Source organism: Actinoplanes sichuanensis (assembly GCF_033097365.1).
Taxonomy (GTDB): domain Bacteria; phylum Actinomycetota; class Actinomycetes; order Mycobacteriales; family Micromonosporaceae; genus Actinoplanes; species Actinoplanes sichuanensis.
In genome coordinates this window covers 5,981,295-6,092,305 of record NZ_AP028461.1, presented here as the reverse complement: position 1 = coordinate 6,092,305, position 111,011 = coordinate 5,981,295, and the positions used below count along the sequence as shown (strand labels likewise).

Sequence of the window (111,011 nt, the reverse complement as noted above, 5' to 3'; positions counted from 1 at the left end):
TGTGGTGGCGGCAGCACTCCGCCGCAGCTGCCGCCGGGCGCCGAGGTGGTCTCGTCGAACGCCGCCGACGAGGGGGAGAAGGGCGCGCAGACGCTCCAGCAGTCCGCCCTGGTCTACGGCGACGAGGACAGTGCCACGGCCGGTCTGGGGCTGCTGCGGGCGGTGGCCGACCAGTGCGAGAAGACGTCCGAGGTGCCGGCGGCGGTGACGGCCGACCGCAACGAGCCGGCATACACCGAGACCGTCGAGATCCGCGAGATGAACGAGGGCGCCTGGAGCGGGTTCGTGATCGTGCGCCACAAGCTGTACGAGGCGACCCATCCCGGCACCGCCGACGTCGCGGTGGCCGTGCTGCGCACCCGCAACGTGGTGCTCGTCGACAGCTACGCCATCTACCAGTTGAACAACTCGAGCCCGGCGCCCAACTTCGAGGCGGACTGGAAGAAGCTCGTCGGCTCGGTCGTTCAGCGCGTGGGATAGACACGGCGACGATCGTCGTCTAATGTTCGCGGTGCGCCGTTGCGAGTTCTTCCCCCGTGGAATTCGCAGCGGCGCCCTTATTTTCTGCCGTGAACCGTACCGGCGTCCCCTTCTCCACCACGCGATCAGCAGCCGCGCACTTGTCACTGAGCAATCTCGCTGCTCGTTACTGCGCGGAGAGAGCGTGTACCGCTCAGTGATGGCCGTACCCGTGTGGAAAAAGCCACGGTACTGTTAACTATTCACCCCGGTCGTGCTTAGCCTTACGAATCCCAGGGCAGGAGTTGTTATCCGCCGCGGATTCTTAACCGGGAGGTAGAGGCATGAAGTTCGTATACGACTTCGCCGAGGGCAACAAGGACCTCAAGGATCTGCTGGGTGGCAAGGGCGCCAATCTCGCGGAGATGACCAACCTGGGTCTGCCCGTGCCTCCCGGCTTCACCATCACCACCGAGGCGTGCCAGCAATACCTGCGCAACGGCACGCACGTCGACGGCCTGGCCGCCGAGATCGACGCGCACCTCGCCGCGCTCGAGGAGAAGATGGGCCGGCGCCTCGGCGACCCGGCCGATCCGCTGCTCGTGTCGGTGCGTTCCGGCGCCAAGTTCTCCATGCCCGGGATGATGGAGACCGTTCTCAACGTGGGGCTCAACGACGAGTCCGTGGACGGGCTGTCCCGGCAGGCCGGCGGCAACGACAGGTTCGCGTGGGACTCGTACCGGCGTCTGATCCAGATGTTCGGCAAGACGGTGTGCGAGGTGCCCGGCCACGAGTTCGAGAAGGCGCTCGACGACGCGAAGGCCGCCAAGGGAGTCCGCGACGACGTGCAACTGGACGCCGACGACCTGCGGGCGCTGGTCACCGCGTACAAGAAGGTGTTCGCCAAACACACCGGTCACGACTTCCCGCAGGATCCGCGTGAGCAGCTCGATCTCGCCACCGAGGCGGTGTTCCGGTCGTGGAACGCCGACCGGGCCGTCCTCTACCGCCGTCAGGAGCGCATCCCGACCGACCTGGGCACCGCCGTCAACGTGGTCGCGATGGTCTTCGGCAACCTGGGTGCCGACTCCGGCACCGGCGTCGCTTTCACCCGCGACCCGGCGACCGGTGAGCAGGGCGTCTACGGCGACTACCTGTCCAACGCGCAGGGCGAGGACGTGGTCGCGGGCATCCGCAACACCCTGCCGCTGGCCGACCTGGAACGGCTCGACAAGCGTTCCTACGACGAGCTGATGCAGATCATGGCCACGTTGGAGGGCCACTACCGGGATCTGTGCGACATCGAGTTCACCATCGAGCGCGGCAAACTGTGGATGCTGCAGACCCGGGTCGGCAAGCGCACCGCGGCCGCCGCGTTCACCATCGCCGCCCAGCTCGTCGACGAGGGAGTCATCGACCTGGACGAGGCGTTGCACCGGGTCAGCGGGGCCCAGCTCGCGCAGCTGATGTTCCCCCGCTTCGATCTGTCCTCCGCACCTGAGGCGATGACGCGGGGCATCGGGGCGTCGCCGGGCGCCGCCTACGGCCAGGTCGTCTTCACCTCGGCGCGGGCGGTCGAGGTGGCCGCCACCGGAGCGCCGGTCATCCTGGTCCGGCGCGAGACCAACCCCGACGACCTGCCCGGCATGATCGCCGCCAACGGCATCCTCACCAGCCGCGGCGGCAAGACCTCACACGCCGCCGTCGTCGCGCGCGGCATGGGCAAGACCTGTGTCTGCGGCGCCGACGAGATGGAGGTCTCCACGTCGTCGTTCACGATCGGCTCGGTGACGGTCCGGGAGGGCGAAACGATCTCCATCGACGGCACCACCGGGCGCGTCTACGCCGGTGAGGTGCCGGTCCGGCCCAGCGAGGTCGTGCAGTACTTCGAGGGCGACCTGGACCCCGCGAACGCCAACGACCCCCTGGTCGCGGCGGTGCACCGGATCCTCACGCACGCCGACGAGAAGCGCAGCCTCAAGGTGCGCACCAACGCCGACACCGGGCCCGACGCCGCCCGGGCCCGTCGTTTCGGCGCCCAGGGCATCGGCCTCTGCCGGACCGAGCACATGTTCCTCGGTGATCGCCGTGAGTTGGTCGAACGTCTGATCCTGGCGCGCACCGAGGCGGAACGCAACGAGGCCCTGGCCGGCCTCCAGCCGCTGCAGCGGGCCGACTTCCTGGAGATCTTCCGGGAGATGAACGGCCTGCCCGTCACCATCCGACTGATCGACCCGCCGTTGCACGAGTTCCTGCCGTCACTGGAGGAACTCGCGGTCAAGGTGGCCGTCGCGCACGAGCACGGGCGGCGTGTCGAGCACGACGAGCAGATGCTCGCCGCCGTCCGGCGCATGCACGAGCAGAACCCGATGCTGGGCCTGCGCGGCGTACGCCTGGGCCTGGTCATTCCCGGTCTGTTCGCGATGCAGGTCCGGGCCATCGCCGAGGCGGCCGTCGCGCTCGCCGCCGAGGGCGGCAGGCCGCGCCCGGAGATCATGGTCCCGCTGGTCGGAGCCGTCCAGGAACTCGAAACCGTCCGCACCGAAGCCGAGAAGATCATCGCCACGATCGTCGGCGACACGAACGTCGACATCCTGATCGGCACCATGATCGAGGTCCCGCGGGCGGCGCTGACGGCCGGGCAGATCGCCGAGGCGGCCGAGTTCTTCTCCTTCGGCACCAACGACCTGACCCAGATGGCTTGGGGTTTCTCCCGCGACGACGTCGAGGGCGCGTTCTTCTGGCGTTACCTCGAACTGGGCATTTTCGGCATCTCCCCGTTCGAGTCGATCGACGCCGACGGCGTGGGCCGCCTGGTCCGCATCGCCGCCGAGGAGGGCCGAGCCGCCCGCCCGGGCCTCAAACTGGGCGTCTGCGGCGAACACGGCGGCGACCCCGATTCGGTCCATTTCTTCCACGAGGTAGGCCTCGATTACGTCTCCTGCTCCCCGTTCCGGGTCCCGATCGCCCGTCTCGAAGCCGGCCGGGCCGCGGTGACAGCCGAAGGCTCCGACCACCGCTGAACCGGCCCGCAGTCGCGTCCCGCGGCCGGTTTCCTTCGCTCAGCCGAATGGTGGGTGTGCGGCGATTCGCCGCACACCCACCATTCCTTGACCGCCCGACAATCCCTCCCGCCGTGCCTCCCGCCGCCCGTCTCGCCGTCCGTCTCGCCGTCCGTCCTGCCGGCCTCAACGCTGTTTCCCGGCAGACGCGGACCTTCCCCGTCTCGGTAGCGGTCCCGACTTTCTTCACACCGGCCAACCACAAGATCAACACCCTGAGTCGGTACGGCCAGGCGCTCCCGCCGAACCACCCCTCCCGGACTACACCGCGACGCCTTCCCGGCGCCGGACCGCAACGCGTCTAACGGGCGTATCCGATGGCGGCCCCTTCGGCGCCGGACCGCAACGTGTCTAACGGGCGTGTCCGATGGCGGCCCCGACAGTTCGGGGCCGAGTCCCACCCGCCGATGAGCGCGGCGCCCCCGACGACGCGGCCCATGACCAGCCCGAAAGATCAACATCAGCACAGCCACGGCCGAGCGGCGCGGGAGAAACCCAAAACGCCGCCGGGTCCGCCCCAGCGGTGCCGGACGAACCCTAAAACGCCCCGGAAGCAGCCTTGCCGTGGTGCTCGCCGATCGTCCGGTCCTGGAAGCAGCCTTGCCGTGGTGCTCGCCGATCGTCCGGTCCTGGAAGCAGCCTTGCCGTGGTGCTCGCCGATCGTCCGGTCCTGGAAGCAGCCTTGCCGTGGTGCTCGCCGATCGTCCGGTCCTGGAAGCAGCCTTGCCGTGGTGCTCGCCGATCGTCCGGCTCTGGAAGCAGCCTTGCCGTGGTGCTCGCCGATCGTCCGGCTCTGGAAGCAGCCTTGCCGTGGTGCTCGCCGATCACCCGACCCGGAAGCAGCCCTGACCTCGCCGATCTCGCCCCCGGATGCAGCCCTGACGTGGCCGCTTGCTCCTATGGCCGGGCTTGACTTGGGGACGGCGGTGGCATGTCGTTTGCTGCTAAGACCGGGCTTGCGGGCGGTGGTGGTGTGTCGCTTGCCTCTCCGGCCGGGCCTGGAGGCGGTCGTGGTGTGCGGCTCGCCGTTATAACCCGGGCTGGAGGCGGCCATGCGGTGTCGCTGGCCGCTCGCGCCACGACTTATCGGACCGGTTTGGACGGACCTATCGCGGCCCGCACCGGCGAACCGGTCAAATTTCGACCCCGGAAGCTCTCTGGACCCGTCGCGGGAGTGGATGGTCCGCGATCGGTAGGTCAGGTGGTTGGCTCGGGCGACGCCAAGCCGGCAGCCGGGATGGGCCAGGGGCGGTCGATGCTCGGGTATACGCCGTCGATCACTGCTGGTGGGGCCTCGCCTAGTGGGGCGGCGCAGATCGCGGCTCTGACCACCGCTTCGTGCAGGGCCTGGGCTATTCGGGGGCCGGCGGTGGCCAACAACTCGGGGATGGCGTGTTCGAGCATGGCAGCCGCTACCGACCAGTCGGTGTGTGCGGCGGCGGCCACTCTACGGACGGCCTCGGCCGGTCGGTGCCGGAAGAGCAGGATCGACGTCTCCGGGTAGAGCGGCGCCTCTTCGTACCGCCGCTGCTGTTTTCGCGGTTTGGGACGGCCGTTGCCGTCCTTGCGATGGGCCGGATCGCTCCGGCCGGACCATTTCCGGCGGCCGGGCTTCCCGGAATCGTCGGGCAATAGGACCGGCCCGTCGATCAATGGGAAGGGGTCGCCTGACGGTGGGGCCGGGTCGGCTGACGGTGGAGCCGGGTCGTCGGACCGTGGGACCGCGTCGTCGGACCGTGGGACCGCGTCGTCGGACTGTGGAGCCGGGTCGTCGGACCGTGGGGCCGGGTCGCCGGACTGTGGGGCCGGCCAGTCGAGCAGCGGGTCCGGGCCCTTGAGCAGCCGGCTTGGTGCGTTGATCAGTGTGTCCGGGCTGTCGAGCAGCCGGCTCGGTGGGTTGATCGGCTGGTCCAGGCCGGCGGTCGGCTGGCTCGGTGCACTGAGCAGCGGGCTCGGCGTGCTGATCAACGGGCTCAGGGCGTTGAGTAGGGGGTCCGGGTCGGTGTATCCGGCGTCGGCGAGGATCAGCAGTGCCTCCCGGTCGTCGCGGGCGGCGGCCTCGGCGCGGATCCGGGCGGCCAAGGCGGCGACGATCGGGGTGTCCGCGTTCTGCCTGACGATCTCCGCGTATGCCGGCAGACGCCGCGGATCGAAACCGTCCGGCACCGGCTCCGGGGTCAGATCGTCGGCGCCGAGTCGATGCGCCCGCGTGGTGCGTGCGGTGATCCGGGCGGACAACCGGTACACCGGATCGCTCAACGGCAATTCGGCGGCGCCGAGAACCTGCTCATTCGCGGACACCACGGCGGCGACTATCGGACCGGCCGCCGCCGGGTCGCGCCGGACCTCGTCGTGCACGGCGGCCGCCTCCGGATCCGGCCGACGGCCGCGGAGACGCTGCTCGGTGTAAACCGCAGAACCATGACACGCATATGTCCCCTGATAGGCGGCGGCCAACTCCGGAAGGTCGGTGAGCAGCGAGAAACCGAGCGCCGCAGAGTACGGCAACATGCCGATCGCGGTGTCGAAGCGGGCCCGGTGATCGGGCCGCAGATAGGCCACGACATCCCGATCGTGACCGGTCCGCCCACCCGGCCAGGTCCACGACGGCATCCGGGTCAGCAGGTGCCTCTGTCGCGCCCAGGCCTGTGCCTCCCGGTCCAGATCGTGAGCCGCGAGACCGGCCCCGACCAGGGCGCACTGGGCGACGGCGGCCTCTCCCGGATCCTCGATCAGGGCGGCCAGCGAGGCGGCGGCACCGCAGTCGGTGGACGCGAGGTGTCCGGTGAACGCGCGCAGCAACCGGGCCAGCGAATACGGATTGCCGGCCAGCGGCGCGGGCGGAGGCAGCGCCCGCAGCCACGCGGCCGGAGTCGGATAGAGATGCCGGTGGGTGTGCGTGCTCCACCGGGCCCGGATCTCCCGCAGACAGGTCTCTTGCTCGTCCACCGGCGCTGGGGTGCCCTCCGGCGCGAACGGCTGCGGGCGGGACCGGGGAGCGGCGGCCAGACCGGCCCGTAACAGCGTCAGATACAGCACCTGGGGCAGGTTTCCGGCGCTGGTCAGGGCCTCGGCCAGCGCCTGGTCGACGAGCTCGGCGAACCGGTCATCGGACCCGGTCCGGTCTAGTAGGGAGAGCCGGAGCCGCCGGTCGAGCACGGTGACGTCGGGATCACTGGTCGTCGCCATCGTGCCTCCCCATCGATTCATTTCATTGGGGCGGATGCTACCGGCGAGGTGCGACAAAAAGCGCCGCGTCGTTTCCCGGCCGGGTGGACGTGGCCTGATCCGGCGGAAAATGTCGGTGGGCGGGTCTAGCGTCCGTGGGGACGGTGTCAACGACGACTACGGAGCGACCCCATGACGACGTCCACGCTCAACCCGTATCTGACGTTCGACGGCAAGGCTCGTGAGGCCGTCGAGTTCTATCACTCGATCTTCGGCGGCGAGCTCAAGGTCAATACGTTCGGGGAGTTCGGCGCGCCCGACCCGGCCTCGGCCGACCTGGTCATGCACGCCCAGTTGGAGACGCCGCAGGGCTACACGCTGATGGCGTCCGACTGCCCGCCCGGTGTGGAGTACAAGCCGGGCGAAAGCATCACGGTCAGCCTGAGCGGGCCCGATGGTGACACGCTGCGCAACGCCTGGGAGAAGCTCTCGGCCGGCGGCCAGGTCCGCGTGCCCCTGGAGAAGCAGATGTGGGGTGACGAGTTCGGCCAGCTCGTCGACCGGTTCGGCATCCCATGGATGGTCAACATCACCCAGTGACGTCCGGGCCGGGGTGCGGGCGGTGGCCGCTCGCACCCCGGCTTCGGTCAGGCGGCGGCTGACTCCAGTGCCTCACGGATCGGGCGCAGCGCGGCGAGGGCCTTCGGCAGGCCGTCCTCCCACAGTTCGCTCCACTCCGAGTCGTCACCGGCGATCCGGTCCAGAGCGCGCAGCGCCAGCGCCGGCAGGTCGTCCGGCAGGTCCAGGGTCTCGCCGTCGGTCAGGAAGTCGGGGGCGTAGGCGGTGGTCAGCGGCGTGCCCGAGGGCAGCTGCGAGGCGACCACGGCGGCCGCCGCGATGGCCTGGTTCGCGACATCCGATTCGACGTACTCGCCGTTGTGCAGCACCTCGTCCAGGGTCTCCCGGATCAGGGCGGCGCGGCGGGTTGGCTCGGCGTCCTGCAGGTCACCGCTCCAGTCGGCGGCGTCGTCGTTATCGAAAGGCCCGAAGTCCCAGGTGCCCATGACAATTCCTCCGGTGGTCCTCGGTCGATTTCCGATTTGTCGGCGGTTGGTAAGTCGTGCCGCTCACCAAGTGCGTCGACGCGGTCGATTCCTGATCGGGTGACACTCGATCGGTCAGTGGTCCGTTCCGGTCAGGTGCACCGGGGAATGATCACACACCGTCCGGCCCGTTCCGGCGGCGGCGCGCGGGCTCACGCTGTGTGTCCGCGCTGGCATCGTGAACGGTGCGTGTCGCTCTTCCGACACGCTCCGGCGCCCGCGCTGGAACGCCCCGAATTGTTTCAGTGGTCGCGATTTGGCACCTCAAAATGTGCACCCTTGGTAAGGGAAGGTCCGTTCTGGGGCGACTCGATCCACTGTGGCGATGACCACGTAACGCAATCGGGGGGTTAACTGTCTGAATATTGTGGTGCTTAGAATCCTCGCGAATTCAGCATCGGGCGGGCCGGGGGGCTCGTGCGCCGCCGTGCGGCAGCGATGCTGCCGAGGGGGAGAGCTACGTGACGGTCGAACGACCGGTCCGCGACTGGAACGGCCTGGTCATACCGGATCCAGGGGTCTACACACTGGACGAGGCGCACAAACGGATCGGCTTCGTGGCGCAGCACATGATGGTCAGTCCGATTCGGGGGGAGTTCGCGCAGGGGGCGGCGACGATCGTGGTGGCCACCGATCCACTGCGGTCATCGGTGAGCGCCTCCATCCGTACCGACAGCATCAACACGCACAACCCGGAGCGGGACGCGCACCTGTCCAGCCCGGACTTCCTCGACGTCGCGCGTTATCCGACGATCGAGTACCGCAGCACCGGCATCGCCTGGGAGTCCGACAGCGACCCGATCTTCAACTGGGCGCGGCTGCGCAACAATCCGCTCGGCCGCCGGGGTACCGTCGCCGACCTGCCGCCCGCGGCCACCCGTGCCTCCGGCCGGTTCGTCATTCAGGGCTACCTGACGGTCAAGTCGGTGACCCGGCCGATCGACATGCACATGGAGTTCGGCGGGGCCCGCCGCGATCCCTACGGTCGGGAGATCTTCGGGTTCAGCGCCACCGCCGAACTCGACCGTGAGGACTTCGGCCTGCTGTGGAACGTGGCCCTGGAGTCAGGCGGCGTCCTGGTCGGCAAGAAGATCCGGATCGAACTGGCCGGCGAAGCCATCCGAAACGCCTGAAATCTACGTAGCCACGAGCGAGTCACCGCAACATTGGCGCCCGCCGCGGGGCGCGGCAAGGCGCGGCTGGGCGCGGGGGGGATGGGGCGTGACCAGGTATGGCGCGGCGGGGCGAGGCGCGGCGCGGCGGGGCGGGGCCAGGTGCGGTGGGGCGGGGCGGGGCCAGGCGCGGTGGGGCGAGGCGTGGCAGGGCCAGGTGCGCGGGGCGCGGTGGGGCGGGGCGAGGCGCGGTGGGGCCAGGTGCGCGGGGCACGGCGGGGCGTGGCGAGGCGCGGTGGGGCGGGGCGAGGCGTGGCAGGGCCAGGTGCGCGGGGCGTGGCGAGGCGTGGCAGGGCGGGGCGAAGCGAGCCGCACGGGCACCACGCATCAGCGCCGACCGACAGCGTGGTGACCAGTGACCCGTCTCAGGCCACAGGTCACCACACGACCGTGGCGGCTCAGCCCTCGTAGTACGGGTCGTAGTCCTCGTCGGGCTCCGGCGGGAGGGGCGGAAGTTCCCAGTCGTCGGGCGTCGCGGTCCGCGAATACCCGCCCCGGGACGGCCCGGACGCAGCCGGTCGGGACGCAGGCCGGGATGCGGCCGGCCCGGACGTGGACGACCGGGATGAAGGGGGAACGGCCGCCGAGGCCGGGGGAACGGCCGCCGAGGCCGGGGGACCGGCCGCCTCGGGCGGTGTCATCGGGAACAGGGAGTCCGGGGCATCGGCGGAGAACCCGGCCGCGACGGCCGGCACCCCGGGCGGCGCCGCCGACGGTGCCGGAGCGACCGGGACCGACCCCGGTGAATCCTCCCCACGGACCGTGGCCAGCACGGCGTCACCGAACTTGGTCAGCTTGCTCTGGCCGACCCCACTGACCGTGCCCAATTGCGCGAGAGTAGCCGGGGCAAGCGCCGCGATGGCCCGCAACGTGGCGTCGTGGAAGATGACGTACGCGGGAACACCCTGCTCCTTGGCGGTGGCGCCACGCCAGTTCCGCAGACGCTCGAAGAGGGCCGCCGACTCACCGGCCAGCTCGACCGGGGCCGGTTTGCCGGCGGTGGAGGACCCGGCGGACCCCGAGCTCCGCGACGAACCACGGGAGCTACGCGGAGCCTCCCGGCGCATCAGCAGTTTCCGCTCGCCGCGCAGCACCTCCCCACTCCGGGCGGTCAGCGTCAGCGTCTGATGGTTGGGCTCGACCGCGAGGAAGTCACCGGCGAGCAGCTGCCGGACCACGTTGCGCCACTCCACTTCGCTGAGGTCGCTGCCGATCCCGAAGACGGACAGTTCGTCGTGGCGGAACCGGCTCACCTTGTCGGTGCGTTTGCCGAGCAGGATGTCGATCGAGTGCTGCGACCCGAACCGCTGGTTGCGCTCCTTGTGCAGCCGGAACACGGTGGACAGCAGTTTCTGCGCGGGCACCGTCGCGTCCCACGACTCCGGCGGGGCGAGGCACGAGTCGCAGTTGCCGCAGGCGGCCGGCGCCTCCTGCCCGAAATACTGCAGGATCTGGGCCCGCCGACAGGTGACGCTCTCGCACAGGGCCAGCATGGCGTCGAGGTGGCGGGCGGCGTTACGCCGGTACGCCGCGTCGCCCTCGGAGCTGTCGATCATGCGTCGTTGCTGCATGACGTCCTGCAATCCGTACGCCAGCCAGGCCGTCGACGGCAGCCCGTCCCGCCCGGCGCGCCCGGTCTCCTGGTAATACCCCTCGAGGGATTTCGGTAGGTCGAGATGGGCCACGAACCGTACGTCAGGCTTGTCGATGCCCATGCCGAAGGCGATGGTCGCGACCATGACCAGCCCGTCCTCTCGCAGGAAGCGGGACTGGTTCAGCGAGCGGGTCCGGGCGTCGAGCCCCGCGTGGTATGGCAGAGCCGGAACCCCGTTCGACGAGAGGAACTCCGCGTGCTTCTCCACCGAGGCCCGGGACAGGCAGTAGACGATGCCGGAGTCACCGGCGTGCTCGCTGCGCAGCAGGTCGAGCAGCTGGCGGGCCGGATTGTTCTTGGCCACGATCCGATACTGGATGTTGGGCCGGTCGAAGCTGGCGGTGAAGTGCCGCGCCTCGGTCAGCTGGAGCCGGCCGGCGATCTCGTCGCGGGTGGCCGGGGTGGCGGTGGCGGTCAACGCGATCCGTGGCACGTCCGGCCAGCGCTCGTGCAGCATCGACAGGGCGAGATAGTCGGGTCGGAAGTCGTGCCCCCACTGCGAGACACAGTGCGCCTCGTCGATGGCGAACAGCGAGATCTTCCCCCGGTCGAGCAGCCGCTGGACGGCGGCCGTGCCGAGGCCTTCCGGAGCGACGTAGAGCAGGTCCAGCTCACCGGCCACGAACTCGGCCTCGACCAGGCGCCGCTCGTCGAGATCCTGCGAGGAGTTGAGGAAATTCGCCCGCACACCGAGGGTGCGCAGCGCGTCGACCTGATCCTGCATGAGCGCGATCAGCGGCGAGATCACCACCCCGGTGCCGGGGCGGACCAGCGCCGGGATCTGGTAGCACAGCGACTTGCCGCCACCGGTCGGCATCAGCACCAGCGCGTCGCCACCGGCGATCACGTGCTCGACGATGTCGCCCTGCTCCCCACGAAACGATGGGTAGCCGAACACACGGTTGAGAGCGTCGGTGGCACTGGACACGGAGAGCAGAGGGGCCTCAGTCACCCCGCGAAGTCTAGAGAGCCGAACGGACGACCGCCGTACGCCCTGTGGATGAACTAAAAGCCTGTGGACGGCGCGAGTCCGACCAGCTCAAGGATGCGCCGAGCGGGGCAGCCGGGCGTGGCGACGAGGGTCAGCGGCGCCTTCTCGGCCAGGTGCTGGGCGGCCACCTCGTGCAGCATCGACACCCCGGCACTGGCCAGTAGGCTGACCCCGGACAGGTCGACGGTCATCGGCACGGTCCCGCCCCGGCTGCGGCGGAACAGCTCCGCCCGTACCTCGAAGGTGGTTGAAGCGTCGATCGGACCGTCGATCCGGACCCGCGCCTCGTCGCCGCCGGGAAGTTCGGTGATCGCGAGGGAGGTCGCGGCGACAGCCCGGTCGAACGACGGGTCGAAACCGGTCATCAGCCGGGCCGGGCGCAGCAGCGGATGCCGCACGGTGGCGACCGTCCCGTCCACGCCCGGGTCCACTCGCAGGCTCTGCACCAGCTGCGCGGTCAGCGCCAGGCCACGTCCGCGGGTCGGCTGCCGCTCCGGCGCCCGCCACCCACCGTGATCAGTGACGGTCGCCTCGACCAGCCCTGAGGTCAGCAGCCGGGCGTTGATCTCGACGACGTCCCCGCCGACCGCGTGTTCGATCGCGTTGGTGGCCAGCTCACCGAGCGCGTGTTGGAGCACGAAGACGTCCTCGTCGGCGGCACCCACGGCGGCCAGCCAGGCGGCGATGTTCCGGCGTGAGCCTCCGAGGGACTCCGGCTGCGCCGGCAGATCAAGGGCCAGCGGCGGTACGGGGGGAACGCGCTGAGCCGCCAGCAGGGTGATGTCGTCGGTGTGCCCACCGGACCGGACGAGCAGTTCGAGCGTCTGGGTGCAGACCCGTTCCGCCGCGGTGGCCGACGGATCGTGCAGGGCCCGCCCGGCCGCGGCGTCGGTCGCCACGTGGGCGAGCTCACCGTCGGGGTCGGCGGCGGCGCCCGGTCGTTCGAGGACCCCGTCGGTGTAGAGCAGCAGGATCTCCCCGGGGCCGAGCCGGTCGCCGCGGATCGGGAAGGATCCGCCGGTGCCGAGCGGGGTGCCCCGGGTGCCGGTCAGGTAGCGGGCCGGTCCACCGGCCGGGATGACGAGCGGCGCCGGATGCCCGGCCGTGCAGTACGACAGCTCCCCGCTGCCCGGGTCGAGGACGACCAGGCTGACCGTGGCCGCGTACGCCGCACGCACCCGCCCGGCCAGCCGGTCGGCCGCCGAGAGCGCCTCGGTGATGCTCGCCCCGGCGTCGAGCCGTTCCTGCAGGACCGCCCGCAGCTGACCCATCACCCCGGACGCGGTCACCCCGTGCCCGACGACGTCCCCGGCCACCAGCGCGATCCGGCCGTCCGGTGTGGTGACCGCGTCGAACCAGTCGCCACCGGCCCGCGTGTCGGCGTCGGCGAGCAGATAGGCGGCCGCCACCTGAAGTCCGGGCAGCACCGGGAGGCCGGCCGGCAGCAACTCCCGCTGGAGCGCGTCGATCACGTCCCGGGTCTGCTCGTACCGGCGGCGTTGCCGGTCCGCCTCGGCCTCGGCGGCCTGCCGTTCCCGGGCGAGTTCGGTCACGTCGAACGCGGCCCCGATCACTCCGCGCATGGCGCCGTCCGCGTACCGCCACGGGACCAGCGCGAACGTCGCGAACATCTCACCGACCGAGCCGTCCGGCTGGTCCAGGTGGACCCGCCACTGCCTGCCGCTGATCGCCTGCCCGGTCCGGTAGACCTGGTAGAACGCGTCGAGGAACTGCTGCCCGGACAGGTCGCTGAGCACCTCGCGGATGGTCCGGCCGACCACTCTCCGTCCGGGCAGGACGGCCCGGGTCGCCGCGTTGCTGCCGACCACCAGCAGGTCCGGCCCTTCGGACACGATGACGATGAACGGCAGCTGATCGACGGCGGCGATCATCGCACCGAGATCGCCCGCCTCCGGAATGTCCAAGCCCGTCACCCTGCCATCGTGCCGGACCTACGGACCGATGGCGCCGAACGTCACTCGGCCAGGGGCAGATCGATGGTGTGAGCGGTGTGCGACGCCTTCACCGACAGGTAGCGGACGTTCGCCGCCGACAGGTGCACCCCGGTCGGGATCCGCTGGGTCACGTCGATGCCCAGGTCGGCGAGCTGACCGGCCTTGTCCGGGTTGTTGGAGAGCAGCCGGATCCGGGTCGCACCCAGTCCGAGCAGCATCTGCGCGGCCGCCGTGTAGTCCCGTTCGTCCTCGCCCCGGCCCAGCGCCACGTTCGCCTGATAGGTGTCGAGGCCGTCGTCCTGCAGCGCGTAGGCGTCGAGTTTCGCGTACAGGCCGATGCCCCGCCCCTCCTGCCGCAGGTAGAGCAGGAACCCGCCCTGCTCGGCGATCCGTTCCACCGCCTCGCGCAACTGCGGCCCGCAGTCGCAGCGCTGGCTGCCGAACACGTCGCCGGTCAGGCACTCGCTGTGCGGCCGGACCAGTGGGGCCCGCCCGCCGGCCGCGGACTTGGTCAGGGCCCGTTGCCAGTCACCGAGGCCGAGCGCGAGATGCTCCTTGCCGTCGGCCAGGCCGTCGAAGGTCATCACCCGCGCCGTGGTGGCGTATCCGTCGGGGAACCGCAACGGCACGGTCACCTGCCGCCGGACGCTGGCCTTGGTAACGGTCGTGGCTTCGAACATCGGTCCTCCTCGTGTGGTTCCCGCCGAACTCGGCACACCGTTGATCCTCTGCCCAGAGTCCGGCCTCCGCACACGGGGATTATGGTGAGGGCCGATACCTGGAGGCGTCATCGGTGGCTGAGCGTCCTTACACCTTGCTGAGTTGTGGCATGTCCATCGACGGCTATCTCGACGACGCGACGGACGAGCGGCTGCTGCTGTCCAACGACGCCGACTTCGACCGGGTCGACGCGGAGCGCGCCGGGTGTGACGCGATCCTGGTCGGCGCCGGGACGATCCGCCAGGACAATCCGCGTCTGCTGGTCCGGTCCGCGGCCCGCCGTGCCGACCGGGTGGCCCGCGGCGAGGCTCCCGATCCGGTGAAGGTCACCGTCACCGGCAGCTGCGATCTCGATCCGGAGGCGTCGTTCTTCACCACCGGCGCCGCCGACAAACTGGTCTACTGTGCGTCGTCGTCCGTGGACGAGGCGCGCAAACTGCTCGGCGACCGCGCCACGGTGATCGCCGGTGGCGACCCGGTGGACGTCCGGGTGGTCGCCGCCGACCTCGGTGCCCGCGGGATCCGCCGGCTGATGGTCGAGGGCGGCGGCCACATGCACACCCAGTTCCTCACCGCCGGGCTCGCCGACGAGTTGCAGCTGGTGGTGGCCCCGTTCTTCGTCGGTGACTCGCGGGCCCCACGGTTCGTCCACGACGGTGCGTTCCCCTGGGGTCCGGACAACCGGGCGACGCTCGCCGAGGTCCGCCGGATCGGCGACGTCGTGCTGCTGCGGTACGCGCTTTCCGAGCGGTTCGGGCACGGCTGAGCCGACGGCCCACCCCGAGACTCCTGGCGCGTCGGTCAAGCCGCGACACCACCGGAGTAGGCGGGCTGCCGTGTGCCCACACGTACCATCGCGGGGATCTTGCGGGTGACCGGAAGTGGCACGACCACCGGGGCCGCCGCCATCGCCGGCGCCGGCCGTTGCGAAGGCTGCGGAGCGGCCTGCTCCGAGCGGCGCGCCAGCAGCCGCACCACCAGCACCGCCGCACCGGGCGCAGCCGCCACGAAGGCCAGGATGCCGTAGGCCACCGCGATCGTCAGACCCTGCGCCGCGCTCAGGCCGGCCGCGCCGAACGCCCAGGCCATCACCCCTTCACGGGGGCCCCAGCCGCCGATGTTGATCGGCAGGCCCATCGCGATCAGCGCGAGCAGCAGCAGCGGCGCCAGCTCCAGCAGCGACGCGGCACTGCCCGCGGCCCGCGCCGCGACCATGAACGTCGCCAGATGCCCGGCCAGCACCGCCGCCGACGCGACCAGCACGCCGGGACCGTTACGCCGCGACAGCAGACCCGCGCGGATCTCACTCATCCCGGTCCGGGCCACCCCGGCGGCCTTCGAGCGCCCGGCCCGCAGCCGGCGAAGACCGAGAACGATCAGAGCGGCGGCCAGCGCGGCGGCACCGGCGGCAGCGGCCACCAGCGGTCCGTGCGCGGCCAGCAGATCAAAGACCGGCGACGGTACGGAGACCAGCACCGCCACACCCACCAGAAGGAGCACGATCTGTCCCGCGGTCCGCTCCAGGACCACCGCGCGGACGCCGCGGCCCAGGTCGCCCTCGTCCTTACCGTGCCGCACCGCCCGGCCGACGTCGCCGAGGATCCCGCCCGGCAGCGCGGCGTTCAGGAACAGCGCCTGGTAGTAGTCGGCGGTCGCGTCCTTCAGCGTCAGCCGCATCCCGAGGCCGCGGGCCACCAGGCACCACCGCCACGCGCTGAGCAGCGTGGTGGCGGCGCCGATCCCCAGCGCCGCCAGCAGCGTGCCCGCGTCGAGAACCCGCAGCCCGTCCAGGAACGCGCCGGTCCCGAGCCGCCACATCACCAGAGCCAGAATGCCGGCGCCACCCATCAGGCGCAGCCAGGCCCAGATCGATCGGTTCACGTCCATCGTCCCCTCGTAGCTTCCGAGGACTAGTACGCCCGGTCGGCGGCCCAGGGTTCACTCGAAGATCGCTAAAACATCCTTGTGACCCACGGAAGCATGCGGAAGTGCCGCCAGACGGCGTTCCAGATAGTCCCCGACGGGCAGGTCAGGGCGTTCCTCGGCGGCCGCGCCGACCCAGCCGCGCAGCCATTCGGCGGTCAGTGCGGGCATCGCCGGGCCCAGCCGCCACGGGCTCGGCCGGACCGTGACCGATGCTCCCACCTTGGCGAACGCCTCCGCAGACACCTCCGGGGCGTCGGGTCCGAGCAGCCGTCGGCCGTCGACCATCCGCCGCTGGTGCGCGTTGAACGCCGCCTCGATCTCGGCGTCCAGCGGATCGTGCGGGGCCAGTTGCACCTCGCCGGTCACCGAAAGGGTGAACAGCACCGACACCCGCGCCTCGGCGCACACCCCGGCCAGTCGTTCCACCTCCGCCACGGTGAGCAGGTCGAGCAGCGCCGAACAGGTCACCAGATCGGTGCCGGCCAGGTCCGCCGCCGTGAGATCGGCGACGTCCAGGCGCTGTGTGCTGACCGTCACCCCGTCCGGCATGCCCGCGGCGGCCCGCACCAGCAGCGCCGGATCCCGGTCCGTCATGATCCAGTGCTGTCCGTCGCCCAGCCGCGGTGACAGCCAGCGGCCCAGCGAACCGGTGCCGCAGCCCAGGTCACGTACCGTCCGGACCTCGCCCGGAAGCAGGTCCAGCAGGTCGAGCGCGCGTGCGGCGGCGTCGGCCGGTTCCCGCAGCGACAGCCAGGCCGCGCTGAACTCGCCGCTGTCGTCGCTGATGGTCGCCCCTTCGGCGCCGCTCGCCTCGGTGTGGCCGTCCGGCACGGTCTCGCTGAACGTCCCGACCCGCGGACCGGCGCCGGGCAGCGGCCCACCCAGCCGTCCCGTGCCGGTCACCAGCGGTGTCCCGGATTCGATCTTGCCGTGCACCTCGGTCATGTGTGCCTCCTCGGCATCGTCGTTCGCACCGGCGTCGTCCTTCTCGTCAGCCGCGTGATCCGCCGCCATCGGGCCTTCGCGCCGACGTCTCCCGGCGGCGTCCTTCTTCTCGTCAGGTTCGTCTTTCTGGCGCGTCGTCTTCTGGCGCATCGCCTTCTCGCGCATCGTCTTCTTACCGGGTCAGATGTCGGTCAGCACCCGGGCCAGGTGGCGGGCGGTCTCGTCCCAGCCGGTAAGCGTGTCGCGCCGGGCCCGGGCGTGTGTGCGCCACTGTTCCCGCAGCTCGGCGTCGGTGAGCCAGTCGCGCAAGGCGGCGGCCAGGGCGTTTCGGTCGTTCGGCGGGATCAGCCGGCCCGGGATCCCTCCGCCGGGCGCGGTGCCGAGCGCCTCCGGCACCCCACCCACCTCCGCGGCCACCACCGGCAGGCCGCGGGCCAGGGCCTCCGTCACCACCATGCCGTACGTCTCGGCCCGCGACGGCAACACGAACAGATCAGCATTCGCGTACGCCTCGTCAAGCGCCCGCCTGGTCAGTGCACCGACGAAGCGGACGGCGTGTTCGTCCGATCCCGCAGCCGGGCGGGTCGCCCAGGCCGAAGCGAGTGGATCCGGGCCGGTCGGGGCGAGTGGAACCGGGCGGGTCGTCCGGGGCGGGGCGGGCCGGGTCGTTCGGCTGGGGGCGACTGGATCCGGGCTGGTCGCCCAGGCCGGGGCCAGTGGCCCGCCGGTGTCGAGCGTCAGGGTCGCCGGGGGTGGAACGTCGAGGGCGGGTACCCGGCCGGCGCCCGCGACGGTGCAGGTCCAGGGCTGGTCCGTCAGTTCCTGCAGGGCGGCCAGCAGCAGGTCCTGGCCCTTGCGTGGGGTCAGCGAGGCGACGTTGAGTAGACGGTGGCCGGTCGGGGACGGCTCGGCGAGCGGGGCCCGGTCCACACCGGGGGCGATCGCGTGAACGCCGGTGAGCCCGTGCAACTCCTCGACTCGGCGGGCGGCCGGGACGCTGGTGGCGATGACCGCGGCGGCCAGGCGCAGGGTCCGGGACTCCAGCGCGCGTAGTTCGGCGGCGTCCTGGTCGGTGAGGCCGGTCTCGTCGCCGAGCGGCAGGTGTACGAGGACGGCCAGGCGCAAGCGGGTGGCGTGCGGTTGCAGCAGGTCGGGCACACCGCAGGCGATCAACCCGTCGAGCAGCACCAGCGTCTCGTCGGGGAGGTCGTCGAGCAGCGCGGCCAGGGCTTGCCGGTCCGGTTCGGCGGGGCGCGGCCAGCTACCGCCGAACAGATGTTCATGCACCTCGAACGCCGGCCGAGGCACAGGGCCGGCAGCCTCGGGACCATCCCCATCTTCCGGTGCACCCTCCCGCCTCTTGCGTGCGACGGGGAGGAGTGGCCGTATCCCCGCGGGGTTTTCCGGAGAAGGACCACCGGAGACCTCTAGCGGAGGGAGGTCTTGAGAAGGACCACCGGAAACCTCTAGCGGAGGGAGGTCTTGAGCGGGACCACCGGAGACCTCTAGCGCGGGGAGGCCATGAGAGGAACCACCGGAGACCTCTAGGGGGGAAAGGCCTTGAGAGCGACCGCCCGGTACCTCTAGCGGGAGAGAGGTACCCGGTAGGCGCCGAAGGACCTCTCGGTCGTAGCGATTGCCGCCGCTCGGTGCTGCCGGATCGTCGATCGACGCCGGCAGCACCGCGTGAAGCGGGAGGGTCACAGGTCTCGCTCGTAGGTAGCCCAGGCGATGTGCGACTCGTGCAGGGTCACCGAGATGCCGGTCAGGCCGGCGGCACCGGGGCCGAGTTCGCCCGCCTGCGCCCGGACGGCGAGACGGTCGGCGATGACCTTGGCCAGGAACTCGGTGGACGTGTTGACGCCGGTGAACTCCGGGTCGTCGTCGAGGTTGCGGTAGGAGAGCCCGGAGCAGATGTTGTGCAGCTGCTCGCTCGCCCGGCCGATGTCGACCACGATGTTGTCGTCGTCCAGCTCGGGGCGGCGGAACGTCGCATCCACCACGAAGGTGGCGCCGTGCAGGCGCTGCGCCGGTCCGAAGACCTCGCCGCTGAAGCTGTGCGCGATCATGATGTGGTCGCGGACGGTGACGCTGAACAAGGGCTACTCCTCAGGTGTGGTTCGGTGCGGTATTACGGGTACCCGATCCGGAAAGATCAAATCGGGTGGTCGATGACGTGGCAGAGCGCCTTGAGTGTGCCGTCGGCCAGTTCCGGGAGCACCCGGGGGAGATCGTCGAAGTCGCTGTGCCCGGTGATCAACGCGTCGAACCGCGGATCCTTGAGTAGTTCCAGCGCTACCTGGAACCGCTCCGCGTAACCCCTATTCCGGCCAGGGGTGATACCGCCGACCTGGCTGCTGCGGATGGTCAGGCGGCGGCTATGGAAGTTCTCCCCAAGGGGTACGGAGATTCGGCGGTCCCCGAACCAGCTCAGTTCCACGAGGGTGCCCTCGGCGCGGAGCAGTTCCAGGCCCTTTTCGAGGCCCGCTTCGGTGGCGCTGGCGTGGATGACCAGGTCGCGGCCGTCACGAGCGGCATCCGGTGCGGCGAATCGGATGTTCAGCGATTCAGCCAGACTCTCCCGGCCGGGGTCGATGTCGATCAGCTCGACATCCGTCGCGGGGAGGCCGGACAGGACCGCCGCCACCGACGCGCCGACCATACCGCCGCCGATCACCGTGATCCGGTCGCCGATCTGCGGTGCCGCGTCCCACACCGCGTTCACCGCGGTCTCCACCGTCCCGGCCAGCACGGCCCGGGCGGCCGGCACGTCGTCCGGGATCACCGTGACCGCGTCGGCGGGCACCTTGTACCGGGTCTGGTGCGGGTACAGGCAGAAGACCGTCTTCCCGACCAGCTCCGGGACACCCGCCTCGACCACGCCCACATTGAGGTAGCCGTACTTCACCGGGGCCGGGAAGTCGCCGTCCTGGAACGGTGCGCGCATGGCCGCCCACTGGCTCTCCGGCACCCGCCCCTGGAACACCAGCGTCTCGGTGCCGCGGCTCACTCCGGAGTGCAGTGTGCGCACCACCACGTCACCCGGTCCGGGATCCGGCACCCGCTCGGGGCGTATCTCCCCGGTTCCGGGGCAAGTCATCCAGAAAGCACGCGCCTGCAAAGCGGTTCCTTTCGACACTGAACCAAAACTCCCCGTAGAGCGTGTTGATCGGGGACAGCGGCTAAACCCTACGTCCAGGAGGAACGGTGACCATCAGTACCGCCACGACCACGACGAGTCCGTTCCGGGCTCCGCTGGCCGGGTTCGCCGCCCAGCTCCTCCTGCTCGCCGTGCTTCTCGCGACCGTGGGGATCGGCACGTGGGGTCTGGTCGCCGGGGTCGTCTACGGAGTCGTCCTGTGCGGTCTGCTCGGCTACGCGTTACAGCGTGCCGGGATGACCCGGCTCGGATGGGCGAATTCGGTCACGTTCGCCCGGGCGATCCTCACCGGCGGGGTCACCGCCATGGTCTTCACGCCGGGTGCCCCGGCCGCTCTGCTGGTCACCGTCGCCGCGGTCGCCCTGGCCATGGACGGGGTCGACGGCCAGGTGGCCCGCCGCACCGGCACCACCACCACGCTGGGCGCGCGTTTCGACATGGAGGTCGACGCGTTCCTGATCCTGGTGCTGAGCGTCTTCACCGCCGCCGAGTACGGCTGGTGGGCCCTCGCGATCGGCGCTTTCCGCTACGTGTTCGTCGCGGCGTCGTGGGCGATGCCCTGGTTGAACGCCCCGCTGCCGCCGCGGTTCGGCCGCAAGGTGGTCGCCGCCCAGCAGGGTGTGATGCTCGCCGTCGTCGCCAGCGGCCTGCTCCCGACGTGGCTGGCGGTGTTCGCCCTGGCCGTCGCGCTGGGCTCGCTGACCTGGTCGTTCGGCCGTGACATCGCCTGGCTCTACCAGGCGTCCCGGATCCGCGAGGCGGCCCGCAGCCGCTGGTCCACCCCGCACCGGGAGCATGCTCTGGTCGGCTAGATTCGCCGAGGTGGATCGACGTGAGTTCGGTGAGCGCCTCGCCGAGGTGATCGAGGAGGCCCGGCGGCGCACCGCTCCGCAGATCATCGAGGACCTGCCCGAGCCGGTCACCCTGCGGGTCTGGCTGAATCATTCGTATGGCGCGCCCGAGCCGGCCCGCCACGAGATCAACCGCACCCCGGCCGAGGCGGCTGACCTGCTCTGGCGGGACGGACTCGTCCCGCGATGGGTGAATGTCGGCGTCGCCGGTGAGACCGGCACCGTCACGTTCATCGACCTGGTCTGTTCCGGTGATCTCCGTCCGGCCGATCGCGACCCGTTTCACGTGGTCGGCCCGCCTCTGCCGCCGTCGGGGGAGCGGCCCTTCAGCATCCATCACACCTTCGAGGTGCACGACGCCACCGATGCGCGGCGGCTGACCGAGGTCGCCGACCGGGTGCGGTTCCTGGACATCTTCACCGATCTGCCGGTCGAGATCCCCGCCGGCGTGACGGTCCTGAACGGGTGGCGGGGCTCGCTGGGCGCCTGCACCGGGCCGCATCACCTGGAGCTCGTGGCCGGATCCGGTTTCGCCGTCGCGGCGGACGAACTGCTGCCGGTGGCCGACTCGCTCCACCTCGTGAACCTGCCGGACCGGCCGTGGGGGATGGCCACGCTGCGCACGGCTACGCCGAACCTGACATCGCTCACCCTCACCGCGCCGGGCGGCCTCTGGGTGGAGGGACCGCTGCCCGCCGGGATCCGCAGGCTGACCCTTGCCGGTGATCATCTGGTCGGCACGATCTCGCTGCCGGCCGGGCTGGAATTCCTACGGCTGGAGTTCAACGAGATCGATCTCGCGCAGATCCAGGGCGATCAGCCGATCAGGTCGGTCACCCTGCGGCGAAGCCCGATCACCGAGGAGCAGGCCGTCACCGTGGTGACCCGGTGGCAGCCGGACGGGTTGGACCTGGTCGACTGCGGGCTCGACGAGGCGCTGATCCGGATCGCGATGCTTCGACCCGGCATGGGCCTGATGCCGGGCCGCCTCTACGGGCCGCAGCCCTGGTCCGAGTACGACGAATACGTCATCCGGCTGCCGGAAAGCGACGAGCCAGAACCGTGAGGGCCAGCCGGCCCCAGGTCAGGTTCTCGCGCTCGAAGATGATGCCCCGCTGCAACGTCAGGTAGGGGCCGATCCGGTTGCCGGTGGCCAGGAACTCGTCCTCGCTCCGGCCGCCGAGGATCTCGGCCAGGCGCTGCTCGTAGGAGTCGAGACGGCGGGCGCTCGACTCCAGACGCGACTCGATCGACGACCGGACGCTCGCCACGTCGGCGTGTGCAAGCGCCTCGATCTGCACGAGCAGTTCGTCCCGTACCGTCGTCGGCTTTGGATCCTGCCTGGTGAAGGCCGTCAAGGCCGCCCGTCCCGCCTCGGTGACCGAGAAGAGCCGTTTGTCCGGCCGTTTCTCCTGGGCCACCACCCGGGCGACGAGCAGCCCGTCCGTCTCCATCTTGTCCAGCTCGCGGTAGAGCTGCTGCGATGTGGCGGTCCAGAAGTTCGCGACGGACACGTGGAACTGCTTGGCGAGCTCGTAACCGGACGCCTCCCGGTTGATCAGGGCGGCCAGAACGGCGTTGCGTAACGACACGGGACCCAGGTTACGAGCCGCGCGGACGGAACTCGGGAGCCGTCTTCGTCATCGCGGCCTTCTGCAGGATCTTGGTGTTCCGGCGCAGGAGCAGCAGACGTAGCTGTTCCCGGCGTTCGCGGGCGAACGTGCGTCGGGCGCTGGACGTGACCGCGCCGTCGAACAGCCTCTTCGCGGCGGCCACCGCGTCCGGGGAGCGGGTCGCGAGCCGCTGGGCGAAACCGGTCGCCGCCTCGATCGGGTCGTCGTGCACCTCGGAGACCAGGCCGAGCCGGGCGGCCTCGGTGCCGTCGATCTGCTCGGCGGTCATGGTGAGCCGCTTCGCCACATCGAGACCGACCACCTCGGTGAGGCTGCGCACCCCGGTCATGTCCGGGATGATGCCCCACTTGCCCTCCAGCACCGACCACTTGGAGTCGGCGGTGGCGAACCGGAAGTCGGCCGACAGTGCGATCTGCAGGCCACCGCCGTAGCAGTGCCCGTGCACGGCGGCGATCACCGGCACCGGCACCCGCCGCCACGCCCAGCACGCCTCCTGGAACAGGTTGGTGCCCCGCCACGGCGCCGGGATGAACGCGCCGACGATCTTTCGCGGGTTCTTCATCGTGCCCGGGATGTCCAGGCCGGAGCAGAACGACGGCCCGTCCCCGGCGATCACCACGGCCCGGATGGACCGGTCGCGGCGCAGTGTGCGGGCCGTGGCGACCAGTTCGGTGAGGGTGTCGAGGGTGAGCGCGTTCAGCTTCTCCGGGCGGGCCAGGCGCACCTGCGCGATCCCGTTCTCGATCCGCGTGGTCACAAGAGGCATGGGAGGCTTCCTTACAGCTTGGCGGCGAGTTCGGTCGCCTGTTTGATGGCTCGTTTCGCGTCGAGTTCGGCGGCCACGTCCGCACCGCCGATCACGTGCACATCCACACCCTGCGCGGTCAGGGGCACCACCAGGTCGTTCACCGACTCCTGGCCGGCGCAGACGACGACCGTGCCGACGGCCAGGACGCGCGCCTCGCGGGGTGACTTCGGGTCCTTCGGGTTCACCGGCACGGTGATGTGCAGGCCCTCGTCGTCGACCCGGACATACTCCACCCCGCCCAGCATGGTCACGCCGGAATCCTGGAGTGTCGCCCGGTGCACCCAGCCGGTCGTCTTGCCGAGCCCCTTGCCGAGGGTGCTCGCCTTGCGTTGCAGCAGGTGCACCTCGCGGCGCGGCGGTGCCTTCACCTTCGTCGACAGGCCGCCGCGCTGCTGATCGGGGTCGGTCACACCCCAGCGTCGCATCCAGTGTTCGGCGGACTCGCCCGGCTCGTGCAGCAGGAACTCGGCCACGTCGAAGCCGATGCCGCCCGCACCGATCACCGCCACGGTGCCCTTCACCTCGACGCCGTCGCCCACCACCTGCTGGTAGGTGACCACGCTCGGATGATCGATGCCCGGAATCGGCGGAACTCGGGGGACCACCCCGGTCGCCACGATCACGTGGTCGAAATCGGCCAGATCGTCGGCTGTCGCGCGCTTGCCGAGGTGCAGCGTGACACCCCGCGTCTCGATCATGTGCTGGTAGTAGGCCAGCGTGTGCGCGAAATCCTCCTTGCCGGGGATCCGCGCCGCCAGTTTGAACTGCCCGCCGATCCGGTCGGCGGCCTCGAACAACTCCACCCGATGACCGCGGCCGGCCAGCTCCACGGCCGCCGCGAGGCCGGCCGGGCCCGCCCCGACGACGGCGATGCTCTTCCTGGTACGGGTGGGCAGAAGAACAAGTTCGGTCTCGTACGCCGCCCGCGGGTTCAGCATGCAGGTGGCGCGCTTGTTGCTGAACGTATGGTCCAGGCAGGCCTGATTGCACGCGATACACGTGATGATCTCGGCGTCCCGGCCGCTCGCCGCCTTGTTCACGAACTCGGCGTCGGCCAGCAGCGGGCGGGCCATCGAGACCAGGTCGGCGTCGCCCGCGGCCAGGATCTCCTCGGCGATCTCCGGCCGGTTGATCCGGTTCGACGCGATCACCGGCACGTCCACCTCGCGGCGCAGCTTGCCGGTCACCCACGCGAACGCGGCCGGCGGCACCGACGTCACGATCGTCGGCACCCGCGCCTCGTGCCAGCCGATGCCGGTGTTCAGGATCGACACGCCGCGGTCCTGCAGGCCGCGCGCCAGCTCGACGGTCTCCTCCCAGGACTGGGCGTCGTCGACGAGATCCAGCAGGCTGATCCGGTACTGCACGATGAAGTCGTCGCCGGCCAGGTCCCGGGTCCGCTTCATGATCTCCAGCGGGAAACGCATCCGCTTCGCGGCGGATCCACCCCAGGCATCGGTACGGGTGTTCGTGCGCGCCGCCAGGAACTGGTTGATCAGGTAGCCCTCGGAGCCCATGATCTCCACGCCGTCGTAGCCGGCCCGTTTGGCCAGCGCCGCCGCCCGCGCGAACGACGTCGCCGTCCGGTCCACCTCACGGGTGCTCATCGCCCGCGGCTTGAACGGGGTGATCGGCGACTTGCGCCCGGACGCCCCCTTGCTGAACGGGTGGTAGGCGTACCGCCCCGCGTGCAAAACCTGCAACAGGATCTTGCCGTCGTGCTCGTGCACCGCGTCGGTGACCACCCGGTGCGCCCTGGCCTGTCCGGTGGTGGTCATCTGACTGCCGAACGGAAGCAGCCACCCCCGCCACGTCGGCGCATAACCACCGGTGACGATCAGTGCGGTGCCACCCTTGGCCCGCTCGGCGAAGAAGGCCGCGAGCTTCGGCAGGTCCCGCTTCCGGTCCTCGAGCTTGGTGTGCATCGACCCCATGACGACGCGGTTGCGCAGCGTCGTGTGCCCGAGATCAAGCGGACTGAGCAATGTCGGGAACGCACCGGCCATGTCGTCTGCCTCCTCGCAGCCACCATTCCGCCGCAGCATAGACAACAAATCACCTATTCAACAAGTTGCCTATCGGAGGCGCGGCGGGTTGACGCGAGGTTTACGGCCGGGGTCCTGGTGTTGCATCGCGGTGAACTTCTTCTATGCCTTCGCGCAGCCCGGGCCGGCGGCCACGCCGTCGACGATGCGGTACTTCGAGATGTCGCCGCGCACGTAGTCCTTGAGCTGCCGGATCGATGTCGGGGCGGTCCCGTTGTTCATCAGGTAGCCGACGATCGCGGTGTCCACGGTCCGGCAGGTGGCCTGGTCGGCGACGACCTGCGCACGGGACTGGAGCTTAGCCGGGTTCAACGCAACGTAAGAAACGCCACCAATACTCATCGTAATCGCACTGGCCATTGCTATCTCGATCAAACGCACGGAGGCAGGTTAGTCATGATCACTCAGGGTGGTCAGCTGGCCGAACGGTCGAGATCATCGACCCCAAGGGCAACGCTGCGTAACAAGCCCCCAGGGGCGAATGAATCGACGTGACTCACGACGGCGGTGCTACCTTGATTACTCGGAGCAACGGTCTGATAACGCTGGAGGATCCCCATGCGTCGTGCCGCTGTCGTTCTCACCCTCGTCCTCGCCGGGCTCTGGATCGCCTCGCCCGCGAGCGCTTTCGCCCACAACGCGGTCCACAACCCGGCCATGCACATGCTGCTGGACGGGCTCACCCTGCTGGTCGTCTCCGCTCCGGTGTGGACGGCCCTGCTGTGGAGCGGCGGCAGTCGCTGGCAGCTCGCCGCACTGATCGGGGTCGTCCAGGTCCCGGTCGCGATCATCGGGTTCGTGCCGATCGCCAACCCCTACCTGCACCTCACCCTGTTCGCCATCGCGCTCGGCCTGACCGCGGTATCGCTGCGGGTGGTGCGCGGCCAGGCACGGGCCGCCGTATCACAACCCCGGTAAGGGTCGAACGGATGACCGGGTCCTCTCAGTGACCCGGTCATCCGATGTGATGTCGGCGTAACCTCGCTGTCAGTGAGCCTGGCCACAATGAACATGTGGTGACCGAGACGATGTTGCCGGTCAACGGCATCCAGATGTGCGTGGAGACGTTCGGCGAGCCCGGCGAGCCCCCGCTGCTGCTCCTGGCCGCGGACGCCAGTTCGATGGACTGGTGGGACGACGAGTTCTGCCGGCGTCTGGCGGCCGGCCGACGGTTCGTCATCCGCTACGACCACCGGGACACCGGCCGGTCGACCTCCTACCCGGCGGGCCGACCCGCGTACTCCGGCGCCGATCTGATGTATGACGCGATAGGCGTGCTCGACGCGCTGCGTGTCCCGGCGGCGCACCTGGTCGGTTTCTCGCTCGGCGGTGCCCTCGCCCAGCGGATCGCCGTCCACCACCCGTCCCGGGTGCTCAGCCTCACCCTCATGTCGACCAGCGTCGACGGCGAGGCCCCCGACAGTGCGCCGGTCACCCTGGGCGGTCCGGTCACGGTTTCCGCGGGCACGGTCACCGCCGTCGTGCGTACGGTCGAAGCGCCGCCGACGACTGACGAGACCGACTGGTCGAACCGGAAGGCCGCGGTGTCCCGCATGATCGACGAGGTACGCGCCCGGGGCGGCCCGTTCACCCCGGAGGAACCGCACCTGCGTCGCTTCGCCGAACGCGTCTTCGACAGGTCCGCCGACCTGGCCGCCACCCGCGTCAACCATCGCCTCGCCGGTTACGGGCCACCGGTCCGTGACCTGCTCTGCGGCATCGAGGCACCGACCCTCGTCCTGCACGGCACCCTGGACCGGCACATCACCGCCGGCCATCCGGAGGAGCTGGCCCGCTGCATCCCGGGCGCCCGTCTCGTCTGGCTCGACGGGGTCGGGCACGAGACACCGCCCCGAGCCGTCTGGAACCAGGTCCTCACCGAGATCCTCGACCTGGCCGCCTGACGTTCCGGCCCCGCCCCGGACCCGTCTCGCCCCGGGCCCGTCTCGCGCTCGCCTGCCTCGCGCCGGCCGGTTTCGCGCCGCGTCCGTCTCGCGCGGGCCGGTTTCGCACTGGCCGGCCTCGCGTCGCCTGGGCGGGTGGATCGGCTGTGCGAGCATCGCCGCGTGCGGATTCCTAAGCCGGTGCGAACGTTCGGAGCCTCTCGGCGGGACCGGATCGCGTGGTTCGTGGCGCTGCCGGTCGGGGTGCTCGCGTCGGCTCTCCTGATCGTGCCCGGTGGCAGCCTGCTTCCCACCGTGCGGCCGTGGCTCGGTCTGGCCGTACCGCCGCTGGTGTTGATCCTACTCTGGCGCCGCTCCCGGATCGCACTGCTCGCCGCGCTCCTGCCGCTCGCCGCCTGGCTGGCCGTCTTCGGCGGCCACCTGCTGCCGGACGGTGACGCTCCGCACGATCTGATCGTGGTGCAGCACAACGCCGGCGACGAGAACCCGGACCCGGCCGGCACCGTCCGCACCCTGGTCGCCGACGCGCCCGACCTGGTCGCGCTCGAGGAGATCACCCCGGAGGCGGTGCCCGCCTACACGGCCGCGTTCCCCGCCGAGTACGCCCATCACACGATCCACGGGACCGTCGCGCTCTGGTCCCGGCATCCGCTCGCCGAGGCCGCGCCCCTGGACATCCGTCCGGCCGGTCTCGGCGACGACTGGAACCGCGGCCTCCGCGCGGTCGCCCGGACCCCACACGGTGACATCGCCGTCTACGTCGCCCACCTGTCGTCGGTGCGCCCGGGGCCGGCCGGTCTCGACACGGCTCGCCGCGACGACAGCGCCCGGAAACTGGGGGCGGCGCTCGCGGCCGACCCGAACAAGCGGGTGATCCTGCTCGGTGACCTGAACGCCACCGTCACCGACCCCGGCCTCGGACCCGTCACCGCCCACCTGGCCACCGACGGGTCCGATTTCGCGTTCACGTTTCCGGCGGTCCTGCCGATCGCCCGGATCGATCACGTCTTCGCGCGCTCGCTGACCGTCACCGCGGTCCGGACCCTGCCCCGGACCGGCAGCGACCACATCCCGATCGTCGCCCGCCTGCGCCTCTGAAACCCCACCGCTCTGCCGCCTCCGACCCGCTCTGCCGCCTTTCAGTCGGGTCATCTGGCTGGTCGGCTGCGTTCCCGCCAGTCCGCGACGTCCTCGCCGAGGAACTCGTCGCCGAGTTCGGTGCTCAGTGTGTCCAGCAGTTCCGACCAGAACGCCGGGACCCTGCCACCCCGCTCGGAGAGCGCCGCCAGCATCAGGTGTGCCTCGAAACAGATCCGGAATCCCTCACCCGGGGCCACCGCCAACGTCGCCAGACCGACCCGGCCGAGTGCCTCGGCCCGCTCGGCCGCCGACTCCGGAGCACATCGTGTCGACGGGGTCACCGCCTCCGCGTCCGGCCGGTCAGCGGTCAGGTCCAGCACCCCGTCCACACCCTCGACGCCCAGCTCAGCGGCCTGCCGCAGCGCATACGACAGGGTCAGCCCGAACCTGTCGGCCGCACCCCGCGCGTCATGGATCTCGGCGAGCTCGGCGTCGGCCGAGGCGGCGTCGATCGCCCGCGACTCGCGCAGCCGGGCCGCGCCGGCCGCCGCCTGATCAGCCGTGAGCAGGTGGGATCCCAGCCGGGCGGTGGCCGCCGCGTACAGGTCACGGTGCCCGGCTCCGCCGTACTCCACCAGCAGTCTCGTCAGCCGGACGGCGATCTCGTCGACCGCGAGGGCCTGCGCCATCCGCCCGTTCACGGCGTGGATGCGGCTGGCCAGAGCGCACGACGACGAGAGCATCGACAGGTGGGCGGCGGCTTGCGACATCCGGTCGAAGGCCGCCTGGTTGCGGGTGAACATCCCGATCGCCACGTCCGCTGAGGCGCACGCCAGGTCCGGGTCACCGGCGACCGCCAGCACCTGCGCGTTCACCCCGAGCACCCGGACCAGGTCGGCCAGATGCCCGGCCCCGCCCGGTTCCTCGGCCGGCTCACGGTAGGCGGCCACGGCGAGGTCGGCGTGCACCACGGCGCCGGTGAACCGGCCGAGCTGTGCCAGTGAAGTGGCCTGCCGGGCCCGGACGTCGGCGATCAGCGGTGCGATGCCCTCGACCCCGGCGTCGGCCACATCCCGATACGCCGCGAGACTCTCCGCGAGCACGTCGGCGGCCTCCTCGGCGTGCCCGATCCGGTTCAGGATGCCGGCCAGCCCGTACAGCATGCCGGCCAACTCCTGCAGGTGAACCGGCTCCGGATAGGCCCGGACGAGCTCCCGACCCAGCGACACACCCTCCCGGGCGCCGGTCAGAGCCTGCTCGAGGTGGCCGAGTCTCTGCAGCTCAAGGGCATGATCGGTCAGCTCGGCGACCCGGGCCACGCGAGGATCGTCGCGCCAATCCCCGACCGGGGCCGCCTCGTCGGGCCGCTCGTCCCGGTCGCTGTTGCTCCACCACGCCATGTCGCTCCCTCGATGAGTGCTCCACTGTGTACCAGAGGCTCACCATGATCCAGAGCGGGTGCGGTTTCCGAGTCGCGCGGATCCGGAGCTGGAGCGCACGCACCGGCCGGCCCCCGATCGCAAGATCATTTCCGGCCGGTGGACGCGCTCGTCATGGCCGGGCGGCGCCGTACAACGCGAGCCCCGCGGTGATCGAACCGGCGCACGCCGCCGTGTACATCATCAGGAAACCCAAGCCGGTGAACAGCTCGACGCCGGCCAGCATCGCGAGCAGCAGCAGCGTGCCGGCGACCGGACCGATGGCCAGCAGCCAGGCCACGGCCTTCTGCACCGGCGTCCACCGCGGCGACACCGTCGCCATCATCAACCCGGCCGCCTGGCCGACGCCCGGCAGCACCACCGAACCGCCGGTGAGCAGCGCGACCGCCACCCGCTCGGACCCGTCGGGCGGCGGACCGGGCATGGCGACCGGCGCGGCGGGCAGTCGCAGATGGGTGGGCGTGCCGCTGCGCCGGACCGCCGCCACCAGTTGGTCCGGCGGCCCTAACCTGCTGAGCATCCGGGCCGGATCGTCGGCCAGGTCACGGCGCATCGCGATGTAACCGGCGACCGTGTTCATCAGCTCGTCGCGGGTCTCCGGCGGCAGATCGCCGGCGGCCGCCCAGAGCGAGGCCAGATAGTCGAGAACGAGAACGTCGTCGTGGGCCGGCGGTGCCGTCGTCATTTTCAGTCCCTCCGTGGCCGTCCGGTGCCGACCAGCATTCCGGTCCGGACGTCGCCGGCGCATCGGTCCAAGGTGGTAACTGCGCGGCCTGGCATCATCCTCCGGTCGTAGTCCGGGAGTATGGGGGTATGCGCCTGGTGTCCCTGCTTCCGTCCGCCACCGAGATCGTGTACGCCCTCGGGCTCGGCGACGACCTGGTCGGAGTCACGTTCGAGTGCGACGAGCCGGCGGCGGCCCGCTCGGAGAAGACGGTCGTGGTCGGCGGCCGCGACACCAGCCGGATGACCCCTGGGGAGATCGACGACTACGTGCGTACCCAGATGTCGGCCGGCGGCGACCTGTACACGCTGCACGCCGGGGCACTCGCCGGACTCGATCCGGATCTCATCCTCACCCAGGATCTGTGCCGGGTCTGCGCGCTGCCGTCGGGGCACGTCGACCAGGCGCTCGGGCACCTGGGTTGCCGTAGTGAGGTGCTGTCCCTCGACCCGCACACCCTCGATGACGTCCTGGACACCTTCCGCGTGGTGGCGAACGCGGTGGGCGTACCGGAAAGGGGTGTTGATCTTGTGGCCGGTCTGCGGGAGCGGCTGGATGCGGTGACCGCCGCGGTGGCCGGGCGGCCTCGCCCCCGGGTGGCCGTGGTGGAATGGGTGGATCCGCCGTTCACCGCCGGGCACTGGGTGCCGGATCTGATCACGGCGGCGGGCGGCGAACCCGTCGCGGCCCGACCGGGCCGCCGGTCGGTGCAGGTCTCGTGGGCCGAACTGGCCGCTCCGCGGCCGGAGATCGTGCTGGTCACCCCATGCGGTTACCACCTGGAAGGCGCGATCCGGCAGGCCGATGCGGTGGTCCCGCATTTCCCCGCCGCTTCGGTGTGGGCGATCGACGGCGACGGCCTGGTGGTACGCCCGGGGCCGCGGCTCGTGGCCGGAGTGGAGGCGATCGCCGCGATCCTGCATCCGGAAGCGGTCCCGTCGCCCCCGCCCGGATCCATCCAGCGCGTGTCCTGACCAGGAGGTTCGCAGAATTGTCGGACCGGGCTGGTATTACTTCCGGCCATGAGCATCGAGCATGTCGATCCCGATGTCCTGGCCGCGCTGCGCGACGCCGTCGGCGCTGACGACGGCGGTGAGTCGGCCCTAGGCTGGCCCGGTGTGCACGCTTTCGAGCAGCGGCACGGTGTCGTGCTGCCCGAGCCCTATCGTTCGTTCGTGGCCGAGGTGTCCGACGGGTCGCATGCCGGCCCACCGGAGTATGGTCTGGTCGCTCTCGGCGACCTGCCCTCCGACTACGGCAGTGACGGCTCCGAGCGTGACCTGACCAGGCCTTTCCCGCTGACCGGGCCATGGTTGTGGGAGGGCGACGACGACGAGCCCGACAAGGATCGGCTGCGCAGCGTGTTCGACGACGGGTCGATCGTGCTCGGCACCGACGGCTGCGGGATGAATTGGCATCTGGTCGTCACCGGCCCGCACCGGGGGCGGGTCTGGATGATCTCGGGTGAGGGCGCGATGCCGTTCGAGTCCGGATTCGCGGCATGGGTGGCCCGCTGGGCTGCTGGGGAGCCCTGGTTCGACGCCGGATGACCGGTGGGGTCGGGCGGCGCTCTACGATCGGGTCGTACCACCGGACATGACGGAAACGGGTGACGATGGAGACGTTGGAGTTCCAGGCCGAGGCGCGCCAGCTGTTGCAGCTGATGGTCCACTCGATCTATTCGAACAAGGACATCTTCCTGCGCGAGCTGATCTCGAACGCGTCGGACGCGCTGGACAAGCTGCGCCTGGCGAAGCTGCAGGACGGGCTCGAGGCGGACACCTCCGACCTGCACATCGAGATCGCGGTCGACGCCGAGGCGCGCACGCTGGCCGTTCGTGACAACGGCATCGGCATGACCCGCGAGGAGGTCGTGGCGCTGATCGGCACGATCGCCAAATCCGGCACCGCCGAGCTGCTGGGCAAGCTCAAGGAGGCCAAGGAGAGCCCCGAGCTGATCGGCCAGTTCGGTGTCGGGTTCTACTCGACGTTCATGGTCGCCGACAAGGTCGAGCTGGTGACCCGCAAAGCCGGCACCGAGGGCCACGGCACCCGCTGGGAGTCGGCCGGCGAGGGCACCTTCACCATCGACGACGCGCCCGACGCGCCGGTCGGCACCACGGTGACGCTGCACCTGCGCCCCAAGGACGAGGACGACGCGCTCTACGACTACACCGACGCGTGGAAGCTCAAGGAGATCGTCAAGCGGTACTCGGACTTCATCTCGTTCCCGATCCGCAAGGTCGACGGTGACGAGGTCGAGACGCTCAACTCGATGAAGGCGCTGTGGGCCCGGCCACGCAGCGAGGTCACCGACGAGGAGTACCACGAGTTCTACAAGCACATCAGCCACGACTGGACCGACCCGCTCGAGATCATCAACATGAAGGCGGAGGGCACCTTCGAGTACGAGGCGCTCCTCTTCATCCCGTCTCGGGCCCCGCACGACCTGTTCCAGCGGGACGCTCGCCGCGGTCTGCAGCTCTACGTCAAGCGCGTCTTCATCATGGACGACAGCAAGGAGCTGATCCCCGACTACCTGCGCTTCGTCAAGGGCGTGGTGGACGCGGCCGACCTCTCGCTGAACATCTCCCGCGAGATCCTGCAGCAGGACCGGCACATCCAGATGATCCGGCGCCGCCTGGTCAAGAAGGTGCTGTCCACGATCAAGGACCTGCAGACCGCCAACCCGGAGAAGTACGCGACGTTCTGGCGCGAGTTCGGCCGGGCGGTCAAGGAGGGCCTGCTCGCCGAGCCCGACAACCACAAGCCGATCCTGGAGATCGCGTCGTTCGCCAGCACCGAGGGCACCGAGCCGACCACCCTCGCCGCCTACGTGGAGCGGATGAAGGAAGGGCAGGAGGAGATCTACTTCCTGACCGGCGAGAGCCGCTCCCAGGTGGAGAACTCGCCGCACATGGAGGCCTTCCAGGCGCAGGGCTACGAGGTGCTGATCCTCACCGATCCGGTCGACGAGATCTGGGTCGACGTGGTCCCCGAGTTCGACGGAAAGAAGCTGCGCTCGATCGCCCGCGGCTCGGTCGACCTGCCGAAGGATGAGGAGAAGCCGGAGCCCGAGGGCGACTTCGGCCCGCTCCTGGGCTTCCTCACCGAGAAACTGACCGAGCAGGTCAAGGAGGTGCGACTGTCGCACCGGCTGACCACCTCGGCGGCCTGCCTGGTCAGTGACGCCGACGACATCACCCCGGCACTGGAGAAGATGTACCGGGCGATGGGGCAGGAGGGGCCGCGGGTCAAGCGCATCCTCGAGCTCAACCCCAACCACCCGCTGGTCTCCGGCCTGCGGGCGGCGCACGAGCGTAGCGCCGGTGACGCGGCCCTGCCGGACACGGCCGAGCTGCTGTACGGGACGGCGCTGCTCGCCGAGGGTGGTGACCTGGAGGATCCGGCCCGGTTCGCCAAGCTCCTCGCGGATCGTCTCGCGCAGACGGTCTGACCTGCTTTTTGCGACCGCCGGGGCCCGGTTCTCCGTGGTTCAGCCGGGCCCGGCGGCCTTTCCGCGCCGGGTTGGCGGTGTTTTCGCGCCAGCCCGGCGGGGTTTTCGCGCCGGCCCGGCGGCCATTTCGTGCTTGCCCGGGGCTGTTTTCGCGCCGGGTCGGGCCCTTTGCGCCGGCCCGGGGCCCTTTTCGTGCCGGGTCGGTGGCCCTTTTTGCGCCGGTTTGGCGGCTTTTCCGCGCCAGGCGTCGCTGGGTCAGGGCAGGTGTGAGAGCCAGGCCCGAGGGCCGGCGTGGGTGACTCGGATCGCGGCGATCCGGGAGGCGTAGGCGATCGTGGCCTTCAGGTCCAGATCGCCGCGGGCCAGGGCGACCGCGAGGGCGCCGTGGAAGGCGTCGCCGGCGCCCGCGGTGTCGACCGCGGAGACCACCGGTACCGGCACGCTGCCGCGGGTGCCCGCCGGGCCGTACCAGTGGACCGGCTCCGGGCCGTGGGTGATCACCACGTTCGTCACGCCGACGGCTCGAACAGCCGCGGCGGTCGCCTCGTCGGTGCCGGCGGTGGCGTCCGGGTGGCGGAAGTCGCCTGAGCAGGCCACCACCTCGGCGTGCGGGAAGACGTCGGCGAAGACCGGCCGCCAGCTTCCGGCGTCGACGAGCAGGCGGCGGGCGCTGCGGGCCGCGGCCACCGCGAGCCCCGGGTGATGCCCGTCGACCAGGGTCAGGTCGGCGTCGGGGAGACCGTCCGCGGGTGCCGCGACCGTACGGTTGCCGGCGTTGCGGCTGACGATGGTGCGTTCACCGGTCGACGCGAGGACCGTCACCGCCGAGACCGGTGGAGGCTCCGGCGAGTCCGCCGCGATGTCGATCAGGGTGACCCCGTGCGTCGCCAGATCGGCCCGGACCAGATCGCCGAGCGGATGCGCACCCACCGCGCTGACCAGGGTGACCGTGGCCCCGAGCGCGGCCGCGGTGACCGCCGCGTTGGCGGCCGGGCCACCGGCGGCGACATCCACCGACGCGGACTGCACCTTCTCGTCGGGGCCGGGGAACCGCTCGACCCGCTGTACCAGGTCGACGGTCGCCAGCCCGGCGAAGAGCAGCCGCATGCCGGGGTCAATCGCCGTTCGCGAGCTCGACGAAGAACGTGCCGATGTTGCTGAAGATGTCCCCGATACCGTCACCGATGCTGCGGGCCACCTCGGCGGCCGGGCCCGGGTTGGTGCCGATCCAGAAGACGAGCAGGAACACCAGGAGCCAGCCCAGCACCTTCTTCATCGGAAATCGATCCTCCGCACATCACTGGCCTGGGGAAATCGGCTGACCCCGGAAACGCCATCCAAGATCGTGACACAACCTCGCAAGGCTCGCAGGAGGCACGCCGACCCTGAGAAGGCACACAGCAAATCTGGCAGTGACTCTTTTTTGAGAGCTACCTTCATTTCATGGTCGCTTTCAGAACAGCTCACCGATGGTCGGCCCTGGCCGCCCTCGCCCTCTGCACCGTCGTCATCGGGCTGGACAGCACCGTGCTCAGCGTCGCGCTGCCCACGCTGGCCCGTGATCTCGGCGCCACCACCGCCGACCTCCAGTGGTTCACCACTTCGTATCTGCTGGTCCTGGCCGCGGCGCTGCTGCCGGCCGGCATGCTCGGCGACCGGTTCGGCCGCAAGCGCCTGCTCCTGATCGCGCTGGCGATCTTCGGGGTCGCGTCCGCCGCCTGCGCCCTTGCCGACACCACCGGGCAGCTCATCGCCGCCCGCGCGGTCCTGGGCCTCGGCTCGGCCGTGATCATGTCGCTGATCGGTGCGGTGCTGACCGTCCTCTTCGACGAGCGGGAGCGCCCGCGCGCCCTCACCATCTGGATCACCGCTAACGCCCTCGGCATTCCGCTCGGCCCGCTGCTCGGCGGCTGGCTGCTCGACAACTTCCACTGGGGCTCGGTCTTCCTGATCAACCTGCCGATCGTCGTGCTCGGGCTGATCGCGGTCGCGGTCCTCGTGCCCGAGTCGTATGGTGACCGGGCCCGCCGGTTCGATCTGCCCGGCATCCTGCTGTCGACGACAGGGCTGGTCGCCGTGACGTACGGCATCATCGAAGCCGGCGAGCGCGGCTGGGGTGACCTGCGTGCCTCGGTGATCATCGCGGTCGGGTTGTTCGCGCTCGCCGCGCTGGTGTGGTGGCAGCGACGGGCCGCCGCGCCGCTGATCGATCTCGCTCTCTTCCGCAACCGGTCGTTCGCCGGGGGTACGCTGCTCGCCACCATCGCCGGGTTCGCCTTCTTCGGTCTGCTGTTCGCGCTGCCGCAGCTGTTCCAGGCAGTCGGTGGAGCCGACGCGTTCGGCACCGGCGTCCGGCTGCTGCCGGTGATCGGCGGCCTCATGGTCGGAGCCCGAGTCGGTGAGAAACTGGCCGCCCGGTTCGGCCCGCGAGTGGTGATCGCCGCCGGTCTCGCGCTGATGGCCGCCGCCCTGTTCACCGGCGCGGCCACCGACGCCGCGGCGGGTTATGCGGTGGTCGGCGCCTGGATCGGCGTTGCCGGTGTCGGCCTCGGCCTCACCATGCCCACCTCGATGAATGTCACGATCAGCACCCTCGACGCCGAGCGCAGCGGGGTCGGCAATGCCCTGATTCAGGCGATCCGCCAGGTGGGCAGCGCCATCGGGGTCGCCGTCCTGGGCATGGTGCTGAATGCGGGGTATCGCTCGGCACTGCCCGACGCGGCGGGGGAGCAGGTGCGCGACAGCGCCGCCGCCGGAGCCGCCGTGGCCCAGCGCCTCGGCGACGACGACCTGCTGGCCGCAGTACGGGCTGCGTTCGTGCACGGCATGGATCTGTCACTGGTCGTCTCCGGCGGCGTCGCAGCGGCCGGCGTGGTCCTGGCCCTGATGATCCTGCCGCGCGGTGCGCGCACCGGGCGACCAGCGGCGGTGCTGGCAGAATCGGGAGTATGAGCGCCCCCTCGGACAGCCTGCGCGCCCGTAAGAAGGCGAAGACCCGCGCCACCATTCGCGAGCAGGCGATGCGGCTGATCGAGGAGCAGGGCTACGCCGCGACGACGGTGGAGCAGATCGCGGAGGCGTCGGAGATCTCGCCGAGCACGTTCTTCCGCTACTTCCCGACGAAGGAGGCCGCGATCCTGGTCGACGACGTCGACGCGGTGCTGGTCCACGCGATCCGCGCCCAGCCGGCCGAGTTCCAGGCGGTCGAGGCCATCCTGCGGGCGGTGCACGAGGTCTTTTCGAACATGAGCCCGGAGACGTGGGAGTTCGAGCGCCGGCGCCAGGCTCTAGCGCTCGGAGTCCCTGAGTTGAGAGCGCGCATCATGCACCAGATGACCGACGCGATCGACCTGGTCGCCGAGGCGATCGCCGAGCGGGCGGGCCTACCCGCCGACGACTTCTCGGCCCGGGTCACGGCGGGCGCCGCGGTCGGCGCCATGCTGGCGGTCCTCCCATCGAACCGCGTCTTGACCGACGGCATGACCCTTCACGACTACCACCGCTTGGAGAAGGCGCTGACCCTGCTCCAGGACGGCCTACCCCTCGGCTGACCAGCGGTTGCAGCCGCTGACACCGGTTCCAGCCGCGCTGCTGTTCCGGGCCGGTGGTCCGCTGCCGCTGTTTCGGGTCGCTGCTCCGCGCTGCTGTTTCGGGCTGCTGTTTCGGGCCGCTGCTCCGCGCTGCTGTTTCGGGCTGCTGTTTCGGGCCGCTGCTCCGCGCTGCTGTTCCGGGCCGCTGTTTCGGGCTGCTGGTTGGGGCGCTGTTTCGCGGGGCGGTCGGTTCTGCTGCCTCGATCTTCGCCGTGCGCTTTTCGTTGCCTGGCTCCTTGACGCGGATCGGGTGTTGACGGGCCGCAGTCGCCGCCGGTCTACGGCACGGTCGGTTTGGTCAGGCTTTCGTGGGCGGCGGCGAGGATTCGGTCGGAGAGTTCGGTGCCGGCTGTCGCGCGGGACAGGATCAGGGCGCCGACCATGGTGCTGAGGGCCGCGAGGTCCGGCTCCTGGCCGCTGCCGAGAAAGCGGGCGAAACCCTCGACACCCGCCGCGTAGGCCGCCCGTGTCGCGTCGCCGCCTGTCGCTCGGGCCACGTCGCCGCCGAAACCGGCTGAGGGGCATCCGCTGCCGGGATCGTCGCGGTGCGCCGCAGACAGGTAGGCGCTGATCAATGCCCGCCGTTGATCGGCATCCCCGGGCGTGGGGCCTTCGGCCTGGTTCGCGGGAAACTCACCGTTCACGTCGCCCGCAGATCGAGGGCCGGTGGCCGAGTCGGGTGCGTGGGCCGAGCCGGCGGCGGGGGCCAAGTCAGGGGCGTGAGTCGAGTCTGCGGCGTGTGCCGGGTTGGCGGCGGGGGCCAAGCCGAGGGCGTGGACCGGGTTGGCGGCGGGGGCCGAGCCGAGGGCGTGGACCGGGTTGGCGGCGGGGGCCGAGTCGGGGGCGCCGGTCGGTGGGCGGAGGGTCGCGGCCTGGTCGGCGAAGGCTCGGGTCACCGCTTCGGCCACCAACGCGTCCTTCGAGGCGAAGTGCTTGTAGAAACCGCCGTGCGTCAGGCCGGCCTCGGCTGTCACGTCGGCGACGCTGACGCCGGCGATTCCGTGCTCGCGGAAGAGGCGTGCTGCCGTCGCCACGATGCGTTCCCGGTTTTCGGCGGCCTGCGCCTGCGACACCCGTCCCATGACCGCAACTATAGATTATGTGTGTCATCTATTACCTCGGGAGGCTCTGGCGGTTTTCAGATGATGGCCATAATCTAATCCCCGTGGAACTCAACAACGCAGTCGCCGTCGTCACCGGAGCCAACCGCGGGTTCGGTCGCCAGCTCGCCCTTCAGTTGCTCCAGCGTGGCGCCAAGGTCTACGCCGCGGCCCGAAACCCGGAGACCGTCGACCTGCCCGGAGCGATTCCGCTCCAGCTCGACGTCACCGACCCGGAGTCGGTGGCCAAGGCGGCCGTCACCGCGGCCGATGCCACCCTCCTGATCAACAACGCCGGCGTCGCCGTCGGCGGGCCGGTCCTGGACGGGGATCTGGACGGGATTCGGCTCGACATGGAGACCAACTACTTCGGCACGCTGTTCGCCACCCGGGCGTTCGCGCCGGTCATCGAGGGCAACGGCGGGGGAGCGGTGCTCAACGTGCTGTCCGTGCTGTCCTGGCTGCATCCCGGTGGATACGGTTCCTACTCGGCGGCGAAGGCGGCGGCGTGGGCGCTCACCAACGCCAGCCGTGAACTGCTCGCCCCGCGCGGGATCGTGGTGACCGGCCTGCACGTCGGGTACATGGACACCGACATGGCCGCGGCGGTCCCGGCCGATCAGAAGAGCGACCCGGCCGAGGTGGCGGCGCTCGCCCTCGACGCGATCGCCCGCGGCGACGCCGAAATCCTCGGTGACGACCTGACCCGCGGCGTGAAGGCTCAGCTGTCCGGTCGCTGATCGCGCTTCCCTTGCATCGGCAGACTTAAATGGGGCGCGACTCTGTCGTCGACACGTGAGGTCTGCCCATGCGTCGCTCAAGTGTTCGTTTGGCCGTACCGCTGATGGTGTTAGCCCTGCTCGCGGCGGTGACGCCGGGAGATGCCCGTGCCGCGCAACCGGCCGGGACGGGATCGATTGCGGATGCGATCGCCTGGGGCCCGTGTGACCCGGAGGATGAGGCTCCGGATCGGGTCGTCTGCGGTGAGCTCGAGGTTCCCGTCGACTGGTCGCGCCCGGGTGGCTCGACCATCACTCTGGCGCTGGCCAAGCTGCCCGCGTCGGATCCGTCCCGGCGGATCGGCCCGCTGCTGATCAACCCGGGTGGTCCGGGCGGCTCCGGGGTGACCTTCGCCTACCGTGCCGGGGAATCATTCTCGGACACGATCACCGACCGGTTCGACGTCATCGGGTTCGACCCGCGCGGTCAGGCCCGCAGCAACGTGATCAACTGCGACAGCGACGCGGTCAGCGCGCAGGGGGACGTGCTGTACCCGCACAGCCCGTCCGAGTACGCGGCGCTGCGGGCCGCCAACAAGGCTCTCGTCAAGACCTGCCGGGATCTGTCCGGGCCGCTCGTGAAGTACGTCGACACGGCGAGCGTGGTCCGCGACATGGACGCGATCCGGGCCGCCATCGGCGAGCGCAAGATCAGCTATTACGGCGTCTCCTACGGAACAATGATCGGCCAGCAGTACGCCGAGCTGTTCCCGGACCGGATCCGGGCCATGACGCTGGACTCGAACATGGACCACTCGCAGAGCATCGCCGACTACCAGAAGTGGGAGACGCTGGCCATGGAGGACTCGTTCCTCCAGTTCACGGCCTGGTGCGACCGGACCACCGCATGCGCGCTGCACGAACAGGGCGCACTCGCGTACTTCGACGACCTGTACGCCCGCGCCGAGGCCGGCAAGCTGATCGTCGACGGTTTCCCGATCTCCCCGGAGCTCCTGGTCTCGCTGGTCTTCGGCTACATGTACGACCCCGCCGACTGGTTCTACCTGGCCGAGGATCTGATCTATTTCGGTAACGGTGGCGGATCCGGGGCGCGGCACCGGGGCGAGCCCACCCCCTACGGCTACCTTCCGGTGATGTGCTCCGACTTCCGCTTCGAGGTCGGCTCCTACCGCAACCTCCGGCAGCTGGAGAAGGAACAGAACCGGCTCGCCCCGCACACCCGACTGAGCCCGATCGCTTGGACCGACCTGACGTCCTGCCAGAACTGGCCGTACCCGGTCACCAACCCGCCGCACCGCCTGCACGCCTCGTCGAAACTGCCGCCGATCCTGCTCGCCAACAGCCGGTACGACGTCGCCACCCCGTACCAGTGGGGCCGGTCCCTAGCGAGTCAGCTGCCGAGCGCCACGTTCCTCACCTACGACGGGGTCGGGCACGGCACCTACTGGCTGAGCGACTGCGCCCGGGCCGCGATCGACACCTACCTCGTCGAACGACGCCTGCCCGCCAAGGGCACCCACTGCCCAGCCGTCTTCCCGGAGTCGCCGGTCACGCTCAAGTCCGGCTCCGGCAACCCGCTCACCCCTGGATTGAGGACTGTTTCCGCGGGGTAAACGCGCCGCATGACGGAGACCATCACCGATGCCGGCACCGCCCAGCTCGTGCTCGCGGCGGTGCTCGGCATCGCGGCGGTAGTCGTGCTGATCGCCTGGGCCAAATGGCATCCGTTCCTCGCGTTGATCACCGGCGCCGGCGTCCTCGGGCTCACCGCGGGCGCCGCGCCGGCCGACACCGTCGACTCGTTCACCAAAGGGCTCGGCACCACGGCCGGTGGGGTCGGCGTCCTGATCGCGCTCGGCTCGATGGTCGGCGCGCTCCTCGCCGAATCCGGCGGCGCCGACGGCATCGTGAACCGCATCGTCAACGGCGTCTCCGGGGCCGCCCTGCCGTGGGCGATGGCCGGGGTCGCGGCGCTCATCGGGTTGCCGTTGTTCTTCGAGGTCGGCGTCGTGTTGCTGGTGCCGATCGTGTTGCTTGTCGCACGGCGTACCGATGTGGGACTGCTCCGCCTGGGCATCCCGGCGCTGGCCGGACTGTCGGTGTTGCACGGTCTGGTGCCGCCGCATCCGGGGCCACTGGTCGCCATCGAAAGCCTCCAGGCCGACCTGGGCCTCACCCTGATGCTCGGCCTGATCTGCGCCATCCCGACGGTGATCGTCGCCGGGCCGATCTTCGGCAACTTCATCGCCAAGCGGGTTCCGCTCCCGGTCCCGGCGTTGTCGGCCGCGGCCGGCGGTCCTTCCGACGCCGCTCCCTCCGCTCGCACGGCTTCCTCCGGCGGCGGCTCCGCTGACCTCGATCGGCCGGCCACCGGACCCGTCGGTGGCCAGGACTTCGTCGACCGTGACGATATCGCCGATCCGGTCGGCCCCGGCAGATCGGTCGACGAGCAGTTGGGTCCGCGCCGCAATCCCGGCTTCTGGGCGGCCGTGCTCACCGTTCTGCTTCCGGTCGCGCTGATGCTGGCCCGCGGCGCCGCCGAATTGCTGCTCCCCGAAGGCGACCGCGTCCGCGACATTCTCGAGGTGGTCGGCGAACCGGTGGTCGCCCTTCTCGCCGGGGTGTTCGTAGCCATGTGGGCACTCGGTCACCGAGCCGGTTTCGACCGCCGCGAAACGAATGCCGTTCTCGGCGGCGCGCTTCCGCCGATCGCCGGAATCCTGCTGATCGTCGCGGCCGGCGGCGGTTTCAAACAGGTCCTGGTAGACGCCGGAGTGGGCAACGTGATCGCCGACGCCGCCCGTGACGCCAACATCAACGCCCTGCTCCTGGGCTTCCTGGTGGCTGTGGGAATCCGAGTGGCCACCGGCTCGGCAACGGTCGCCACGATCACCGCGGCCGGAATCGTGGCCCCGCTCGCCGCCACCCTGGACCGCCCCGAGGTCTCCCTGCTGGCGTTGGCGATCGGTGCCGGATCACTATTCTTCTCCCACGTCAACGACGCCGGTTTCTGGATGGTCAAGGAATACTTCGGCATGACCGTCGGTCAGACGATCAAAACCTGGTCGATAATGGAGACGATCATCTCGGTGGTCGGTTTTGCCTGCGTGATGCTCATCTCCCTCTTCATTTGATTTCGGTACGGCCACAGCGCGCCGGTCAGTCGGCCGGCGCGTTCTGCGGCTCGACCGAGGTGCTATTGCGTTGGACCGGGCAGTGACTGTGCTGAATGGTCGAGGGATGGATACGACGACCCGGGCCAATCGGGACGCCTGGGAGGCGGCCTCCGAGAAACACGTCCGCGAGTATTCGGAACTGCTCGCCCAGGCGGCCTCCGGCACCTCCCTCACCACACTCGAACGCGACCTGCTGCACGACGTGCTGCGCACCGCACCGGACGTCGTCCACTGGCAGAGCGGCCACGGCACCGACGACATCGGGCTCCTGCAGGCCGGTGCCCGTTCGGTGACCGGTGTCGACTACAGCGAGGTCGCCGCCGGGGCCGCCCAGCGCCGGGCCACCGAACTCGGCGCCGACTGCCGCTATGTGGTCGCCGCCCTGCCCGGAGCTCCACTGGCCGACGGCTGCGCGGACCTCGTCTACACCGGCAAGGGCGCTCTCATCTGGATGCCCGATCTGCAGGCGTGGGCCGCCGACATCGTCCGTCTGCTGCGCCCGTCCGGTCATCTCTTCATCTACGAGGAGCATCCCGCCGCACCGCTGTGGACCTGGGACCCCGACGAGCCGGGGATCCGACCGGACCGCAGCTATTTCGCGCCCAGCCACGTCAACGACTCGTTCCCGGCGGGCGGGGCCGTCCAATGGCAGCGCACTCTGGCCGAGATCGTCACCGCGGTCACCTCGGCCGGTCTGCGGCTACTCCACCTGGCCGAACACCCCGAGCCGTTCTGGCGGATGGGGGGAGTGCACGCCGCCGCCTGGAACGGCCGCCTCCCCAACACGTTCACTCTCCTGGCCCGCCGGCTGAACGGCTAGAGCAGGGACTTCAGGTAGTCGGCGGCCGGGACGGGGCGGGACAGAGCGGCGGCCTGACCCGCCCACAGGTTGACATAGGTGGCGTCGTTTCGGGCCGCGCCGGCGGCCCGCAGAGGGCGCATCAGGGTGTTCTGCACCGGATACGCGGGGACGCTGTCCTCCTCGGCGGCCAGTTCGCGGATCAGCGGATTGAGGATCGCTCGGGCGTGCCGGCCGGAGAAAATCCTGGTCAGGACGGTTGTGCGAGCGTCGGGGGAGGCCAGCGCGGCGCGGTGTGCGGGGCTTGCCGAGGACTCGGCGGTGGCCAGGAAACCGGTGCCGATCTGGACACCGTCAGCACCGAGGGCCAGTGCCGCGGTCACACCCCGACGGTCGGCGATACCACCGGCCGCCAGCACCGGGATCCGGACCGCGTCGGCCACCTGCGGCACCAGGGAGAACGTGCCCACCAGTGACTCGGCCAGGGGGCGCAGGAACGCGCCACGGTGACCGCCGGCGTCGCTGCCGGAGGCGATCACCACGTCCACGCCTGCCTGCTCCAGGGCCACCGCCTCGTCGACTGTCGTGGCGGTGCCCAGCGTGACGATGCCGCGGCGGCGGGCCTCGTCGATCACCCGGGCCGGTGGGACGCCCATCACGAAGCTGATCACCGGTGGCCCAGCGGCCAGAAGGGCGTCGATCTGGTCGTCGAAGAGCGGCGGGGGAGCGTAACCCTCGGGGACCGGCAGGCCGAGGCGCTCGTAGAGGGGCCGCAACCGTTCGAAGTCGGCGGCTGAGGGACGCAGCTCCTGCTCGCCGAGGTGCGGCACCCACAGGTTGACGTTGAACGGACGGCCGGCGGGAACGGCCGCGCGAAGCTCACCGACCAGGGCGGTGACCCGGTCGGGCGCCAAGTGGTTCGCCCCGAACGAGCCGAGCCCACCGGCCGCGCTGACCGCGACGGTCAACGGCACCGCGGACATGCCACCGCCGAACGGGCCCTGCACGATCGGATGCTCGATACCGAGCAGACTGGTCAGGCGGTCACTCATGGAGGCCCTCCTCAGGGGAAGCGTTCGCCTCTGCACGCTAGACGACCGGGCAGAGGCCGCCCCGCTCCAGATGACCTATGCCGAGGCGATCCGGCTCCGGGCCTCCGGGTCGGGCCCGTTGGCGGAGCGGCCGCCGTCGACCGGCAGGATCACGCCGTTGACGAACCCGGCGGCTTCGGACAGTAGGAACGCCACCGCGCCGGCCACCTCGGCCGCGGTGCCGGGACGGCCCAGCGGGTGCAGCGCGGCCATCTGGGCGTCCACTCCGGGGTGCGCCAGCCGGTATGCCTCGGAGCGCGCCGTCGTGATCGAACCGAGCGCCACCGCGTTGGCACGGATCCCGTCCGGCCCGTGATCGACGGCGACCGCCCTGGTCAGGCCTTCGATCGCGGCTTTGGCGGTGGCGTAGGGCAGGGCACCGCGGACCGGGCGCTGCGCCTGATGCGAGGAGACGTTGACGATCGCGCCCGGCCGACCGTGACGCCGGAAATGATTCACGGCGGTGTGACAGCCGGTCACCGCCAGGGCCAGGTTGGCGGTGATCAACTCCAGGATCCGGCCCGGGCCGGCGCCGATCAGGTCGGCATCGTCGAAGATCGCGGCGTTGTTGACCCACCCGGCGAGCGGCCCGGCGGCCTCGGCGGTCATCGCGGCCCGCTGGGCCACCTCCGGGTCCGCGGCGCTTCCGGAGATCAAGACCATGCGATGGTACGGCCACCGCCGGCCGTCCTCATGCGGCCCGGGAGCGTCGCCCTGTTCCGGATCCACGATGTCGACGATCACGACAGTCCCCTCCATCGCGAGCCGTTCCGCGATGGTGCGGCCCACACCCCGGGCGCCTCCGGTGACCACGAACGAATGCATGGCCCCATTCTGCCCGGAGTTCGCATTCCGCCCGGCGGTCGCGTTTCGGCCTTGCCCCGCACGGATGTCGCGGGGACAGGCCCGGTTGGTGTGGTTCGGCGAAGGGCTGCCCACGGCGTACCAGAACAGGGGTTTGAACGGCCGTTTCAGCCGAGAAAGGGCCCGTCGTCATCCGACTGCGGTCGGCGATCGAGGTGCGCCTGAAGCGATTCGATACGGTCGTCCAGACAGTCGGCGCAGGATGACGGCTCAGGCTCGACATTCACCAGCAAAGCACCGGCACCGGCGGTGAAAGTAGCCCCACCCACGGCGAATACGTTGCGCCCGACGCTGTGCAGACGTCCCGTGACGATGATGTCCTGATGGCTGGCGGGCCTCCACACAACGGTGACCTGCTTGCCGAGATGTGCGATGAACCAATGTGGGCAGGCACATCCCGGTATGAAGCAGAGAGCCACGCACCCACCCTACCGCCGGATCGGCGTCGATCATTTTCGCTACGAGGCTCATTCAGCAGGAACCGTTGAGCACCGTCACGACGACCTGGGTTGTCGGTACCTGGCGCAGAACGTCGTGCGAGCGATCGAACAGATAGGTGGTACCGCCGTCGGTGTCGCCCAGCAGGAAAAGGCAGTCGCCGAGCAGACCCGGCGGGGGCGGGACGGTTCCGACGAACGTCACCTTCACCCTGTCGATCGTCAGCAGGGGGAGTCCGATTCCGAGATCGATGTCCTGCGAATGCCCCTGTCGGACACCGTCGGAAACCGCGGCCGCGCCCACCCAGGGAAGGACCAGAACGGCCAGGATCAGCACGGAGAGGCTGGTTCGTCGCAGGAGCCGTCGGAACCCTCCGCCGAGGGTCGGCCGCCGCATGATCAGGCCGGGAGAGGCCGTGGCGAGGACGATCACCACGACGGTGGAAAGGCCCGCGAGGAGAATCGACGCGAGTGACAGCCGATCGATTGTCAGCAGGCTCAGCACGGTGCCCGCCGTCGCCGCGACGCCGACCAGGAGCACGAGGTCAGCGGCCCTGGAGCGGAGGCCGCTCTCCCGGGCGAAGGCAAAGCCGAAAAGGAGTATGACGACCGCGATGGCGAGCATCAGTACGGCGATCGCGCGTTCCACGATCCACAGGAAGTCGAGGCCCAGTTGGGCCGGATCGATTCCGAAATCCTGGTACAGGACGTTGAGGAAACACCATCCGACGAAGTAGACCGGTAGCGCCAGCAGGATCAGCGCCTGCGCCAGATTGGCGGCGAGTTCCAGTGCCTGATGCTTGTCGTCGACGGCTTGGCGCAGGAGGTTCAAGGAGAGAGCTCCTCAGTCGTCGGAGCCGAGGTGGATCTCGCGGACCCAGGTCGAGAGGTCGGCCTCGGACGAGTTCGGGAAGACCTCGATCGCTCGTCCGGCCAGTGTCACCCGGATGACGGTGCCGTTGGCCCGGCACAGCGACCGGATCCACAGCAGAAGGACGTAGATGCCGTTGCTGGTGGCCGCGGCCACCAGCAACGTCGCCACCACGGACCGCGGACGGTCGCCCGCGGGCGCCGCCTCGTCCTCCGGGATGATCTCCAGCTGGTGCGCCGGCGAACCGGTGACCAGAAGCCGGAGGTCTTCCAGGGTCCCGACGCCGATCCGGCGCGGGTCGTGATCTTCGTCGATCTCTATCCGGGCCAGGTTTCGGACGTTCGTCATGAGCGGATACTAGCCGCGAAATCGTCCGATATCTCTTTGGCCATGACCCGCCTCTCCGGCGGGCAGAGGGAGGCCAGCATGGCGAGATCCTCGGCGACGAGAATCAGCGCGAAATCGTTGTCGGCGCTCCTCGCGATCGATTTGGCGCGCTCCAGCAGGCAGGGCGATTGCGTAGTCTGATGGTAAGGCATTGAGCTGCGGATTCGCGGTGTGAGTGGCCTCTGTAGAGGCATAAGAAGCGGGTGAGGCCGCATCGGTGATCATGGAGTTGCGACGCTTCACGACTCCGAGGAAGACCCCACCCGCCGATGGCATCATCTCTCATCACGGCACTGACCGTCACGACACCCCACACCACCGCCGCACCGGTCCCGGTCACCGCCGGTGAACGCAACGGCCTGCTGGAAGCGTTGGCGAAGATTCCGGACCCGCGTGACCCGCGCGGAATCCGTTACCCGCTGTCCGCAGTCCTGGCTGTCGCGGTCTGCGCGGTCATGGCCGGTGCGTCCTCGTTCGCGGCGATCACCGACTGGCTCCATGACCTCGAAGGACATGCCCGGACCAGTCTCGGTTTCGGTGACGCCGTGCCGGTCGGCACGACGATGTGGCGATTGTTGATCCGTCTCGATCCGACCCTGCTGGCCACCGTTCTCGCCGGCTGGCTGCATACCCGCGCCCAGCGGCCGGGATCGCCGTCGCGCAGGTATCGCCGGGTGATCGCCCTGGACGGCAAGACGCTGCGCGGCGCCCGTCTGGGCGACGGCCGCCAGGTGCATCTGTTATCTGCTCTGGATACCTCCACCGGGCTGGTGATTGCCCAGGTCACGGTGGACACGAAGTCGAACGAGATCACGTCTTTCGTGCCGCTGCTCGACGCCGTCGAGACCGTGCTCGGCACCCTGGCCGGGGTGCTGTTCATCGCCGATGCCCTGCACACCCAGACCGGACACGCTGACGAGGTCACCGCCCGCAACGCACACCTGCTCGTCCAGGTGAAGGGCAACCAGCCGACCCTGTTCAAACAGCTCAAACGGCTTCCCTGGGCGCAGATACCGGTCGGTGACCGAACCCGCGACCGTGGTCACGGCCGCCGTGAGACCCGCACCGTCAAAGCCGTCACCGTCGCCACACCCGGCGGCATCGCCTTTCCACACGCGCAGCAGGCCGTCCGGATCACCCGAACCCGCATCATCGCAGGCCGGACCAGCCGCGAGACCGCCTACCTGACGGTATCGCTGCCCGCCGGCCACGCCACGGCCCGCGATCTGCAGACCTGGATCCGCCGGCACTGGCACATCGAAAACAAGATCCATCATGTCCGCGACGTCACGTTCCGTGAAGATCTGCACCAGGCCCGGACCGGCACCGGACCGGCTGTCATCGCGACCCTGCGTAACACCGCGATCGGCTGGCACCGGATCACCGGCGCCACCAACATCGCCCGCGCCACCCGCCAAGCAAACCGCCGATCACACGACCTAATTATCGCTGTGACCAGCAGCTACCCGAGAACGCAATGACCCTGCTCCAGCAGGGGGCGGGCGGTATTCGCGTCGCCGTCCATGATCGCGATCATGGCTTCGTTCGAATTCGTGTAGATGTCGTATTCGAGGTTGTCGGACGTGATCTGCCGGAGATTCTCCACCAGGACGCGGGCCTCCTGGGTGCGCCCCCGCAGGGTCGCGATGCGAGCCAAGGTGTTCCACAGCTGCATCTGATGTGTCGGCCCCATGCTGTCGTCGATCAAGGAGTCGATCAAGTCGAGCGTTTCCGCGAGCTCGGGTGACCAGGGGCCCCGCCGCCTCAAGTGGATCTCGGCGACGGACCGCAACATCTCCACGCGCTGGGACGGGCCGCACACGTCGGCCGCGATACTCAGTGCCCGGGCGAGCTGAGCCTCCGCCGACGAGTAATCGCCGTTTCGCCAGCTGACCTCACCGTAGTTGCCCCAGGCGCCCGCCGCGCCGGCGTCGTCGCCCACCTGGGTGAGCACCGCGGCTCCGGCCCGGTAGAGCGTGCGGACCCGCGGCAGATCGAGTCCGCGCTGTCCCAGGCTGCTCGCCAGCATCACCTGGCCCCAGGCCCGGGTCCGGCTGTCGGCGGTCTCCGAGTCGCTGACCGTACCGAGATGCTCGTCCGCGAGATCCCACCGGCCCCAGAACCAGTAGGCGATGCCCAGGTTCAGATATGCCTTGTGCCGGAACTCGTCGTTCAAGTCGTCCTGGCCCAGCATCTGGTTCGAGATCTCGATGGAGGTGGCATAGTCGCCGTACCACCAGAGTTGCTCGCTCTCCAGCAGCCTCAGCATCGCCGCCTCGTCCGGGCTCATCCCGGTCTCGGCCGCCTTGAGATGGTCGATCAACGACGCCGCGACGTCCAGTTTCGCCGACCGTACGAACAGGTCGGCCAGCAGGAGCGCGGTACGCACCCACAGGCCGCCCGGGCCTCGGTCCTCCTGGCCGGCCGCCGCGACGACGAAGCGGTGGAGCCGCTCCAGCAGGGTCCACGAGCGCGCCCGGTACAACTGGCCGGCCGCGGCGGGCAGCACCTCGAACACCTCGGGAACCTCGAGTGCGGGTGCGAGTGACTCGGCCAGTGCGTGGCTGGGCAGACTCAGGCTCGGGGTGGCCTGGAACTGTGCGACCCAATACCTGGTCGCCGCCATCGCCTCGGCCGGGCTCGCCGGTGACGACATCCGCTCGATGACGATGTCGTGACAGGCGTACGAGTCCATGGTGCGTTGCAGCAGCCCGGTTTTGATGAGCGACCGCACGTCGGCGGGCGCCACCGCGACCGCGCTGCAGAAGATGTCGAGATCGATGAAGCCACGAGTCACGGTGGCCAGCCGCAGGACGCCCATCTCGTCGGGCGTGAGCCGGCTGAACAACCGTTCCTCGAAATTCGCGTTCTCGGTGGTGAGGAGCGCCCGCAACTTGAGCGGGTTGCCTTCCGATTCATGTCGTAACAGCTGGCGTTGCACGTTCGACAGATTCGCGGTGCCGAAACGGCTGACGAACTCTCCGACCTCCTCTTCCTCGAGGGGACCGAGGTGGAGGATCTTGACCGAAACCGGATTCTCCGGAGGATGCCGGGCGACCATCACGGCGGGAATGCCCGAGGAGACCACCAGCGCCGTCAGGAGGGCCCGGTCATCTGGTAGGGCCCGATCCAGGTGGTCGAGGACCAGCGTGTGCGGTTTCTTGGACTCCGCCAGAATGCGCAGGGTGCCACGAAGCCCGTCGAGGGCCACCCGGCCGGACGGGAAGAGGTCCGGCGAATTCTCGGCGATGCTCGTGGCTATTCGGTGCCAGATCACCTCCCGGCCCATGGTTCGCATCTCGGGCTTGGGTGGCACGGAGACCTTGATGGTGTCCGGCAGGTCGAGCTGCCGCAGTAGCAGTGACTTACCGCTGCCCGACTCGCCCCACAGCCAGACCGCGGACCCGGCGGCCAGTGCCCGCTTCAGGTCGGCCAACCGCCGCGGTCGGGGAACGTTGTCGGGGTCACGATCGACGTGCATCACGGTGGTCCCTCCCGCCAGTCCTGACATCGGGCGAACCGAGGCATCACCATGGAGCAACGCGCTTGGCCGCGCAGTCCGCTCATCACTTGCTGTCGCACCTGTGAGTCTCGACGCTAGTGTGGCGCAATCGAGTGCCGGAGACTGCCGCAGAAGCGACAAAACAAACTCGCTGAACCTACCACCGGCTCCGGCGGCCCGAGACTCGTACGCGGTTGCTCCCGGAGCTGCGAAAACACAGAGTGACGTACGGCTGGCGACCGCGGCCATCTGCTGGAGTTCGGCGGCACGCATCGCCTGACCGGCGCTACCGACCATGCATGCGTCAAGGAACACGAAGGATGATTCCGGCGTGACCCGGGAGACAGCGGACGCCAGGTCGTCGAGTGACAGGCCGGTCCCGATCGGGTCCCGGGCGTCACAGTCCGCGGTCACCAGGACGGAGACGTCGCCGACCCCACGCTCGGGCACGAGCAGGCCATGACCGCTGAAGTGCACGAAGAGATTCAGGGGTCCCCGGGTGGCGGTGAGCGGCCAGATCCTGAGCGCCTTCAGGAAGTTCTGGCGAGTCGCGTCCATGCCGATGAGGACGAGCAGGTTGGAACTCGGCACCCCCACCTGGAGCATGAGGTCGCGCAGGCTGTTCGCGTCGACCTCGGCGCCGGGCAGATCCCGGAACTGGCTGTCGGTGTACCGGGAGGCACCGACAGCCAGGACGAGAGTCGTCGGCTCAGTCTGCATTCGGGCTTCCATCGGCGATCGGCAACAGGCGCCTCATCGCGGCCGCGAACGCCTCCGGTTGCTCGGTGAACGGGAAGTGTCCGGCGTCCGGGATCAGGATCTGGTTGCCGTCCTTGACCAGCTCCTGTGTCCCGGACGGCTGCATGTAGTCGTCGGTGCCGTAGATCAGGCTGACCGGCACGTCGTCCGCGAAGGCCAGATCACCACGCTCGTCGTACCCCTCGATCGACCTGGTCAGCTGCATGTCGATGAACGGGTTGTATCGGTCGATCTTCAGCGTCAGGCGGTCGCGGACCGCCGGGGACAGATAGAACTGCCCGATGAGCCCCATGATCGTCCGCCCGGCGTCCTCGGTGCCGACCTGTTCGAGGGCGCCGACCTCGTCCGCGACAGCCGGCTCGACCCGGGCGACGAAACGCCCCACGGACTCGTTCAGCTGATCCCAGGTGAGCGGCAGAGAGCTGATCAGTGTCAGCGTGGCGACCTGCTGCCGCAACCTCTTCACGGCCTGGATCGCGAGGTACGTGCCCCACGAATGCGCCACCAGATGGATCGGGCGGTCCGGGCCGGAGGGAAGACCCGCCACGATGGCGACCAGTTCGTCGACCGACTCGGCCGCCGATTTGACGCTCGCCGGATCGTCGCCGACGCGGGGCTTCTGGTCGTAGAAGAAGAGCTCGAAATGGTCGCCCAGCCAGTCCAGCGGACCCCTCATGTAGGAGGAGTCCATTCCCGGCCCGCCATGGACGAACACCATGATGGGTCGCTGCGGCGACTGTGGAGCGGTTGCGTTATCCATTTCGGGCGTCCATGCCATTCTTGATCTGGGCCTGATCCCGTTGGCCGGGAATCCTTGAAGCCGTGCGACGGTTGATGAATCGGTGAATCCGGAATCCGTACTGAATGTGAGCGGTCGGGTCCAGCGCCCATTCGTACACTTCTCGGTACAGGGGCTCGGGCAGCGGCGTCCCGTAGATCATCTCCGCATTCAGAAGCATGAGGTGGTGCATTTTCTCGATCGGCCATTCCGGGCGCGACGAGACTACTACGGAATGAGATCCGACGAGTTCGTGGCCGGTCCGTTCCCAGCTCTCGATCGTCAGGGCCTCGGAGTCCCGTTGACCACCGAGTGAGGCGATGCGACCCGGATTCAACGCCAGGACGTCGGTGAACCGGGCCAGCGGGGGGCTGATCTCGAACAGTTCGTCGTCCGGATTGACGACCACCGTCATCGAGGAATTCTCCGAAGCCCATCGAGCGATCGCCGGAATGTCGCGTACGTACATGAGCATCAATCGAAGCAGCAGGACGTCGGTCCGGAAACCGGTGGGCAGGTCGTCCAGGGTGCCCTGCAGCACCCGCAGATTGGCGGCGCCGCCGCCGGCCGCGCGCCCGAACAGGCCCGGATCCGGCTCCAATCCGACGAAATTCTTTTCTTTGTAGCGCTCGGCGAGCAATCGCGTATAGGCGGAGTTTCCGCAACCGAGATCGAGAACGGACTCGGCGGCGAGCCAGGCGTCACTTCCTATCGCGGACTGCTCGAGGTCGAAAGAGGCGTCGGCTTGCAAGCGAAGCAGATCGTCGTAGACGTCGAGGTCTGACCGCACACCTGTCTCCAGAGCTTGTCCGATCGGCGAGTCACCACAGTGGTGCCCGGATCTTCCCATCCTACCGACGCCGGGCGCAAGAACGACACTCTGCACCGTGCCGACCCCGCCTCTAATGTGAAGTGATCCGGCCTCGTTCCAAACTGATCAGGCCGAGTATCGTCAAATCGCTCAACAGTTCCTCGATGGCGTTCCCCGGCATCGTCGCGGAACATTTGGCCGACAATTCGCGGAAGCTGATGCTCTCCTCGGTGAAGAGGATTTCGAGGACGGCACGGGCCTCGGTCCTGATCGACAACTCGTGGCCGGCACCGTAAAGCTTGATCTGCTCCCCATCGAATTCGATCCGGGCGCGTGGAGCAACGAGGCGGACGATGCTGTCGTCGTCGAGATGGAGGCGGCCGTCGCCGCCCAGCGAGGCGAGAGACAGCGCCCCGCGCCCAGGGTCACGTCCGTTGCGCATCAGAAGGAACCGCTGCAGAAGATCACTGCCGCTCAATTCCTCCTGGACCGCCTCCCGCACGGTGGCCAGGTACTGTGCGGTCTCGGCGGGGGAGCCCCAGCGCGGGATGTTGACCCGCATCGCGGCCCGGGCGCCCACCTCCCGCACCACCGCGGCCAGCAAGTCGACACCGGTGGCGGGCCGGATGCCGATGGTGAGATGCAGCGAGGGCACCCCGACGCTCGCCACCAGATGCCACCAGCCGCGGGGTACGTGCAGAGACTCACCCGCCCGCAGGGTGAGCGCCATGGCCGGCTCCGTGCCGGCGGCGGGTGGCGGCGGTTGCTGCTCGGCGGTCGGGGCCTCGAGTGTCGGCGAGTGGATCTCCCACTTCTTCTCACCCGCCACCTGCAGCACGATGACCTCGTGGTCGTCCCAGTGCAGTCCGAGGCCGGGCTCGGTGCCCCACGAGCAGTAGACGTTGATCTCCACGTGTTCCTGCAGCTCGCGTTCCAGATCGGCGGCGAGGCGGCGCAGGGGCGGGGACAGCTCGTCCGCGGAGTCGACCACGAGAGTGGCGCCGTCGGACAGCTCGGCCATCACGGCTCCGGACAGCAGCCGCGTGTAGCCGACGCCCTCGTGGCTCACCCGCTCCACGGCTATGGCCCCCTCGTCGGCGGCCGCGCCGTTCTTGGTCACCCGAACCCGGGGGTGGTGCACCTGCGAATACTGCAGCATGCGTTCCATCTCGGCCCAGTCGAACAGGTCGGCGAAGCCGGCGGTCGGCCCGGAGAACACCGCGGGCCGCCTGCCGAAGATCTCCCGCACGAAACGTTCCGCCTCGGCGGACGAGCCGACGATCTTGCCCAGACTCTCCAGCATCCGACCCTCCCTGGTCTGCTCTGCAGAGTGCTTCACGCATCGATGACGTCCGACGTAGGTGAGTCGTCGAGTCTAGTACGGCAATCGACTATGGAGAGTCGGGTGTAGGCACCGCGAAGTCCGCTCCAGTGAAGGCTGTCACTGTCATGCTCTGCGGTCTATAGTGCAGCTATGGGTAACGTAGTGTGTGCTGACCAGTGGCGTAGTGCCAGCTCGGTCAAGTCTGCATCACCGGTCCGCCCCGAGCGCCAGGAGCCCGCGACGACGCGATCGGCGCTCCTCGTCTCGGCTCGGGCGATCAAGTAACGGCCGTATGCCAGCTGTCGCGTGAGGTGTCGAGGACACCTCACGCGCGGTCAGCCGGCATGGGGCCGGTCAGAGGCCGAACGGGCTGCTGCTCTTGCCGAGAGACGGCTTGGACGGGGCGGCGGCGCGGATGGCGCGCAGGGCACGGCGACGCTCGTCACCGGCCAGCCGATCGATGTAAACGGTCCCGTTCAGGTGGTCGAGCTCGTGCTGCAGGCATCGGGCGAAGTAACCCTTGCCGGAGACCGAAACCTGATTGCCGTGGAGGTCCACCCCGCTGAGGGTGGTCGATGACGCCCGGACGGTGTCGAAATAGTGACCCGGCACGGACAGGCAGCCCTCCGGCTCGGTGACATCCTCGCCCTCGTTGATGACGAGCTCGGGATTGATGAGATATCCCTTGTTGTCGGCACCCTCGCCATCGGGGCAGTCGTAGACGAACAAACGCAGTCCGACGCCGATCTGGTTGGCGGCGAGGCCCACGCCCCGTGCCTTGTACATGATGTCGAACATCTCGTCGACGAGTTTGCTCAGACGCTTGTCGAATTCGTCGACGGCCTTGCAGGGAGTGCGGAGCACCGGATCGCCAAGAATGCGGATCGCACTTTTGTCACGTAGCACCGCGTTGAATCCCATCTGCCAGATAGCCTGTGTCACGTCGAGTAAATCGACACCGGTACGGACACGGTGCGATGATACTGCATCTCGGATTGGCGCCGCGCCGGTCAGGGGCTTGCCGGGATGAAGCCCGCGGCCTCTGGTCGGGTGGTCGAAATGGAACCCGATCGCCTGGTGTGCCGGTAGTGCATTGGCGCCGGCTCCGACGACGATGCCCACCGGACCACCGGTCGCCGCACCGGTTCCGGCGGCGGTGAGGGCGCTCCCGAGTTCGCAGGAGCGGTCCCGGTTCGTCCTGCTGCCACATCCGGTCACGTGACAATCCGCGCGCCTCGGGGCTTGTCGCAAGGTTCCTACGATGACGGGTGGCGACCCGGCCGGCATTTGGTTGCATCGTCGAACCATTTAGTTGTACGGTCGAACCATGTCGGAGGATCAACTCGAGCAGGCCCTGGTCCTTCAGGGGAAGATCACCGCGTTCGTTCGTGCGTTCGGTCTGCACCAGCCGGATCGCACCCCGTGCGGGACACCGGTGCCGACGTCCGAGGCGCATGCGGTTGGCGAGCTGGATCGAGATGGGCCGCTGACCCAGAGCGCACTCGGTGAGCGGTTGCGGCTGGAGAAGAGCACGGTCAGTCGCCTCGTCTCGCAGTTGACCGGCCGGGGCTGGGTGCAGCGGGCCGAGCGTGGTGGTGACGGGCGGCTGGTGTGGCTGGAGCTGACTCCGGACGGTCGCCGCGCTGCCGGTGAACTGGCTGTCGCCCGTGCGGCCCGGTTCGCCGAACTGCTGCGCGGCATTCCGGCGGAGCAGCGCCCGGCGGTCATCGATGCGTTGACGACGCTGGTCGACGCCGCCGGCCGTCAGCAGGCCACGGCCGACGTGAGCGGTCCGGCGCGTGGCTGAGACGCCAGACGTGCCCGCGAGGCGATGGAGCGTCGGCGCGGTGCTCGGGGCCGCGATGGGCCTGATCCCGCATCTCCTGCACCACGCCGGTCTGTTCGCGGGCACGGCTCTGGTGGCCGGTCTCGGCGGCACCGTGCTCTTCGGCGTGCTCGGACTGGCCGTGATGGCGCCGATGCTGCTGCGACTGCGCCGCCGGTTCGGTTCCTGGTCGGCGCCCGGCGCCGCGGTGCTGCTGTTCGGGGCCATGTTCGCCGTGTCGGCGCTGTTGATCGGTCCCATGCTGCGTGGCGGCGGGACGGGCTCAGCGCCGCAGCCCGGCCCGTCCCACTCCGTTCCGGCCGGGGAGCACGGCCGTCAGCATGGTTGAGTCGGGCCCGGATCCTGATCGTCGCCGGATCCCTTAGCTCATCCGTTTTCGACGTGCTGTTTCAGTTTGGCCAGGTTGGCGGGCATCTCCTTGCGGGCTTCCCGGCGTACCAGCAGCGGGACGAGCAGTCTGCCGATGCCGTGGCCCTCGAAGTCGACGGCGATGGTCAGCCGTGACCGATGCGGGCCGAGGGGCTCGACGGTGACGTCGACGGTGGCCCGGATGGGTCCGTCGATGCCACGGACGCCCCAGGCGGTCGGTGGGTTGAAGTGCGAGATCTCGGAAGTGCTTGTTCGGTCGGCTCCGCCGATGCGCCGGGTGGTGCGGCAGATCGCACCCGGCCCGGGGTCATCGGGGGACTCCAGGTGGCCGTCGACGACGCCGGATTGCCATTCGTGGAAGCGGGTCGGGTCGGTGGCGTAAGTGAACACGTCCGGCGCGGGACGGTCGATGTCGGTAGTGACCGTGATCGGCGGCATCTCAACGGTCCCGGGCGAACAGAGCGGCGTAACGGGCCAGATAGAGGGGCCATCCCTGGTCGTGGGCGACGCCGTCGCGGACGGATTCCCAGCCGGGGCCGTGCCGGTCGAGGTGGCGGTGCACGAGTTCGACGCGGGTGCGGGCCGGGGTCTCGGCGATGAATCGAACCTCGACCTCGCTGGTGTTGCCGGGGTCGGTCTCGACCTGCCACTGCGGGCTGATGTCCCAGCTGAACACGACCCGGTCCGGGGGTTCGTAGGCGAGGATCCGTGCCCACCGGCATTCGCTGCCATCGGTGCCGCGGTCGTAGATGTGGCCGCCGACCTTCGGCTCGAACACGGACTCGGCGATCGGCGTACCGAGAAGGTTGTGTTCTGGCGGTTTGAAGTCGCCGAATCGGTCGGTGAAGACCGTGAAGGCGCGCTCGAGGGGTGCCTCGATGACGATCTGCCGTCGCACTTCCACGGCTGTTGTCTCGGTCATGTCCTCTCCTTGCCTGATGGGCCGTCCGTGTTCGGTTGTTCGGCGAGATCGCGGTAGCCGCTGAGCGCGCGGTTCCAGAAGGTGTCGAGTTGATCGCGCAGCGCGGCGACGCCTGCCGGGTTGAGCCGGTACACCCGCCGGGTGCCGGCCGCCTCGTCGGTGACCAGGCCGGCGTCTTTGAGCACCTTCAGATGTTGCGACACGGCAGGTCGGCTGATCGGCAGTTCGTCGGCGAGTTCACCGACGGCGCGGGGCCGCTCGGCCAGGCGCGTGACGATGGAGCGCCGGGACGGGTCGGCGAGTAGCTCCCAGCCGTCCTCGGCTTGGTAAGTTGCCACGAACGGTAAGTTACGACTTACGGATGGGTGCGTCAAGCAGGGTGACGGTTACACGGCGATGGGCAGTTGGTCGCGGCGCCATTCGAGCATCCCGTCGGCGAGCCGGACGGCCGGGTGGCCATGGTCGATCAGCAGTCGGACCGCCTCGTGGGAGAGCACGCAGTAGGCGCCCCGGCAGTAGGCGACCACCTCGACGTCGGCGGGCAGTTCGGTGATCCGTGCGGCGAGCTGGTCCAGGGGGATGGAGATCGCGCCGGGGATGTGCCCGGCGGCGTATTCCTCGGCCGGGCGGACGTCGACGGCGATCACGTCACCGGCGGCCAGGCGGCGACGCAGCTCGTCGCGGTCGACGGCCTCGGTGTCGGCGGGGCCCAGGTAGGCGTCACGGGCGGCGGCCGCCTCGGCGTTGCGGGTGGCCGCGACATCGCGGAGCAGTGCGTAGAGGGCGGCGACGTCGGGCCCGGCCAGTCGGTAATGGATCTTCGTGCCGTCCCGGCGGGTGGCGACGAGGCCGGCCTGGCGCAGCGTCTGCAAGTGCGCCGAGCAGGTGGTCAGCCCGAGGCCGGCTACGGCGGCGAGGTGCTCGACGCTGCGCTCGCCCTGGGCCAGCAGGTCGAGCAGTTCCAAACGTTTGCCGCTGCCGAGCGCCTTGCCGACCCGGGCGAGAGCGTCGAACAGTGCGGCCTTGTCACTGTGGTCACCCATCTTGCGCTTCCTCCAAAGTTTCATGGAATAGTGTAGAAGTTCGCGAGGAGGGTCGCCACACAGGAGAAGGAGTGTCATGCACCTGGTGCCACTGATCGACGAAGGACTGGGCAACAGTGCCTACCTGCTCGACGTCGGCGACGGCAGGGCCCTGGCCGTGGACGCCCCGCGAGACCTGCGAGCGGTGCGAGCCGCAGCCGAGCGGCGCGAGCTGACCATTGCGTGGGCGGCCGACACCCACCTGCACGCCGACTTCCTGTCCGGCGCGGTGCAACTGGCGGCCACCGACGGCGCGCAGATCCTCGCCTCGGCAGCCGGAATGCGCGCGTTCGACCACCGCGGCCTCGGTGATGGCGACGAGATCGACCTCGGCGGCCTCACCCTGCGGGTCCTCGCGACTCCCGGGCACACCGACGAGCACCTGTCGTTCCTGCTGCTCGACGGCACCGTCCCGGTGGGAGTGTTCACCGGCGGGTCGTTGATCGTCGGCTCGGCCGCACGCACCGACCTGCTCGGCGACGACCGAGCCATGGAACTCGCACATGCCCAGTACGCTTCCCTGCGCCGGCTCACCGAACTGCCCGACCACACCCGGGTGTGGCCTACCCACGGGGCCGGCTCTTTCTGTTCGGCGCCGCCCGGCACGGCACGCGCCTCCACCATCGGCGCGGAGAAGACCGGCAATCCGCTGTTGAACGCGCGTGACGCCGACACCTTCGCCCGGCACCTGCTCGACTCGCTGGGAACCTATCCGGCCTATTTCCGATGGCTGGCCGAAGTCAACCGGCAAGGCCCGGCGATTGTCAGCGGACCGCCGGTCCTGCCCGCCCTCGCCGCTGACCAGGTGAAACGGCTGCTGGCAGACGGTGCGATCGCCGTCGACGTCCGCCCGGTCGCCGACGTCGTGACCGGCCACATCGCCGGTGCGGTCGCGATTCCGCTGCGGGCCCAGTTCGCGACGTGGCTCGGCTGGCTCGTCGACCGCGACGCTCCCGTGATCATCGTCCGTAACGCCGACCAGGACCCCGCCGACATCCTGTGGCCGGCCCTGAACATCGGCGTCGAGCACATCATCGGCGAACTCGACGGCGGCATGACCGCCTGGACCGGCCCGGTCTCCACCACCCGCCTCGTCACCCCGGACCGCGTCGACGGCCCGGTCCTCGACATCCGCCAAGCCGGCGAGTACGCGGCCGGGCACCTGCCCGCCGCAACCCACCTCGAACTCGGCGACCTGCCCACCGACCCCGCCGCCGCGGCCGGCATCGAGATCGTGATGTGTGGGCATGGCGAACGCGCCATGACCGCCGTCACCCTGCTCGAACGCGCCGGTCACCACGACCTCGGCGTGCTCGTCGGCGGACCGGCCGACTGGGCCGCCGCCACCGGCAACCCGCTGCGGGAGAGCCGGTGACCGCTCCGGTGGTGAACGGCCCGCGGCTCGGCCTGGCCGTCAACGCCGCCCAGTTCACCCTGCTCGTGGTGGTGAACGCTTTGGTCGGCGGTGTCCTCGGCTCCGAGCGCACCGTGCTCACCCCACTCGCCGAGCAGGAGTTCCACCTCGACGGCTACACCGCCGCGCTCACCTACATCCTGGCGTTCGGCATCACCAAAGCCGCCACCAACTTCTTCGCCGGTACGCTGTCCGACCGTTACGGCCGCAAACCCGTCCTGCTGGCCGGCTGGCTCGCCGCCCTCCCCGTACCCGCGATGTTGATCTGGGCTCCCGGTTGGGGCTGGATCGTCGCCGCGAACGTGCTGCTCGGCATCAACCAGGGCCTGTCCTGGTCCACCACCGTCATCATGAAGATCGACCTGGCCGGGCCGGCCCGCCGTGGACTCGCCATGGGCCTGAACGAAGCCGCGGGCTATCTCGCCGTCGCCGCCACCGCGATGGCCACCGGGTCACTGGCCGCGCAGCACGGGCTCCGTCCCGCACCGTTCCTGCTCACCGCCGCGTACGTCGTACTCGGCCTCGGTCTGTCCTTGATCTTCGTCCGGGAGACCCGCGAGCACGCCCGTCGCGAAGCCGCCACCCACGCCACCGCCGACAGCGGCCTGTCGACGCGGCAGGTGTTCGCCCTGACGAGCTGGCGCGAACCGGCTCTCTCCTCGGCCAGCCAGGCTGGGATGGTCAACAACCTCAACGACGGTCTCGCCTGGGGGCTCTTCCCGGTCCTCTTCGCCGCTGCCGGGCTGTCGCTGACCCAGATCGGTGTGCTCGCCGCCCTCTACCCGGCCGTCTGGGGGCTCGGGCAGCTCGTCACCGGACCGGCCTCCGACCGGTACGGGCGCAAACCGTTCATCGTCACCGGCATGCTCGCCCAAGCTGTGGCCCTCACGGGTTTCGCCGTTGCCGACACGTTCGTCATGTGGGCACTGTCGGCGGTGCTGCTCGGCGCGGGCACCGCGGCCGTCTATCCGACCCTGCTGGCATCGATCTCCGACGTCGCCCACCCCGGCTGGCGGGCCCGCGCCGTCGGCGTCTACCGGCTGTGGCGCGACGGCGGATTCGCTGCCGGAGCCCTGCTCGCCGGGATCGTCGCCGACCTGGCCGGCATCCGTGCCGCCGTATGGACCGTCGCCGCCCTCACCGCCGCATCCGGCCTGTTCGCCTGGGCCCGTATGTACGAGACCCACCCCCGCGACAGCAAGGAACACACCTCCGCATGACAACCACCGTCGACCAGCAGACCGTCCAGCGGCGTACGCTCGCCGTCGTCATGGCGTCCCAGATCTTCAGCGGCGCCGGGCTGGCCGCCGGCATCACCGTCGGCGCGCTGCTCGCCGAGGACATGCTGGACACCACCAGCCTCGCCGGTCTGCCGTCCGCGCTGTTCACCGGCGGTTCGGCCGCTACCGCCGTCCTCGTCGGCCGACTGTCGCACCGGCTCGGCCGTCGTACCGGTCTGGCCGCCGGGTATGCCGCGGGAGCGATCGGCGGCGCCGGTGTGGTCCTGGCCGCCGTTCTCGACAACCTCCCACTGCTCCTGGTGTCCCTGCTCGTGTACGGCGCGGGCACGGCCACCAATCTGCAGGCCAGGTACGCCGGTACCGATCTCGCCGCCCCCGACCGGCGCGGCCGGGCGGTCAGCACGATCCTGGTCGCCACCACCCTCGGCGCCGTCGCCGGGCCCAACCTCGTCGCCCCCATCGGCGCCCTCGCCCAGCAATGGGGCATCCCCGCGCTGGCCGGGCCGTTCGCGCTGGCCACCGTCGCCTACGGCATCGCTGGAATCGTTCTGTTCCTGCTGCTGCGCCCGGACCCGCTGCTGTTCTCCCGTACGGTCCCGGTCTCGTCCGGTGCTGCCGCGGCCACCGGGTCCGGCCGTCGTTTCGCCGGCAGTGTGACCGCCGGAGCGGTCACCATGGTCCTCACCCAGATCGTCATGGTCGCCGTCATGACCATGACCCCGGTCCACATGCACGCCCACGGTCACGACCTGCACGCCACCGGCCTGGTCATCGCCGTCCACATCGGCGCCATGTACCTGCCGTCCCCGATCACCGGCATCCTCGTCGACCGCCTCGGCCGCATCCCCGTCGCCGTCGCCTCCGGCAGCACGCTGCTGGCCGCGGGCATCGTGGCCGCCACCGCACCGGACGACTCGGTGGTCCTGCTCACCGTCGCGCTCGCCCTGCTCGGCCTCGGCTGGAACCTCGGTCTCGTCGCCGGCACCGCCATGATCACCGACAACGCACCCGCCGACACCCGCGCCAGGACCCAGGGCGCCGTCGACGTCTGCGTCGCTCTCGCCGGAGCCGGAGGTGGCATCGCCAGCGGGATGATCATGGCCGCCACCAGCTACGCGACCCTCTCCATCATCGGCGGCGCGCTGGCTCTCGCGGTGATCCCCTTCGTGGCGTTCGGCGGACGGACAAGAGCAGGAACGCTTACCTGACCCCGGCCCGATGGCCCTACATCACGCCCGCCGCCACCCACGGCGTTCTCGTGCTGACCGCCCCAGCGGCGACATCGCCCGCACCGCGCCCTCGGCATGCTCGCCGCCGGCCCGGCGGTCTGCTTCGTCCACGGTGTAGCCCTTCCGAAGGGGCGCGGAGGAGCATCCCGGGGCACCGTGAGGCCGAGCGGTGGCCTCGCGCCGTTTCGAGGGGGCCGGGAGGCATCACCGGCCGGCCTCCGGACCGTGGAGGCCGATCGCACCGAAGCGGGCGTGGTGGACCGTCGGCACGCGGTCAAGCCGGGGTGACCGTGTCAGGCCGGGTGGGTGGTGGCCCGGCCGAAGCGGGGCAGGAAGCGGCCGGTGCGCCGGTGATACTCGGTGCAGGCGGCGCCGTGCATGGCCTGTAGGTAGGGTTCCTCAACCACGCGGACCTGGAGCTCGATGCCGGCGATCACGGCGGCGAGGACCGGCAGCTGCGCCCAGGTGGGGGTCATGGCGGTGACCCCGGCGGTGGCGGTGATCATGGCGGTGAAGACGGGGTTGCGGACCAGGCCGAAGATGCCGCCGGTGACCAGAGTGGTCCGCTCCGCGGCGTCGACGCCGATCCGCCACGAGGCGCCCATGGCCTGCTGGGCGGCAAGGACGCCGAGGAATCCGGCGGCCGCGATGATCAGGCCGGTGAGCTGGGTGCCGGTGTGGGTCAGGGCCGGGATGGGGTCGATGACGCCGACGGCGTCCAGCAGTGGTGCGGCGAGTCCGCCGACCAGGCCGGCGGCCATCAGGATCTGAGCCCACCAGGCCGCGGTGCCGGCCGGTGGGCGGGTGGGGCGGTGGCCGGTGTCGCCAGTGCGGCGCCGGTGCAGCCAGGTCCGTAGCCCGAAGGCGGTGAGGACGCCGGTCAGGTAGAGGGCGAACGCGAGCCAGGCCATGACGATGCTCCTTCGAAAGGGGTTCGGCCGGCGACAGTACAGCATTCGATGTACTGTCGAGGGGTGGAGATGCTGACTCACGGTGCGGTGCTGGCCCGGTTCGGGCATGCCCTGTCGGATGCGACCCGGGCCCGATTGCTGTTGGCGTTGCGGGACGGCCCCGGCTATCCCGGCCAGCTGGCCGAGCTGCTGGGCACGACCAGGCAGAACCTGTCGAATCATCTGACCTGTCTGCGCGGCTGCGGTCTGGTGGTCGCCGTCCCGGAGGGCCGCCGCGTCCGCTACGAGCTGGCCGACCCGCGGCTCGCGCACGCCCTGGGTGATCTGCTCGGAGTGGTCCTGGCCGTCGATCCGGAGGCGTGCCCGGGCTCGGCGGAGAAGGGCTGCTGCTGATGGGCGGGCCGTTGATCCAGATCGGTCTGACCGGTCCGTCGCCGGAGCGCCGCAGCGTGCTGAACCGCCGGGTGCGGCTGCTGGTGGCCGCGACGATCACCTACAACGTGATCGAGGCGGTCGTCGCGATCACCGCGGGGACGATGGCGTCCTCGACGGCGCTGATCGGGTTCGGGCTGGACTCGGTGATCGAGGTGTCCTCGGCCGCCGCGGTGGCGTGGCAGTTCGCCGGCCGTGACCCCGAGGCCCGGGAGAAGGTCGCGCTGCGGATCATCGCGGTGTCCTTCTTCGCCCTCGCCGCCTACGTGAGCATGGAATCGGTGCGGGCGCTGATCGGCGGCGCCGAGGCCGAGCACTCCTCGATCGGCCTGGTGCTGGCGGCGTTGTCGCTGGCGATCATGCCGGGGCTGTCGTACGCGCAGCGCCGCGCCGGCCGCGAACTGGGCTCCCGGTCGGCGGTCGCGGACTCGAAGCAGACGCTGCTGTGTACCTATCTGTCGGCGGTGTTGTTGGTGGGCCTCGCGGTCAACAGCCTGTTCGGCTGGTCCTGGGCCGACCCGATCGCCGCGCTGGTGATCGCCGCGGTCGCGGTGAAAGAGGGCCGTGAGGCATGGCGCGGCGACGCCTGCTGCGCCGTCCCGATCACCGGAGCCGTCACGCCGCAGCCGATGGCCGCCGGGGGAGCGGACGACGCGTGTGGATGCCGGCCGGGCTGCACCTGTTGCTCCGCGGAGCAGTCCTGACCGGTCGTGCTGGTGCGGCTGCGCCGGGTAGGTCCGGGGCTCGACGGAATCGTCGCCCGGACGTCGATTTCAGCGGCAGGCTACGGCGCGGGTGACGGTATGTTGGGGCTGGCAGCCGAACAACGAACAAAAGGTGCGTCACGCTCGAACCAGCCGGAGCCGATACCGAGGATCAGGCGGCCTTCGGAGATGTGGTCGACCGTGCGGGCCATGTCGGCGAGCAGTTCCGGATTGCGGTAACCGGTGCAGGCGACGAGAGCGCCGATCGCCACCCGGGACGTCGACTCGGCCCAGGCGGCGGGCATCGTTCAGCACTCGAAGTGCAGACCGTCGGGTTCGCCGGAAAGCGGATAGAAGTCACACGACGGCTTCCATGATTCGGAAATCTGTCGACCAGACTAACGAGGGGAATGGAGAAGGGGTCTCTGGTTCGGATGGTCGAAATAGAACCTGATCGCCTGGTATGCCGGTACCGCATTGGCGCCGAGCCATGAGGTACGGGCGACCAGGAACGGGAGGAGTCCTCCCTCGAAGGCATGCAGACGCCCGGTGTGGTGGCGTATGCGGGTGCCGTCCATGGGCAGCGCCTTGACGGTGATCCACGGGTTGGGACCCTCGCGGGCCTGGACGTCGACGACCGCGTCCCAGGGGACGAAATGTTCGAGGACCAGGGAGCGATGGTAGATCCCGGAAGGGGTCAGCACGATGATGCCCGGAGCGAGGCGTAACAGGGTGAGGAGGAACCAGCCGACGAAGACGGCGAAACCTCCGGAGACGGCCGCCAGCACCCAGCCGGTAACACTGCCGCCGGCGGCCGCCGCGACGGCAAACCCTCCGGCGAGCAGCACGACAAGCGCCAACGTCACCGTGAGCAAGTAGTAGGGCACCCGGGAATACGGGAAGGCCAACCCGCTCTCGCCCCGATCGTCGAGGCCGGTCCCGGGAGGCTCGGTCGCCGGCCCAGGGCGACGCAGACCCGTGATGCCGATGGCGGTGACATGGCCGACGAGGATGGCGGCCAAGCCGAATCCGATGGATTCTAGGACGTCACCGGTAACCGCGGCAGCCACCGAGACGACCGCGATGAGGCCGCTGATCAGAGCGAGAAAGGCCGCTGCCAGTACGCGGCCTACGGAGCGGTGAGGTGCCGGCCATCCGGTAGGTGGGGCGGATTCCAGCGGCATTCGCGTGTACGCCTTCGTGAGTCGGATCAAAAGATGCTGTTCCAGAATTTCTTCGCATTGTCGGCGACGGCCTCCCCGGCGTCACCGAGTGCCTCGCCGGCGTTGCCGACCCCGTTTCCGATCGTACGGAAACCGTCCTCGATCGCCTTTGTGTGCCTTCCGGGAGGCGATCATATGCGGCGTCAAGCGCTCCGCTGGTCGCCATTCCGACGATGATGCCGGCGCCGGCCCCGACGACGGTGCCCACCGGTCCGCCGATCGCCGTGCCGATCAGCGCGCCGGTCCCGGCGGCGGCGAGGGCGCCTCCGACGCCGCTGACAACGGCCTTGCCGACAGGTTTGCCGGTGTGGATGTCGTAGCCGATGTCTGCTGCGGTGATCACCAGTCCGGCGATCGGAATCCGCGCACCGATCTTCGAGCCCGCCCGGGCGGCCTTCCGCTCGAACTCGTCCGCTTCCAGGAACTTCTTCCAGGAAAGATCGTTGAGCGCCTTCGCCTTCGGCGTTCCGCCGCGTTCCCTCATGTACCCCTTGATGGCGGCGTCGGACTCCGCCTTGAGCGCTTCACCGGCCTTCTTCAGTTTGCTGACGTGTTGGGCGGCGAACCCGCCGATGACGCCCTCATTGACGAACCCGGCTGCGACGAGGACCGGCTTCTTCCGGAGGTCTTCCAGTGCGTTGTTCAGTGTGTCCCGGCCGAAGGCTCGGACTTCGTGAGCCCAGTTCGCTTGCGCCTCTGCCTGCGCGTACGTATTGACCTTGGTCATGTGGGCGTTGTAGGCGGTGACCTGCGTGTCGTACATCTGAATCTGATCGGCGGTTGCGCCGGAGGAGGGTGTTGCGGGACGTGGAGGGCCGACACCCGGGTCGAGGATGGTGTCGCCCGCCAGGGCGAGCCCGCCGTCGCGGGCGATGCCTCGTGCGCGTTCCATGCCGATCTGGGCGGTGGTCAGATCGTCGGCGTAGGTGTCGAGCGACCGCGCTACGCGTTCCACATCGGTGCGTAGGCCGTCCGCTTGCCGCCCGCCGGAGTCCATGTTGCCGTGAAAGGCCGGCCCGGCATCGCCGGTCCAGCCGACGGCGGCCTCGTCCCGGACGGCCAGCAGGTCGGTCACCGCCTGGTCGACCGCGGTGGCCAATGAGCTTCGCAGCCACGTCGCTGACGCTCGGATACTGGACGGCTCGCCGGGAATGTGAGTGTCGATCGGCATCAGTACCCCCGGAAGGAGTCCGCCGCCGCCTGGTTGTGGGCTGCATAGGCCCGGCGAGCCGCGTCGGCCTGCTCACCGGCGCCCATCATCCCGATGGCCAGGTTGCCGGCGCTTTCGGTGAGGTGCCCCAACGCCTCACCGATGATTCCGGAGACATCACCGGCCTCCGGCATGCTGGGAGCCGTTCGTCCGGTCTCGTCGAGGGCGTTCGCCGACCGTGCGAGACGTTCGCTGATCGCCTCCAGAGTCAGGAGATCGACGACGAGTTCTTCGGCCATCAGATCGCGTTCCCCGCGTGCCGGAACTGCTTCGGGATGTCCAGATCGAGAAGAATCAGGGCAAAACCAGTGGCGAGACGTATCCGTTCGAGGTCCTCGCTGGCCAATACGGTCCATGGTTGAGCGGGCCCGCAGTGGGCGATCAAGCGGTCCATCGCCGAGTAGACCAGCAGCGCGAGCCGGCCGTCGCGGGTCTGCCGCAGCTCGATCGTCATCTCGCTGTCTCGCTGTTCCGCACCAGCCTGCGTGGGAGTGCAGGGGACATACACGACAGGCGGGAAGACGTGTGCCGGATCGGCTACGCCTCGCAACAACCGCTCGGTGTCCAGTGCCTGGTCCGACATCGAGATGCCTCCTTGCGAAGGTGTCATTCAGCATTGGCGGAGGTCGCTGTGGACTGTCCGTCTGGCTGTACACCCTTGACTCCAACCCGGTTCAACGTGATCAAGGAGGGCCAGGGCTGAGGAGGATGCCGTGATGGAGACGCCCGGGAACGGTCGCGCCGGCTGGGCCGGAACGGGATGTTCCGGCCCAGCCGGCGGGATGAATTCTGCTTCGGTCCCTATGCGTTGAGTTTGTCGCGCCAGGCGAGGAACTCGCGGAGTTCCGTCAGGTCCGGTGTCGGGCCGCCGGTGTGGATCGTGAACAGTCGCGCGCCGAGCTCGTACATCTTGTCGCGGTCCTCGGCCTTGCCCATGACCGAGATCTCGATCTCGGACGGATCGCGGCCGACGTCCTTGCAGTGGTCGCGCAGGATGCCGAGCTTGCGTTCCAGCGTCGCGGTGTCGGAGAAGCTGTGCCAGATGTCGGCGTGTTTGGCGGTGAGGCGCAGTGTCTTCTTCTCGCCTCCGCCGCCGATCAGGACCGGGATGTCGCGGGTCGGCGGCGGATTCAAACGAGCCCAGCGGGACTCGATCCGCGGCAATGAAACAGCCAGGTCGTCGAGGCGGCCGCCGGCGGTGCCGAATTCGTAGCCGTATTCGGTGTAGTCGCGTTCGAACCAGCCGGAACCGATGCCGAGAATGAGGCGGCCAGAGGAGATGTGGTCGACCGTGCGGGCCATGTCGGCGAGCAGTTCCGGATTGCGGTAGCTGTTGCAGGCGACCAGGGCGCCGATCTCGACCCGTGAGGTGGACTCGGCCCAGGCGGCGAGCATCGTCCAGCATTCGAAGTGCAGACCGTCGGGTTCGCCGGAAAGCGGGTAGAAGTGGTCCCAGTTGAACAGCACGTCGAGGCCGAGGTCCTCGGCTTCGGAGGCGGTGCGGCGGATGGTGGCGTAGTCCATGTGTTGCGGCTGCAGTTGCAGCCCGATGCGAACCGGCCTATCGATCATGCGTCCGAGCCTACGTGCCCGCGCCGCCGCACCTCCGCATTCATTCAAACGACAGCGTTCCGGTACGGGTGCGCTTGAGCTCGAAGAAGTCGGGATGGGCGGCCAGCGCCCGTACGCCGTCGAAGATCGCCGCCGCCTGCTCGCCGCGGGGGATGGCGGACAGCACCGGTCCGAAGAACGCCACCCCGTCGATGTGGATGGTCGGTGTGCCGACGTCGGCGCCCTCGTGGTGGATCCGGCGGAGTTCCTCGTCGTATCCGGTGTCGCGGGCGGCCTCGGCGAGTGCCGCCGGGAGTCCCACCTCGGCCAGCGCCGCCACGACCACGGCGTCGAAGTCCTTGTCGCCCTGCGGATGGATCCGGGTGCCGAGTGCGGTGTAGAGGTCTCCGAGCACCTCCTCACCATGGTGCCGAGCGGCGGCGGTGACCACCCGGGCCGGTCCGAGTGACCGGTCGACCAGGTCGCGGTACCACTCCGGCAGCTCGCGGCCCTCGTTGAGCACGAACAGGCTCATCGGCCGGAACCTCAGGTCGATCTGGCGCAGTGTCTGGACCTCGAGGATCCACCGGGAGGTGATCCAGGCGAACGGGCAGGCCGCGTCGAAGTAGAAGTCCACACGTGTCATGCCGACCAGCCTGAGCGCTACATTGGCATCCTCCAAGAGCCAATTCCGCGTGATCTGAGAGGGCCAATGAGTTTCGAGGTGCACCTGGACGGGCCCGACGACCTGGTCGTTCAGGTGTATCGGCAGCTGCGCGAGGCGATCCTCGACGGACGGCTGCGGCCCGGCGAGCGGCTGCCGCCCACCCGGGAGCTGGCCCGGGCCACCGAGGTGTCCCGCAACACCGTCGCCACCGCGTACGAGCGGCTTGTCGCCGAGGGATTCGTGACCGCGCGGGTCGGATCCGGGACGTATGTCGAAGCCGGTGGTGGCCTCCGCCCCGCTTCCGTGACACCCGGCGGCAGCCTGCGCCCCCGCCCGATCTGGGCGTCGGAAACGGGGCCGGCTCCGCCCGTACCCCGCTATGACCTGCGGGTCGGAACGCCGGACGCGGACCTGTTCCCGCTGGCGGCCTGGCGTCGGTTGGTCGGTCGGGAGACGCGGCTCACCACCCTGATCGAGGGCCGCCGGGCCGGTCCGGCCGGAAACCCGGCGCTGCGCGCGGCCGTGGCCCGACGCCTGGGGACCGCCCGGTCGGTCCGGGCCACCGCCGCCGACGTGCTGGTGACCAGCGGCGCCCAGCAGGCGTTCGACCTGATCGGCCGGGTGCTGCTGGCGCCGGGCGACGTGGTCGCCGTGGAGGATCCGGGATATCCGCAGGTCCGTGCGTTGTTCCAGACCCAGGGTGCGAGGGTGGTCGGCGTCCCGGTGGATTCGCGGGGCCTGATCGTCGACGCGCTGCCGGCCGACGCCCGACTGGTTTACACCACACCGTCGCATCAGTTCCCGACCGGCGTGACCATGGCCCTGGCCCGGCGACGGGAGCTGCTCGCCTGGGCCGGGCGGCACGACGCGGCGATCGTCGAGGACGACTATGACAGCGAGTTCCGTTTCGCGAACCGGCCGCTGGAGCCGCTGCACAGCCTCGATGCCGCGGGCCGGGTCGTCTACGTCGGATCGTTCTCCAAGACCATGCTGCCGGCGCTGCGGCTGGGGTTCCTGATCGCCCCGGCCGGACTGCGCCCGGCGCTGCTTCGGGCTCGGGAGGTCACCGTCCAGCACAGTGATCCCGGCACCGAGGCGGCGCTCGCCGCGTTCCTCGACGAGGGGCTGTTCGCCAGGCATCTGCGTACCGTCACCCGGGTTTACGGCGAACGCCGTGCCCTGCTTCTCGGTGCCCTGCGTGGTGAGCTGTCCCGGTGGCTGGTCCCGGTGCCGTCGACGGCCGGCCTGCACCTGACCGCCCACCTGCGCCCGGAGGTCCGGACCGGGGCCGCCACCGTGGTCGGACGCGCCGCGCGGGCCGGGGTGGCGGTGCAGACGCTGGCGCACTTCGCGATGGGGCCGCCTGATCGGGACGGTCTGGTGATCGGCTTCGGATCGGTGGCGACCGATCGGCTGCCGGTGGCGTTGCGCCTGCTGTCCGGCTGTTTCGATGCGGGGTGAGCCGGTCCCGGCTGGCGGTGACGGCCAGCCGGGCGGAGTGGCCAGGAGTCAGCAGGAGGACAGGCTGAAGTTGAAGAGCGTGTCGACGTCGCCCTCGGTGACGTTCATCGACATGCTGTTGGTGCCGCTGGAGGTGCCGGCGTCGACCCGCAGCTCGGTGTTGATGTTGAGCACGCTCTGCGAGCCGCACTCGGCGTAGGTGAGCACGGGCGCGACGTCCCACGTGGTCCAGAGACCGTTCAGGGGGCCGGTGAACGTCACGTCCTTACGCTCGGTGGTGGACGTGCCCTGCCAGTAGTAGCTGGTGCGCTGGAGGGCGCTGGCGCCGGAGCGGAGGAAGGCCTTGCCGCGGTAGTTGGCCGAGGCGATCGCGATGGTCCAGCCGTCCGGGATGGTCACCAGGACGCCGAGCTGGCAGTTCTTGCGCCTGTCGACGACGGCGGCGCCGCCACCGGCTTCGGCGACGAAGTCCCGGTATTTGACGCGGAATCCGGTGTTGTCGCCGTTGCTGACGACCGAGGCGGTGCCGGGGGCGCAGCCCGAGCCGTTGCTGGCGATCACCTCGACGGTGATGGCCGGCGCGGCCGCGGCGGCCTGGGCGGGGGCGGCGGCGAGCGGGACGGCGAGGGCCGTGGTCAGCACGGCCGCCATCACGCGATTGCTGTTCTTCATGGACTTCCTTCCGGGGAACGGGTGGGTGCCACAGTATGGAAAATCTGGAACCATTCCAGAACGGCGGTCAGCGCATCCGCGACCACCGTAGTGGCGGCCCTATCGTATTTACAAGGATGAATTACTTATTGATCTCCGCGGGGTCGTGCAAGTTGCATTGACGCTGGTCTCGTCGCCGGGCAAATATGCTTATTTCGCTTAAAGCGTGTTCTAGTTTGCCAGCTTTTGCCAGGTTGATGCCTTGCCCTCCTCTTTATCGATGGACATCAATAGGTGCTCCTGCGAGGTGTACGGCTGTTGACTTCTATTGACATGCATCAATAGCTTGGGCCCGTCCGTTCCCGTCCCCGAAGGGGTGAAAATGAAAAGGTTGTTAACCCGTGGCGTGGTGGCGCTGGCGCTTCTCGCGTCCACGCTGCTCGGCGCCACGCCGGCGTCGGCGATCATCGTCATCGTCGACCCGCCGCCGACCGGTGAGATGTCCATCGAGTTGGTCGCCATGGCCGGTTCGGGCTGCGCGCCGGGCACCGCCGACGTCGCCATCTCGCCCGACAACTCCGCCTTCACCGCGATCTACAGCGCCTACCTGGCGCAGGCGGGCCCGAACATCGCGGTCACCGAGAACCGCAAGAACTGCCAGCTCAACGTCCTGGTCCACGCGCCGGCCGGATTCACCTTCGCGATCGCCAAGGTGGACTACCGCGGCTACGGGTACCTCCAGCGCGGCGCCGTCGCGCAGCAGCGGGCGAACTACTACTTCCAGGGTATGACGGTCGGCAGCTACGCCAACCACGCGATCGCCGCGCCGCTGGACGACAACTGGATCGCCAGCGACTCGGTGCCGATCGCGTCGCAGGTCTTCCGGCCCTGCGGTGAGCAGCGCAACCTCAACATCAACACCGAGCTGCGCGTCACCAAGGGCACGTCGACCGACGTCAGCTACCTGACGATGGACTCCACCGACGGAAGCATCGAGACCATCTACCACTTCTCCTGGATGCGCTGCCCCACCAAGTAACGCGGAACGGTGGTGGCGAATCCGCAACGTTCGCCACCACCGAACTACGTACAGGTGCCGTCGATCTTCTGGCCGATCGTGGCGAAGTCGCCGGTCAGGAAAGCCTTCGGATCGCCCTGCCGGGAGGCGTTCGCCAGGGCGTCGGCGATCTGGCCGGCGGCGGCGCGCTGTGCGGCGTCGGTGCTCCGCTCGCCGGCCGCCGAGATCTGGGCGGCCATGTCGGCGAAGGTGTGCTTGAGGCCCTCGGCGTCATCGTTCACGGTGTGCTCGGCCAGCCGGACCGCGCCCTCGGTGAGGACCTTGTAGACGGCGGTGCACACATACTCCGGCTGCCCGGCCGACGCCGAGGGGATCGGGGCGATGCTCACCGGGGCCGGCAGTGATCCGGCCGGGATCTCGATCTCGACCCCGTCGCAGCCGGCCGCGAGCGCGGCCGAGGCCATGACCAGGGCGGCGGTGACGGCGGTGCGGCGACGATGCGGCACGACATTCCCCTCCTTCGATGACGTACGCCGGAGCATAGTGCCCGCCGCGACTTTTGCCGATCTCGGAAGTTAGCTACCTACGTGGCAAATATCCCCAAACAAGGCAAAAGGGTGCTGCGTCGTGCGATCATCACCGGCGTCGCGACGGTTCTCGTCGCAGCCGGTGGCACGGCCTTCGCGGAGATCGTCTCCTCACAACCCTCCGTCACCCCCTCGTTCAACGGTCCCGTCTATGCCGTCGCCTACGCCGGGGACACCGTCTACGTGGGTGGCGACTTCACCACCGCCTCGGCCGGCGGCAAGGCCCAGCCACGAACCCGGTTGGCCGCCTTCGACGCACGTACGGGTGAGCTGCGGGACTGGAAGCCCGTCGCCGACGCCAACGTCCGGGCCCTCGCCGTCGACCGGGGTGTCGTCTACGCGGCGGGTGACTTCGACACGGTGAACGGCGAGGCCCGGGACGCGGTCGCCGGCATCGACGGGTCCGACGGTCGGGTGACGTCACTGAAGCACGTCGTGGCCGGGCAGCCGAACGCGATCGCCGCCGGACACGGGCGCATCTACCTGGGTGGGCGGATCACCGCGGTGGACGGGCGGCCACGGGCCAACCTGGCCGCGTTCACCGCCGAATCCGGTGCGCTCGACGCGTGGGCGCCGACCACCGACGACACCGTGAACGCGCTCGCCGTCACCACCGACCGGGTCTACCTCGGGGGAAGCTTCCACAAGACCAACGACGTGCGCTCGACACTGCGGCTCGCCGCCGTCGACCCGGGCACCGGCGCGCTCGACAAGACGTTCCTGCCGAAGCCGGTCTCGCAGGTGTTCGCGCTGGCCGCACACGACGACGGGGTGTACGCGGCGCTCGGCGGGCAGGGTGGGCGGGCGGTGTCGTACACCCGGGACGGTCAGACCCGCTGGACCCGCGTGTTCGACGGCGACGCGCAGGCGGTGACCGTGCTCGACGACACCGTCTATGTGGGCGGGCACTTCGACAAGGCCTGCACCACCACGAACAACGGGACCCGCGGCAGTTGCACCGACGGTTCGGTGATGCGGGGCAAGTTGGCCGCCGTGGACCGCGAGGGCAACCTTCTCGAATGGGCGCCGCAGGCCAACGGCGTGGCCGGCACCCGGCAGTTGGCGGCCAGCCCGTGGCTCGGCTCGATCAGTGCGGTCGGCGACTTCACCCTGGTCGGCGGCATGAGCCGGAAACGGTACGTCGAGTTCTCCGGCGTCGCGCCGCGCACCGAGTCGGCCACCCTCGCCGCGGATCACGTCGCCGCGTACAACTTCGACACCACGATCGCCGACGGGACCTTCGACGACGGGTCCGGGCACGGCCACCTCCTGCGGACGGTCACCCGGCACGGCGCCATGCCGCGGATGGTCCCGAACGGCAACGGCCAGGCCCTGGCCTTCCCGGCCAAGTGCGCCGGCGACGACTGCCCCCGGCTCATCCTGCAGACCGGCGACACCGACGATCTCAACCCCAAGGACCGGCCCCTTCGGTACGGGGCGGGTGTGCAGTTGTCCCCGGCGGAGACCGGCCGGGGCGAGAACATCCTGCAGAAGGGCTACTCGAAGGGTGGCGGGCAGTACAAGCTGCAGGTCGACGGGCTCTCCGGCAAGCCCAGCTGCGGGATGAGCGACAAGACCGGGACCACGGTGTACGTGGCGCGTAGCCGTACCTCGGTGGCCGACGGCGAGTGGCACTCCCTGGAGTGCCGGCGCACCGGTCCCACGCTGGCCATCCTGGTCGACGACCGCCTCGAGTCGGTGGTCGCGGTGCCGGTCGAGCTGTCGGTCGAGACGCACGAGCCGTTCACCGTCGGCGGCAAGGGTGTCGGGCAGAACAACGACCAGTTCCACGGCACGCTCGACGACGTGTGGGTGCAGATCGGTTAAGAGAGAGGTGAAAAGCCCCGGCGACCGTTTGTGGACGGCAGACAGGCCGCCGGGGCGGGAGGCGTGTGCCGGTCGGAGGGCCGGCACACGCTGCTCACTTTCACGGGTCCCGCGCCGTCCGGTCCGGGGAGAGCGTGGCGTGATCGGATCCGGCGAGGACGGTGCCGGGGACCACACGATTACCGGGCGGCGCAGAATTGAAGGTCATCGTTGCAGCCATGTTGCGTACGCGCAACAGGATGTTTCAAATCTTGCCGGGCAACCTGGTGGCCACCAGTGCGCCGACCGCGAGGACGGCGGCTCCGGTCAGGACCGCGGGCACCACGCCGTCCACGAAGTCCTGACCGCTCGCGAACCCGCCGTGGCTGCTGAAGATCGAGGAGAGCACGGCCACCCCGGACGCCACCCCGAACTCGCGGATCGTGTTGTTCGCCCCGGACGCCACCCCGCGCTGCTGCTCGTCGACGCTGGCCAGGGTGATCGTGCTGATCGGTGCGAAGGTCAACCCCATGCCGACACCGGCCAGCAGGAACGCGCCCACGAAGTCGGAGTAGCTCGCACTGGTCGAGGTGGCCAGCCCGATCCACAGGATGCCGGCGGCCAGGAACACCTGCCCGGCCACCACCAGGTTGCGCAGCCCGAGCCGGGCTCCGAAGATGCCGGCCAGCGGGGCGACCACCATCGGCGCAGCCGTCCACGGCAGGGTCCGCAGCCCCGACTCCAGCGGGGTCAGTCCCTGCACGACCTGGAAGAACTGGGCGAGCAGGAAGACCGACCCGAACGCGCCCGCCGAGAACGTCAGCGTCACCACGTTGACCAGGCTGAACGACCGCGACCGGAACAGGCTCAGCGGCAGCATCGGCGCCGGGTTGCGCGACTGCCAGACCAGGAACGCGATGATCAGCGCGGTGCCGGTGGCGAGCATGACCGGCACCCGGCCGGAGGTCCAGCCGTGGTCCGGGCCGTCGACGATGCCCCAGATCAGCAGCAGCATGCCGCTGGACGACAGCAGCAGGCCCAGCGGGTCGAGGCGGCGCGCGCCACCGCGGGACTCGTCCAGCACGATCGCGGCCAGGATCAGCGCGCCGACGCCGATCGGCACGTTGACCCAGAAGATCCAGTTCCAGGTGAGGCCGTCGACGACCGCGCCGCCGATCACCGGGCCGAGCGCGACACCGAGGCCGGTGATGCCGCCCCAGATGCCGACCGCCGCGTTGCGCAGTCGATCCGGGACCGCGGCCGCCAGCAGGGTCAGCGAGAGCGGCGCGATGGCCGCGCCGCCGATGCCCTGCACCGCGCGGGCGGCGGTGAGCTGCCAGGGCTCGGTGGCCAGGGCGGCCGCGGCCGAGGCCGCGGTGAAGACGGCGATGCCGAACAGATACATCCGGCGGCGGCCGATCCGGTCACCGAGCGCGGCCGCGGTGAGAAGGAAGGCGGCGAACGGCAGGGTGTACGCGTTGACGAACCACTGCAGGTCGGCGATCGAGGCCCCGAGCTCGGTGCGGATGACCGGTAGCGCGGTGCTGACGACCAGGTTGTCCAGCGCGCCCATGAAGGCCGGGATGCCGACGGCGGCGATCACCAGCCCGAACGGGCGGGTTCGCGTGGGTTTCGCGGCGAGGGTGGTCACGATGCTCCCCGTAGTTGTAATCGACTGATAACTAACGAAGGTATGCATCGACTGATAACCTGTCAACATGGTTCGGACCCGCCTCACCGCCCAGGAACGCCACGCGCAACTCGTGGAGGCGGCTGTCACCGCCTTCGCGCAGGGCGGTTATGCAGGCACGACGACCGACCAGGTGGCCCGGATCGCCGGGGTGTCACAGCCGTATGTGATCCGCATCTTCGGTTCGAAGCAGGAGCTGTTCCTGGCCACCATGCGCTATGCCAACGAGCGCGTGCAGCAGATGTGGCGCGCCGCCGCCGCGCAGGATCCGAGCCTGCGCGGGCTGGGCATGGCCTACAAGCAGCTGCTCGCCGAGCGTGACCTGCTGGTGGTGCTGCTGCACGGTTTCGCCGCGGCGGCCGACCCGGGCCTGGGCGACGCCGTCCGCAAGTGTTACGGCGACCTGTTCACCCTGGTCCGCGACCTGACCGGCGCCTCAGCCGAGGAGGCCCGCGACTTCTTCGCCTCCGGGATGCTGATCACGGTGCTCGGTGCGATGCGGGTGCTCGGCCCCGACGCCGTGCCCACCCAGCCCTGGATGGCCGACCTGCTCGGCACCCTGCCCTACGACTAGATGTTGTGGCGGGTGTAGGCGGGCTCGCGCCACCCCAGCATCGCCTCGGTCATCCGGATCGCGTCGGTGGCGGCCTTCACGTCGTGCACGCGCATGATCCGGGCGCCCCGGGTGATGCAGAAGACCACCGTGGCCAGGGTCCCGGCGAGCCGCTCCTGCTGGGGGCGGTCCAGGGTCTCGCCGATGAAGTCCTTGTTGCTCAGCGCCGCCAGCATCGGGTAGCCGATCGCCGCGATCTCGTCGAGCCGGCGGCACAGTTCCAGCGAGTGGAAGGTGTTCTTGTTGAGGTCGTGACCCGGGTCGATGATGATCTGGTCCGGGCGGACCCCGCGGGACAGCGCCAGCTCCACCTTCGCCCGCAGGAACGCGCCCACCTCGTCGGTGACGTCGCCGTATCGCGGGCTCGGGTACTCGGTGCGCGGCGCGGCCAGGCTGTGACAGATCACCAGCTGCGCGTCGGTGCCGGCGACCGCGTCGGCCATCGCCGGGTCACGCAGTCCGGACGTGTCGTTGACGATCCCGGCGCCCGCCTTGATCACCGCGGTGGCGACCTCGGGACGGAACGTGTCGACCGAGACCCCCGCCAGCCCGCGCGCGGCCTCCACGACGGGCAGCACCCGGTCGAGTTCCTCGGCCGCGGTGACCTCCGGGCCCGGCGCGAACGGCACCCCGCCGATGTCGATCCAGTCGGCCCCGTCGGCGGCCGCCTTCGTCACCGCCTCGGTCGCCTTCTCCAGCGCGAACGTGCGGCCCCGGTCGTGGAACGAGTCGGGCGTGCGGTTCACGATCGCCATCACGACGACCTGGCGGGAGAAGTCGTAGGTCCGGCCGCCGATGACCCGCGGGCCGAGGAGTTCGCTCACGGTTGGCGACCCTAACAAAGACCTTCCGGACGGCGAGGCGGTACGCCGTACCCAAGATCATTGGTTTTAAGGCTCGGGTTTTCGCGCCATTCACCACAACCGGTGACGAGTCAATCGCCGACGGGCGGGTAGCTCACTGGCTGTACGCATTCCCCTCGGTTCGGGAGGAACTACCATGAGTGACGTATCACCGGCACGGCAGGCGGCCTGGGAGGCCGTGAGCGACGTGACCGGCACCGCCCGGGAGCAGGCCCAGCGCGTCGGCTCCGAAGCCCGCACCCAGGCCCGCAACGTGGCCACCGAGGTCCGCGACAAGCTGAGCGAGCAGGCCCGTACCCAGAACAGCCGTCTCGTCGGCGGCATCCGGCAGACCGCCGACCACCTCGACGAGATGCGCGGCGAACGATCCGACTCGCCGGCCGCCGCGGTGGTCGCCCGGGTCGCCGAAGGTGGCCGCCAGTTCGCCGACTACCTGGACCGCAACGGGCCCGACGGGGTGCTCCGCGAGGTCGAGGACTTCGCCCGCCGCCGCCCGGGCGCGTTCCTGGCCACGGCTCTGGCCGCCGGATTCGTGGTCGGCCGGCTCGGCAAGAGCGTCGCCAAGGCGGACCCGGATGCCGGCGCCGCCAAGCCCAGCACCGACACCTACACCGAGTCGGCCGGCTACCCGGCGGCCTCGGCCGGCACCACCGGCTACCCGGCCGCGTCCACCGGCTACCCGAGTGAGACCGACGAGACCCTCGCCTACGTGCCCGCCTCCACCGGCACCGGCTATGTCACGCCGGCCACCACCCAGTACAGCGGCACCGGTACCGGAACGCCGTCGGTCGTCGCACCCGGTGACCCGGAGTACCGGTCATGACCACGCCGTACCGTAACGAGTCCGCCGACCGCGTCGAGCAGACCTCGATCGGCGAGATCATCGGCAACATCAGCGACGACCTCTCCCAGTTGTTCCGGCAGGAGGTCGAGCTGGCCAAGGCCGAGATCCGGCAGGAGGCGACCAAGGCCGGCAAGGCGGCCGGGATGCTCGGCGGCGCCGGATTCGCCGGCTATCTGGCCGTGGTGCTGCTCAGCTTCGCGGTCGTGTTCGGCCTCTCCAACGTGATGGACCCCGGCTGGGCGGCCCTGATCGTCGCGATCGTCTGGGGCGCGATCGGCGCAGTCCTGTTCGTGAACGGCCGCAAGAAGTTGAAGACCGTCGACCCGGTGCCGCGCCGCACCGCCGAAACCCTGAAGGAGGACGCCCGATGGCTGAAGAACCCGACCAGCTGAGGCAGGACATCGAGAGGACGAGGGCGTCGCTCACCCGCGACGTGGACCTGCTGGCCGAGAAGACGAGCCCGCGCCAGGTCGCCCGGCGACGCTGGACCGCGGTGAAGGAGAGCGTGATGGGCACTGCGGAGGACACCCGGCACACCGCGCACGAGCAGGCGCACCGGATCAGTGAGAAGGCGTCCGGCCTCACCGACACCGCGGGGGAGAAGGCGTCGGCCGCCGCCGACCGGGTGAAGGAGGCGCCGCACGCGGTCGCCCGGCAGACCCGGGGCAATCCGGTCGCGGCCGGCATCATCGCCTTCGGAGTCGGCCTGCTCACCGCCTCGCTGATGCCGGTCACCGACGCCGAACGCCGGGCCGGGCAGCAGCTCAAGGACCACAGCGGTGACCTCACCGACAAGGTCAAGGACGTGGCGAGCGATCTCAAGGAGGAGATCGGCGGCACCGTTCAGGAAGCCGCCGGCCAGGTGCGCGAGACGGCCCGTGACGCGGCGCAGACCACGAAGGAGACGGCGCGTTCGGACGCCCGGGACGTACGGCACGCGGCAACCCCCTGACCGAGCACGGGACAGACGTGGCAGCGCCGACTGCCACGTTTGTCCCGTTCCTACGAGGGAATCGGGCAGCACCATGAGAATCGGATACAAGCTCGCGGCCGAGGGGTTCGGGCCGAAGGAACTCGTCCGGCAGGCCGTCCGTGCCGAGGAGGCCGGGTTCGACTTCGTCGAGATCAGCGACCACTACCATCCGTGGCTCGACGTGCAGGGACACTCGCCGTTCGCGTGGAACGTGCTCAGCGCCATCGCCGCGCGGACCGACCGGATCGGGCTGGCCACCGGCGTCACCTGCCCCACCGTCCGATACCACCCGGCGATCATCGCGCAGGCCGCGGCGACGCTCGCGATCCTGTCCGACGGGCGGTTCACGCTCGGTGTCGGGTCGGGGGAGCGGCTCAACGAACACGTGGTCGGGCAGGGGTTCGGCAGCGTCCGGGAACGGCACGAACGCCTTCGCGAGGCGCTCGACATCATCAACCTGCTCTGGTCCGGCGGCTACCAGTCGTACCAGGGGAGGTATCTGCAGTTGGAGGACGCCCGCGTCTTCGACCTGCCGGAGACACTCCCGGTGATCGCCGTCGCGGCGGGCGGTACGGCAGCCGCCGAACTCGCCGCCACCCACGGCGGTGGGCTGTTCGCCACCGAACCGCGCGCCGATCTCGTCACCACCTTCACCGGTCACGGCGGTCGGGGGCCGAAGTACGCGGAGATGCCGGTGGCCTGGGCGCCGACCGAGGCGGAGGCGATCACCGAGGCGCACCGGACCACCCGCTGGGCGGTGACCGGCTGGAAGGTGATGGCCGAACTGCCCAACCCGGTCAACTTCGAGGCCGCGTCGGCGACGGTGACCGAGGACGACGTCCGTGGTCTGCTGACCGCCGGCCCCGACCCGGAACCGTATGCGGCCCGGTTCAACGACTACACCGACGCCGGATTCGACCACATCGTGCTGATGAACACCGGCCCCGACCCGGACGGCTTCTTCGACTTCTTCGCCAAGGAACTACGCACGCGGCTGACCCGGTGAACAGCGACCGGGTCACCGTGGTGGTGGCCACCCGCGACCGGCGGGAGCGGCTGTTCGAAACCATGCCGGAGCACCGTGCGCCGGTCATCCTGGTCGACAACGCGTCCACCGACGGCAGTCCGGAAGCGATCAGTGCGGCCTTTCCCTCGGTCGAGGTGGTCCGGCTCGCCGAGAACCGGGGCGCCGCCGCCCGCAACGAGGGGGTACGGCGGGCCGGCACCCCGTATGTCGCGTTCGCCGACGACGACTCCTACTGGGCCGAGGGCTCGTTGGCCCGGGCGGCCGCCCTCTTCGACGCCCATCCCCGGTTGGGTCTGCTCACCGCGCGGGTACTGATCGGCCCGGACGGACGTCCGGATCCGATCTCGGTGGCTCAGGCCGCCGCGCCCCTCGGTGTTCCGCCGGGCGCTCCCGGTCCGTCGGTGCTGGGTTTCCTCGCCTGCGCCGTCGTGGTCCGGCACGAGGCGTTCCTCCAGGCAGGTGGTTTCGAGCCGCGTCTTTTCGTGTACGGCGAGGAGGCGCTCCTGGCCATGGACATGACCGCCGCCGGTTGGTGGCTCTGCTATGCAGACGACCTGGTGGTACGGCACTTCCCGCTCCCGGCCGGGCGTGACGACGGCGCCCGGCACCGCATCGAGTCGCGTAACCGCCTGCTCACCGCCCTGCTCCGCCGGCCGCCCTCGGTGGTCGCCCGCACCGCGGTGGCCACGTTCCGGGAGTCACCGACCGCGGTGTGGGACGCGGCCCGGGCTCTGCCGTGGGCGTTGCACCACCGCCGCACCCTGCCCGGTCCGGTGGAGGCCGCCCTGGGCCGCCTGGGCGGCTGACCGGTGCGGACGGCGGCGGTCGTCCGTGCCGCCGCCGACTAGCGGGTGACGATGCGGAAGACCGGGAAGCCGGGCGCGGCCGCCGCGATGTCCACCTCGGGGGAGTCGGCCTTCAGACCGTCGAAGAAAGCGCCCGTCTCCCACGCCCATTTGCGCAGGTAGAGGCGGATCAGCTCGGGCTTGTCGGCGTCGGCGATCTCGACCGGGGTGAACCGCTCGGAGCGGCGGCCGAGGCGCAGCTCACCCTCGCCGGCGGCCCGTAGGTTGCGGACCCACTGGGTGTGGCCGCGCGGGGAGAGTAGATAACGCTCGCCGTCGGAGTCGAACAGGTTGACGACCGTGGTGCGGATCTCGCCGGACTTCCGGCCGCGGATCGCGACGACCCGGCTGCCCATCAGGCTGATGCCGTGAGCGGTGAGCCACTTGGCGAAGTCGTTGAAGATGTTCGCGCTGCGCTTCGGGGCCAGGTATCGCATGTCCGCTCCTCGATTAGGGAGAGCACTGCTCTCTTCTGTGACCAGTGAACACCTGAACGGCGCTCACTGTCAAGAGCAGTGCTCTCTAAATGGAGCGGATGGGTAAAGGCCGAGCGCTACCAGCCGGAAGGTGGGGCCTCCAGGTGAACGGCGGTGGTGACGGTCAGTTCGTCGAGGAGTTCGGGCCCGTACCCGAAGCCCTGGCCACTGCCGCGCCGCGGATGGGCCGCGCCACCGGGCGCTCCGCCGAACACCGCATTGATCTTGACGGTGCCGACCGGCAGTTCCCGCCACGCGCGCTGGGCGTGGCTCATCGATCCGGTCAGGACCGTGGCCGCCAGACCGTACGGCGAATCGGCCGCCCGGGCCAGCGCCTCCTCGAAGGACCGCACCACGGCGATCGGCGCGACCGGCCCGAACGTCTCCTCCCGCATCACCGTCATGTCGTCGGTGCAGCCGGACAGCACGGTCGGCGGGTAGTACGCGCCCGCCCCGGACGGCACCGACCCACCGCAGACCGGGTTCGCCCCGGCCCGTACCGCGTCACGCACCTGACCGTGCACCGCCTCCCGCAGCCGCCGGTCGACGAGCGGCCCGATCTGCTTGCCCCAGGTCTCGGCCTGCACCGCGAGGGCGTCGACGAACGGTCCGGCCAGGGACTCGTGCACGTAGACGCGCTCGACGGCGACACAGATCTGTCCCGAGTTGGCGAACGCGCCGAGTGCCGCCTGTCCGGCCGCCCACACCGGATCGACGTCGGCGTCGACGATCAGCGGGTCACTACCGCCGTTCTCCAGCAGTGCCTTCGCCCCGGTCCGCGCGCAGGCGGCGGCGATCGCCCGGCCGGTGGCGGTCGAGCCGACGTGCGCGACCACGTCCACCTCGGAGCCGGCCAGCGCGGCGCCGACCGGCCCGTCGCCCTGCAGCAGGTTGAGCACCCCGTCCGGCAGGTGCGGTGCGATCAGTTCGGCGAGGCGGCGGCCGGTGGCCGGGGTGCGCTCGCTCGGCTTGTGCACGACGGTGTTGCCGGTGACCAGGGCCGCCCCGAGCAGCCCGCAGGACACCGCGACCGGATCGTTCCACGGGGTGATCACCGCGACCGCACCACGCGGCCGGTACGCCATCAGGTCGATCGCCGAGTCGTCGCCGGCCAGGGTGCGCCCGCGGTGAGTGGGGCCGAGTTCCGCGTACTGGCGCAGGGTTCCGATGCCGGCACCGATCGACTCGGCCGCGCCGTCGACGGGTTTGCCCATCTCGGCCGCCATGATCTCGGCGAGTTCCGCGGTGGCCGCCTCGATCGTGTTCGCGGCGGCGTGCAGGGCGGCGGCGCGGGCGGCCGGGGCGGTCCGGGCCCATCCGGGTGCGGCCCGGCGGGCGGCGTCGACGGCGGTGGCCACCTCCTCATCGGAGGCGACCGGAAGCCGGGTGACCGGGCTGTCGTCGCGGGGGTCGATAACGGTCAGGGTGCGTCCGGCGGTGCCGGAGGCCCACCGTCCGTCGATGAGCTGAGCGGCCTCGTACATGGGCGCCGGACTTCCCGCACGGCCTCGAATAAAACCTTGCTGTCCTGCAAATGATGAAAGAAAACCCGCAGCTCAGGACGGCTGAACGAGAAAGTGTAGAAGTCGATGATCAAGTGAGTACTTGCAAGAAGCCGGGGTATCCGGCCCGCCATGCGTGTTCTCGGGATCAATGCGATCTTCCATGATCCATCGGCGGCGGTGATCGTCGACGGTCGTGTGCTCGCCGCCGCGGAGGAGGAACGGTTCAGCCGCCGCAAGCACGGCAAGCGCCCGGTTCCGTTCTCCGCCTGGGAGCTGCCGGAGCTGTCCGCCGCCTGGTGCCTGGCCGAGGCCGGGCTGCGGCCCGGTGACCTGGACGCGGTCGCCTACTCGTTCGACCCGGCGCTCTGCCGCGACACCTCCGAGCTGGACCTCGGCGACCCGTGGGACCACCTGCGCGTCGACTACGCCCGGCGGGCGCCGCAGTTCCTGGCCACCGCGCTACCCGGCCTCGACCCGGGCCAGGTGCGGTTCGTGCCGCATCACGTGGCGCACGCGGCGTCGGCCGGGCTCAGCGTGCCCGAGGACAGTGCGGTTCTGGTCCTGGACGGACGCGGTGAGTCGGCCAGCCACCTGGCCGGGGCCTACCGGGGCGGGAAGCTGGAGACGTTCCGCTGCCAGGAGCTGCCGCACTCGCTCGGCCTGCTCTACGAGGACCTGACCCGACACCTGGGATTCCTGCACTCCAGCGACGAATACAAGGTGATGGCCCTCGCCTCGTACGGGCAGCCCCGGTTCCTCGGCGAGTTGCGTGAGCTGGTGCGGGCCGACGGGCAGGGCGGTTTCACCGTCGGCCGGATCGACTGGGCCGCCCTCGCCCCCGGCCGCGCCGCCGACGGGGAGATGACCGAGGCCCACGCCGACCTGGCGTCCAGCGTGCAGACCCGGCTCGAGGAGGTGCTGCTCGACCTGGCCCGATGGACGTACGAGGCGTCGGGCGGACTGTCCACTCTGACCATGGCCGGCGGCACCGCCCTGAACTGTGTGGCGAACGCGCGGATCGCCGCCGAGGGCCCGTTCGACCGGGTGTGGGTGCAGCCCGCCGCCGGGGACGCCGGCACCGCCCTCGGCGCGGCGCTCGCGCTCGGTGCGGAGCACGTGCCGTTCACCACGGCGGCGCTCGGTCGTGGCTGGAGCGACGACGAGTTGGAGGCCGAGCTGCGGCGCGCGGCGGTCCCGTACACCCGGCCGGAGTCGATCGCCGCCGAGGCCGCCGCCGTCCTGGCCGGCAACGGGATCGTCGCCTGGTACCAGGGGCGCAGCGAATACGGGCCCCGAGCGCTCGGCCACCGGTCGCTGCTCGCGCACCCCGGCGACCGGGACACCCAGACCCGGATGAACGACGTCAAGGGCCGCGAACAGTTCCGCCCGATCGCGCCGATGGTCCGCGCGGAACGCTTCCACGACCTGTTCGACGGTGTCTACCCGAGCCCGTACATGCTGTTCGTGCATCGGGTGAAACCGGAGTGGCGGGACCGGATCCCGGCGGTCGTCCACGTCGACGGCACCGCCCGGGTGCAGACCGTCCACACCGACGGCGAACCGCTGGTGGCCGCGATGCTCGCCGAGTTCGAACGGCTCACCGGCCTGCCGGTGGTGGTGAACACATCGCTCAACACGGCCGGCCGGCCGATGGTCGACACCCCGCGCGAGGCCCTCGAACTGTTCGGCTCCGCGCCCGTCGACCTGCTGGCCATCGGCCCGTTCGTGGTCCACCGCGGCGGCACGCGGTGACCACGGTCAGCATCGTCGTCCCCACGATCGGCCGGCCGAGCCTCACCGACCTGCTGCGGGCGCTCGGCCCCCTCCCGGACGGGATGGAGCTGATCATCGTGGACGATCGGCCGGACGTCCGTACCCCCCTCGAGGTCGGCGAATCCGCCCGGATCGTCGCCGGTCGCCGGGCCGGACCGGCCGCCGCCCGCAACGCCGGATGGTCCGCCGCCCGGCACGAGTGGGTGGCGTTCCTCGACGACGACGTCCGGCCCGAGCCCGGCTGGTTCTGGCGGCTACTCGGTGACCTGCGCGAGGCCGGCCCGGAGGTCGGCGGCGTGCAGGGCCGGATCACGGTGCCGCTCCCGGCGGGCCGCCGGGCGACCGACTGGGAGCGGGTCACCGCGGGCCTCGCCGACGGCGAGTGGATCACCGCCGACATGGCCTACCGGCGGGCGGCGCTCGCCGCGACCGGCGGCTTCGACGAGCGCCTGCCGCGGGCCTTTCGCGAGGACGCCGAACTGGCTCACCGTGTCCGGCGCGCCGGCTGGCAGCTGCGGCACGGGCAGAGAACAACCACTCATCCGGTACGGCCAGAGGCACCCTGGGTCAGCCTGAGGCTCCAACGGGGCAACGCGGATGATGCGCTGCTGCGCCGTCTGTACGGGCCGCACTGGCGCACCACCCTGGGCATCCCGCCGGGCCGCCGCCACCGCCACACGATGATCACCACCGGCCTGGCCGCCGCGACGCTCTGCACCGCCGCCCGCCTGGTCACCGGCCGGCCCCGCTGGACCGTCGCCGCGGCCGTGGCCACCGCGGCCTGGGCGGCCGGCACCGCCGAATTCGCGGCGGCCCGCATCCGCCCCGGACCCCGCGACCGTCGCGAGGTGACCACCATGCTCCTGACCAGCATCGCGATCCCCCCGGTGGCGGTGACCCACTGGCTACGCGGCTGGTTCCGCTGGCGCGGCGCCCAGCCCCTACCGCCGCCCGCCTCCGACCGGAGCGAGCGGTTCGGGGGCGGTCGGCCGTGCGGGCGGGTTTCCGGCGGCGCCCCTGACCCGGGCGAGTCGTTCGGGGACGGTGAGCCCCGCGGGTGGGTTTCCGGCGGCGACCGGGCCGGGGTGGAGCGGTGAGCGGGCCGTTCGGGGCGGTGCTCTTCGACCGGGACGGGACCCTCGTCGTGGACGTGCCCTACAACGGTGACCCCGCGAAGGTCGTGCCGATGCCCGGCGCCAAGGAGGCCCTCGACCGGCTGCGGGCGGCCGGGCTGCGGCTCGGGGTGGTCACCAACCAGTCCGGGCTGGCCCGGGGACGGTTCACCGCCGCACAGATGGCCGCCGTGCACCGGCGTGTCGACGAACTGCTCGGGCCGTTCGAGACGTGGCAGGTCTGCCCGCACGACGACACCGCCGGCTGCGACTGCCGGAAACCGGCGCCGGGAATGGTGCTCGCCGCGGCGGCCGCCCTCGGCGTCGAACCCGGGCGGTGTGCCGTCGTCGGCGACATCGGACGCGACATGGAGGCCGCGCTCGCCGCCGGGGCCACCGGAATCCTGGTGCCGACCGCGGTCACCCGGCCCGCCGAGATCGCCGCCGCCCCGCACCGGGCGGCCGACCTCTCCGCCGCCGCCGATCTCCTGCTGCAACGCCAGGAGCTGCTGAAACCGGCTTGGCGGCCGGAGCCGCCCGGTGCGGTGCTGGCGGTGCGCTCCGACTCGGCGGGCGACGTCCTGGTCACCGGGCCGGCGATCCGCGCGCTCGCCGCCGGTGCCGGCCGGGTCGTGCTGCTCTGCGGGCCGCGTGGCCGGGCCGCGGCCGAACTCCTGCCCGGCGTCGACGAGATCGTCGAATGGCGGCTGCCGTGGATCGACCCCGAACCCGGGCCGGTCGACGCCGCCGACATGCACGGTCTCACCGAGCGGCTGCGGCGGGCCGGGGCGGACGAGGCGGTGATCTTCACGTCGTTCCACCAGTCGGCGCTGCCGCTGGCGCTGCTGCTGCGGATGGCCGGGATCACCCGGATCACCGCGATCAGCGACGACTACCCCGGCTCGTTGCTGGACGTGCGTCATCGCGTACCAGATGATCTGCCGGAAGCGGAACGTGCCCGCAGCGTCGCGGCAGCGGCCGGGTTCGCTCTTCCCGAATCCGACGACGGACGGTTGCGGGTGACCGTTCCGGCCCGGCCGCGTGGCGACTACCTGGTGGTGCATCCCGGCGCGAGCTGCGCGGCCCGGTCCTGCCCGCCGGAGAACCTGCGCCGGATCGTGGCCGCGCTCGCCGACGACGGCCATCGTGTCGTGGTGACCGGCGGTCCGGGGGAGCGGCACCTGGCCGCCCACGTCGCCGGTGACGTCGCCGTCGATCCCGGGCCGATGTCGTTGCCCGACCTCGCCGCGTTGATCGCCGGAGCCCGCGGCCTGATCGTCGCCAACACCGGGCCCGCGCACCTGGCCGCGGCCGTCGGTACGCCGGTGATCAGCCTGTACGCCCCGACCGTTCCCTACCACCGGTGGGGTCCCTACCGCGTCCCGGCCGTGCGGCTCGGCGACGCGGCCGCGGCCTGCCGCGACACCCGGGCCACCCGATGCCCGATTCCCGGTCACCCCTGCCTGTCCGGCATCACCCCGGACGACATCCGCATCGCGGTACGCCGGCTCGGCGTCACCGTCCCGCACCCGAACCACGACGAGGTGGCCGCGTGAACATCCTGATCTGGCACGTGCACGGCTCCTGGACGACATCTTTCGTCCAGGGAAAACACCGCTATCTGGTGCCGGTCAACCAGACCCGCGACGAGTGGGGACGCGGCCGCGCCCGGACCTTCGACTGGCCCGGGACGGTCGAGGAGGTGCCGCTCGACCAGATCCGCGACGTCGACGTGGCGATCGTCCAGCGACCCGAGGAGCTCGACCTGATCCCACCGCACGTGCCGGCGATCTACGTGGAGCACAACACCCCGAAGGGCGACGTGCCGAACAGCAGGCATCCGCTCGCCGACCGGGACGACGTGGTGATCGCGCACGTCACCCACTTCAACGAGCTGTTCTGGGACTGCGGCGGCACCCGGACGACGGTGATCGAGCACGGCGTCCCCGAACCGGCCACCACATGGACCGGCGCGATGGACCGGCTGGCGATCGTCACCAACGAGCCGATCCGCCGTGGTCGCGTGACCGGAACCGATCTGTTCGGGCGCTTCCCGTCGGTGGACGTCTTCGGGATGGGCGTGTCCGGGCTGTCCGGCGTCACCACCTACGAGGACCTGCCACAGCGCGAGATGCACGAGGCCGTCGCCCAGCGGCGCGCCTACCTGCACCTGTGCCGCTGGACGTCGCTCGGGCTGAGCCTGATCGAGGCCATGCGGATGGGCATGCCGGTGATCGCCCTGGCCACCACCGAAGCGGTCGCCGCCGTGCCGCCGGACGCCGGAATCCTGTCCACCCGGGTCGATGACCTGGTCGAGGCCGCCCACTGGCTGCTCGACGAACCCGCCGAAGCGGCCCGCCTCGGCGCCCGGGCCCGGCAGGTGGCGGCCGCCCGGTACGGCCTCGACCGGTTCCTCGCCGACTGGGACCGGCTGCTGGAGGAGGAGACATGCGGATCGCGATGATCTCGGAACACGCCAGCCCGCTCGCGGCGCTCGGAGGCATCGACGCGGGCGGGCAGAACGCGCACGTCGCCGACCTCGCGGTCGCGCTCGCCGGGCACGGCCATCAGGTGCGTGTCTACACCCGGCGGGACGATCCCGATCGGGCCGAGGTGGTGCCGATGGCCGACGGTGTCGACGTCGTGCACGTGCCGGCCGGCCCGTCGGTCGCGCTGCCCAAGGACGAGCTGCTGCCGTACATGGGCGAGTTCGCCGAGTGGACGGCCGCCGACTGGCGTGACTCGTGGAAGCCCGACGTGGTGCACGCGCACTTCTGGATGAGCGGGCTGGCCGCCCTCGACGCCGGGCACGCCTGCCACGTCCCGGTCGTTCAGACGTTCCACGCGCTCGGTTCGGTCAAGCGCCGCTACCAGGGTCGCGCCGACACCAGCCCGCCCCGGCGGATCGGCCTCGAACGGCACATCGGGCAGTCCGCGGACCGGATCGTCGTCCAGTGCCGCGACGAGATCGGTGAGCTGCTGCGCCTCGGGGTGTCCCGGTCGCGGATGTCGCTCGTGCCGTCCGGGGTCGACACCGGCCGGTTCAGTCCGCACGGTCCGGTGGTCGCTCGCCGGGCCGGGCTCGCCCGTGTCCTCACCGTGGCCCGCCTGGTCGAACGCAAAGGCATCGAGGACACCATCCGGGCGATGCACGGGGTGCCCGGCGCTGAACTCGTCGTCGTCGGCGGGCCGCCCGCGGCGGAACTGGACGCGGACCCGTACGCCAGGCGGTTGCGGGCCCTGGCCCGGCATTGCCGGGTCGATGACCGGGTCACCCTCGTCGGCGCGGTGCCCGCCCGGGACATGCCCGCCTGGTACCGGTCCGCCGACGTACTGGCCGCCACGCCCTGGTACGAGCCGTTCGGGCTCACGCCGCTGGAGGCGATGGCCTGCGGGGTACCGGTCGTGGCCACCGAGGTCGGCGGGCTCACCGACACCGTCGTCGACGGGATCACCGGCGACCTCGTGCCGCCCCGCGATCCGCGTGCCCTGGCCACCGCCCTGCGCCGGTTACTCGCCGACGACGTGCGGCGATACGGGTACTCGGCGGCCGCCGTCGACCGGGCCGCCGCCTCCTACGCGTGGCCCCGAATCGCCGAACGCCTCGCCGCCGTGTACACCACCGTTGCCGAGCTCGAGATTGCGGCATGAGCGAGCGCAGCGAGTCTCTTGATCGCGTTTTTGTGCGGGAGTTGGGGGATTCAGCATGAGCGAGCGCAGCGAGTCTCTTGATCGCGTTTTTGTGCGGGAGTTGGGGGATTCAGCATGAGCGAGCGCAGCGAGTCTCTTGATCGCGTTTTTGTGCGGGAGTCGGGGGATTCAGCATGAGTCCGATCGATGTTCATCTCACCGGGCTCATCCAGGCTCTGCTGCCTTATCGGTCGCAGGCCGGTCGCCTCGCCCGGTGGGGCGCCCACCTGGCCCGGCACCTCGCCGGTGGTGGCCGGCTGCTCGTCGCCGGCAACGGTGGCAGTGCCGCCGAGGCCCAGCACCTGGCCGCGGAGCTGGTCGGGAAACTCCGGGAGGACCGGATGCCGCTGTCGGCGATCGCCCTCACCCCGGATTCGTCGGCGGTCACCGCGATCGGCAACGACTACGGATTCGACGAGGTGTTCGCCCGGCAGGTCCGGGCGCACGGCCGCCGCGACGACATCCTGATCGTGATGTCCACCAGCGGCCGTAGTCCGAATCTGATCACCGCGGTCCGGGCCGCGAAGGAATCGGGCATGCGGACGTGGGCGCTCGTGGGGGAGCGACCCAACCCGTTGGCCGACATGTGCGACGAGGCGCTGTGCTGCCCGTCGCCGGACAGCCAGGTGGTCCAGGAACTGCATCTGATCTCGGTCCACCTGATGTGCGAATACGTCGACCGTTATCTGCCCCGGTTCACCGGCGACGAGCTTCCGGCCGGCTTCGGGACGTCGCGTTCCGGACCGGAACGGGCGGGCGCGGGCGGTGGCCGGTCGGAGCGTGATCTCCCTTTCGGATGGGATCGCGACGAGTTCGAGGAGATGGTGAACATATGAGACTCGTCATCGTCGGCGACACCCTGCTCGACCGGGACGTGCTCGGCACGGTGACCCGGATCGCGCCGGACGCGCCCGCGCCGGTGCTCGACGAGCAGACCACGCACGAACGGCCCGGCGGCGCGGGACTGGCCGCCCTGCTCGCCGCCGCCCACGGGCACCAGGTCGCGCTGGTCACGGCCCTGGCCGCGGATGCCGCGGGCGCCCGGCTGAACGAACTGCTGACCGCGGCCGGCATCGAGGTGTACGCCCTTCCGCTGCCCGGTCCGACCCCGGAGAAGATCCGGCTCCGTGCCGGCGGCCAGGTGCTGCTCCGGCTGGACCGGGGCGGGCCGCCGCAGGCACCCGGTGAGGCCTCGGCCGCCGTCCTGGAGCTGCTGCGCGACGCCACCGCGATCCTGGTCAGCGATTATGGCCGCGGGGTGGCCCGGCATCCGGCTCTGCGCGCGGCGATCGAGGACTCGAAGGCGCCCGTCGTCTGGGATCCGCACCCGAACGGGCCGCCGCCGGTCCCGAACGTCCGCCTGGTCACCCCGAACGAGGATGAGGCCCGGCGGCTGTCCGGCGATGCCGGCAACGGTTCGGGCCTGTCCACCGCCCAGCGGGCGGGCCACACTCTGCGGCAGCGTTGGCGGGCCGGGGCCGTGGTGGTCACCCGCGGCACGGAGGGGGCGGTGCTCTGTCAGGGCGGCCCGACGCCGCTGGTCGTCCCGGTTCCGGAGTCGTCCGGTGGGGATACCTGTGGGGCCGGTGACGCGTTCGCGGCCGCGGCCGCGGTCGCGCTGGCGGACGGCGCGCTCGTCTCGGAGGCGGTGGCGGAGGCGGTATCCGTAGCAAGCCGCTATGTAGCCGATCCTCGTAAGATATCCGGAAAAATCGGGCAGAGGGCTCAGCGGGACGGCACGGCACACCCGACGCCCGGCACCGCTGGACCGGATCATGCCGAGGACCCCGCGGACGGTTGGCGGAAGCGGCCCGGTGCCGGCCAGGAGCGCGCAGACGGCGCGGATGAGCGGATCGGTGCCGACCAGGTCGGGCGCCTGATCGCCGACGTGCACGCGCGCGGCGGGACGGTGGTCGCCACCGGCGGCTGCTTCGATCTGCTGCACACCGGGCATCTGGCCACCCTGCGTGCCGCCCGCGCCCTCGGCGACTGCCTGATCGTCTGCCTGAACAGCGACGACTCGGTTCGTCGGCTGAAGGGGGAGGGCCGCCCGCTGACCGGCCAGGACGACCGCGGCCGGTTGCTGGCCGCCCTCGACTGTGTGGACGCGGTGGTGGTGTTCGACGAGCCCACCCCCGAACCGGTCCTCACCTGGCTGCGCCCGGACGTCTGGGTGAAGGGCGGCGACTACGACACGCTGCCGGAGACCGAGGTGGTGCGGCGCTGGGGCGGCCAGACCGTGATCGTCCCCTATCTGGACGGCCGTTCCACCACGAAGACCATCGCCGAAGCACGCAGGAGGTAGGCACGCATGGACGCTGTCATCGTCACCGGAGGTTCCAGTGGACTGGGCGCCGCAGTCGTCGACGCGGTGCTCAAGGCGGGCGGTCGCCCGTACGTCATCGATCGTCAACCGCCGAGGGAGGGCGTCGAGTGGATCGCCTGCGACCTCGCCGACAGTCGCGCCGCGGAGCGGGCGACCCGTGACCTGATCGCCAGCGCCGGCGGCGGCGTCGACGGTGTGGTCACGGCGGCCGGCATGGATGTGCCGGGCACGCTGGAGGAGATCCCGGGCGAGGTCTGGGACCGGATCGTGGCGGTCGACCTGCTGGCCACCGCGGCGGTGATCCGGGCCGCGATCCCCGCTCTCAAACAGTCCCACGGCGGTGTCGTCACCGTCTCGTCCACCCTCGGGATCAAGGCCGTCTCGGATGCGACCGCCTACTGCGCCGCCAAGTTCGGCGTCGTCGGATTCACCCGGGCGCTCGCCGCCGAACTCGCCGGCCAGGTCAACGTCACCCTGCTCATTCCCGGCGGGATGCGCACGAAGTTCTTCGACGACCGGGATGCGAAATACAAGCCAGGCCCGGACGCGATTCTCAACGACCCGGCGAACGTGGCGGCCGCCGTCGTCTTCGCGCTCAACCAACCGGCTGGGTGCGCGGTCCGGGAGCTCGTCGTCGCGGCCGAGACGGAGAGCTCGTACCCGTGATCCTCGTTCTGCGCGCTCTCGGCGTGGGTGATCTGGTGACCGCGGTGCCCGCCTTGCGCGGGCTCCGCGCCGCCTTCCCCGACGAGACGTTGAGCCTGGCCGCCCCCGCCTGGCTCACGCCGCTGATCCTGGCGGTCGGCGCCGTCGACCGGATCGTGCCCGCGGCCGAACTCGAACCTCTGGACGCGGCCCCGGCCCGGCCCCGGCTCGCGATCAACCTGCACGGCTCCGGCCCGGAGTCGCATCGCCGTTTGCAGGCACTGCACCCGGACGCGCTGTGGGCGTTCGCGAGCCGGGCCGCCGGCCATCACGACGGTCCGGGCTGGCTCGACGAGGAACACGAGGTCCGCCGCTGGTGCCGACTGGTCCGCTACTACGGTGTGACCTGCGACGAGTCCGACCTGGACCTGCACGTGCCGGACGCGGACGTACCGGCCGGTGTCACGATCATCCATCCGGGCGCGAAATCCGCGGCCCGCCGCTGGCCCGCGGACCGCTTCGCGTCCGTCGCCCGCCGTCTGGTCACCGCGGGCCATCAGGTCCTGGTCACCGGTTCCCGGCAAGAGCACGACCTGTGCGTACGGGTGACCGAGCTCGCCGGTCTGCCCCCGGAGGCGGCCCCGCGCACCGGACTGGACGAACTGGCCGCCCTGGTCGCCAAGGCCCGCCTGGTGATCTGTGGTGACACCGGCGTGGCCCACCTGGCGACCGCCTACCGGACCCCGTCGGTGGTCCTGTTCGGTCCGGTCGCTCCGGCGCTCTGGGGCCCGCCCGCCGACCGCCCTTACCATCGCGCCCTCTGGCACGGCACCCACAGCACCCGCGGTGACCTGCCCGGCCCGGTCCACCCGGCCCTCCTGGAGATCACCCCCGACGAGGTCCTGACCGCCACCACCGAAGCCCTGGCCCTCCCCACCACCCGTCACCCGCGGCGGTGACACACCCCCCGACGTTCCGAGGAGTTGATGGCCTTGCGGCTGCGCCGCAGTGACCTGCGTAAACCCGGCCTTTCACGACGGCGGGCCGGGACGGGCTTCACCTATCTCGACGCCGGAGGCGGTCCGCTGCGCGACAAGGCGGCCGTCGAGCGGATCAAGGGGCTGGTCATCCCGCCGGCCTGGCAGGACGTCTGGATCTCGCCGGATCCTCGCGGGCACATCCAGGCGACGGGTGTCGACGCGGCGGGCCGTAAGCAGTACCTCTACCACCCGGTGTGGCGGGAGCAGCGGGACCGCGCCAAGTTCGACCGCGCCCTGGAGACCGCCGAACTGCTTCCCGAGATCCGCGACCGCCTGACCGCCGACCTGACCGGCCGGGGCCTCAATCGGGAACGGGTCCTGGCCGCCGTCGTCAGCCTCCTGGACATGGGCATGTTCCGGGTCGGCGGTGAGGAGTCCGCGGCCCGCGAGGAGGATCCGACCTACGGCCTGTCCACACTGCGCCCCGACCATGTGCGGACCAAGGGTGGCTGCGTGCTCCTGGAGTTTCGTGGCAAGTCCGGCGTCGACCACGCCAAGACCGTCGGCGACGGTGAGGTCTGCGCCGTACTCCGGGATCTGAAACGCCGCCGCCGGGACGAGAAGCGCCTGTTCGCCTACTGGGATCCGGCTCGTCGCCGCTGGTCGGAGATCCGCGCCGACGCCGTCAACGACTACCTGCGCGACATCACCGGCGAACAGATGACCGCCAAGGACTTCCGCACCTGGCACGGTACCGTCCGGGCGGCCACCGCCCTGGCCGAGGCCGGCCCCCAGCCCACCGCCACCGGGCGTAAGAAGGCCGTGGCCCAGGCCATGCGCGAGGTGGCCGACCTGCTGGGCAACACCCCGACGGTGGCCCGTGCCGCCTACGTCGACCCGCGGGTGGTGGAGGCGTACACCGACGGCGAGGTCATCGACGCGACCCCGGCCGACCCGCCGACCGAGGCCGAGAAACAGGTCCGATCCCTCCTGGCCGAAGACTGACCCGGCCCCGATTTCTCCGAGAGAGCGCGATCATCGACCCGAGTCGCTGGACGGGTGGCCTGTGCAGGCCATACTGGCGCGCATGTCCGAGAATGCGGTGCTGCGGCATGCTGACGCCGGCGAGTGGGAGCGCGCCGTCGCGGAGGCTCAGAGGGTGGTCGCGGCCGGGGTGACACTCGATCCCGGGGAGGCCTGGCCGGCGGTGATGGTGCTCTACCTCCGAGGGGATCTGGCGGGGGCTTCGGCCGTACCGCGGATGGTCCTGCCGGGGGAGCCGGGACCGGATCGCGCGCTGCTCGCGGCCTGGTCGGCGAGTGTCGCGTGGGCTCGCGGTGAGGTGGCCGCCTGCCGTGCCCTGGCCGATGAGGCGCTGGCCGGTGCGAACGGGGAGCCGCGGGCGCTGGCCGCCGCGCACACCGCGCTGGCGTTGCTCGCCGCGGCCGAGGGGGATCGGCGCGGGAACGAGCGGCACTACGCGCTGGGCCTGGCCGCCGCCGAGCGGTGTGAGGACCGGACACAGTAGCTTCGGATTCGGACGAACCGGGCGTCGCAGCGGATGGAAGAGGGGGACCTCACCGGGGCGCTGGCCGAATTGGATCACGTGTTGTGGCGGTTCGCGATCGGGCCGGACGCGCATCCGAACGGGCTCGGGCTGGCGCACAACAACCGGGCCGAGATCCTGGTCCGGGCCGGGCGGCTGGCCGAGGCACGGGACGGGTTCCGGGCGGCGCTTACCGTGCTGCAACGGGCCGGGGCCGCCGGGGTGGCGTATGCGCTGGCCGGTCTGGGCGAGACCCACGAGGCGCGGGGTGATCTGGTGCAGTCGCGGGCCGCCTACGAGGAGGCGGTGGCGGTCGCCGGGGAGCGGGGATTCAGTCAGGCGCTGGTGCCGGCGCTGTGCGGGCTCGCCCGGGTGCTCGCCGCGTCGGGGGATGTCGCGGCGGCCCGGGAGGCCGGACGGCGGGCGGTGGCCGAGGCGACGAGCCTGACCGCACCCCTGGCGTACGCGGCAGCCGGCTGGGCCGCGTTGCCGGCGGATCCGGCGGCCGCCCGTGGGCACGCCGAGTCGGCGATCGAGCTGGCCCGGGCCGGTCGTCGTCCGGCCGCGCTGGCCGAAGGACTGGAACTGGCCGCCGCGGCGGAGACCGGGCGCCCGGGTGCGGAGTCGGGGCGGCAGTCGTCGACGGCCGGCCGGTTCCTGACCGAGGCGGCTCGGATCTGGGCCGACGTCGGTGACCCGGTGGCCGCCGCGCGGGTGGATCTGGCACTGTCCCGGACCGGCGCCGGCCGCACCCCGATCGCCGCCCGCGTGGTCGCCGAACACCGGCTGCGGGCACTGGGTGCCGACCCGTCCTCGGGCACCCGATCGCTGGCCGGTGACCAGGCCCGGCCGCCGGTGACGGTGCGGATGCTGGGCTCGTTCGCGGTGCTGCACGGTGACGACCCGGTCCCGGTCGCCGCCTGGCAGAGCCGCAAAGCCCGCGACCTGCTCAAACTGCTGATCGTCAGGCGGGGCCGCCCGATCACCCGGGACGCGCTGGGCGAGGCGTTGTGGCCCGGCGAGCCCAATGTGGCCAACCGCCTGTCGATCACCCTGTCGGTGCTGCGCGGCGTGCTGGACCCGGAGCGCGGGCGGGCGGCCGACCACTACGTGACCGTGGGCGCCGGCGGGCTCGCCTACGACCGACACACCCTGGCCGTCGACGTGGACGCGTTCCTGCAGCTGGCGTACGCGGGCACCGCCGCCGACCGGGAGGGCCGTCCCGAGGAGGCACGGATGCTGCTGTCGGCGGCCGACCACGCGTACTCCGGGGAGGTCCTGGCCGACGAGCCGGACTTCGAGGACGCCGGTCCGCTACGGGCCGAGGTACGGGTGGCGCGTCTGGCGGTGATGCGGGCGCTCGGCGGCGTGCACGTGGCCGCCGGTGACCTGGACAGCGCGGCGTGTGCCTGGTCTCGGCTGCTGGCCGACGACCCGTACGACGAGGATGTCGCGTTGCGCCTGGTCACCGAGCTGACCGCGGCGGGGCGGCACGGCGAGGCGGCCCGACAGCGTCGTCGCTACGAGGGCCGGATGCGGGAGCTCGGCATTCCCACCGACGTCCGGCCCCGAGGCCGCTCCCGATGATCACCAGTCCATCCACCCGTCGAGAGACGGCTTGCGTAGGTAGGGCGGCTCGTCGAAGTCGATGGCGGTGAGCCAGGCCTCCGCGGCGGCCGTCGAGTGCCCGAGCCGCCCGGTCAGCTCGCGCACCACGAGCGGCATGTGCGCGGCCCCGAACACGATCGCCACCTCGATGTCCTCGACGGCGAACGCGGTGTCGATCTCCCGGATCGCGCCGATCAGCAGATCGTCGCGTTCGGTCCGCCCGTTCGGGCCGATCTTCTCGCCCGGCATCGGCTCGAACTCGGTGGTGTCGTCGATGTTCAGGCTGTCCTTGACGATCCAGTCGTCGCGGCCGGACAGGGCCATCTGCAACGCCAGCGCCGGCGTGTGCACGACCACGTCGGCCCAGCCGACGTCGGGCATCCGGCGATCCTCCTCCGGCGGTGGGGCGGTGTGCGCGTCCGGGAAGATGATCGGCACCCCGAGCGCGCCGTAGTCGATGTCCTGATGCACCAGTTCCCGGCCGGCCCGCTGCCGGGTGAGACGCATCGCGGTCACGTAGGCGTACCCGGTCGAGCTCGGCCCGTCATACTGTTCGGCGATGACGGCCTGGCAGGACCGCAGCCGCTGCCAGATCGCCCAGTAGTAGTCCGGATGCCCCATGTGGATCGTCGGGATGACCACCCACCGCAGCCCGCCCGCCGGACGTTGGAAGACCCGCACCGACGTCCGATAGCCGGTTTCGCTCCACTCGGCCAGCCGCATGCCGCCCAGCGTAGGAATCCGGTGCTAACCGAGCTCCAGGCCGTCGAGCATCTTCGTGGCGCCGCCGCCGAACGAGGTGAGCCGCCGCCGGACCGGGGCCGGCAGCCGGGGGAGCAGCCGCATCACCTGCGCGGTCGCCCAGATCTGGGCCGGGCTGCGCGGCACGATCGCGTCGAGCACCTTCGGCCCGACGTCCCGGCTGTGCCGAACCGGTCCGGCGAGCCGTTCCCCGTACCGCTGCAAGGCTTGGGGAATCTCGCCGACGGTGACCTCCCGCAATTCGTCGGCCAGCACGAATGCGCCCGCGGCGGCCAGGCTGGTGCCGCCGCCGACCGCCGGGCCGGGCCCGTATCCGGCGTCGCCGACGAGCGTGACCGCGCCGCGGGACCAGCTGTCCATCCGGATCTGCGAGATGTCGTCGAGATAGAAGTCGCGGGCCGCCGCGGCGTGCTCGAGGACCGCGCCGACGCGCGGCCCGAGCCGATCGCCCACCAGGTCGGCGAGCAGTTCCGGGCCGCGATTCTCGAATTCCTCGGCGGTCCGTACGAGGAAGAGCGCCCGTGACGATCCGGCGGTGAGTGTCGGGTAGACGGTGGCGGCCAGGCCGGGAGCGGTGAACGCGGCGACCGTCGGGCCGGCGCCGAGCACGTCGGGCAGCGTGTAGACGGCCAGGTAGGCGCCGAGGAACCGGCGATGGTCCCGCTCCGGCCCGAAGGTGAGCGCCCGCACCCCCGAGTGCAGCCCGTCCGCGCCGACGACCAGGTCCGCCTCGATGGTGGCGCCGCCGGAGAGCAGCGCTGTCGTCCCGTCGATTCTCTCGATGACGGTGCCGAACCGGTAGTCCACGTCGTCCCGGGTGGCCTCGTACAGGATCCCGGCGAGGGTGCCGCGCATGATCTCCACGTGCCGCCCGGAGATGCCGGCCGCCACGTCGGCGGTGGCCAGGGTGATCGGTTTCCGGCCGGGCCGGAACAGGGTGATCGTGTCGTTGGCGGTGCGGGCCGCGGTGACCCGGTCGAGCAGGCCCATCCGCTCGACGACGTCGACGGCCGGGCCGAACAGATCGACCGCGTGACCGCCGTCGCCGGCCCGCATGTCGGCGGCCTTCTCGACGACGGTCACCCGCCATCCGTGCCGGCACAGCCAGTAGGCCAGCACCGGGCCGGCGACACTGGCTCCGGAGATCAGAGCGTGCACTGTGCTCTCCTTCGCTCGTTTGCTTACCTTCCGGTAAGTAAACAACATGGTCGCCAGTTGACTAGACTCCCGGCGTGCCACGTACCCGCAGCACCGAGACCGCCGACCGGATCCGCAGTGCCGCCCTGGAGCTGATCGCCGTCAAGGGTGTGCACCAGGTCAGCCTGCGTGAGATCGCCGAGCGGGTGGGGGTCAGCAAACCGGCGCTCTACTACCACTTCGCGTCCCGGGAGGAGCTGGTCCGCAGCCTGGTCCAGCCGTTCATCGACGACGTGGAGGCGGTGCTCGCCCCGTTCCACGACGGAGCCGACCCGCGGGAACTGCTCGGCGCCTACTTCGACGTGACGTACCGGCACCGCGAGATCACCGCCATGATCATGCGGGAGCCGAGCATCCTGGCGCTGGTCGACCTGGCCGCCGCGGTGGGTCAGTGGCGTACCCGGATGGTCGCCGTGCTGACCGGTCCTGATCCCTCGCTGGAGGCGATCGTGCGAGCGCAGATGGCGATCGGCGGGCTCGGTGACTGCACGATCGTGCTGCCGGACGCGCCCGCCGCGGCGCTGCGCGAGTCGGTTCTGGACGCGGCGTGCGGGTTGTTGATCAGCCGCAGCGCGTGAAATTCGAGGGCCCGTCCGGCGTGAAGCGATCTTGACGCGACCCCGCGGGCCCGCGGCCAGCCAGATCGCCACGGCGGTGCGCGGTGCGGGCGGTGCGCGGTGCCGGGCGGGCCGGCCGCGCGGCGAGTTGTGCGGGTGCGGGTTCAGCGCAGGTGGGCCACGCCGGCGCCGGAGAGGTCGGGCAGGGCCGCCCGGCGGCCGGTGATCGCCATGGCCAGGGCCTCGGCCGGGCCGGTGACCAGTGCGCCCTCGCCCGCCGACCAGTCGGTGTCGGTGGCCTCCAGGCGTAGCCCGGCCAGCCGTCCCGGTGGGGCGAGCGCCGGTGCGGCGCCCGGCGCGGTCAGGTAGCCGAGCAGGATCCGCCAGTGCCCGATCGGCACGTCGGCGTCCAGGCCGAGCGGCCGGGCGATGTCCCGCAGGTGCACGCACGTCTCGGCGAACGGCCCCATCGGCCCGACCCGGGGCGGGTCCACCCGGTCCGCGGCGTGTCGGCGGAGCAGCGCGGTCAACTCGGTGCGGGGCCGCTGCGCGAGCCGTCTGGTGAAGTGGTCGACGGTCCGTGCCGTGTCCCCTCGGTAGCGGAACGACACGAGGAAGAACCGTCCGAATCCGATCAGCATCGGCTGGACGAAGTGGGCGGCCATCTGCTGGACCGTCCAGCCCTCGCACAGGGTCGACGCTCGCCAGGCCGCGTCGTCCAGGCCGTCCAGGAGGTCGGCGATCATCAGCCGGTTCGCCGTGGTCAGCCGGTAGACGTCGGCGGGTGTGGGCGCGGTCACGGCCGGACCTCGGCCCGCACGTCACGGCTCAGCGCGGCCAGCACCCTCAGTGCCGCGGCCAACTCGTCGGCGGTGCACTCGGTGGCCATCCGGTCCAGGCGGGACAGCTCGTCGGAGCGGATCCGGGTGAACAGCTCCGACCCGGCCGGAGTGACGGCGATCAGCACCGAACGGCGGTGCGCCGGGTTGACGCGGGACTCGACCCAGCCCAGCGCGGCGAGGTCGTTGACGTGCCGCTGAATGCCCTGCCGGGCCAGGTCGAGGCGGTCGGCGATGTCGGGGACGGTCATCGGGCCGTGCTCGGCCAGCACCTCCAGCACCGCGCGCATGCCGACGCTCACGCCGTTGGCGCGCAGGGACGCCTCGACCACCCGTGCCGAGTTGAGCACGAGTGGTCGGACGTGCCGCAGGATCTCGTAGACGGTGGTGCCACGCTCGAACATGACAACAATGATGTCATATTCAGTCCAGGCGATACCACCAGGTGGTCAGCTCGTCGTCCATGCGGTCCAGGGACTCGTCGTCGGGGCGCAGGTCGTACCAGAGCTTGACCTCGTGGGCGCCGGTGCGGCGTACGATCGCCCGAAGCTCTTCGACCCCGGGGGTCGCGGCGAGTTCCTCGGGAGACAGCGGGTAACCGCCGACCAGCGCCTCGTGGCCGAGCGCCCACCAGAGGGCGATCAGTTCCACGTCGCCGGAGCTCTCGGCGGCCTGCGCCACCGCCACTACCACGTCCAGCAGCTCGACCTTCCGCGGCTCCACCCGATCCGGGCCGGTCATCCGCCGCCACAGGTCGGTGCCCGCCTCGCAGTACAGCCACGGCGGATCGACGTAGCCGTCCTGCAGCTCGCCGGCGAACTCCTCCTCGTCCTCGTCGAACTCGCGCAGCGTGGTGAACTCGGTGAACCCGTCGAAGAACTCCCGCCGCCGCGCGTGATCCGGATGCGCACTCACCGGGAACCGCAGCGTGTGCCCGCGCCGCAGCAGGGCGTCCAGCACCCGGTGCTGCGTCAGCGAACAGTCGTAGTCGAACTGGAACGCGTACAGCGCCACGAACCAGTCGCGCACCCGCTCGTCATCGGTCGGGAAGTGCCGGTCGAGGGCCTCCACCGCGCCCTGCACCATGTCCTCGATCGCATGCATCGACATGGCCGTCACGGTACGTCGCCTCGATCAGCGTCCGCGTCGAGTGCGCCGTGAACACGCCGTGCTCCCGGATGTGTGCGTCCATTCCGAGCAGCGGCTCCCGATAGCGGTCCAGGTCGAAATCCGGCACCCACCACACGCATTTCCGCAGAATCCAGACGACCGCGCCGACGTCGAAGAACTCCATCCGGCACCGGGCGGTCCGCAGGTCCACGACGTCGAGTCCGGCCGCCCGGGCCTGCGCGGCCTCCCGCTCCGGATCGCGCCCGTGTCGTGGCTGCGGCCCGAGGAACCACTCGATCAGTTCGAATGCCGACCCCGGCCCGACGTGCTGCGCGAAGTAGGTGCCGCCCGGTTTCAGCACCCGGGCGATCTCGGCGAAGTCCGGCCGCACCGGATGCCGGCTGCTGACCAGCTCGAACGTGTCGTCCTCGAACGGCAGCCGACCCCCCGGCCCGACCTCGGCGACCTCGACCCCGCGCGGTTCGAGTCGCCGCCGGGCACGTTCGGCGTTCGGTGCCCAGCCCTCGGTGACCACCATTCGCGGCGGCAGCGCGGGCATCTCCCCGATGATCTCCCCGCCGCCGGTGTCGAGGTCGAGCGCCGATCCGACCCTCGTCAGGCGCGTCGCGAGCTGCCGCGCATAACCCCAGGGCGGCCGCTCCTCGGTGGCCCGCCCGTCCAGCCAGCCGAAACCCCAGCCGCCGACGTCCGCTTCAACCCCTTCATTCAAAAGCTCCGCAAAGGTACGCACACCGACTCCCGTCATCTCTCGGCCGAGAGTCTTCCGCCCACCCCATCCCGAACGCACCCGATTTCCCCGTCCCTCGACCCGTCCCCACCCGCTCACGCGCCGCCGACCCCTCCCACCCCCCTTGCGCGCCGACCCCTCCCACCCGCTTGCGCGTCGCCGCCCCCTCCCGCCCGGCCGTAACGGTTCACCTGCCGTTCCGGCCGTTCTCAAGCGTTGACCATTGACGGAGTGAGTACTCACTCCGTAGGTTGAGGATATGACAGAGACATCGGCCCGGCGGAGAGCGCCGGGAATGAGCCCCGAGGCGCGGCGCGAAATGATCGTGGCGGCCGCCCTGCCGTTGCTGGTGGAGCAGGGCGCCGCGGTCGGCACCGCGCAGATCGCGAAGGCCGCGGGGATCGGCGAGGCCACGATCTTCCGCGTCTTCACCGACAAGGACGAACTGCTGGACGCCTGCGTGGCAGCCGCCCTCCGCAACGATCATGTGCTCGCCGAGCTCGACGCCGTCCCGCTCGACCAGCCGCTCGCCGCCCGGCTCAACGAGGCGGCCGCGACCCTGCAGGCCTACCTGCACCGGATGGGCACGGTGATCGCCGCCGTCCACGCCGCGGGCCGCCGCACCGACCGCGGCCGTCCGGTCCCCGGGCCCGATGGCGGGTCGGGGCGTGGCCTGGGCGCTTCGCGGGAGGAGGCCTCCGAGCGCACGCTTCAGGCGGTGATCCGGCTCCTCGAACCCGATCGGGCCGCTCTGCGGTTGCCGGTCGAGCAGCTCGCCGCGGTTTTCCTGAGCATGCTGTTCAGTCGTCGCGGTGCGCCCGTCGCCGACACGCCCACCGAGACACTCGTCGACATCTTCCTGCACGGAGTGGTCACCCCGGGAGCCGCATCATGACCATCACGCTGAACCACACGATCGTCCCCGCCTTCGACAACGAGACGGCCGCCGGGTTCTTCGCCGGGGTGATGGGCCTGACCTACCGCGGCACCGAACGTCACTTCGCCCCGGTCCGCGTCAACGCCGAACTGACCCTCGACTTCATGACGGTCGCCGACCCGTCCGCCGTGCACCTGGCGTTCGACGTCGACCCGTCCACCTTCGACGGCATCCTGTCCCGCCTGAGGTCCGGCGGCATCCCCTACGGCAGCGAACCCCACGAGCCGGACAACGGTCGCATCGACCACCCGCTGTGCCCCCGAGGGCTGTACTTCCGCGACGAGACCGGCAACCTCTACGAGGTGATGTCTCCGGCCTGACCCGCTCCAGGCAGCACCGACGCCGTCACCCCGGCCTCGGCGAGTCGGCCGGCCAGCAGGCGCAACTCCATTTCGGTGCCGATCAGGCCGGGTCCACGCAGAGTTTCCAGGAGCGCGGCGATCTCGGCCATCGGCGTGCCACGGCGTTCCCGCAGAACCCTCATGGCGGCGACCCGGTTCCCGTCGCCGATCCGCAGCCGGTAGGCGCCGCCCTGCTCAAGGAGCGCCGCACGCCACTCGTCCGGGCTCTCGTCCCGGCCGCACGCCTCGATGTTCGCGGTGTGGCAGGCATGTGACATCGACCAGTACAGCCGGCCACCGAAGATCGTCTCCCCGAAGGTCGCACCGCCCGCACAGTGGTCGCAGTCATAGGAAACCACCGCGGTCGACGTCATCCGCCGACTCTAGAGGCATTCTGGAACCGGGGGTCCGGCCATCACTCGCCAGTCGCTTCGCGGTCGGCTCCACGGGGTGACCGGTGACGGGTCGCGCCGGCCCGGCGGGCGTGTTTCGGTCGGGACGGGCCGCCTGGCTCGCGGTGTGGCTCACGGTGCTTCGGGTGGCCGTACCATCTCGGTTATCCAATCGACCGCGACCGGCGCACCCGCCGGACTCGCCGAATAGAGGCCGTTCACGACGAGCCAGATGCGGTCGGTGAGAAGTTCGTCGCCGCCGGCGCCGAGGACGAGATGGTCCATCTGGGCCCGGCTGTCGGTCAGGTAGGCCTGGGCGACTCGGGCCGGTTCGTCGGTGTCGCCGGGGAACTCGGTCAGGTAGTTGCGGAAGGCGCAACCCCGGTAGCCGGGTCGGCGGACACTGTCGGCGATCTCGGTGACCAGGGCGATCAGGCGGTCGGCCGGATCCGCGGACCAGCGCAGGGCTTCGGTGGTGGCGCGTTCGCGTTCCCGACGGGTCAGCGTCAGATATGCCGCCGCCAGCTCCGCTTTGCTGGGAAAATGTTTGTACAGCAGGTTCTTTCCGCAGCCGGCCGCCTCGACGACCTGGGCCATGCCGACGGCGCGGACGCCGAACTCGTAGAAGAGCCCGGCGGCTGCCGTCAGGATGGTGTCCCGTGTGCCGGGTGCCGGCGTCCGTGCCATGCAGCCCACTTTAAAGGACCGATCGGTCCAATCCGACATTCTTCACTTTAAGGCCGTTCGGGTTGAGCTCCAGAACGCGGTCGACCAGATCGAGCCCCTCGGTACGGTGTGCGAGCACCAGCACTGTCCGACCCGTCGCGGCGTTCAGCAGATCCGCCATCAGGTCCCGTGCGCCCGCCTCGTCGATCCCCTCGGTCGGTTCGTCCAGGATCAGCAGTGCCGGATCCGCGACCAGCGCCCGCGCGGTCGCCAACCGCCGCCGCTGTCCACCGGAGATCGTGCCGCCACCGGCACCGAGCCAGGCATCGAGATCCATCCAGCCGAGACCGACCCGCGTCAGAACCTCCCGCAGCCGCTCATCGGCCGCGGTGGGCGAGGCGAGACGCAGATTCTCTCGTACGGTCGACGCGAACACATGTCCGGTCTCCTCCCCGACGAGGACCGCGGTGCCGCTGACCAGCACGTTCCCGGCTCGTGGGGGCAGCAGCCCGGCGAGCACCGCGGCCAGCGTCGACTTCCCGCAGCCGGACCGCCCCATGATCGCCGTCCGCGAACCGGCCGCAAGTTCCAGCCGCACCCCGTCCAACGTAGGCGCCCGCCCTGGATCCCACCCGGCCACCAACCCCTCGACCCGAACCGCCCCACCACCCCTCCCGCCGACTCTCCGCCCATTGCCGTCCTCGCCGGGCGGACCGTTTTCGATCAGGGCGGTGCCGCGGCGTTCGGCGCCCGTGTCCCGACTTTTGATCAGGGCGGCGACACGGCGTTCGGCGCCGGCGGCCCGACGGCGCGCGATCGCCGCCTCGGGGAGGGCCACCATCGCCTCGCCGAGGACGATCACGCCGAGCAGTACCACCGCGCTCCATTCGGCGTCGAGCCCGCCGCGCGCGAGGACCACCGCCACCCCGACGGCTGCCGCGCCCCACCCGGCATGCGCGACGGCCGCGGCGAATCCGGCCTCCCGCGCCGCCCGCGACTCCAGGTCGGCCAGGGTCCGGCTGCGCTTCTTCGGTACGTCCGGACGACCACCGCCGCCACCGAGTTCCTCCACCCCGTCGACGGTTTCCACGACGGCGTCCCGCAGCGCGGCCCGAGCGGCACCGGTGGCCGCCTCCTGCCGGTCCGCCAGTCGGCCGGCGACCGCCGGGGCGAGCACCCCCGCGATCAGCAGCCCGACCGCCACCGGAACCGCCGCCTCCGCCACCACCCCGGTCACCACCAGCAGACCGGCCGCGGCCGTGACCGCCGCGGCGATCACCGGAAGCCGCCCCCGCAACAGCCCGTCGGTGGTCGCGTCGACATCGTCGACGAGCCGGGTGAGCAGATCCCCGCGCCGGTGCAGGCGCGGACCCGGAACGTGCGGGATCAACCGCGCGAACACCCCGGCCCGCCTTCGCCCCAACCGCCCGAACGCCACCTCGTGCGACACGAGCCGTTCCAGATAGCGCAGCAGGGGGCGGGCGACGGCACTACCCCGTACCAGCACGACCGCCGCCGACAGACTGAGCACCGGCGGCATCGAGGACGCCCGGACGAGCAGCCAGGCGGCCGCCCCGGTCAGCACGATGCCGGCGATCGACGACCCGGCCCCGAGCCCGGCCGCCACCCAGAGCCGCCCCCACCATCGCCGATCCGTCTCCCTCGAACCGTCCGCCGGCCCCGCCCCGCCCGCAGCCTCCCGGCTGGTCGTGGCAGCTGTTTCGGGGGGTTCGGGGCGGCTCTGCGGGCCGGCCGGGGGGTTCGTCATCCGGGGCGGGAGTTCTCCGGGGTGGGCGAGGGTGGATCCGGCTGGTGGGTGGAGTTCCACGGTTCGGTCCGCGGCGGCGAGCAGGGCCGGCCGGTGGGCTACCACCAGGATCGCGCAACCCCGGGCGGCGAACTCGTGCAGGCGGCTGATGACCGACTGTTCGGTGGTGCTGTCCAGGTGGGCGGTCGGTTCGTCGAGCAGCAGGGTCACCACCGCGGTGGAGTTCCGGTCCCGGAGGGCCGTGATGGCGCGGTGCAGCAGGACGGCCAGGGCCAGGCGCTGGCGCTGGCCGGCGGAGATGCCCGCCACCTGTTCGCCCAGTGGTGTCGACTCGGTCAGCTCTCCGGTCAGGCCGGCCACCCGCAGGGCGTCGCGGATCTCGTCGGGACCGGTGTCCGGCGGGAACGCCTCGGCCACCGTCCGGGCGTGCGGTAGGGCCGGTCGTTGCGGCAGGTAGAACGTGTTTCCGACGGCGACCGCGCCGGTCTCGGCCGGATGCAGTCCGGCCAGGACCCGCAGGGCCGTGGTCTTTCCGGCGCCGGACACTCCGCGAAGGGCGACCGTCTCACCGGCTCGGACGTTCAGTTCCGGCAGGTCGAGGGCGTCCTCGAAGGCTCCCGGGTAGCGGGCTCGGACGCCTTTCGCCCGCACGCCCCACCGGCCGGACGCGGCCCGGCCGAAGACCGGCGTGGCCACGGTGATCCGCGGCGGTCGCTCCGTTCGGCCCGGGTCACGCGACGGGGCATGGCCGAACGCGGCCGACAACGGGGTGATGTCGTCGGTCCGGCCCGGCCGTCGAGTTCCGAACCCGACGTGCACGACCGGCGGGTGAACGGGCCGCGACGCGGGCTCGGCGTGGTCCGGGGCGGTGAGGATCTCGTCCACGTCGGCTATCACCGCGGTGGCGTCGGTGGCGGCGTGGTAGCGGGCGGCCATCTCGCGTAGCGGGCGGTACGCCTCCGGGGCGAGGAGGATGACCAGCAGGGCGGGGCCGAGTTCCATCGAGCCGGCCGCCACCCGGAGGCCGGCCTGCACGGCGATCAGCCCCACCGCGAGGGTGCCGACCAGGTCGAGGGCGGTCGACGACAGGAACGCGACCCGCAGCACCCGCATGGTGGCCGCTCGATGCCGGTCGGTCAGGTCGGTGATCACGTCGATCTGGCGGTCGGCCCGGCCGTACATCTTGAGGGTGGGAAGGCCTCGCACGACGTCGAGGAAGTGACCCGCCAAGCGGGAGTCGGCGGCCCAGCGCCGTTCGGCGCGGGCCTTCGTCGTCCAGCCGATCAAGGCACCGAGCAGGGGAAGCAGCGGGATCGTGAGCAGGGCGACGATCGCCGAGGCGGGGTCGACCGCCGCCATGATCACGACGACCAGCGGGGGGAGCAGTACGCCGAGGACGAGCGCCGGGAGGTAACCGGAGAACCACGGTCGCAGGGACTCCAGGCCGGTGCCGAGGACCGTGGTGAGGCGGCCCGGGCCGTAGGCGGCCACCCACGCCGGGCCCCGCCGTACCACCCGGTCCAGTAGGGACTGCCGGAGTTCGTCGGTGACGCGGGCGGCGGTTCGCTGGGCGGTCACCTGTTCCGCCCAGGCGAGGCCGCCGCGTGCCGCGAATCCGGCCGCCAGCAGCCCGATCGTCCAGCCGGTGGTGGGGCGGAGGCCGGTCAGCGGGCCGGTTCCGCCGGCCCAGGCGGTGACGAGGGCGCAGAGCGCTGTTGCGATCAGGATGGTGGCCAGCGCCTGACCGAATCCGATCAGGCTGAGCAGTGCGATTCCGCCGCGGCTGGCCCGGGCATGGCGCAGAAGCCGCGGATCAACCGGCCCCCGGGAGGCCCGCACCGAAACGGCGCCGGGAAGGGGAGCGGCGCCGGGAAGGGGAGCGGCGGCGCCGGGAGGCGGCGGCGTGGTCATGAGGCGACCCGTTCGCTGGCCACCCGGCGGCGGAAGACCCAGTAGGACCAGGCCTGGTAGACCAGTACGCCGGGCAGGATCAGCACCCCGGCGATCGTGATCAGGCGCAGCGCCTCCGGGCCGGCCGCCGCGCCGGAACGGGTCAGCGACCAGGCCGGGTCGAGGGTGCTGCGCAGGACCACGTCGCCGTGTGCGGTGAAGACGGCGACCACGGTGGCGGCCACCGACAGGGCGACGGCGGCGAACGACAACCCTTCGCGGGTACGCCGCGCGAGCAGCCCGGCGGCGAAGACGACCGCCGCGGCGGCCAGGGTGAGGCGGCTGCCCGTACCGATACCGATGAGGAGGAGGGTGACCGCCCCGGCGGTGCCGGTGTGGCGGGCCACGTCGCGGGCCCGGCGGCGGACCGGCCCGGTGGTGCGCAGGGCCAGGAACGTGGCGCCGAGCAGGACCGCCCCGAGCAGGGCGGCCAGCGCGCCCAGACCGGCGGCCGGGGTGAGCAGCGGGCTCAGGCTGCGGCCCAGTCCGGTTCCGGTGACCTCGCCGTCGGCGCCGAGGGCGAGCCCGTCGACGAGGATGCCGAGGACGGCGCCCCAGAGCAGCACGATGCCGGTGGAGGAGACGGCCAGGAGCAGGTCGGCGCGGCGCCGCCAGGACGGGGTGTCGTGTTTGCCGCGGAACTCCAGGGCCACTCCGCGGATCGCCAGGAGCAGCAGGATCGCGACCATCGGCAGGTAGAGGGCGGACATCAAGGCGGCGTACCAGTCGGGGAACGCCGCGAACGTGACGCCGACCGCGGCGACCAGCCACACCTCGTTGCCGTCCCAGAACGGGCCGATGGTGCGCAGGGCGGCGCCGCGTTCGTGCTCGTCGCGGCCGAGGAAGGTGAGTATGCCGACGCCGAAGTCGAAGCCTTCGAGGACGAAGTAGAGGACCCAGGCGAGGACGAGGACCGCGAACCAGAACGTGATCATGGAAGGTCGCTCCTAGTAGGCGGGAACCGGGTCGGGCTCGTCAGCGGCCTCGACTGCCGGAGTGAGCGGCTTGCGGGACAGGTGCACGACGAGGCGGCACCAGGCGACCGCCAGCAGGCCGTAGACCAGCGTGAATCCGGCCAGCGACGCGATCACTTCGGCGCCGGTCAGGCCGGGGGAGATGCCGTCGGCGACCTTGGAGATGCCGAACGCGAGCCACGGCTGCCGGGCGGTCTCGGTGAACACCCAGCCGAACGTGTTGGCGGCCGCCGGCAGCAGCGGCGCGAGCAGCGCGAACCGGCGTAGCCAGCCGGGCGTTCCACCGCCGGGCTGGAGAAACGAAGGCAGCAGCGGCACGCGGCGTGGGAAGGACCAGGAGGACCAGAGGTGGTACGCGGCGAGCGCCATCCCGAGCACGCCGGCCCCGATCATCAACCGGAACGTCCAGAAGGCGACCGGGATCATCGGCACATAACTGCCCGGCCCGTACTGGGCGGTGTAGAGGGCCTGGAGATCGTCGATGCCCTGCACGGTCCCGCCGAACGACCCGGTACCGAGGAAGGACAGCAGGCCCGGGATCTCGATGCTGAAGAACGGCCGGTCGTGCCCGAGCTCCCCGATCGCGAAGACCGAGAACGGCGCCGACGTGGTCGTCTCGTAGAGGGCTTCGGCGGCGGCCATCTTCATCGGCTGCACGGCTGTCATGACTTTGCCGAGGTGGTCGCCGCTGATCGCGGTGACGGCCCCGCCGAGCAGCATCATCCAGGCCCCGGCCCGGGACAGGGTGCGGAACGCGGCGTCGGCCGAGACCCGCCAGATCCCGATCGCCATCAGCAGCCCGCCGCCGGCCATCGCCGCGCCGCCCATGGTGTGCGGGAAGGCGGCCAGCACCACCTCGTTGGTGAGCAGCTCGGTGAAGCTGGTCAGATGCGCCCGCCCGGTCTCCGGGTCGAGGGCGTAGGCGACCGGGTTCTGCATGAACGAGTTGGCGGCCAGGATGATGTAGGCCGACAGCAGCGTCCCGACGGCGACGACGACGATGGTGGCGGTGTGCAGCCATCGGGGCAGCCGGTCCCACCCGAAATACCACAGTGCCAGGAACGTGGCCTCGAGGAAGAACGCGAGCATCCCCTCGATCGCGAGGGTGGGCCCGAAGACGTCGCCGTAGAACCTGGCGAACGCGCTCCACCCGAGCCCGAACTGGAACTCCTGGACCAGCCCGGTGACCACCCCGACCGCGAACGTGACGATCAGCAGCTTGCCGGTGAACTTGGTCAGGTGCAGGTATTTCTCGTTCGCCGTGCGGATCCAGGCGATCTGGAATCCGGCGGCCGCCGAGGCGAGCGAGATCGACACCGGCACGAAGAGGTAGTGGTAGATCGTCACGACCGCGAACTGGAGTCGGGTCAGGTCGAGCACGTCCATGGCAGCCCCTCTACGACGATTCGTAGTAGATACTACGACGTGTAGTACGACGTGTTGA

General features: G+C 70.5%; 110 protein-coding genes (1 of these 110 only partly in view). 51 read left to right on the top strand and 59 right to left on the bottom strand.

Annotation, left to right across the window (positions count from 1 at the left end; genetic code table 11):
• Positions 1-480, top strand: the 3' portion of a protein-coding gene (locus tag Q0Z83_RS28145) for a hypothetical protein (protein WP_317786233.1). The gene continues 216 nt to the left of window position 1, outside the view; only the last 480 of its 696 coding nucleotides appear in the window; its start codon lies off the left edge, out of view; the stop codon is at positions 478-480.
• Between the two features lie 323 nt (positions 481-803).
• Positions 804-3,482 carry a pyruvate, phosphate dikinase gene (ppdK, locus tag Q0Z83_RS28140; RefSeq protein WP_317786232.1) on the top strand — a complete coding sequence of 893 codons (2,679 nt, stop codon included), beginning with the start codon at positions 804-806 and terminating at the stop codon, positions 3,480-3,482.
• A gap of 1,236 nt (positions 3,483-4,718) precedes the next feature.
• On the opposite strand, the gene Q0Z83_RS28135 is transcribed toward ppdK, so the two are convergent.
• Positions 4,719-6,710, bottom strand: a complete 1,992-nt coding sequence (locus Q0Z83_RS28135; protein ID WP_317786231.1) for a hypothetical protein — start codon at positions 6,708-6,710, stop codon at positions 4,719-4,721.
• 171 nt (positions 6,711-6,881) lie between these two features.
• Between Q0Z83_RS28135 and Q0Z83_RS28130 the strand changes: the two genes are divergently transcribed.
• A complete protein-coding gene (locus Q0Z83_RS28130; protein ID WP_317786230.1) occupies positions 6,882-7,289 on the top strand; it encodes a VOC family protein in 408 nt (135 codons plus the stop codon).
• 47 nt (positions 7,290-7,336) lie between these two features.
• Here the strand turns inward: Q0Z83_RS28130 and Q0Z83_RS28125 are convergent, their stop codons facing one another.
• Positions 7,337-7,753: a DUF4259 domain-containing protein gene (locus Q0Z83_RS28125; RefSeq protein WP_317786229.1), complete on the bottom strand. Its 417-nt coding sequence runs from the start codon at positions 7,751-7,753 to the stop codon at positions 7,337-7,339.
• A gap of 500 nt (positions 7,754-8,253) precedes the next feature.
• Between Q0Z83_RS28125 and Q0Z83_RS28120 the strand changes: the two genes are divergently transcribed.
• Positions 8,254-8,925: a YceI family protein gene (locus Q0Z83_RS28120; RefSeq protein WP_317786228.1), complete on the top strand. Its 672-nt coding sequence runs from the start codon at positions 8,254-8,256 to the stop codon at positions 8,923-8,925.
• A gap of 437 nt (positions 8,926-9,362) precedes the next feature.
• On the opposite strand, the gene recQ is transcribed toward Q0Z83_RS28120, so the two are convergent.
• The 3 genes from recQ to Q0Z83_RS28105 are packed head-to-tail and all read right to left on the bottom strand — an operon-like array spanning position 9,363 to position 14,244.
• Positions 9,363-11,570: a DNA helicase RecQ gene (gene recQ / locus Q0Z83_RS28115; protein WP_378078518.1), complete on the bottom strand. Its 2,208-nt coding sequence runs from the start codon at positions 11,568-11,570 to the stop codon at positions 9,363-9,365.
• A 53-nt stretch (positions 11,571-11,623) separates the two neighbouring features.
• Positions 11,624-13,543: a SpoIIE family protein phosphatase gene (locus Q0Z83_RS28110; protein WP_317786227.1), complete on the bottom strand. Its 1,920-nt coding sequence runs from the start codon at positions 13,541-13,543 to the stop codon at positions 11,624-11,626.
• Between the two features lie 41 nt (positions 13,544-13,584).
• Positions 13,585-14,244, bottom strand: coding sequence for a GTP cyclohydrolase II (locus tag Q0Z83_RS28105; RefSeq protein ID WP_317786226.1), 660 nt, complete (start codon positions 14,242-14,244; stop codon positions 13,585-13,587).
• Between the two features lie 113 nt (positions 14,245-14,357).
• On the opposite strand from Q0Z83_RS28105, the gene Q0Z83_RS28100 reads away from it, so the two are divergent.
• Entirely contained in the window at positions 14,358-15,050 is a 693-nt protein-coding gene (locus Q0Z83_RS28100; protein ID WP_317786225.1) for a RibD family protein, read from the top strand.
• A gap of 35 nt (positions 15,051-15,085) precedes the next feature.
• Here the strand turns inward: Q0Z83_RS28100 and Q0Z83_RS28095 are convergent, their stop codons facing one another.
• From Q0Z83_RS28095 to Q0Z83_RS28075, 5 genes are all read right to left on the bottom strand, one after another.
• Positions 15,086-16,171 carry a lysylphosphatidylglycerol synthase transmembrane domain-containing protein gene (locus tag Q0Z83_RS28095; protein ID WP_317786224.1) on the bottom strand — a complete coding sequence of 362 codons (1,086 nt, stop codon included), beginning with the start codon at positions 16,169-16,171 and terminating at the stop codon, positions 15,086-15,088.
• A gap of 51 nt (positions 16,172-16,222) precedes the next feature.
• Positions 16,223-16,996, bottom strand: coding sequence for a class I SAM-dependent methyltransferase (locus Q0Z83_RS28090; RefSeq protein ID WP_378078539.1), 774 nt, complete (start codon positions 16,994-16,996; stop codon positions 16,223-16,225).
• Positions 16,997-17,335: 339 nt separating this feature from the next.
• On the bottom strand, positions 17,336-18,442 hold the full coding sequence (locus tag Q0Z83_RS28085) for a glycosyltransferase family 4 protein (RefSeq protein WP_378078537.1): 1,107 nt from the start codon (positions 18,440-18,442) through the stop codon (positions 17,336-17,338).
• A gap of 413 nt (positions 18,443-18,855) precedes the next feature.
• A complete protein-coding gene (locus tag Q0Z83_RS28080; protein WP_317786222.1) occupies positions 18,856-19,254 on the bottom strand; it encodes a 6-pyruvoyl trahydropterin synthase family protein in 399 nt (132 codons plus the stop codon).
• 56 nt (positions 19,255-19,310) lie between these two features.
• A complete protein-coding gene (locus tag Q0Z83_RS28075) occupies positions 19,311-20,255 on the bottom strand; it encodes a zinc-dependent alcohol dehydrogenase (protein ID WP_317786221.1) in 945 nt (314 codons plus the stop codon).
• Between the two features lie 107 nt (positions 20,256-20,362).
• Between Q0Z83_RS28075 and Q0Z83_RS28070 the strand changes: the two genes are divergently transcribed.
• Positions 20,363-21,127: a CDP-alcohol phosphatidyltransferase family protein gene (locus Q0Z83_RS28070; protein WP_317797006.1), complete on the top strand. Its 765-nt coding sequence runs from the start codon at positions 20,363-20,365 to the stop codon at positions 21,125-21,127.
• Positions 21,128-21,137: 10 nt separating this feature from the next.
• Entirely contained in the window at positions 21,138-22,232 is a 1,095-nt protein-coding gene (locus Q0Z83_RS28065) for a hypothetical protein (RefSeq protein ID WP_317797005.1), read from the top strand.
• Here the strand turns inward: Q0Z83_RS28065 and Q0Z83_RS28060 are convergent.
• From Q0Z83_RS28060 to Q0Z83_RS28045, 4 genes are all read right to left on the bottom strand, one after another.
• Entirely contained in the window at positions 22,195-22,758 is a 564-nt protein-coding gene (locus Q0Z83_RS28060) for a PadR family transcriptional regulator (protein WP_317797004.1), read from the bottom strand. The genes Q0Z83_RS28065 and Q0Z83_RS28060 overlap by 38 nt on opposite strands.
• A gap of 10 nt (positions 22,759-22,768) precedes the next feature.
• The gene (locus tag Q0Z83_RS28055; RefSeq protein ID WP_317797003.1) at positions 22,769-23,566 is read right to left on the bottom strand and encodes a crotonase/enoyl-CoA hydratase family protein; all 798 of its coding nucleotides are present in this window, start codon (positions 23,564-23,566) and stop codon (positions 22,769-22,771) included.
• A gap of 11 nt (positions 23,567-23,577) precedes the next feature.
• Entirely contained in the window at positions 23,578-25,653 is a 2,076-nt protein-coding gene (locus tag Q0Z83_RS28050) for an NADPH-dependent 2,4-dienoyl-CoA reductase (RefSeq protein ID WP_317797002.1), read from the bottom strand.
• A gap of 102 nt (positions 25,654-25,755) precedes the next feature.
• The gene (locus tag Q0Z83_RS28045) at positions 25,756-26,034 is read right to left on the bottom strand and encodes a hypothetical protein (protein WP_317797001.1); all 279 of its coding nucleotides are present in this window, start codon (positions 26,032-26,034) and stop codon (positions 25,756-25,758) included.
• 177 nt (positions 26,035-26,211) lie between these two features.
• Here Q0Z83_RS28045 and Q0Z83_RS28040 point away from each other — a divergent pair, with 177 nt between their 5' ends.
• The 3 genes from Q0Z83_RS28040 (at position 26,212) to Q0Z83_RS28030 (ending at position 28,655) form a co-directional block, all read left to right on the top strand.
• On the top strand, positions 26,212-26,571 hold the full coding sequence (locus Q0Z83_RS28040) for a hypothetical protein (RefSeq protein WP_317797000.1): 360 nt from the start codon (positions 26,212-26,214) through the stop codon (positions 26,569-26,571).
• A 95-nt stretch (positions 26,572-26,666) separates the two neighbouring features.
• The gene (locus tag Q0Z83_RS28035; protein WP_317796999.1) at positions 26,667-27,557 is read left to right on the top strand and encodes an alpha/beta hydrolase; all 891 of its coding nucleotides are present in this window, start codon (positions 26,667-26,669) and stop codon (positions 27,555-27,557) included.
• 162 nt (positions 27,558-27,719) lie between these two features.
• On the top strand, positions 27,720-28,655 hold the full coding sequence (locus Q0Z83_RS28030; RefSeq protein ID WP_317796998.1) for an endonuclease/exonuclease/phosphatase family protein: 936 nt from the start codon (positions 27,720-27,722) through the stop codon (positions 28,653-28,655).
• Positions 28,656-28,705: 50 nt separating this feature from the next.
• Here the strand turns inward: Q0Z83_RS28030 and Q0Z83_RS28025 are convergent, their stop codons facing one another.
• Positions 28,706-30,037 (bottom strand): hypothetical protein, encoded by a 1,332-nt coding sequence (locus Q0Z83_RS28025; protein ID WP_317796997.1) that lies wholly within the window; start codon positions 30,035-30,037, stop codon positions 28,706-28,708.
• 151 nt (positions 30,038-30,188) lie between these two features.
• Complete coding sequence (locus Q0Z83_RS28020) at positions 30,189-30,761, bottom strand: HAAS signaling domain-containing protein (protein WP_317796996.1); 573 nt, start codon at positions 30,759-30,761, stop codon at positions 30,189-30,191.
• Between the two features lie 128 nt (positions 30,762-30,889).
• Between Q0Z83_RS28020 and Q0Z83_RS28015 the strand changes: the two genes are divergently transcribed.
• The 3 genes from Q0Z83_RS28015 to htpG are packed head-to-tail and all read left to right on the top strand — an operon-like array spanning position 30,890 to position 34,257.
• Positions 30,890-31,774, top strand: coding sequence for an ABC transporter substrate-binding protein (locus Q0Z83_RS28015; RefSeq protein WP_317796995.1), 885 nt, complete (start codon positions 30,890-30,892; stop codon positions 31,772-31,774).
• Positions 31,775-31,822: 48 nt separating this feature from the next.
• Positions 31,823-32,350, top strand: coding sequence for an SMI1/KNR4 family protein (locus tag Q0Z83_RS28010; RefSeq protein ID WP_317796994.1), 528 nt, complete (start codon positions 31,823-31,825; stop codon positions 32,348-32,350).
• A gap of 59 nt (positions 32,351-32,409) precedes the next feature.
• Positions 32,410-34,257, top strand: a complete 1,848-nt coding sequence (gene htpG / locus Q0Z83_RS28005; protein ID WP_317796993.1) for a molecular chaperone HtpG — start codon at positions 32,410-32,412, stop codon at positions 34,255-34,257.
• A 255-nt stretch (positions 34,258-34,512) separates the two neighbouring features.
• Here htpG and Q0Z83_RS28000 read toward each other — a convergent pair whose 3' ends face one another.
• Both Q0Z83_RS28000 and Q0Z83_RS27995 read right to left on the bottom strand, forming a co-directional pair.
• The gene (locus Q0Z83_RS28000; protein ID WP_317796992.1) at positions 34,513-35,364 is read right to left on the bottom strand and encodes a PfkB family carbohydrate kinase; all 852 of its coding nucleotides are present in this window, start codon (positions 35,362-35,364) and stop codon (positions 34,513-34,515) included.
• Positions 35,365-35,371: 7 nt separating this feature from the next.
• Positions 35,372-35,533, bottom strand: coding sequence for a hypothetical protein (locus Q0Z83_RS27995; protein ID WP_317796991.1), 162 nt, complete (start codon positions 35,531-35,533; stop codon positions 35,372-35,374).
• A gap of 167 nt (positions 35,534-35,700) precedes the next feature.
• Here Q0Z83_RS27995 and Q0Z83_RS27990 point away from each other — a divergent pair, with 167 nt between their 5' ends.
• Together Q0Z83_RS27990 and Q0Z83_RS27985 are read left to right on the top strand one after the other, a co-directional pair.
• A complete protein-coding gene (locus Q0Z83_RS27990; protein ID WP_317796990.1) occupies positions 35,701-37,209 on the top strand; it encodes an MFS transporter in 1,509 nt (502 codons plus the stop codon).
• A complete protein-coding gene (locus Q0Z83_RS27985; protein ID WP_317796989.1) occupies positions 37,206-37,808 on the top strand; it encodes an acyl-CoA-like ligand-binding transcription factor in 603 nt (200 codons plus the stop codon). The genes Q0Z83_RS27990 and Q0Z83_RS27985 overlap by 4 nt, the downstream gene beginning before the upstream one ends.
• 317 nt (positions 37,809-38,125) lie before the next feature.
• Here the strand turns inward: Q0Z83_RS27985 and Q0Z83_RS27980 are convergent, their stop codons facing one another.
• Positions 38,126-38,929 carry a TetR/AcrR family transcriptional regulator gene (locus tag Q0Z83_RS27980; protein ID WP_317796988.1) on the bottom strand — a complete coding sequence of 268 codons (804 nt, stop codon included), beginning with the start codon at positions 38,927-38,929 and terminating at the stop codon, positions 38,126-38,128.
• Positions 38,930-39,012: 83 nt separating this feature from the next.
• On the opposite strand from Q0Z83_RS27980, the gene Q0Z83_RS27975 reads away from it, so the two are divergent.
• The 4 genes from Q0Z83_RS27975 to Q0Z83_RS27960 all read left to right on the top strand — a co-directional run bounded on the left by Q0Z83_RS27975 (position 39,013) and on the right by Q0Z83_RS27960 (position 43,683).
• Positions 39,013-39,687, top strand: coding sequence for an SDR family oxidoreductase (locus Q0Z83_RS27975; protein WP_317796987.1), 675 nt, complete (start codon positions 39,013-39,015; stop codon positions 39,685-39,687).
• A gap of 104 nt (positions 39,688-39,791) precedes the next feature.
• Positions 39,792-41,300, top strand: coding sequence for an alpha/beta hydrolase (locus Q0Z83_RS27970; RefSeq protein WP_317796986.1), 1,509 nt, complete (start codon positions 39,792-39,794; stop codon positions 41,298-41,300).
• Positions 41,301-41,309: 9 nt separating this feature from the next.
• Positions 41,310-42,821 carry a GntP family permease gene (locus Q0Z83_RS27965; protein ID WP_317796985.1) on the top strand — a complete coding sequence of 504 codons (1,512 nt, stop codon included), beginning with the start codon at positions 41,310-41,312 and terminating at the stop codon, positions 42,819-42,821.
• 106 nt (positions 42,822-42,927) lie between these two features.
• Positions 42,928-43,683, top strand: coding sequence for a class I SAM-dependent methyltransferase (locus Q0Z83_RS27960; RefSeq protein ID WP_317796984.1), 756 nt, complete (start codon positions 42,928-42,930; stop codon positions 43,681-43,683).
• Here the strand turns inward: Q0Z83_RS27960 and Q0Z83_RS27955 are convergent.
• From Q0Z83_RS27955 to Q0Z83_RS27930, 6 genes are all read right to left on the bottom strand, one after another.
• Positions 43,680-44,714 (bottom strand): NAD(P)H-dependent flavin oxidoreductase, encoded by a 1,035-nt coding sequence (locus tag Q0Z83_RS27955; protein WP_317796983.1) that lies wholly within the window; start codon positions 44,712-44,714, stop codon positions 43,680-43,682. The two genes, Q0Z83_RS27960 and Q0Z83_RS27955, sit on opposite strands and share 4 nt — an antisense overlap.
• Positions 44,715-44,789: 75 nt before the next feature.
• Positions 44,790-45,578, bottom strand: coding sequence for an SDR family NAD(P)-dependent oxidoreductase (locus tag Q0Z83_RS27950; RefSeq protein WP_317796982.1), 789 nt, complete (start codon positions 45,576-45,578; stop codon positions 44,790-44,792).
• A gap of 146 nt (positions 45,579-45,724) precedes the next feature.
• Entirely contained in the window at positions 45,725-46,036 is a 312-nt protein-coding gene (locus tag Q0Z83_RS27945) for a hypothetical protein (RefSeq protein WP_317796981.1), read from the bottom strand.
• A gap of 52 nt (positions 46,037-46,088) precedes the next feature.
• Complete coding sequence (locus Q0Z83_RS27940) at positions 46,089-46,886, bottom strand: hypothetical protein (RefSeq protein WP_317796980.1); 798 nt, start codon at positions 46,884-46,886, stop codon at positions 46,089-46,091.
• Positions 46,887-46,898: 12 nt separating this feature from the next.
• Positions 46,899-47,273 carry a hypothetical protein gene (locus tag Q0Z83_RS27935; protein ID WP_317796979.1) on the bottom strand — a complete coding sequence of 125 codons (375 nt, stop codon included), beginning with the start codon at positions 47,271-47,273 and terminating at the stop codon, positions 46,899-46,901.
• Positions 47,270-47,464, bottom strand: coding sequence for a hypothetical protein (locus Q0Z83_RS27930; protein WP_317796978.1), 195 nt, complete (start codon positions 47,462-47,464; stop codon positions 47,270-47,272). The genes Q0Z83_RS27935 and Q0Z83_RS27930 overlap by 4 nt, the downstream gene beginning before the upstream one ends.
• A gap of 117 nt (positions 47,465-47,581) precedes the next feature.
• Between Q0Z83_RS27930 and Q0Z83_RS27925 the strand changes: the two genes are divergently transcribed.
• Positions 47,582-48,793 (top strand): ISAs1 family transposase, encoded by a 1,212-nt coding sequence (locus tag Q0Z83_RS27925; RefSeq protein WP_317789516.1) that lies wholly within the window; start codon positions 47,582-47,584, stop codon positions 48,791-48,793.
• Here Q0Z83_RS27925 and Q0Z83_RS27920 read toward each other — a convergent pair.
• The 5 genes from Q0Z83_RS27920 to def all read right to left on the bottom strand — a co-directional run bounded on the left by Q0Z83_RS27920 (position 48,775) and on the right by def (position 55,608).
• Positions 48,775-51,534 carry a caspase family protein gene (locus Q0Z83_RS27920; protein WP_317796977.1) on the bottom strand — a complete coding sequence of 920 codons (2,760 nt, stop codon included), beginning with the start codon at positions 51,532-51,534 and terminating at the stop codon, positions 48,775-48,777. The genes Q0Z83_RS27925 and Q0Z83_RS27920 overlap by 19 nt on opposite strands.
• Positions 51,524-52,291, bottom strand: coding sequence for an alpha/beta fold hydrolase (locus Q0Z83_RS27915; RefSeq protein WP_317796976.1), 768 nt, complete (start codon positions 52,289-52,291; stop codon positions 51,524-51,526). The genes Q0Z83_RS27920 and Q0Z83_RS27915 overlap by 11 nt, the downstream gene beginning before the upstream one ends.
• A gap of 34 nt (positions 52,292-52,325) precedes the next feature.
• On the bottom strand, positions 52,326-53,141 hold the full coding sequence (locus tag Q0Z83_RS27910; RefSeq protein WP_317796975.1) for a class I SAM-dependent methyltransferase: 816 nt from the start codon (positions 53,139-53,141) through the stop codon (positions 52,326-52,328).
• A 112-nt stretch (positions 53,142-53,253) separates the two neighbouring features.
• Positions 53,254-54,465: a cupin domain-containing protein gene (locus Q0Z83_RS27905; protein WP_317796974.1), complete on the bottom strand. Its 1,212-nt coding sequence runs from the start codon at positions 54,463-54,465 to the stop codon at positions 53,254-53,256.
• A gap of 375 nt (positions 54,466-54,840) precedes the next feature.
• A complete protein-coding gene (gene def, locus Q0Z83_RS27900; RefSeq protein ID WP_378079220.1) occupies positions 54,841-55,608 on the bottom strand; it encodes a peptide deformylase in 768 nt (255 codons plus the stop codon).
• A 205-nt stretch (positions 55,609-55,813) separates the two neighbouring features.
• On the opposite strand from def, the gene Q0Z83_RS27895 reads away from it, so the two are divergent.
• Both Q0Z83_RS27895 and Q0Z83_RS27890 read left to right on the top strand, forming a co-directional pair.
• On the top strand, positions 55,814-56,293 hold the full coding sequence (locus tag Q0Z83_RS27895; protein WP_317796973.1) for a MarR family winged helix-turn-helix transcriptional regulator: 480 nt from the start codon (positions 55,814-55,816) through the stop codon (positions 56,291-56,293).
• On the top strand, positions 56,286-56,660 hold the full coding sequence (locus Q0Z83_RS27890; RefSeq protein ID WP_317796972.1) for a hypothetical protein: 375 nt from the start codon (positions 56,286-56,288) through the stop codon (positions 56,658-56,660). The genes Q0Z83_RS27895 and Q0Z83_RS27890 overlap by 8 nt, the downstream gene beginning before the upstream one ends.
• Before the next feature lie 38 nt (positions 56,661-56,698).
• Here the strand turns inward: Q0Z83_RS27890 and Q0Z83_RS27885 are convergent, their stop codons facing one another.
• Genes Q0Z83_RS27885 through Q0Z83_RS27870 form a run of 4 tightly spaced genes read right to left on the bottom strand, consistent with a single transcriptional unit; the run spans position 56,699 to position 58,666 of the window.
• Complete coding sequence (locus Q0Z83_RS27885; protein ID WP_317796971.1) at positions 56,699-57,139, bottom strand: SRPBCC family protein; 441 nt, start codon at positions 57,137-57,139, stop codon at positions 56,699-56,701.
• A gap of 1 nt (position 57,140) precedes the next feature.
• The gene (locus Q0Z83_RS27880) at positions 57,141-57,623 is read right to left on the bottom strand and encodes an SRPBCC family protein (RefSeq protein WP_317796970.1); all 483 of its coding nucleotides are present in this window, start codon (positions 57,621-57,623) and stop codon (positions 57,141-57,143) included.
• Positions 57,620-57,961, bottom strand: coding sequence for an ArsR/SmtB family transcription factor (locus Q0Z83_RS27875; protein WP_317796969.1), 342 nt, complete (start codon positions 57,959-57,961; stop codon positions 57,620-57,622). Before Q0Z83_RS27875 ends, Q0Z83_RS27880 begins: the two co-directional genes overlap by 4 nt.
• Positions 57,962-58,009: 48 nt before the next feature.
• Positions 58,010-58,666, bottom strand: a complete 657-nt coding sequence (locus Q0Z83_RS27870; RefSeq protein WP_317796968.1) for an ArsR/SmtB family transcription factor — start codon at positions 58,664-58,666, stop codon at positions 58,010-58,012.
• Positions 58,667-58,742: 76 nt separating this feature from the next.
• Here Q0Z83_RS27870 and Q0Z83_RS27865 point away from each other — a divergent pair, with 76 nt between their 5' ends.
• Genes Q0Z83_RS27865 through Q0Z83_RS27855 form a run of 3 tightly spaced genes read left to right on the top strand, consistent with a single transcriptional unit; the run spans position 58,743 to position 62,568 of the window.
• Complete coding sequence (locus Q0Z83_RS27865) at positions 58,743-60,080, top strand: MBL fold metallo-hydrolase (protein WP_317796967.1); 1,338 nt, start codon at positions 58,743-58,745, stop codon at positions 60,078-60,080.
• A complete protein-coding gene (locus tag Q0Z83_RS27860; RefSeq protein ID WP_317796966.1) occupies positions 60,077-61,339 on the top strand; it encodes an MFS transporter in 1,263 nt (420 codons plus the stop codon). The genes Q0Z83_RS27865 and Q0Z83_RS27860 overlap by 4 nt, the downstream gene beginning before the upstream one ends.
• Positions 61,336-62,568 (top strand): MFS transporter, encoded by a 1,233-nt coding sequence (locus Q0Z83_RS27855; protein WP_317796965.1) that lies wholly within the window; start codon positions 61,336-61,338, stop codon positions 62,566-62,568. Before Q0Z83_RS27860 ends, Q0Z83_RS27855 begins: the two co-directional genes overlap by 4 nt.
• Before the next feature lie 314 nt (positions 62,569-62,882).
• Here Q0Z83_RS27855 and Q0Z83_RS27850 read toward each other — a convergent pair whose 3' ends face one another.
• Positions 62,883-63,500: a methyltransferase family protein gene (locus Q0Z83_RS27850; protein WP_317796964.1), complete on the bottom strand. Its 618-nt coding sequence runs from the start codon at positions 63,498-63,500 to the stop codon at positions 62,883-62,885.
• A gap of 48 nt (positions 63,501-63,548) precedes the next feature.
• Between Q0Z83_RS27850 and Q0Z83_RS27845 the strand changes: the two genes are divergently transcribed.
• Positions 63,549-63,893: an ArsR/SmtB family transcription factor gene (locus Q0Z83_RS27845; RefSeq protein WP_317796963.1), complete on the top strand. Its 345-nt coding sequence runs from the start codon at positions 63,549-63,551 to the stop codon at positions 63,891-63,893.
• Positions 63,893-64,636: a cation transporter gene (locus Q0Z83_RS27840; RefSeq protein WP_317796962.1), complete on the top strand. Its 744-nt coding sequence runs from the start codon at positions 63,893-63,895 to the stop codon at positions 64,634-64,636. The genes Q0Z83_RS27845 and Q0Z83_RS27840 overlap by 1 nt, the downstream gene beginning before the upstream one ends.
• A gap of 80 nt (positions 64,637-64,716) precedes the next feature.
• Here the strand turns inward: Q0Z83_RS27840 and Q0Z83_RS27835 are convergent, their stop codons facing one another.
• The 7 genes from Q0Z83_RS27835 to Q0Z83_RS27805 all read right to left on the bottom strand — a co-directional run bounded on the left by Q0Z83_RS27835 (position 64,717) and on the right by Q0Z83_RS27805 (position 69,266).
• Positions 64,717-64,941: an LLM class flavin-dependent oxidoreductase gene (locus Q0Z83_RS27835; RefSeq protein ID WP_317796961.1), complete on the bottom strand. Its 225-nt coding sequence runs from the start codon at positions 64,939-64,941 to the stop codon at positions 64,717-64,719.
• Positions 64,942-65,034: 93 nt separating this feature from the next.
• Positions 65,035-65,658, bottom strand: a complete 624-nt coding sequence (locus tag Q0Z83_RS27830) for a hypothetical protein (RefSeq protein ID WP_317796960.1) — start codon at positions 65,656-65,658, stop codon at positions 65,035-65,037.
• Between the two features lie 25 nt (positions 65,659-65,683).
• Positions 65,684-67,030: a WXG100 family type VII secretion target gene (locus Q0Z83_RS27825; protein WP_317796959.1), complete on the bottom strand. Its 1,347-nt coding sequence runs from the start codon at positions 67,028-67,030 to the stop codon at positions 65,684-65,686.
• The gene (locus Q0Z83_RS27820) at positions 67,030-67,308 is read right to left on the bottom strand and encodes a hypothetical protein (RefSeq protein ID WP_317796958.1); all 279 of its coding nucleotides are present in this window, start codon (positions 67,306-67,308) and stop codon (positions 67,030-67,032) included. The genes Q0Z83_RS27825 and Q0Z83_RS27820 overlap by 1 nt, the downstream gene beginning before the upstream one ends.
• The gene (locus Q0Z83_RS27815) at positions 67,308-67,652 is read right to left on the bottom strand and encodes an SAV_915 family protein (protein ID WP_317796957.1); all 345 of its coding nucleotides are present in this window, start codon (positions 67,650-67,652) and stop codon (positions 67,308-67,310) included. The genes Q0Z83_RS27820 and Q0Z83_RS27815 overlap by 1 nt, the downstream gene beginning before the upstream one ends.
• A gap of 218 nt (positions 67,653-67,870) precedes the next feature.
• The gene (locus tag Q0Z83_RS27810; RefSeq protein ID WP_317796956.1) at positions 67,871-68,641 is read right to left on the bottom strand and encodes an LLM class F420-dependent oxidoreductase; all 771 of its coding nucleotides are present in this window, start codon (positions 68,639-68,641) and stop codon (positions 67,871-67,873) included.
• A 40-nt stretch (positions 68,642-68,681) separates the two neighbouring features.
• On the bottom strand, positions 68,682-69,266 hold the full coding sequence (locus Q0Z83_RS27805) for a mycothiol-dependent nitroreductase Rv2466c family protein (protein WP_317796955.1): 585 nt from the start codon (positions 69,264-69,266) through the stop codon (positions 68,682-68,684).
• A gap of 66 nt (positions 69,267-69,332) precedes the next feature.
• Here Q0Z83_RS27805 and pdxR point away from each other — a divergent pair, with 66 nt between their 5' ends.
• On the top strand, positions 69,333-70,748 hold the full coding sequence (gene pdxR / locus Q0Z83_RS27800) for a MocR-like pyridoxine biosynthesis transcription factor PdxR (protein ID WP_317796954.1): 1,416 nt from the start codon (positions 69,333-69,335) through the stop codon (positions 70,746-70,748).
• Between the two features lie 48 nt (positions 70,749-70,796).
• On the opposite strand, the gene Q0Z83_RS27795 is transcribed toward pdxR, so the two are convergent.
• Positions 70,797-71,420: a DUF4360 domain-containing protein gene (locus Q0Z83_RS27795; RefSeq protein WP_317796953.1), complete on the bottom strand. Its 624-nt coding sequence runs from the start codon at positions 71,418-71,420 to the stop codon at positions 70,797-70,799.
• Positions 71,421-71,781: 361 nt separating this feature from the next.
• Here Q0Z83_RS27795 and Q0Z83_RS27790 point away from each other — a divergent pair, with 361 nt between their 5' ends.
• Positions 71,782-72,438 carry a DUF4360 domain-containing protein gene (locus Q0Z83_RS27790; protein ID WP_317796952.1) on the top strand — a complete coding sequence of 219 codons (657 nt, stop codon included), beginning with the start codon at positions 71,782-71,784 and terminating at the stop codon, positions 72,436-72,438.
• A gap of 44 nt (positions 72,439-72,482) precedes the next feature.
• Here Q0Z83_RS27790 and Q0Z83_RS27785 read toward each other — a convergent pair whose 3' ends face one another.
• Complete coding sequence (locus Q0Z83_RS27785; RefSeq protein WP_317796951.1) at positions 72,483-72,923, bottom strand: hypothetical protein; 441 nt, start codon at positions 72,921-72,923, stop codon at positions 72,483-72,485.
• Positions 72,924-73,034: 111 nt separating this feature from the next.
• On the opposite strand from Q0Z83_RS27785, the gene Q0Z83_RS27780 reads away from it, so the two are divergent.
• Positions 73,035-74,831, top strand: coding sequence for a LamG domain-containing protein (locus tag Q0Z83_RS27780; protein ID WP_317796950.1), 1,797 nt, complete (start codon positions 73,035-73,037; stop codon positions 74,829-74,831).
• A gap of 244 nt (positions 74,832-75,075) precedes the next feature.
• Here Q0Z83_RS27780 and Q0Z83_RS27775 read toward each other — a convergent pair whose 3' ends face one another.
• Positions 75,076-76,461 (bottom strand): MFS transporter, encoded by a 1,386-nt coding sequence (locus Q0Z83_RS27775; protein WP_317796949.1) that lies wholly within the window; start codon positions 76,459-76,461, stop codon positions 75,076-75,078.
• Positions 76,462-76,528: 67 nt separating this feature from the next.
• On the opposite strand from Q0Z83_RS27775, the gene Q0Z83_RS27770 reads away from it, so the two are divergent.
• Positions 76,529-77,074, top strand: coding sequence for a TetR/AcrR family transcriptional regulator (locus Q0Z83_RS27770; protein WP_317796948.1), 546 nt, complete (start codon positions 76,529-76,531; stop codon positions 77,072-77,074).
• Here Q0Z83_RS27770 and folP read toward each other — a convergent pair.
• Positions 77,071-77,868 (bottom strand): dihydropteroate synthase, encoded by a 798-nt coding sequence (gene folP, locus Q0Z83_RS27765; protein WP_378079222.1) that lies wholly within the window; start codon positions 77,866-77,868, stop codon positions 77,071-77,073. The genes Q0Z83_RS27770 and folP overlap by 4 nt on opposite strands.
• A 244-nt stretch (positions 77,869-78,112) precedes the next feature.
• Here folP and Q0Z83_RS27760 point away from each other — a divergent pair, with 244 nt between their 5' ends.
• From Q0Z83_RS27760 to Q0Z83_RS27740, 5 genes are all read left to right on the top strand, one after another.
• Positions 78,113-78,799: a hypothetical protein gene (locus Q0Z83_RS27760; RefSeq protein WP_317796946.1), complete on the top strand. Its 687-nt coding sequence runs from the start codon at positions 78,113-78,115 to the stop codon at positions 78,797-78,799.
• On the top strand, positions 78,796-79,212 hold the full coding sequence (locus tag Q0Z83_RS27755; protein ID WP_317796945.1) for a phage holin family protein: 417 nt from the start codon (positions 78,796-78,798) through the stop codon (positions 79,210-79,212). Before Q0Z83_RS27760 ends, Q0Z83_RS27755 begins: the two co-directional genes overlap by 4 nt.
• Positions 79,188-79,772, top strand: a complete 585-nt coding sequence (locus Q0Z83_RS27750; RefSeq protein WP_317796944.1) for a DUF3618 domain-containing protein — start codon at positions 79,188-79,190, stop codon at positions 79,770-79,772. The genes Q0Z83_RS27755 and Q0Z83_RS27750 overlap by 25 nt, the downstream gene beginning before the upstream one ends.
• 73 nt (positions 79,773-79,845) lie before the next feature.
• Positions 79,846-80,799 (top strand): TIGR03557 family F420-dependent LLM class oxidoreductase, encoded by a 954-nt coding sequence (locus Q0Z83_RS27745; protein WP_317796943.1) that lies wholly within the window; start codon positions 79,846-79,848, stop codon positions 80,797-80,799.
• The gene (locus tag Q0Z83_RS27740; RefSeq protein ID WP_317796942.1) at positions 80,796-81,626 is read left to right on the top strand and encodes a glycosyltransferase family 2 protein; all 831 of its coding nucleotides are present in this window, start codon (positions 80,796-80,798) and stop codon (positions 81,624-81,626) included. Before Q0Z83_RS27745 ends, Q0Z83_RS27740 begins: the two co-directional genes overlap by 4 nt.
• A gap of 38 nt (positions 81,627-81,664) precedes the next feature.
• Here Q0Z83_RS27740 and Q0Z83_RS27735 read toward each other — a convergent pair whose 3' ends face one another.
• Together Q0Z83_RS27735 and Q0Z83_RS27730 are read right to left on the bottom strand one after the other, a co-directional pair.
• Positions 81,665-82,102 (bottom strand): nitroreductase family deazaflavin-dependent oxidoreductase, encoded by a 438-nt coding sequence (locus tag Q0Z83_RS27735; protein ID WP_317796941.1) that lies wholly within the window; start codon positions 82,100-82,102, stop codon positions 81,665-81,667.
• Between the two features lie 116 nt (positions 82,103-82,218).
• On the bottom strand, positions 82,219-83,625 hold the full coding sequence (locus tag Q0Z83_RS27730; protein WP_317796940.1) for an aldehyde dehydrogenase family protein: 1,407 nt from the start codon (positions 83,623-83,625) through the stop codon (positions 82,219-82,221).
• Positions 83,626-83,775: 150 nt separating this feature from the next.
• Here Q0Z83_RS27730 and Q0Z83_RS27725 point away from each other — a divergent pair, with 150 nt between their 5' ends.
• The 12 genes from Q0Z83_RS27725 to Q0Z83_RS27670 all read left to right on the top strand — a co-directional run bounded on the left by Q0Z83_RS27725 (position 83,776) and on the right by Q0Z83_RS27670 (position 97,305).
• On the top strand, positions 83,776-85,398 hold the full coding sequence (locus tag Q0Z83_RS27725; RefSeq protein WP_317796939.1) for a carbamoyltransferase family protein: 1,623 nt from the start codon (positions 83,776-83,778) through the stop codon (positions 85,396-85,398).
• Positions 85,395-86,516 (top strand): glycosyltransferase family 2 protein, encoded by a 1,122-nt coding sequence (locus tag Q0Z83_RS27720; protein WP_317796938.1) that lies wholly within the window; start codon positions 85,395-85,397, stop codon positions 86,514-86,516. Before Q0Z83_RS27725 ends, Q0Z83_RS27720 begins: the two co-directional genes overlap by 4 nt.
• Positions 86,513-88,087, top strand: a complete 1,575-nt coding sequence (locus Q0Z83_RS27715; protein WP_317796937.1) for an HAD-IIIA family hydrolase — start codon at positions 86,513-86,515, stop codon at positions 88,085-88,087. Before Q0Z83_RS27720 ends, Q0Z83_RS27715 begins: the two co-directional genes overlap by 4 nt.
• Positions 88,084-88,995, top strand: a complete 912-nt coding sequence (locus tag Q0Z83_RS27710; RefSeq protein ID WP_317796936.1) for a glycosyltransferase — start codon at positions 88,084-88,086, stop codon at positions 88,993-88,995. Before Q0Z83_RS27715 ends, Q0Z83_RS27710 begins: the two co-directional genes overlap by 4 nt.
• Positions 88,980-90,182, top strand: coding sequence for a glycosyltransferase (locus Q0Z83_RS27705; RefSeq protein ID WP_317796935.1), 1,203 nt, complete (start codon positions 88,980-88,982; stop codon positions 90,180-90,182). The genes Q0Z83_RS27710 and Q0Z83_RS27705 overlap by 16 nt, the downstream gene beginning before the upstream one ends.
• A gap of 173 nt (positions 90,183-90,355) precedes the next feature.
• Positions 90,356-91,057, top strand: coding sequence for a D-sedoheptulose-7-phosphate isomerase (locus tag Q0Z83_RS27700; protein ID WP_317796934.1), 702 nt, complete (start codon positions 90,356-90,358; stop codon positions 91,055-91,057).
• On the top strand, positions 91,054-92,526 hold the full coding sequence (locus tag Q0Z83_RS27695) for a PfkB family carbohydrate kinase (RefSeq protein WP_317796933.1): 1,473 nt from the start codon (positions 91,054-91,056) through the stop codon (positions 92,524-92,526). The genes Q0Z83_RS27700 and Q0Z83_RS27695 overlap by 4 nt, the downstream gene beginning before the upstream one ends.
• 6 nt (positions 92,527-92,532) lie before the next feature.
• Entirely contained in the window at positions 92,533-93,213 is a 681-nt protein-coding gene (locus Q0Z83_RS27690) for an SDR family oxidoreductase (RefSeq protein WP_317796932.1), read from the top strand.
• Entirely contained in the window at positions 93,210-94,151 is a 942-nt protein-coding gene (locus Q0Z83_RS27685; RefSeq protein ID WP_317796931.1) for a glycosyltransferase family 9 protein, read from the top strand. Before Q0Z83_RS27690 ends, Q0Z83_RS27685 begins: the two co-directional genes overlap by 4 nt.
• A 33-nt stretch (positions 94,152-94,184) precedes the next feature.
• Positions 94,185-95,177 (top strand): DNA topoisomerase IB, encoded by a 993-nt coding sequence (locus Q0Z83_RS27680; protein WP_317797145.1) that lies wholly within the window; start codon positions 94,185-94,187, stop codon positions 95,175-95,177.
• An 82-nt stretch (positions 95,178-95,259) separates the two neighbouring features.
• On the top strand, positions 95,260-95,700 hold the full coding sequence (locus Q0Z83_RS27675; protein WP_317796930.1) for a hypothetical protein: 441 nt from the start codon (positions 95,260-95,262) through the stop codon (positions 95,698-95,700).
• A 33-nt stretch (positions 95,701-95,733) separates the two neighbouring features.
• On the top strand, positions 95,734-97,305 hold the full coding sequence (locus tag Q0Z83_RS27670) for a BTAD domain-containing putative transcriptional regulator (protein WP_317796929.1): 1,572 nt from the start codon (positions 95,734-95,736) through the stop codon (positions 97,303-97,305).
• On the opposite strand, the gene Q0Z83_RS27665 is transcribed toward Q0Z83_RS27670, so the two are convergent.
• Both Q0Z83_RS27665 and Q0Z83_RS27660 read right to left on the bottom strand, forming a co-directional pair.
• Positions 97,306-98,049, bottom strand: coding sequence for a hypothetical protein (locus Q0Z83_RS27665; protein WP_317796928.1), 744 nt, complete (start codon positions 98,047-98,049; stop codon positions 97,306-97,308). It abuts the gene before it with no gap.
• A gap of 24 nt (positions 98,050-98,073) precedes the next feature.
• Positions 98,074-99,246 (bottom strand): FAD-dependent monooxygenase, encoded by a 1,173-nt coding sequence (locus Q0Z83_RS27660; protein WP_317796927.1) that lies wholly within the window; start codon positions 99,244-99,246, stop codon positions 98,074-98,076.
• A 74-nt stretch (positions 99,247-99,320) separates the two neighbouring features.
• Between Q0Z83_RS27660 and Q0Z83_RS27655 the strand changes: the two genes are divergently transcribed.
• On the top strand, positions 99,321-99,863 hold the full coding sequence (locus tag Q0Z83_RS27655; RefSeq protein ID WP_317796926.1) for a TetR/AcrR family transcriptional regulator: 543 nt from the start codon (positions 99,321-99,323) through the stop codon (positions 99,861-99,863).
• Positions 99,864-100,006: 143 nt separating this feature from the next.
• On the opposite strand, the gene Q0Z83_RS27650 is transcribed toward Q0Z83_RS27655, so the two are convergent.
• Genes Q0Z83_RS27650 through Q0Z83_RS27635 form a run of 4 tightly spaced genes read right to left on the bottom strand, consistent with a single transcriptional unit; the run spans position 100,007 to position 102,542 of the window.
• Positions 100,007-100,642: a maleylpyruvate isomerase family mycothiol-dependent enzyme gene (locus tag Q0Z83_RS27650; RefSeq protein WP_317796925.1), complete on the bottom strand. Its 636-nt coding sequence runs from the start codon at positions 100,640-100,642 to the stop codon at positions 100,007-100,009.
• The gene (locus Q0Z83_RS27645) at positions 100,639-101,085 is read right to left on the bottom strand and encodes a MarR family winged helix-turn-helix transcriptional regulator (protein WP_317796923.1); all 447 of its coding nucleotides are present in this window, start codon (positions 101,083-101,085) and stop codon (positions 100,639-100,641) included. The genes Q0Z83_RS27650 and Q0Z83_RS27645 overlap by 4 nt, the downstream gene beginning before the upstream one ends.
• A 19-nt stretch (positions 101,086-101,104) precedes the next feature.
• Complete coding sequence (locus Q0Z83_RS27640) at positions 101,105-101,791, bottom strand: hypothetical protein (protein WP_317796922.1); 687 nt, start codon at positions 101,789-101,791, stop codon at positions 101,105-101,107.
• Positions 101,718-102,542: a class I SAM-dependent methyltransferase gene (locus Q0Z83_RS27635; protein ID WP_317796921.1), complete on the bottom strand. Its 825-nt coding sequence runs from the start codon at positions 102,540-102,542 to the stop codon at positions 101,718-101,720. Before Q0Z83_RS27635 ends, Q0Z83_RS27640 begins: the two co-directional genes overlap by 74 nt.
• A 256-nt stretch (positions 102,543-102,798) precedes the next feature.
• Here Q0Z83_RS27635 and Q0Z83_RS27630 point away from each other — a divergent pair, with 256 nt between their 5' ends.
• Together Q0Z83_RS27630 and Q0Z83_RS27625 are read left to right on the top strand one after the other, a co-directional pair.
• Entirely contained in the window at positions 102,799-103,434 is a 636-nt protein-coding gene (locus Q0Z83_RS27630; protein ID WP_317796920.1) for a TetR/AcrR family transcriptional regulator, read from the top strand.
• Positions 103,431-103,796 (top strand): VOC family protein, encoded by a 366-nt coding sequence (locus Q0Z83_RS27625; protein ID WP_317796919.1) that lies wholly within the window; start codon positions 103,431-103,433, stop codon positions 103,794-103,796. Before Q0Z83_RS27630 ends, Q0Z83_RS27625 begins: the two co-directional genes overlap by 4 nt.
• On the opposite strand, the gene Q0Z83_RS27620 is transcribed toward Q0Z83_RS27625, so the two are convergent.
• The 5 genes from Q0Z83_RS27620 to Q0Z83_RS27600 form a co-directional block, all read right to left on the bottom strand.
• Positions 103,772-104,191 carry a hypothetical protein gene (locus Q0Z83_RS27620; protein WP_317796918.1) on the bottom strand — a complete coding sequence of 140 codons (420 nt, stop codon included), beginning with the start codon at positions 104,189-104,191 and terminating at the stop codon, positions 103,772-103,774. The genes Q0Z83_RS27625 and Q0Z83_RS27620 overlap by 25 nt on opposite strands.
• Positions 104,192-104,341: 150 nt before the next feature.
• Entirely contained in the window at positions 104,342-104,896 is a 555-nt protein-coding gene (locus Q0Z83_RS27615; protein WP_317796917.1) for a TetR/AcrR family transcriptional regulator, read from the bottom strand.
• Between the two features lie 10 nt (positions 104,897-104,906).
• Complete coding sequence (cydC, locus tag Q0Z83_RS27610; RefSeq protein WP_317796916.1) at positions 104,907-108,554, bottom strand: thiol reductant ABC exporter subunit CydC; 3,648 nt, start codon at positions 108,552-108,554, stop codon at positions 104,907-104,909.
• A complete protein-coding gene (gene cydB, locus Q0Z83_RS27605) occupies positions 108,551-109,528 on the bottom strand; it encodes a cytochrome d ubiquinol oxidase subunit II (protein ID WP_317796915.1) in 978 nt (325 codons plus the stop codon). Before cydB ends, cydC begins: the two co-directional genes overlap by 4 nt.
• Before the next feature lie 12 nt (positions 109,529-109,540).
• The gene (locus Q0Z83_RS27600; RefSeq protein WP_317796913.1) at positions 109,541-110,953 is read right to left on the bottom strand and encodes a cytochrome ubiquinol oxidase subunit I; all 1,413 of its coding nucleotides are present in this window, start codon (positions 110,951-110,953) and stop codon (positions 109,541-109,543) included.
• Positions 110,954-111,011: the final 58 nt, after the last annotated feature.

What these genes read in the sequence shown, in the direction of transcription:
- Q0Z83_RS27855 (WP_317796965.1), top strand. Translation starts at nt 61,336, where the DNA reads ATGACAACCACCGTCGACCAGCAGACCGTCCAGCGGCGTACGCTCGCC.
- pdxR (WP_317796954.1), top strand. Translation starts at nt 69,333, where the DNA reads ATGAGTTTCGAGGTGCACCTGGACGGGCCCGACGACCTGGTCGTTCAG.
- Q0Z83_RS27760 (WP_317796946.1), top strand. Translation starts at nt 78,113, where the DNA reads ATGAGTGACGTATCACCGGCACGGCAGGCGGCCTGGGAGGCCGTGAGC.
- Q0Z83_RS27970 (WP_317796986.1), top strand. Translation starts at nt 39,792, where the DNA reads ATGGTGTTAGCCCTGCTCGCGGCGGTGACGCCGGGAGATGCCCGTGCC.
- Q0Z83_RS27960 (WP_317796984.1), top strand. Translation starts at nt 42,928, where the DNA reads ATGGATACGACGACCCGGGCCAATCGGGACGCCTGGGAGGCGGCCTCC.
- Q0Z83_RS27625 (WP_317796919.1), top strand. Translation starts at nt 103,431, where the DNA reads ATGACCATCACGCTGAACCACACGATCGTCCCCGCCTTCGACAACGAG.
- Q0Z83_RS28055 (WP_317797003.1), bottom strand. Translation starts at nt 23,566, where the DNA reads ATGCCTCTTGTGACCACGCGGATCGAGAACGGGATCGCGCAGGTGCGC.
- Q0Z83_RS27745 (WP_317796943.1), top strand. Translation starts at nt 79,846, where the DNA reads ATGAGAATCGGATACAAGCTCGCGGCCGAGGGGTTCGGGCCGAAGGAA.
- Q0Z83_RS27865 (WP_317796967.1), top strand. Translation starts at nt 58,743, where the DNA reads ATGCACCTGGTGCCACTGATCGACGAAGGACTGGGCAACAGTGCCTAC.
- Q0Z83_RS27795 (WP_317796953.1), bottom strand. Translation starts at nt 71,420, where the DNA reads ATGAAGAACAGCAATCGCGTGATGGCGGCCGTGCTGACCACGGCCCTC.
- Q0Z83_RS27850 (WP_317796964.1), bottom strand. Translation starts at nt 63,500, where the DNA reads ATGGCCTGGCTCGCGTTCGCCCTCTACCTGACCGGCGTCCTCACCGCC.
- Q0Z83_RS27805 (WP_317796955.1), bottom strand. Translation starts at nt 69,266, where the DNA reads ATGACACGTGTGGACTTCTACTTCGACGCGGCCTGCCCGTTCGCCTGG.
- Q0Z83_RS28095 (WP_317786224.1), bottom strand. Translation starts at nt 16,171, where the DNA reads ATGGACGTGAACCGATCGATCTGGGCCTGGCTGCGCCTGATGGGTGGC.
- Q0Z83_RS28015 (WP_317796995.1), top strand. Translation starts at nt 30,890, where the DNA reads ATGCGCCTGGTGTCCCTGCTTCCGTCCGCCACCGAGATCGTGTACGCC.
- Q0Z83_RS27640 (WP_317796922.1), bottom strand. Translation starts at nt 101,791, where the DNA reads ATGTCGATGCATGCGATCGAGGACATGGTGCAGGGCGCGGTGGAGGCC.
- Q0Z83_RS27980 (WP_317796988.1), bottom strand. Translation starts at nt 38,929, where the DNA reads ATGGGACGGGTGTCGCAGGCGCAGGCCGCCGAAAACCGGGAACGCATC.
- ppdK (WP_317786232.1), top strand. Translation starts at nt 804, where the DNA reads ATGAAGTTCGTATACGACTTCGCCGAGGGCAACAAGGACCTCAAGGAT.
- Q0Z83_RS27905 (WP_317796974.1), bottom strand. Translation starts at nt 54,465, where the DNA reads ATGCTGGAGAGTCTGGGCAAGATCGTCGGCTCGTCCGCCGAGGCGGAA.
- Q0Z83_RS27755 (WP_317796945.1), top strand. Translation starts at nt 78,796, where the DNA reads ATGACCACGCCGTACCGTAACGAGTCCGCCGACCGCGTCGAGCAGACC.
- Q0Z83_RS27995 (WP_317796991.1), bottom strand. Translation starts at nt 35,533, where the DNA reads ATGAAGAAGGTGCTGGGCTGGCTCCTGGTGTTCCTGCTCGTCTTCTGG.
- Q0Z83_RS27665 (WP_317796928.1), bottom strand. Translation starts at nt 98,049, where the DNA reads ATGCGGCTGGCCGAGTGGAGCGAAACCGGCTATCGGACGTCGGTGCGG.
- Q0Z83_RS28135 (WP_317786231.1), bottom strand. Translation starts at nt 6,710, where the DNA reads ATGGCGACGACCAGTGATCCCGACGTCACCGTGCTCGACCGGCGGCTC.
- Q0Z83_RS28125 (WP_317786229.1), bottom strand. Translation starts at nt 7,753, where the DNA reads ATGGGCACCTGGGACTTCGGGCCTTTCGATAACGACGACGCCGCCGAC.
- Q0Z83_RS27675 (WP_317796930.1), top strand. Translation starts at nt 95,260, where the DNA reads ATGTCCGAGAATGCGGTGCTGCGGCATGCTGACGCCGGCGAGTGGGAG.
- Q0Z83_RS27790 (WP_317796952.1), top strand. Translation starts at nt 71,782, where the DNA reads ATGAAAAGGTTGTTAACCCGTGGCGTGGTGGCGCTGGCGCTTCTCGCG.
- Q0Z83_RS27820 (WP_317796958.1), bottom strand. Translation starts at nt 67,308, where the DNA reads ATGGCCGAAGAACTCGTCGTCGATCTCCTGACTCTGGAGGCGATCAGC.
- Q0Z83_RS27870 (WP_317796968.1), bottom strand. Translation starts at nt 58,666, where the DNA reads ATGGGTGACCACAGTGACAAGGCCGCACTGTTCGACGCTCTCGCCCGG.
- Q0Z83_RS27915 (WP_317796976.1), bottom strand. Translation starts at nt 52,291, where the DNA reads ATGGTGTTCGTCCATGGCGGGCCGGGAATGGACTCCTCCTACATGAGG.
- Q0Z83_RS27630 (WP_317796920.1), top strand. Translation starts at nt 102,799, where the DNA reads ATGACAGAGACATCGGCCCGGCGGAGAGCGCCGGGAATGAGCCCCGAG.
- Q0Z83_RS27825 (WP_317796959.1), bottom strand. Translation starts at nt 67,030, where the DNA reads ATGCCGATCGACACTCACATTCCCGGCGAGCCGTCCAGTATCCGAGCG.
- cydC (WP_317796916.1), bottom strand. Translation starts at nt 108,554, where the DNA reads ATGACCACGCCGCCGCCTCCCGGCGCCGCCGCTCCCCTTCCCGGCGCC.
- Q0Z83_RS27690 (WP_317796932.1), top strand. Translation starts at nt 92,533, where the DNA reads ATGGACGCTGTCATCGTCACCGGAGGTTCCAGTGGACTGGGCGCCGCA.
- Q0Z83_RS28130 (WP_317786230.1), top strand. Translation starts at nt 6,882, where the DNA reads ATGACGACGTCCACGCTCAACCCGTATCTGACGTTCGACGGCAAGGCT.
- Q0Z83_RS27965 (WP_317796985.1), top strand. Translation starts at nt 41,310, where the DNA reads ATGACGGAGACCATCACCGATGCCGGCACCGCCCAGCTCGTGCTCGCG.
- Q0Z83_RS28050 (WP_317797002.1), bottom strand. Translation starts at nt 25,653, where the DNA reads ATGCTGCGGCGGAATGGTGGCTGCGAGGAGGCAGACGACATGGCCGGT.
- Q0Z83_RS27730 (WP_317796940.1), bottom strand. Translation starts at nt 83,625, where the DNA reads ATGTACGAGGCCGCTCAGCTCATCGACGGACGGTGGGCCTCCGGCACC.
- Q0Z83_RS27700 (WP_317796934.1), top strand. Translation starts at nt 90,356, where the DNA reads ATGAGTCCGATCGATGTTCATCTCACCGGGCTCATCCAGGCTCTGCTG.
- Q0Z83_RS28105 (WP_317786226.1), bottom strand. Translation starts at nt 14,244, where the DNA reads ATGTTCGAAGCCACGACCGTTACCAAGGCCAGCGTCCGGCGGCAGGTG.
- folP (WP_378079222.1), bottom strand. Translation starts at nt 77,868, where the DNA reads ATGGCGATCGTGAACCGCACGCCCGACTCGTTCCACGACCGGGGCCGC.
- Q0Z83_RS27885 (WP_317796971.1), bottom strand. Translation starts at nt 57,139, where the DNA reads ATGCCGCCGATCACGGTCACTACCGACATCGACCGTCCCGCGCCGGAC.
- Q0Z83_RS27645 (WP_317796923.1), bottom strand. Translation starts at nt 101,085, where the DNA reads ATGTTCGAGCGTGGCACCACCGTCTACGAGATCCTGCGGCACGTCCGA.
- Q0Z83_RS27955 (WP_317796983.1), bottom strand. Translation starts at nt 44,714, where the DNA reads ATGAGTGACCGCCTGACCAGTCTGCTCGGTATCGAGCATCCGATCGTG.
- Q0Z83_RS27985 (WP_317796989.1), top strand. Translation starts at nt 37,206, where the DNA reads ATGAGCGCCCCCTCGGACAGCCTGCGCGCCCGTAAGAAGGCGAAGACC.
- Q0Z83_RS27705 (WP_317796935.1), top strand. Translation starts at nt 88,980, where the DNA reads ATGCGGATCGCGATGATCTCGGAACACGCCAGCCCGCTCGCGGCGCTC.
- Q0Z83_RS27930 (WP_317796978.1), bottom strand. Translation starts at nt 47,464, where the DNA reads ATGCCTTACCATCAGACTACGCAATCGCCCTGCCTGCTGGAGCGCGCC.
- Q0Z83_RS27920 (WP_317796977.1), bottom strand. Translation starts at nt 51,534, where the DNA reads ATGCAGACTGAGCCGACGACTCTCGTCCTGGCTGTCGGTGCCTCCCGG.
- Q0Z83_RS27835 (WP_317796961.1), bottom strand. Translation starts at nt 64,941, where the DNA reads ATGCCCGCCGCCTGGGCCGAGTCGACGTCCCGGGTGGCGATCGGCGCT.
- Q0Z83_RS27840 (WP_317796962.1), top strand. Translation starts at nt 63,893, where the DNA reads ATGGGCGGGCCGTTGATCCAGATCGGTCTGACCGGTCCGTCGCCGGAG.
- Q0Z83_RS27735 (WP_317796941.1), bottom strand. Translation starts at nt 82,102, where the DNA reads ATGCGATACCTGGCCCCGAAGCGCAGCGCGAACATCTTCAACGACTTC.
- Q0Z83_RS28020 (WP_317796996.1), bottom strand. Translation starts at nt 30,761, where the DNA reads ATGACGACGGCACCGCCGGCCCACGACGACGTTCTCGTTCTCGACTAT.
- Q0Z83_RS27615 (WP_317796917.1), bottom strand. Translation starts at nt 104,896, where the DNA reads ATGGCACGGACGCCGGCACCCGGCACACGGGACACCATCCTGACGGCA.
- cydB (WP_317796915.1), bottom strand. Translation starts at nt 109,528, where the DNA reads ATGATCACGTTCTGGTTCGCGGTCCTCGTCCTCGCCTGGGTCCTCTAC.
- Q0Z83_RS27770 (WP_317796948.1), top strand. Translation starts at nt 76,529, where the DNA reads ATGGTTCGGACCCGCCTCACCGCCCAGGAACGCCACGCGCAACTCGTG.
- Q0Z83_RS27695 (WP_317796933.1), top strand. Translation starts at nt 91,054, where the DNA reads ATGAGACTCGTCATCGTCGGCGACACCCTGCTCGACCGGGACGTGCTC.
- Q0Z83_RS27620 (WP_317796918.1), bottom strand. Translation starts at nt 104,191, where the DNA reads ATGACGTCGACCGCGGTGGTTTCCTATGACTGCGACCACTGTGCGGGC.
- Q0Z83_RS28075 (WP_317786221.1), bottom strand. Translation starts at nt 20,255, where the DNA reads ATGACTTGCCCCGGAACCGGGGAGATACGCCCCGAGCGGGTGCCGGAT.
- Q0Z83_RS27950 (WP_317796982.1), bottom strand. Translation starts at nt 45,578, where the DNA reads ATGCATTCGTTCGTGGTCACCGGAGGCGCCCGGGGTGTGGGCCGCACC.
- Q0Z83_RS27815 (WP_317796957.1), bottom strand. Translation starts at nt 67,652, where the DNA reads ATGTCGGACCAGGCACTGGACACCGAGCGGTTGTTGCGAGGCGTAGCC.
- Q0Z83_RS27990 (WP_317796990.1), top strand. Translation starts at nt 35,701, where the DNA reads ATGGTCGCTTTCAGAACAGCTCACCGATGGTCGGCCCTGGCCGCCCTC.
- Q0Z83_RS27925 (WP_317789516.1), top strand. Translation starts at nt 47,582, where the DNA reads ATGGCATCATCTCTCATCACGGCACTGACCGTCACGACACCCCACACC.
- Q0Z83_RS27750 (WP_317796944.1), top strand. Translation starts at nt 79,188, where the DNA reads ATGGCTGAAGAACCCGACCAGCTGAGGCAGGACATCGAGAGGACGAGG.
- Q0Z83_RS27810 (WP_317796956.1), bottom strand. Translation starts at nt 68,641, where the DNA reads ATGATCGATAGGCCGGTTCGCATCGGGCTGCAACTGCAGCCGCAACAC.
- Q0Z83_RS27935 (WP_317796979.1), bottom strand. Translation starts at nt 47,273, where the DNA reads ATGACGAACGTCCGAAACCTGGCCCGGATAGAGATCGACGAAGATCAC.
- Q0Z83_RS27845 (WP_317796963.1), top strand. Translation starts at nt 63,549, where the DNA reads ATGTACTGTCGAGGGGTGGAGATGCTGACTCACGGTGCGGTGCTGGCC.
- Q0Z83_RS27880 (WP_317796970.1), bottom strand. Translation starts at nt 57,623, where the DNA reads ATGACCGAGACAACAGCCGTGGAAGTGCGACGGCAGATCGTCATCGAG.
- Q0Z83_RS28025 (WP_317796997.1), bottom strand. Translation starts at nt 30,037, where the DNA reads ATGGCGTGGTGGAGCAACAGCGACCGGGACGAGCGGCCCGACGAGGCG.
- Q0Z83_RS27895 (WP_317796973.1), top strand. Translation starts at nt 55,814, where the DNA reads ATGTCGGAGGATCAACTCGAGCAGGCCCTGGTCCTTCAGGGGAAGATC.
- Q0Z83_RS27725 (WP_317796939.1), top strand. Translation starts at nt 83,776, where the DNA reads ATGCGTGTTCTCGGGATCAATGCGATCTTCCATGATCCATCGGCGGCG.
- Q0Z83_RS27670 (WP_317796929.1), top strand. Translation starts at nt 95,734, where the DNA reads ATGGAAGAGGGGGACCTCACCGGGGCGCTGGCCGAATTGGATCACGTG.
- Q0Z83_RS28000 (WP_317796992.1), bottom strand. Translation starts at nt 35,364, where the DNA reads ATGCGGCTGCTCTTCGCCGGGCTGGCGACCGTCGACCTGGTACAGCGG.
- Q0Z83_RS27600 (WP_317796913.1), bottom strand. Translation starts at nt 110,953, where the DNA reads ATGGACGTGCTCGACCTGACCCGACTCCAGTTCGCGGTCGTGACGATC.
- Q0Z83_RS28010 (WP_317796994.1), top strand. Translation starts at nt 31,823, where the DNA reads ATGAGCATCGAGCATGTCGATCCCGATGTCCTGGCCGCGCTGCGCGAC.
- Q0Z83_RS28040 (WP_317797000.1), top strand. Translation starts at nt 26,212, where the DNA reads ATGCGTCGTGCCGCTGTCGTTCTCACCCTCGTCCTCGCCGGGCTCTGG.